At 38.7% G+C, this 83,736-nt stretch carries 76 protein-coding genes, 1 tRNA gene and 1 riboswitch (1 of these 78 cut by a window edge); of the genes, 26 read left to right on the top strand and 51 right to left on the bottom strand.

What is annotated here, in order from left to right:
* The 3 genes in view from H5159_RS08120 to rpoE are tightly spaced (at most 4 nt apart) and all read right to left on the bottom strand, a layout consistent with a single transcriptional unit that may run on beyond the window.
* On the bottom strand, positions 1-121 hold the 5' portion of the coding sequence (locus tag H5159_RS08120; protein ID WP_002958719.1) for a MucB/RseB C-terminal domain-containing protein. It extends 830 nt beyond the left edge of the window; the window shows 121 of its 951 coding nt (coding positions 1-121); its start codon is at positions 119-121; the stop codon falls past the left edge of the window.
* A 4-nt stretch (positions 122-125) separates the two neighbouring features.
* Positions 126-743 (bottom strand): sigma-E factor negative regulatory protein, encoded by a 618-nt coding sequence (locus H5159_RS08125; RefSeq protein ID WP_002958720.1) that lies wholly within the window; start codon positions 741-743, stop codon positions 126-128.
* A gap of 1 nt (position 744) precedes the next feature.
* Positions 745-1,326: an RNA polymerase sigma factor RpoE gene (gene rpoE / locus H5159_RS08130; protein ID WP_002958721.1), complete on the bottom strand. Its 582-nt coding sequence runs from the start codon at positions 1,324-1,326 to the stop codon at positions 745-747.
* 245 nt (positions 1,327-1,571) lie between these two features.
* Between rpoE and nadB the strand changes: the two genes are divergently transcribed.
* Positions 1,572-3,182: an L-aspartate oxidase gene (nadB, locus tag H5159_RS08135; protein ID WP_154903488.1), complete on the top strand. Its 1,611-nt coding sequence runs from the start codon at positions 1,572-1,574 to the stop codon at positions 3,180-3,182.
* On the opposite strand, the gene H5159_RS21050 is transcribed toward nadB, so the two are convergent.
* Both H5159_RS21050 and H5159_RS08140 read right to left on the bottom strand, forming a co-directional pair.
* Positions 3,157-3,513 (bottom strand): hypothetical protein, encoded by a 357-nt coding sequence (locus tag H5159_RS21050; protein ID WP_223231626.1) that lies wholly within the window; start codon positions 3,511-3,513, stop codon positions 3,157-3,159. The two genes, nadB and H5159_RS21050, sit on opposite strands and share 26 nt — an antisense overlap.
* A 55-nt stretch (positions 3,514-3,568) precedes the next feature.
* A complete protein-coding gene (locus H5159_RS08140; RefSeq protein WP_002958724.1) occupies positions 3,569-3,820 on the bottom strand; it encodes a succinate dehydrogenase assembly factor 2 in 252 nt (83 codons plus the stop codon).
* A gap of 164 nt (positions 3,821-3,984) precedes the next feature.
* On the opposite strand from H5159_RS08140, the gene H5159_RS08145 reads away from it, so the two are divergent.
* On the top strand, positions 3,985-4,896 hold the full coding sequence (locus H5159_RS08145) for a folate-binding protein YgfZ (protein WP_002958725.1): 912 nt from the start codon (positions 3,985-3,987) through the stop codon (positions 4,894-4,896).
* A 12-nt stretch (positions 4,897-4,908) separates the two neighbouring features.
* Entirely contained in the window at positions 4,909-5,394 is a 486-nt protein-coding gene (locus H5159_RS08150) for a peptidylprolyl isomerase (protein ID WP_002958726.1), read from the top strand.
* 44 nt (positions 5,395-5,438) lie between these two features.
* On the opposite strand, the gene H5159_RS08155 is transcribed toward H5159_RS08150, so the two are convergent.
* Genes H5159_RS08155 through H5159_RS08165 form a run of 3 tightly spaced genes read right to left on the bottom strand, consistent with a single transcriptional unit; the run spans position 5,439 to position 7,122 of the window.
* On the bottom strand, positions 5,439-5,921 hold the full coding sequence (locus tag H5159_RS08155; protein ID WP_182780119.1) for a hypothetical protein: 483 nt from the start codon (positions 5,919-5,921) through the stop codon (positions 5,439-5,441).
* A gap of 25 nt (positions 5,922-5,946) precedes the next feature.
* Positions 5,947-6,759, bottom strand: a complete 813-nt coding sequence (locus tag H5159_RS08160; protein ID WP_182694406.1) for a DUF481 domain-containing protein — start codon at positions 6,757-6,759, stop codon at positions 5,947-5,949.
* 42 nt (positions 6,760-6,801) lie between these two features.
* Positions 6,802-7,122, bottom strand: a complete 321-nt coding sequence (locus tag H5159_RS08165) for an HI1450 family dsDNA-mimic protein (RefSeq protein ID WP_002958729.1) — start codon at positions 7,120-7,122, stop codon at positions 6,802-6,804.
* 367 nt (positions 7,123-7,489) lie between these two features.
* Here H5159_RS08165 and H5159_RS08170 point away from each other — a divergent pair, with 367 nt between their 5' ends.
* From H5159_RS08170 to H5159_RS08200, 7 genes are all read left to right on the top strand, one after another.
* Complete coding sequence (locus H5159_RS08170) at positions 7,490-8,281, top strand: crotonase/enoyl-CoA hydratase family protein (protein WP_182723986.1); 792 nt, start codon at positions 7,490-7,492, stop codon at positions 8,279-8,281.
* A gap of 71 nt (positions 8,282-8,352) precedes the next feature.
* Complete coding sequence (locus H5159_RS08175; RefSeq protein WP_182723985.1) at positions 8,353-8,706, top strand: CidA/LrgA family protein; 354 nt, start codon at positions 8,353-8,355, stop codon at positions 8,704-8,706.
* Entirely contained in the window at positions 8,699-9,442 is a 744-nt protein-coding gene (locus H5159_RS08180) for an LrgB family protein (protein ID WP_182780120.1), read from the top strand. Before H5159_RS08175 ends, H5159_RS08180 begins: the two co-directional genes overlap by 8 nt.
* Before the next feature lie 38 nt (positions 9,443-9,480).
* The gene (locus tag H5159_RS08185; RefSeq protein WP_002958733.1) at positions 9,481-10,317 is read left to right on the top strand and encodes a mechanosensitive ion channel family protein; all 837 of its coding nucleotides are present in this window, start codon (positions 9,481-9,483) and stop codon (positions 10,315-10,317) included.
* 167 nt (positions 10,318-10,484) lie between these two features.
* Complete coding sequence (locus H5159_RS08190; RefSeq protein WP_182780133.1) at positions 10,485-13,739, top strand: winged helix-turn-helix domain-containing protein; 3,255 nt, start codon at positions 10,485-10,487, stop codon at positions 13,737-13,739.
* Positions 13,740-13,759: 20 nt separating this feature from the next.
* The gene (locus H5159_RS08195; protein WP_182673361.1) at positions 13,760-14,140 is read left to right on the top strand and encodes a DP-EP family protein; all 381 of its coding nucleotides are present in this window, start codon (positions 13,760-13,762) and stop codon (positions 14,138-14,140) included.
* Positions 14,141-14,324: 184 nt separating this feature from the next.
* Positions 14,325-15,314: a sensor domain-containing diguanylate cyclase gene (locus H5159_RS08200; protein WP_182780121.1), complete on the top strand. Its 990-nt coding sequence runs from the start codon at positions 14,325-14,327 to the stop codon at positions 15,312-15,314.
* An 80-nt stretch (positions 15,315-15,394) separates the two neighbouring features.
* On the opposite strand, the gene H5159_RS08205 is transcribed toward H5159_RS08200, so the two are convergent.
* Positions 15,395-15,877, bottom strand: a complete 483-nt coding sequence (locus H5159_RS08205; RefSeq protein ID WP_024596882.1) for a winged helix-turn-helix transcriptional regulator — start codon at positions 15,875-15,877, stop codon at positions 15,395-15,397.
* Positions 15,878-16,045: 168 nt separating this feature from the next.
* Here H5159_RS08205 and putA point away from each other — a divergent pair, with 168 nt between their 5' ends.
* Both putA and H5159_RS08215 read left to right on the top strand, forming a co-directional pair.
* Positions 16,046-19,849 (top strand): bifunctional proline dehydrogenase/L-glutamate gamma-semialdehyde dehydrogenase PutA, encoded by a 3,804-nt coding sequence (gene putA, locus H5159_RS08210; RefSeq protein ID WP_024596881.1) that lies wholly within the window; start codon positions 16,046-16,048, stop codon positions 19,847-19,849.
* A gap of 118 nt (positions 19,850-19,967) precedes the next feature.
* A complete protein-coding gene (locus tag H5159_RS08215; protein WP_024604443.1) occupies positions 19,968-21,161 on the top strand; it encodes an HD-GYP domain-containing protein in 1,194 nt (397 codons plus the stop codon).
* Positions 21,162-21,213: 52 nt separating this feature from the next.
* Here H5159_RS08215 and H5159_RS08220 read toward each other — a convergent pair whose 3' ends face one another.
* From H5159_RS08220 to H5159_RS08245, 6 genes are all read right to left on the bottom strand, one after another.
* Positions 21,214-22,257 carry a general secretion pathway protein GspB gene (locus tag H5159_RS08220; protein ID WP_182716091.1) on the bottom strand — a complete coding sequence of 348 codons (1,044 nt, stop codon included), beginning with the start codon at positions 22,255-22,257 and terminating at the stop codon, positions 21,214-21,216.
* Between the two features lie 11 nt (positions 22,258-22,268).
* On the bottom strand, positions 22,269-23,186 hold the full coding sequence (locus H5159_RS08225) for an ExeA family protein (protein ID WP_024596878.1): 918 nt from the start codon (positions 23,184-23,186) through the stop codon (positions 22,269-22,271).
* A gap of 166 nt (positions 23,187-23,352) precedes the next feature.
* Positions 23,353-23,871 (bottom strand): DUF1566 domain-containing protein, encoded by a 519-nt coding sequence (locus H5159_RS08230; protein ID WP_182780122.1) that lies wholly within the window; start codon positions 23,869-23,871, stop codon positions 23,353-23,355.
* A 9-nt stretch (positions 23,872-23,880) separates the two neighbouring features.
* The gene (locus H5159_RS08235; protein WP_182780123.1) at positions 23,881-25,530 is read right to left on the bottom strand and encodes a DUF1566 domain-containing protein; all 1,650 of its coding nucleotides are present in this window, start codon (positions 25,528-25,530) and stop codon (positions 23,881-23,883) included.
* Between the two features lie 69 nt (positions 25,531-25,599).
* Positions 25,600-25,932 carry a hypothetical protein gene (locus H5159_RS08240; protein WP_182780124.1) on the bottom strand — a complete coding sequence of 111 codons (333 nt, stop codon included), beginning with the start codon at positions 25,930-25,932 and terminating at the stop codon, positions 25,600-25,602.
* 22 nt (positions 25,933-25,954) lie between these two features.
* Positions 25,955-26,659 carry a DUF2982 domain-containing protein gene (locus tag H5159_RS08245; RefSeq protein ID WP_024596874.1) on the bottom strand — a complete coding sequence of 235 codons (705 nt, stop codon included), beginning with the start codon at positions 26,657-26,659 and terminating at the stop codon, positions 25,955-25,957.
* A gap of 246 nt (positions 26,660-26,905) precedes the next feature.
* Between H5159_RS08245 and H5159_RS08250 the strand changes: the two genes are divergently transcribed.
* The 3 genes from H5159_RS08250 to msrA all read left to right on the top strand — a co-directional run bounded on the left by H5159_RS08250 (position 26,906) and on the right by msrA (position 31,682).
* The gene (locus tag H5159_RS08250) at positions 26,906-27,958 is read left to right on the top strand and encodes an efflux RND transporter periplasmic adaptor subunit (protein ID WP_002958748.1); all 1,053 of its coding nucleotides are present in this window, start codon (positions 26,906-26,908) and stop codon (positions 27,956-27,958) included.
* 3 nt (positions 27,959-27,961) lie between these two features.
* Positions 27,962-31,060, top strand: coding sequence for an efflux RND transporter permease subunit (locus H5159_RS08255; RefSeq protein WP_024603401.1), 3,099 nt, complete (start codon positions 27,962-27,964; stop codon positions 31,058-31,060).
* A gap of 85 nt (positions 31,061-31,145) precedes the next feature.
* Complete coding sequence (gene msrA / locus H5159_RS08260) at positions 31,146-31,682, top strand: peptide-methionine (S)-S-oxide reductase MsrA (protein WP_024595951.1); 537 nt, start codon at positions 31,146-31,148, stop codon at positions 31,680-31,682.
* Between the two features lie 77 nt (positions 31,683-31,759).
* Here msrA and H5159_RS08265 read toward each other — a convergent pair whose 3' ends face one another.
* The 3 genes from H5159_RS08265 to H5159_RS08275 form a co-directional block, all read right to left on the bottom strand.
* The gene (locus tag H5159_RS08265; RefSeq protein ID WP_182732743.1) at positions 31,760-33,586 is read right to left on the bottom strand and encodes a TonB-dependent receptor domain-containing protein; all 1,827 of its coding nucleotides are present in this window, start codon (positions 33,584-33,586) and stop codon (positions 31,760-31,762) included.
* A gap of 36 nt (positions 33,587-33,622) precedes the next feature.
* A riboswitch (cobalamin riboswitch) is annotated at positions 33,623-33,807 on the bottom strand.
* A gap of 54 nt (positions 33,808-33,861) precedes the next feature.
* The gene (locus H5159_RS08270) at positions 33,862-34,656 is read right to left on the bottom strand and encodes a transporter substrate-binding domain-containing protein (protein ID WP_182780125.1); all 795 of its coding nucleotides are present in this window, start codon (positions 34,654-34,656) and stop codon (positions 33,862-33,864) included.
* Positions 34,657-34,844: 188 nt separating this feature from the next.
* Positions 34,845-35,327: a YajQ family cyclic di-GMP-binding protein gene (locus H5159_RS08275; RefSeq protein ID WP_002958753.1), complete on the bottom strand. Its 483-nt coding sequence runs from the start codon at positions 35,325-35,327 to the stop codon at positions 34,845-34,847.
* A gap of 152 nt (positions 35,328-35,479) precedes the next feature.
* Here H5159_RS08275 and H5159_RS08280 point away from each other — a divergent pair, with 152 nt between their 5' ends.
* Together H5159_RS08280 and H5159_RS08285 are read left to right on the top strand one after the other, a co-directional pair.
* Positions 35,480-35,833 carry a VanZ family protein gene (locus H5159_RS08280; RefSeq protein ID WP_002958754.1) on the top strand — a complete coding sequence of 118 codons (354 nt, stop codon included), beginning with the start codon at positions 35,480-35,482 and terminating at the stop codon, positions 35,831-35,833.
* Positions 35,826-36,728: a ketopantoate reductase family protein gene (locus H5159_RS08285; protein WP_182720275.1), complete on the top strand. Its 903-nt coding sequence runs from the start codon at positions 35,826-35,828 to the stop codon at positions 36,726-36,728. The genes H5159_RS08280 and H5159_RS08285 overlap by 8 nt, the downstream gene beginning before the upstream one ends.
* Before the next feature lie 25 nt (positions 36,729-36,753).
* On the opposite strand, the gene thiI is transcribed toward H5159_RS08285, so the two are convergent.
* Entirely contained in the window at positions 36,754-38,211 is a 1,458-nt protein-coding gene (thiI, locus tag H5159_RS08290) for a tRNA uracil 4-sulfurtransferase ThiI (RefSeq protein ID WP_149602230.1), read from the bottom strand.
* A 97-nt stretch (positions 38,212-38,308) separates the two neighbouring features.
* Positions 38,309-38,962 (bottom strand): TetR/AcrR family transcriptional regulator, encoded by a 654-nt coding sequence (locus tag H5159_RS08295; protein ID WP_182723978.1) that lies wholly within the window; start codon positions 38,960-38,962, stop codon positions 38,309-38,311.
* Between the two features lie 198 nt (positions 38,963-39,160).
* Here H5159_RS08295 and coaD point away from each other — a divergent pair, with 198 nt between their 5' ends.
* Complete coding sequence (coaD, locus tag H5159_RS08300; protein ID WP_039484868.1) at positions 39,161-39,652, top strand: pantetheine-phosphate adenylyltransferase; 492 nt, start codon at positions 39,161-39,163, stop codon at positions 39,650-39,652.
* 32 nt (positions 39,653-39,684) lie between these two features.
* Here the strand turns inward: coaD and H5159_RS08305 are convergent, their stop codons facing one another.
* The 10 genes from H5159_RS08305 to argC all read right to left on the bottom strand — a co-directional run bounded on the left by H5159_RS08305 (position 39,685) and on the right by argC (position 49,553).
* Entirely contained in the window at positions 39,685-40,203 is a 519-nt protein-coding gene (locus H5159_RS08305) for a hypothetical protein (protein WP_182693093.1), read from the bottom strand.
* Between the two features lies 1 nt (position 40,204).
* Positions 40,205-40,732, bottom strand: a complete 528-nt coding sequence (locus H5159_RS08310) for a hypothetical protein (RefSeq protein ID WP_182695709.1) — start codon at positions 40,730-40,732, stop codon at positions 40,205-40,207.
* A gap of 503 nt (positions 40,733-41,235) precedes the next feature.
* The gene (locus H5159_RS08315; RefSeq protein WP_182695710.1) at positions 41,236-41,760 is read right to left on the bottom strand and encodes a hypothetical protein; all 525 of its coding nucleotides are present in this window, start codon (positions 41,758-41,760) and stop codon (positions 41,236-41,238) included.
* Between the two features lie 952 nt (positions 41,761-42,712).
* The gene (locus tag H5159_RS08320) at positions 42,713-43,246 is read right to left on the bottom strand and encodes a hypothetical protein (RefSeq protein WP_182780126.1); all 534 of its coding nucleotides are present in this window, start codon (positions 43,244-43,246) and stop codon (positions 42,713-42,715) included.
* 16 nt (positions 43,247-43,262) lie between these two features.
* Entirely contained in the window at positions 43,263-43,460 is a 198-nt protein-coding gene (locus H5159_RS08325; RefSeq protein ID WP_182732748.1) for a hypothetical protein, read from the bottom strand.
* Between the two features lie 258 nt (positions 43,461-43,718).
* Complete coding sequence (gene argH, locus H5159_RS08330; RefSeq protein WP_002958762.1) at positions 43,719-45,584, bottom strand: argininosuccinate lyase; 1,866 nt, start codon at positions 45,582-45,584, stop codon at positions 43,719-43,721.
* 51 nt (positions 45,585-45,635) lie between these two features.
* Positions 45,636-46,838, bottom strand: a complete 1,203-nt coding sequence (locus H5159_RS08335; RefSeq protein ID WP_007377844.1) for an argininosuccinate synthase — start codon at positions 46,836-46,838, stop codon at positions 45,636-45,638.
* Complete coding sequence (locus H5159_RS08340) at positions 46,835-47,767, bottom strand: ornithine carbamoyltransferase (RefSeq protein WP_002958764.1); 933 nt, start codon at positions 47,765-47,767, stop codon at positions 46,835-46,837. The genes H5159_RS08335 and H5159_RS08340 overlap by 4 nt, the downstream gene beginning before the upstream one ends.
* Positions 47,768-47,774: 7 nt before the next feature.
* Positions 47,775-48,542: an acetylglutamate kinase gene (gene argB / locus H5159_RS08345; protein ID WP_002958765.1), complete on the bottom strand. Its 768-nt coding sequence runs from the start codon at positions 48,540-48,542 to the stop codon at positions 47,775-47,777.
* Positions 48,543-49,553, bottom strand: a complete 1,011-nt coding sequence (argC, locus tag H5159_RS08350; protein ID WP_024596072.1) for an N-acetyl-gamma-glutamyl-phosphate reductase — start codon at positions 49,551-49,553, stop codon at positions 48,543-48,545. It lies immediately after the preceding gene.
* Positions 49,554-49,777: 224 nt separating this feature from the next.
* On the opposite strand from argC, the gene argE reads away from it, so the two are divergent.
* Positions 49,778-50,926 carry an acetylornithine deacetylase gene (gene argE, locus H5159_RS08355; RefSeq protein ID WP_149602219.1) on the top strand — a complete coding sequence of 383 codons (1,149 nt, stop codon included), beginning with the start codon at positions 49,778-49,780 and terminating at the stop codon, positions 50,924-50,926.
* A 53-nt stretch (positions 50,927-50,979) separates the two neighbouring features.
* Here argE and H5159_RS08360 read toward each other — a convergent pair whose 3' ends face one another.
* Positions 50,980-51,912 (bottom strand): hypothetical protein, encoded by a 933-nt coding sequence (locus H5159_RS08360; protein WP_002958768.1) that lies wholly within the window; start codon positions 51,910-51,912, stop codon positions 50,980-50,982.
* 75 nt (positions 51,913-51,987) lie between these two features.
* Positions 51,988-53,373 carry a DNA repair protein RadA gene (gene radA, locus H5159_RS08365; protein ID WP_076923598.1) on the bottom strand — a complete coding sequence of 462 codons (1,386 nt, stop codon included), beginning with the start codon at positions 53,371-53,373 and terminating at the stop codon, positions 51,988-51,990.
* 364 nt (positions 53,374-53,737) lie between these two features.
* Here radA and H5159_RS08370 point away from each other — a divergent pair, with 364 nt between their 5' ends.
* Entirely contained in the window at positions 53,738-56,215 is a 2,478-nt protein-coding gene (locus H5159_RS08370) for a PilZ domain-containing protein (RefSeq protein ID WP_024596075.1), read from the top strand.
* Positions 56,216-56,235: 20 nt separating this feature from the next.
* On the opposite strand, the gene serB is transcribed toward H5159_RS08370, so the two are convergent.
* Positions 56,236-57,264, bottom strand: coding sequence for a phosphoserine phosphatase SerB (serB, locus tag H5159_RS08375; protein ID WP_182780127.1), 1,029 nt, complete (start codon positions 57,262-57,264; stop codon positions 56,236-56,238).
* Positions 57,265-57,416: 152 nt separating this feature from the next.
* On the opposite strand from serB, the gene H5159_RS08380 reads away from it, so the two are divergent.
* Positions 57,417-58,037, top strand: a complete 621-nt coding sequence (locus H5159_RS08380; RefSeq protein ID WP_002958772.1) for an AhpA/YtjB family protein — start codon at positions 57,417-57,419, stop codon at positions 58,035-58,037.
* On the opposite strand, the gene H5159_RS08385 is transcribed toward H5159_RS08380, so the two are convergent.
* The 5 genes from H5159_RS08385 to H5159_RS08405 all read right to left on the bottom strand — a co-directional run bounded on the left by H5159_RS08385 (position 58,004) and on the right by H5159_RS08405 (position 63,619).
* Positions 58,004-58,771: a TatD family hydrolase gene (locus H5159_RS08385; RefSeq protein WP_182723972.1), complete on the bottom strand. Its 768-nt coding sequence runs from the start codon at positions 58,769-58,771 to the stop codon at positions 58,004-58,006. The genes H5159_RS08380 and H5159_RS08385 overlap by 34 nt on opposite strands.
* A gap of 21 nt (positions 58,772-58,792) precedes the next feature.
* A complete protein-coding gene (gene pdxH / locus H5159_RS08390) occupies positions 58,793-59,431 on the bottom strand; it encodes a pyridoxamine 5'-phosphate oxidase (RefSeq protein WP_024596079.1) in 639 nt (212 codons plus the stop codon).
* Between the two features lie 299 nt (positions 59,432-59,730).
* Positions 59,731-61,473, bottom strand: a complete 1,743-nt coding sequence (gene argS / locus H5159_RS08395; protein ID WP_002958775.1) for an arginine--tRNA ligase — start codon at positions 61,471-61,473, stop codon at positions 59,731-59,733.
* 60 nt (positions 61,474-61,533) lie between these two features.
* A complete protein-coding gene (gene prfC / locus H5159_RS08400; RefSeq protein WP_002958776.1) occupies positions 61,534-63,123 on the bottom strand; it encodes a peptide chain release factor 3 in 1,590 nt (529 codons plus the stop codon).
* Positions 63,124-63,415: 292 nt separating this feature from the next.
* The gene (locus H5159_RS08405; protein ID WP_033020690.1) at positions 63,416-63,619 is read right to left on the bottom strand and encodes a hypothetical protein; all 204 of its coding nucleotides are present in this window, start codon (positions 63,617-63,619) and stop codon (positions 63,416-63,418) included.
* A gap of 245 nt (positions 63,620-63,864) precedes the next feature.
* On the opposite strand from H5159_RS08405, the gene H5159_RS08410 reads away from it, so the two are divergent.
* Positions 63,865-66,531 carry an ATP-binding protein gene (locus H5159_RS08410; protein WP_024596082.1) on the top strand — a complete coding sequence of 889 codons (2,667 nt, stop codon included), beginning with the start codon at positions 63,865-63,867 and terminating at the stop codon, positions 66,529-66,531.
* A 73-nt stretch (positions 66,532-66,604) separates the two neighbouring features.
* Here H5159_RS08410 and rimI read toward each other — a convergent pair whose 3' ends face one another.
* From rimI to guaB, 5 genes are all read right to left on the bottom strand, one after another.
* Positions 66,605-67,072 (bottom strand): ribosomal protein S18-alanine N-acetyltransferase, encoded by a 468-nt coding sequence (rimI, locus tag H5159_RS08415; protein ID WP_002958780.1) that lies wholly within the window; start codon positions 67,070-67,072, stop codon positions 66,605-66,607.
* Positions 67,059-67,364: a hypothetical protein gene (locus H5159_RS08420; protein WP_182780128.1), complete on the bottom strand. Its 306-nt coding sequence runs from the start codon at positions 67,362-67,364 to the stop codon at positions 67,059-67,061. Before H5159_RS08420 ends, rimI begins: the two co-directional genes overlap by 14 nt.
* Before the next feature lie 64 nt (positions 67,365-67,428).
* Positions 67,429-67,505 (bottom strand) — tRNA-Trp (locus H5159_RS08425).
* 155 nt (positions 67,506-67,660) lie between these two features.
* The gene (guaA, locus tag H5159_RS08430; RefSeq protein WP_002958782.1) at positions 67,661-69,238 is read right to left on the bottom strand and encodes a glutamine-hydrolyzing GMP synthase; all 1,578 of its coding nucleotides are present in this window, start codon (positions 69,236-69,238) and stop codon (positions 67,661-67,663) included.
* Between the two features lie 102 nt (positions 69,239-69,340).
* The gene (gene guaB, locus H5159_RS08435) at positions 69,341-70,810 is read right to left on the bottom strand and encodes an IMP dehydrogenase (protein ID WP_002958783.1); all 1,470 of its coding nucleotides are present in this window, start codon (positions 70,808-70,810) and stop codon (positions 69,341-69,343) included.
* 399 nt (positions 70,811-71,209) lie between these two features.
* Between guaB and xseA the strand changes: the two genes are divergently transcribed.
* Positions 71,210-72,541 (top strand): exodeoxyribonuclease VII large subunit, encoded by a 1,332-nt coding sequence (gene xseA, locus H5159_RS08440; protein ID WP_182780129.1) that lies wholly within the window; start codon positions 71,210-71,212, stop codon positions 72,539-72,541.
* Here xseA and H5159_RS08445 read toward each other — a convergent pair.
* The 3 genes from H5159_RS08445 to H5159_RS08455 all read right to left on the bottom strand — a co-directional run bounded on the left by H5159_RS08445 (position 72,538) and on the right by H5159_RS08455 (position 77,152).
* The gene (locus tag H5159_RS08445) at positions 72,538-73,218 is read right to left on the bottom strand and encodes a hypothetical protein (RefSeq protein WP_182695720.1); all 681 of its coding nucleotides are present in this window, start codon (positions 73,216-73,218) and stop codon (positions 72,538-72,540) included. The two genes, xseA and H5159_RS08445, sit on opposite strands and share 4 nt — an antisense overlap.
* Positions 73,219-73,253: 35 nt before the next feature.
* Positions 73,254-74,072: a serine O-acetyltransferase gene (gene cysE / locus H5159_RS08450; protein ID WP_002958786.1), complete on the bottom strand. Its 819-nt coding sequence runs from the start codon at positions 74,070-74,072 to the stop codon at positions 73,254-73,256.
* 197 nt (positions 74,073-74,269) lie between these two features.
* Complete coding sequence (locus tag H5159_RS08455; protein WP_182780130.1) at positions 74,270-77,152, bottom strand: pitrilysin family protein; 2,883 nt, start codon at positions 77,150-77,152, stop codon at positions 74,270-74,272.
* Positions 77,153-77,402: 250 nt separating this feature from the next.
* Here H5159_RS08455 and H5159_RS08460 point away from each other — a divergent pair, with 250 nt between their 5' ends.
* Positions 77,403-78,359, top strand: coding sequence for a methylenetetrahydrofolate reductase (locus H5159_RS08460; RefSeq protein WP_021032136.1), 957 nt, complete (start codon positions 77,403-77,405; stop codon positions 78,357-78,359).
* A 126-nt stretch (positions 78,360-78,485) separates the two neighbouring features.
* Here the strand turns inward: H5159_RS08460 and H5159_RS08465 are convergent, their stop codons facing one another.
* The 4 genes from H5159_RS08465 to H5159_RS08480 all read right to left on the bottom strand — a co-directional run bounded on the left by H5159_RS08465 (position 78,486) and on the right by H5159_RS08480 (position 81,857).
* A complete protein-coding gene (locus H5159_RS08465; RefSeq protein WP_039484956.1) occupies positions 78,486-78,674 on the bottom strand; it encodes a hypothetical protein in 189 nt (62 codons plus the stop codon).
* A gap of 16 nt (positions 78,675-78,690) precedes the next feature.
* Positions 78,691-79,671: a sensor domain-containing diguanylate cyclase gene (locus H5159_RS08470; protein ID WP_182780131.1), complete on the bottom strand. Its 981-nt coding sequence runs from the start codon at positions 79,669-79,671 to the stop codon at positions 78,691-78,693.
* A 59-nt stretch (positions 79,672-79,730) separates the two neighbouring features.
* Positions 79,731-80,978: a DEAD/DEAH box helicase gene (locus H5159_RS08475; protein WP_039484965.1), complete on the bottom strand. Its 1,248-nt coding sequence runs from the start codon at positions 80,976-80,978 to the stop codon at positions 79,731-79,733.
* 177 nt (positions 80,979-81,155) lie between these two features.
* A complete protein-coding gene (locus H5159_RS08480) occupies positions 81,156-81,857 on the bottom strand; it encodes a DUF3581 domain-containing protein (RefSeq protein ID WP_024597321.1) in 702 nt (233 codons plus the stop codon).
* A gap of 202 nt (positions 81,858-82,059) precedes the next feature.
* On the opposite strand from H5159_RS08480, the gene H5159_RS08485 reads away from it, so the two are divergent.
* Positions 82,060-82,839 carry a CPBP family intramembrane glutamic endopeptidase gene (locus H5159_RS08485; RefSeq protein WP_259399105.1) on the top strand — a complete coding sequence of 260 codons (780 nt, stop codon included), beginning with the start codon at positions 82,060-82,062 and terminating at the stop codon, positions 82,837-82,839.
* 104 nt (positions 82,840-82,943) lie between these two features.
* On the top strand, positions 82,944-83,336 hold the full coding sequence (locus H5159_RS08490) for a hypothetical protein (RefSeq protein ID WP_154903480.1): 393 nt from the start codon (positions 82,944-82,946) through the stop codon (positions 83,334-83,336).
* Positions 83,337-83,352: 16 nt separating this feature from the next.
* On the opposite strand, the gene H5159_RS08495 is transcribed toward H5159_RS08490, so the two are convergent.
* Positions 83,353-83,652, bottom strand: coding sequence for a hypothetical protein (locus H5159_RS08495; protein ID WP_021032137.1), 300 nt, complete (start codon positions 83,650-83,652; stop codon positions 83,353-83,355).
* Positions 83,653-83,736: the final 84 nt, after the last annotated feature.

The raw sequence follows: 83,736 nt of genomic DNA on the forward strand, positions 1-83,736 counted from the left end.
CAAAATTACGGGTGTGAACGGCATTAGCCATTTTGAGTAATAAATCTTTGGCAGGATTTGTGTCGTTGGCAAATGCATTAAAGCTTACTACCAACGACAGAACAAAAGTGATTACTTTCATTTAATTAGTTTTTTTCCTCAGACGCTTTGGTATTAGTTTGCGCTGTTTCTAAAGAATTCGCAACTCGTGCTTGGCGTTGATGCTCAAGAACTAACGCACCAATACGCTGTTGCTGTAGTTCACGTAAACCTTGCTCAGCATTTTCAAGCGCAGGCTCAGACGAATAACTTACTGGCGAGGCCATACCTGCTAGCGGTGTGGTTTGCAGTAATGGAATTTCACTTTGCTGCTCATTGTTACTTTGAGGAAGCGTATTAACGCCCACAATAGCAAACATCGCTACACTTGCTGCAATAGCTAATTGGGCAACTGGTTTGCGCCAATTAAAAGCGACTACTTTATTATCTTGTACTGTTTCAGTGATTGCTTGAGGCTGTGTTTTTGACTGACTAAAGTCAGCATAAACAGGCTCGCTTTCTAGTGCTAATGCAACGCGATCGCTAATATCAATATGTATGTCGTTATTATTTTTTTGAGCACGCATCGCATCACCAATTAACGCATAACGGCCAAACGTAGTTACATCTTGCTCTGCAATTTTTGCATCAGTTAGATGTTGCTCGCCATCAAGTAATGCCGATAACGCTTCGTTATCTAACTTGTTAAGGTGTGCTTTTGTCATACTAAGACTCGCCTATTAATGGGTTTAATTTGTTATCTATTGCTTCACGGGCACGAAATATACGCGAACGCACAGTCCCGACTGGGCAATCCATTACCACTGCTATTTCTTCATAGCTCATCCCTTCTATTTCTCTAAGGGTGATTGCGGTTTTAAGATCTTCAGGCAAACTATCAATCGTATTAAAAATAACAGCGCGTACTTCTTCGCTTAAAAGTAGGTTTTCAGGAGATGCATTCGATCGCATTGAATCTGCACAATCATAAAACTCGGCATCTTCAGCGTCTATATCATTTGCTGGCGGCTTACGCCCCTGGGCTACTAAGTAATTTTTAGCACAATTAACGGCAATACGGTATAACCACGTGTAAAAGGCGCTGTCACCTCTAAAGTTAGGAAGTGCACGGTAAGCTTTAATAAAAGCTTCTTGTGCTACATCAGCAATATCGCCTTGGTTAGATACATAACGTGAGATCAAACCTGCTATTTTGTTTTGATACTTCTTTACTAATAGGTTGAAGGCGTTTTTATCTCCTTGCTGGACCCTTTTTACTAGCACTAAATCTAATTCCTGCTCGCTCATTCGAGCCGGTACTCCTATGTCTGATTTTTGCTTGTTATTCATATTGTCGTCATTGTTCACAAATACTCTGACCTCTTTATGAATAAAAAGTTCTGCTTAATATTATTTTTTTATAAAATAGATGATAATAACGGCGCTAAGCCTTTAAAATCACTACGTAGTAGTATGACAAATATGATACAACTACAGATATTAAAAACAAATATTGCTCTATATGAGCATTGTAACCGCAAAGTACCTCTGACATGAACCAAAATAAACATCACATTGCAGATGTCGCTATTATAGGTAGCGGCGCAGCAGGCTTATCACTTGCATTATCTCTAGCTAATTATTGTAACGTTACCGTGATCAGTAAAGGAGCGCTTACCGAAGGTTCTACTTTGTATGCCCAAGGCGGTATAGCTGCTGTATTTGATAAACAAAACGACAGCATAGAATCTCATGTTGAAGATACTCTCGATGCAGGCGGCGGTTTATGCGATAGAGACGCTGTTCATTATACCGCCAGCAATGCTCACGATTGCCTACAGTGGTTAATCGACCAAGGCGTACCCTTTGATATGGAGTTTGATAGCAAAGGAAAAGAGCGTTTTCATTTAACACGTGAAGGTGGTCACAGCCATCGCCGTATATTGCATGCAGCCGATGCAACAGGTAAAGCGGTGCAAACAACACTTATCAGCCAAGTTAAAATTCATAAAAATATAACGCTTTTAGAGCAATACAACGCCATTGATTTAATCACAGATAAAAGCGCCGGAAAAACAGGCTCACACATTGAAGGCATGTATGTGTGGAACAAAAAAGCTAAAAAGGTAGAAACCATTTCAGCTAAATTTGTTGCTCTTGCAACCGGTGGTGCAAGTAAAGTGTATTTATATACATCTAATCCAGACGTATCAAGTGGTGATGGTATTGCAATGGCTTGGCGTGCAGGTTGTAAAGTTGCCAACATGGAATTTAATCAATTTCATCCAACAAGTCTTTATCATCCAGAGCTACAAAACTTTTTAATTACCGAAGCCATGCGCGGTGAAGGGGCTTATTTAAAGCGCCCTGATGGAACTCGGTTTATGAAAGACTTTGATAGCCGTGAAGAGCTTGCTCCACGCGATATAGTGGCACGCGCAATCGATTTTGAAATGAAGCGCTTAGGCGCCAATTGTGTTTATTTAGATATTAGCCACAAAGATAAAGACTTTATTATTGAGCACTTTCCTACTATTTACGCAAAATGCTTAAGTGTAGGCCTCGATATAACGAAAGAAGCAATCCCAGTTGTGCCTGCTGCGCATTACACCTGTGGTGGTGTAATGACTGACTTTAACGGCAAAACAGATCTCGATAACTTATATGCTGTAGGTGAAGTTGCTTACACAGGCTTACATGGTGCAAACCGTATGGCAAGTAATTCACTATTAGAGTGCATTGTATTTGCCCACGCTGCAGCTAAAGATATTTTAAGTAAAATTGAACATGCACCAGAGCCGATAGCGCTTCCTCATTGGGATGAGAGCCGTGTTAGTAACTCAGATGAAGAAATTGTTATTACCCATAACTGGCATGAACTACGTTTATTTATGTGGGATTATGTAGGTATTGTACGCTCTACTAAACGCTTAGAACGAGCACTGCATAGAGTTGAGTTGCTACAACAAGAAATACACGATTACTATGCAAACTTTAGAGTAAGTAATAACTTACTTGAGCTTCGTAATTTAGTGCAAGTATCAGAGCTAATTATTAGAAGTGCTATGGAGCGAAAAGAAAGCAGAGGCTTGCATTACACTATTGATTACCCTGAACAAAGTGAAAATCCAACGCCGACTATTTTGACTCCAAAACGCAATTAATTGCGCCGACAGTGGCACGTTTTAGACGCGCATAACTTTGCTCATTAACGCCATTGGCTGAAATTATAAGCCAATGGTTGTTACTAAAACCTTTAATATGAAGCCATATATTATTACCATAAAATCGGCTTTTGTTACTTATTTCACCCTGAATTTTTAAGCTCTCGCCCTCAAATCTAAATAACTTTGGTTCTAATATTATAATGCCCTCATGTGGGTGAATTGCTAATACTTTGCGCCACATTATCAAGCCAGCTAGTGCATTTATTATTAAACAAAAAAGCATGGCTAATAGTGAATCTAAAAATAAACATAATATAAAACTAAGTATACAAAAAAAGACCACAATTGGTTTGTGGTCAGCTTTATTATTTGTAACCGTAAACCTATACACGAACTCGGTCTAAGATCAGCGAAACCATACCGTTTAACTGCTCGTCTTTACATTCTTCATGACCCATAAACCATGCAAATAAGTCAGGGTCTTCTTCTGTTAGCAAACGCTGAAAGATAGCCTGTTGCTCTGCGCTCAAAGAGTCGTATGCTTCTTCTACAAACGGCATAAACAAAACATCTAGCTCTAACATGCCACGACGACAAGCCCAACGAATACGTGCTTTACTATGAATTTCAACCATTTTAAACCTCATACTTAATTGACTCGAGTTTAACAAACACAAGCCTATTTAGCAGCTATTAATCTCTCATTAAATAATAAACCCACACCAATAAGCGCTTGTCTGTACCATACGTAACAACTGCGTTATTATGTCACTTCATTTATATTGCAAAGAAGGTTTTTATGTCGAGCGTTTATGCATGTCCGTTATCTCATCAACTTATTAGCCTCTGCGGTGCTGATAAATTATCTTATTTGCACGGACAAATCACTCAAGATCTAAATAAATTAACCAGCAGTAATTATTTGTGGGCTGGCCATTGCAGCGCCAAAGGTAAACTTTGGGGTGTATTTAAATTATTTTCTTACCAAGATAGCTACTACCTTGCGGGTAGCCAAGCTGAAGTTGAAAAATCATTAGCTGAACTTAAAAAATACGCTGTATTTGCAAAAGTTGATATTACTGAATGCTCAAAGCGTTTAATTGGTTTAATTGGTGATGATTTATCGGATGTACTGGCACAACTTGATATTAGCTTTGAAGGCGATGCAAGCGCGTGTGATTTTACGAATGGTAAAGCGCTAAAATTAGCTGATAACCGTGTTTTAATAATGGTTGATAACCAATTTAGCATGCCTGATAACGTATCCACACTTGATAACGAAGCCCCTTGGCAACAAGCAGCGATGCTTGCCGGTGAGCCTCAGCTAAGTGCAGATGCAATTGGCGAGTACGTTCCTCAAATGGTAAACCTACATGCTATTGGCGGTATAAGTTTCAAAAAAGGGTGTTATACCGGTCAAGAAACAGTAGCCCGTATGAAGTACCTTGGTAAAAATAAACGTGCAATGTATATCGTTTCAGGGCAAAGCGAAGGGATTCTTTCAGAGCCTGATTTAGAAACCCAATTAGGCGAAAATTGGCGCCGTGCAGGTAAACTTATTGCACAAAGCTTTGATGAGCAAACAAATAAATTAACAGGCCTCGTTGTGTTGCCAAACGATACTGATGTAACTCAGGTACTTCGTGCAAAACACACACCTCAGGTGGAGCTAAGCATTCTGCCTCTACCCTACTCTCTTGAAGATGAATAAATAGGAATGACTATGATCGTTGCGGCAAACAAAGTGGTAAAAATGCATTATTCAGTAATGGATAATGATGGCAATAGCATTGATAACTCGTTCGGTGGTGAGCCACTACACTTTATCATTGGCACAGGCTATTTAATTTCAGGCCTAGAAAATGCTTTGCTGGGCAAGCAACCAGGCGACACGCTTAGCGTAAAGGTTGAACCTGAAGAAGGTTACGGCGAGCGCCACGAAAACCTAATGCAAGCAGTACCTAAATCAATGTTTGAAGGTATGGAAATTGAAGTTGGCATGCAATTTCGTGCATCAACAGATGATGGTGACCAATCAGTAATGATCATCGATATCCAAGATGAAGAAGTGATTGTAGATGGTAATAACCCACTTGCAGGTATAACACTTAACTTTGATGTAGAAATACTAGAAGTACGTGATGCTACAGAAGATGAATTAACTCACGGCCACGTACATGGCGAAGGTGGGTGTGGCCACGACCACTAATGCACTGCTAAACAAATAGAAAAAGCGCCTAAGGCGCTTTTTTTTTATATCATATTGTTACGCTTAACCGTTTCAGCTTTTGGCTTACTAGGCAGCGCGATTGATACGTTTTTTTCTTTTAAAGCAGCTAGTAAACCTTTTTGATCGTTTGTACCAACTCTATACAAGGTGCCATCTTTGAGCGTTAACTGTATTGCACTAAAGCCAGATACTGTATATACCCAACCATCATGAGTAATTCGCATACCAATACCGTGTCTGTAAGAGTTTTGAACTGCTTTTGCTTCTGCTACTTCGCTAAGCTCAATACTTTGACCAGCAACGCCTGGACCAAACGTCCAGCTAATATTTTTATCATCTACTTTTACTGTTAGGCCATGGAACAAAAAGCCCACCAGCACTAAAATCCCAGTAAATATTATTAAAGGTCCATCAGCGCCTAACAAGTTCCACGCAAGCGCCACAAAACCGCCAATCCACGCTAATACAAAAAAGATAAACACCGCATACTGTTTATGCTGATACATAATATTCTCTAAATTAAATAAATACTTAAAAGCTGTATACCAATGTAGCACTCAGCTCTGAGTCAAACTTGAGTTTATCATCTTCGGGTTTTGAATTATAACGATACATGTAGGTAAATTTGAGTGATACCGCGCCAATCACTTGGCTTATCAGTGCGGTTTCCGATTTTAAGCGAGAATTAAGACCTGAAAGCGACTGCTCTATACTCACATCTTGATTAAAACGAGTACGCTTAGAGACCAAACGTTCCCACTGCATTGCAACACGTACTAAATAACCGGTTTTATCAATTTCATCTTCGCTCACATCCGAATCTTCATCGGCGACTGAACGGTATAAACCAGGTCCTATATCAATATCTACTTTGTTTTTAGAGCCTTGATATACACGCGCACCATAGCCTGTCGCCACCGTGCTTTTAAAATCAAGTCCACTAAACTCATCTTCTTCGTAATCACCGTAAATAAAAAATGAGGAGTTTTTAACACCTACTTTATAGTTACCTTGCGCTGATACAAAAATACGATTAGCAGTAACATCAGTGCCACCGCTTTCATCGTTTTCATCACGCTTATAAAGAGAGTCTATTTTAAATTGGTTACGCCACTTTTCAAAATCTTGGTATAAATTACCTTTGAGCTTAAAACTGGTCGAATTGGTGTTACCTTTACTTAGAATAAAACCAAATTCAGTATCACCGTAAAGCATATCACCTTTGTGTAACTCATGAATTTCTTCATCAGAGAGCTTGCCATATTCATGAAAATCTTCAAATGGATCAACAGCCCAACTCGGGCAGCTAATTATTAAAAAAAATAAAAATAAATACTTACGCACAACACTCTCTCTGCACACAATTATAAAAATAAGCGGTATTGCTTATTCACTCTCTTTCCATAAAATATGACAAAACGGAGCATCTTTATCACGACTAATCAAAATTTTAGCAAACAAAACATCATCATTTTCAAATTCTAAACCAACTAGCACCTGAATAAAGTGCTCTGGCTCTATCTCAAGGGCAACAAAATCTTGCCACTGATCGTCTGGCTCGTCTTCTTCAATAAAGCCTAGGTCTTCTCTAAACTCATTAAAGTCTTCAACATCTTTATCACTCAAGTTATTTGGCGCTAGCTCTAAAAAAATATCATAAGCTTGGTGAGTAGCTTCTTCTACCGTATATAAACGTGGACCCGACATATGTGCTTAACCTTAAGCTTTTAAGTTGCGCTATATTATCAAATCTCATCATCATTTTGATAAAAAAAAGCGTAAAACACTGACTTTTTTGTAACTGAGTCATGCTTTATTCAGCATACAACTCAAACAGTAAATAACAATTTAACTAACCCATTGAATATCAAGATTACTTTTTTAATTTAAGCTTAAAATAACAACGTAAAAAATTTTATTATCTCAAGTTCTAATTGTTTAGCTTTTTCTCATCTAAATCTAACCCTTTAAGACTACAGCTTTAGCAATAAATTCCATTTATTTAAAAAATACCGTCACTTTACTTAATTCTTATAACAACATAAGCTCAACTAACAGGTCAGAGGAGTGTGTAATGATAAAACTAGAAAAACAAAATGGCATTGCAACCGTCACGCTTAGCAGAGCAAAAAAACAAAACGCATTAAGCTTTGAAATGTTTGTAGAGCTAAACAAAGCCATTAAAAACATAAAAAGAGACCGCAGTATTCGTGCTGTAGTAATAAAAGGCGATGGCGAGCATTTTTGTGCAGGGCTTGATATATCAGCCGTAATGGCGGCACCATTGAATATTATAAAATTATTGCTTAAATGGTTACCTGGCAATCAAAATTTAGCGCAAAAAGTAGTATTAGGCTGGCAGTCACTGAGCGTGCCTGTTATTGCACAAATTGATGGCAACTGTTTAGGGGGAGGATTACAAATAGCGCTGGGTGCTGATTACAGGATTGTTCATATTGATGCCAAGCTTGCCATTATGGAAGCGCGTTGGGGCTTGTGCCCCGATATGGGCGCAAATGTAATGATGAGCGGTTTAGTTAAGCGTGACCAAGCACTTTGGCTTGCAAGCCACGCAAACCCAATCACAGCACAACAAGCAAATGAGCTAGGTTTAGTTACTCAGCTTACCGATGATACTCAACAAGCCACGCAAAACATGCTCAATACATTACTTGAGCGCTCACCCGATACGCTTGCTGCTATTAAACGTGTTACACAACTTAGCTATAAACCAAACCAACGAAAAATACTCGCTAAAGAAACCTTCAGCCAAATTCGCTTATTGCTAAACCCAAACACTAAAAAAGCAATTGCTAAAGCAAAAGGAAAAGCGGATATAACCTACGTAAATACAAAGCATTGGTAGACTATTGCACAATGCATAAAAGAGTTTGATTTGTTAAAGTTAAGCTCTTATCTTTTCTGTGAGCCACTTTGATGAAATATCTGCTCAGTAGCGCTATTATTTTACTATGTTTAGCCAGCGCTAAACTCATTATGCACTTTATTGGTGGAAGCTTTCCTGCACCGTTACTCGCTATGGTTATTTTATTAGTTTTACTCTTATCGGGTATTGTAAAAGAGCAACATGTAAAACCATGCGCCTCCCCTATTTTAAATATTATGCCTATCTTTTTCATTCCAGCGGGTGTGGGATTTATTGAGCATCTCGGTCTTATAAAATCGCACTGGGCATTTTTAGCCTCAGTTGTGGTGCTTGTTCCTATAACTACCTTATTGCTTGTTAGCAGTGTAATTGCGTACTTTAAGGGAAAAGAAAATAATGACTAATCTTACTTTTTCCGCTATTTCAGAGCTACAACCTAATTTATGGTGGCTAAGTATTCCTTTTATTATTGTATTATTTTTAGCACTAAGGGCCGTAAACCAAAGTATAAAAAACAGCGTATTTAAATCGCTCACCAACCCCGTATTTTTAAGTATTAGTATTATTGCTTTATTACTCGTTAATCTAAATTTGCCTTATACGCAATTTGCCACGCACAGCAAATTACTAAGCTGGTTATTAGAGCCCGCAATTGTGGCTCTAGCGCTTCCTTTATATCAGCAGTTTACACACGTACGAAAAAATCTATTACTTATAGTCGCAACATGTAGCTTAGGCATTGTTAACGCAACCGTTGTGGCATTTTTGCTAAGCATATTATTTAATTCGCCAGCGCAGCTAAGTGCATCTGTTGCCGCACTCAGTGTGACGACCCCAATATCTTTAATTGTTACCGACTCGTTAGGAGGGATTAGCTCACTTGCCGCGGCTTTAGTTATTTTTATTGGTTTACTAGGCGCTTTATTTGGTTTTATGCTTTTTAAACTCATTAATATTTTTAATCACGAATCTCAAGGCGTTGCCATGGGCACAGCCTGCCATGCAATTGGGACCGCTGCTGCTATTGCTGAGCATCCAAAAGTAGGCGCTTACTCATCAGTTGCAATGGCACTAAGTGCTTTATTAACAGCGATTATAGTGCCGCTGTTATATCCATTTTTAGTCAACATTTTGCTATAGTTGGAAAAATACAACATAGCCCTAACTTAGAGCGCTTTATGATCAGTTCTGAAATCGAACAGTTTGAAAAATATTACACCATGCTTACTGAGTATATGGTTACCTACAGTATGCAAATTGTTGGCGCTATTTTTATCGTCCTCATTGGTTTGTGGATAGCACAAAAGCTTGCCAAATTTGTAGCCGCGTTAATGACCCGCCATAATGTTGATATTACGCTCACAAACTTTGTCAGTAGCGTGGTAAAAGTACTGCTCATTGTAATGGTTATAATTATTGCACTTGGCAAAATAGGTATTAGCGTTACGCCATTTGTAGCAGCCATTGGTGCTGCATCTTTAGGTGCTGGTTTAGCGCTGCAAGGAATGCTTTCTAATTATGGTGCAGGCCTTGCCATTATAGCCACGCGACCTTTTGTTGTTGGTGATACTATTGAAGTTAAAAATGTAAGCGGCCAAGTTAAAACAATTGAGCTTGGCTACACTATTTTAATCAATGAAGAAAAAGTAGAAATCACCATTCCAAATAAGCACATAGTGGGTGAAATACTTCATAACTCATTTAGTTACTCATTGGTCAAAGGTGAAATAGATATAGCTTATAGTGCATGCTCTGATAACGCGATTAGCCTCATTGAAGACGTACTTAAAGCACATGAATTAGTCGCACAAAATCCGTTATCACAAGTGGGTATTGAACGCTTCGCCGATAGCGGTGTTACAATAAGCTACCGATATTGGGTGCCTACTACTAAAATTATCGAAACCAAACTGGCTATTAACGGTGGTGTTTATAAAGCAATTAATAACGCTGATATTGAAATTCCATTCCCTCAACGCGTCATTACAATTAACAAAGCCGACCTAGAAAGCTAATTTATTTTTATAGTGAGCTTGCATATCTGCAAGCTCATCCTTTCCTACCCCCTCTGCTCAGAATAAACTCAAATAGTTGTGTTATAGATTTATTTGCCATATAAATAGTGTTAATAAATATCAATACGCACTTAATTTTAATAATAAAAAAACAATAATGAGTAATGATGATGCGCAACCCCTTCTACCTAGGCGATTGGCAAGTAACACCTTCAACTAACTCAATTCAACTCACTGGTAAAGCCAAACAGTTAGAGCCCAAAGCGATGGAAGTTTTATTGCATTTGTGTCAACAAAATGGCGACATTGTAAGCAGCGATGAATTGCTCAGTAAATGCTGGAAAAATACTGATATTGGCGATAATCCACTACATAAAACTATCACTCAGCTAAGAAAAGCGCTCGGTGATAAAGCCAATGAACCACATTATATTGAAACTATCCGTAAACGTGGCTACCGCATTATTGCAAAATTATCTTTTCCGTTAGCAGATCCTATCCCAAGCACTAAAAGTACATGGCAGGGAGGATCCCCTTTCTTAGGCCTGCGTGCATATAACCCAAATGATACCCACGTTTTTTTTGGCCGTACCCAATCTATAGCTACCCTGCTGGAAAGGATATCTAGCCAGGTAAATTACGGTCGTGCTTTTTGCTTAATACTTGGCCCTAGTGGTACAGGTAAATCCTCGCTTGTTAATGCTGGAATTTTACCAAAACTACTAGATGAGCGAGGCTATAATGGCATCGGGGTTATTTCCTACACCCAGATGGACTTTGCAGATGTGCATAAAAATAGACTTTTTCTAGACTTAGCTTCTGCATTACTTGATTGGGATATAAACGCCCAGCCTGTGTTTGAAGGATTAAGCGCGCAAACACTTGCAGAGCAACTAGAATTGGCAATAGATGGCGTAATTAATGCCATACAAGCTGCACTTAGTAAAGCCTCTACACAACTTAAAACACCCCAGTTATTTTTATTTATTGACCGCTTAGAAGTACTGCTTTCTTCTCCTATATTTAGTAGCGAAACACGCAACCATTTCTTGTCGGTTATTGAGCGCTTAGCAATCTCTAAAGCTGTGATTGTATTTAGTGCGTGTCGTAACGACTTTTACCCTTTAGTTGTTGAACAACCAAGTTTAATGGCAGGCAAAGCTCATGGCGCGCACTACGATTTAACACCGCCAAACCGCCAAGAACTCCAACAAATTATTCGCCTGCCAGCGTTAACCGCTAATTTAACGTTCTCCAATGACCCACAAACCCAAACACCACTGGATGAAATATTGTGCGCCGACACAGCCAATAACCCCGATGCATTGCCCATGCTGCAATACACATTGCAAGAGCTGTACTTACAGCGCAGTGATAATAACGAGCTACTGCACAGTGTTTACACAAAACTCGGGGGTATTGAGGGCGCCATAGGCAAAAAAGCAGAAGATATATTTATTGATCTTAGTAATGAGCAACAGCAGCAACTAAAAAGCGTATTATCACAACTGATCACTTTAAACCCAGATGGTAAAACCATTACGAGCCGCGCTGCCCGCTGGCAAACATTAACCAACACAAGTCAAAAAGAGCTTGTGCAAGCCATGGTCGATAGCCGTTTATTTGTATCGCATTTACAAAACCAAGAAGCCTGTTTTAGTCTTGCTCACGAGGCATTATTGCGTCAATGGCCGCGCGCAAAACAATGGATTAATGACCATAAAGATGCCTTAGCAATAAAAAGTCGTTTACAACATCAAGCACAAAATTGGGTAGATGAAGGCAAAAGTAGTGCTTACCTCCTAGCGCCAGGTAAACCGCTACAAGAAGCGCAGCTATTACTTAACGACAAACTGTTTAAATTAGATGATAACGAGCATGCTCTTATCAAAAGCTCTGTAAAAAAAACAAAAACAAAAATAAGAGCAAAACGAGTGACCGTTACTTTATTGTGCTTACTTACATTTACCGCGTTATTAATGAGCTTCACTAGTTTTAAAGCCCAACAACATGCGCAAAAAAAACAGCTTGAGGCCGAAAGCTTACTGGGGTTTATGGTCGGCGACTTTGCCGATAAATTACGTAGCGTTGAACGTATGGACTTACTTGATGGTATTAGTAATAAAGCACTTGAGTATTTTACTGATCAAACTGACGATTCAAGTTCACTTTTTAGCTTTAGCGATAATAAAGCACAATTTAACAACCGTTTTCAGTACGCACAAACCCTCGAAGCAATGGGTGAAGTAGCTTATTCCCGAGGTAAAACCGATGAAGCCTTTACCGCCTTTGAAAACGCCCGCACCCGCCTTGAGGCATTATTAAAAATACAGCCTAACAACTTAGAGCTACTAACGCTTGCAGGCGCCAATGCCTTTTGGCTAGGTCAATTAGCTTATGATCAAAATGATCATCAAGCTACTGAGCAAATGTTTAAAAAATACCACGCTTACAGTAAAAAAATGTATGCGCTGGCAGCCAATGATTTTAACTCCATTATGGAATTATCGTATTCATCTAATTCTTTAGGTTCTTTATACATAGAAAAATCCAACTACAGCGCTGCAAAAAAGAACTTTGCAGAGTCACTTTTACTTAAAAATAAAGCGCTTAAACTGAAACCCAATAACAAAGATTTACTTCGAGATAAATCCGATACGATTAGTTGGCTTGCAAAAACAGAAGAGAAGCTAAGTAACTTTAATGAAGCAGTTAATATATTGGAAGGTGCAGTTGGCGTAATCACAAAATTGATTGCTGACTACCCTAGTGATGCAAGCCTTTTTTACACGTCAGCAAACCTATATATGCAACAAAGTTATTTACTGAGCTATTTGAGTGATAAACGGATGGCCCATAAAAAAGCCAGCTTGGCTAATCAAGTTATCAATGAAGCTTTAGTACAAGATCCAAAAAACAATAAATTTCAGCTTATGTATTATCGCTCTTTAGCACATTCACTAATGCTATCTACTGATGAAGCTACTGACTCAACAATTGAAAAAATAATTAATTTTTTAAAATCTCAAAATTTTAAAAATACCAGCACTATTAATACACAAATTACACTGATTCAATATTTTATAAATAGACAATCACCACTCAAAGCGCAGGAGTTATTAACTGAGCTTGAGAATAATGAAAACTACAAACATCAATTAGCCAGCCTAACTAAAACTGGTGATTACTTAGTATATACAAGAATAAACTTAATCAAAGCAAACTTAGCTACAACTAATAAACAGCGAGAGCAATTTTGCTTAAGTGCTATCAAAGCAATTTCTGAAGCTGCAAAAATAAGTCAGAGCGTAAAAATAACATACCCACTAGTACAAGCTTATTCCTGTTTAAACAGGGAAGACGAGATATCAGAAATAAAAACAAGCCTAGTTAAATTAGGCATTACGAACTTCCAACTATAATTACTCATAAAGGAAATGATATGAATAACACCCTAGAAAATGTCGACTTTCAAGTAAATATTAAACTTAACAACGGTGAAGCTATTTTTAGCTATACAAAAAATGGCGAATCCGCTACTGGCGGTGGTGTTGTAAGAACTGAAACCGCTGGCAACTACAATTTAGACGACGCCACAATTCAAAATGGTTTCGTATTTACTGGCGCTACTATCACCGATATCGACACACAAAAACCATGCGCCCAAGACTTCAGCTATAAAGTAAGTGACAACGGCCACACAATTATCATTACCGACACAGATGAAAATAATGGCTCTGTATGCTTAATCTTTAACGTTGAGTGTAATGGCAATAAATATGAAAGCGCTGATCCTCAAGTTAAGAATGAAAAAGAACTCTAATTAGTAATGCTTATTTTTAAATTGCACAGGCATATTAATTGCGGTGTAATTTATTTAAAAACGCCCCTTAAATAAACTTAAATAACAACAACTTAAATCAGAAGGTTACCGAAAGGTTTAAAAACGATAAATTGAATAAACTGCTAGACATAAAGTTTCATTAACAATAAAAATGAGCAACACCATGTCTAACAATAATGAAAATAGCAAAGCAAACAACACCGACAGCGCTGTATCTGCATTAATCAGCAGTATTTCTAATACCGTTAACAATGAAAAAATAAGCGCGATTATTAATGTCACTAATGTCATGGCCGATGCTATTTTTATTGTTAATGCAGATGGGGTGTTTGAATCAGTAAATCCCGTAGCAGCACGTTTTTTCAATGTAACGTCTGATTCATTAATAGGTAAAAAATGGCAAGATTGTTTACAAGAACAGTATCGCGATGACTATAAATACATGTTTGAAAGTTGGAAAAAGAACTATCAAACACCACTCAATCATGGTCCGAAAGAAGTTAAAATAAGAAAAAACAATGGTAACTGTTTAGATGTTGAGTTATCTATATCATGTTTACCCGAATCTGTAGTCGCAAGTACCCCACTTTTTATTTGTATAATGCATGATATTTCAAAGCACGTTAAAAAATACAAAGTACTGGAAAACGTAGCCAGACTTGATCATCTCACTGGTATTGCTAATCGCTGTACTTTAGAAAAAACCATCATTAAAAATTGGCAAGAGTGCATAGTTAACAAGCAGCCTCTTAGCTTTATACTTATTGATATTGATTACTTTAAATTATTTAACGATAACTTTGGCCATGTAAAAGGTGATAAGTGCCTTCAAAAAGTCGCTCGTACAATTGAAGAGTGCTTACCATCTAAAGACAGTTTAGTAGCACGCTATGGTGGTGAGGAGTTTGCTGTTGTGCTGCCTCGTTCGCACATTTCAAATGCACAAATGATTGCTAAGCGTATTCAAGAAAAAATACTCAACATTAATTTTAGAGATCTCGGTTTACCAGCGAATGTAAAAATAAGTGTAAGTCAGGGTTTAGCGTGTGAATACAATAATCAATACAGAACATCTGAGGCATTAATATGCGCGGCGGATACGGCCTTATACAGAGCGAAGTCGGAAGGTCGTAATAAATTATGTATAAGGTGATGTACTAACTATTTGGTATAGCATTTATCTACTAAAATAAAAAAACCGCAATTGCGGTTTTTTTATTACTTGAGAAAAGCTTAAATATCGATTAGCAATCCTTCGTCCTTTTTAATCTTTTCGATCACCATATAAGTATGATGAGTACCCACGCCGGGAATATCTACTAAGTCGCCAAGAACTTGTCTATATTCTTCCATATTAGAAACGCGAATTTTTAATAAGTAATCATAACCACCAGCAACCATGTCACATTCGACTACTTGTTCTATCCTTAATATGTGCTCTCTAAATACTTTAAATACAGCTGTATTTGAAGCAACAAGCGATACTTGAACATGCGCTACTAAGCTCTGATTAAGTTTAGCTTCGCTAAGCTTGGCATAATAGCCTTCAATATACCCTTCTTGCTCTAATCGTTTAACACGATCTAGGCACGGGCTGGCACTCAAATTAACCTGTTTTGCGAGGTTAACATTAGAAATTCTGCCGTTCTTTTGAAGAACGTCTAGTATGGCTAAATCAATACGATCTAGCATGCGTAATCTATTTGGAATTGTCATAACAGAATTTTATGCGGATAAGTTAAATTTATACCCTGTAAATTATCGTAAATCGCGAAATTTAACCAGCATATTCTGCTGAATTTTAATTAGAATGCACTCACAATATCACTGGTAATTTATTGGTAATTAATTTTACTTTAATTCTTAACATCCTGAGGGTTGCTTATGTTATTCAACGGCGATTTAACTACTACTTGTCCTATCAGACAAAGAATCCGTGACTTTTACCGCATAGATGAAAATGCAGTTATTGATCATATTTTACCGCTTGCAGAAGTAGGCGTAAAAGCACGAAGTCGTGCCTGGGAAAGAGCCCGCCAGATTGTTTTGAACATTCGTAAAGAGCAAGATGGGCAAGGCGGTGTTGATGCGCTTTTAAATGAATTTTCACTCTCTAGTGAAGAAGGCGTTGTATTAATGTGTTTGGCCGAAGCACTGCTTCGCGTACCAGATAAAGCAACTCAAGATGTACTTATTCGTGACAAGTTAGCCAAAGGTGATTGGAGCTCTCATCTAGGAAGCAGCGATTCTTTATTTGTAAACGCATCTTCTTGGGGATTATTAGTTACCGGTAAAATGGTTAACTACACAGACAAAACTAAAGAACAACAGTTCGGCATGCTTAAAAAGACCATTGGTCGTTTAGGTGAGCCAGTTATTCGTAAGTCTGTAAACTTTGCTATGAAAATTATGGGCAAGCAATTCGTAATGGGTCGTACCATTGACGAAGCAATTGAACGTGCAGCCGAAACAGAGCAAAAAGGTTATGTGTATTCTTACGATATGCTAGGCGAAGGCGCGCGCACAATGAAAGATGCGAAGCGTTACTTTGACAGCTACATGAATGCTATACACTCAATTGGTAAAGCGGCTAATGGTCGTGGTCCAATTAAGAGCCCTGGTATTTCAGTTAAGCTTTCTGCTATTCATCCGCGCTATGAGTTCACTCATAAAGACCGTGTGATGGAAGAAATAGTCCCTAAGTTAAAAGAACTTGCTCTTGCCGCTAAAAAATACGATATCGGCTTTACCGTTGATGCAGAAGAAGCAGACCGTTTAGATATTTCATTAGATGTAATTGAAGCGGTATTCAGTGATGAAGATCTTGGTGATTGGCAAGGATTTGGCTTAGCGGTTCAAGCCTATCAAAAACGCGCTATTTTTGTAATTGAATGGCTAACTGACCTTGCAACCCGCGTTGGTCGCAAGATGATGGTACGTCTAGTAAAAGGCGCATACTGGGATACTGAAATCAAAACTACACAGCAAGATGGTTTAGATCACTACCCTGTATTTACCCGTAAAGCAACAACAGACGTTTCTTACAAAGCGTGTGCTATTAAAATGCTTGAAGCGCGCGATGTGCTTTATCCGCAATTTGCTACACATAACGCTTATACTGCCGCGACTATCTTAGAAGTAGCCAAAGGCGACAACACTGGTTTCGAATTTCAACGTTTGCACGGTATGGGTGAGTCATTATTCGACCAAATCGTTAACGAAGAAAAAATTCAATGCCGCGTATATGCCCCAGTTGGTCAACACGAAGACCTCCTTGCGTACCTTGTTCGTCGTTTATTAGAAAATGGTGCTAACTCATCATTTGTAAACGCAATTGTTGATACAACAAAACCTGTTGAATCATTACTTCCAGACCCTGTAGAAACATTGCAAGGCTTGCGTAACAAGTACAATACGCAAATCAAAATGCCAATTGATTTATACGGTGAAGAACGTGCTAACTCTAAAGGCATGGATTTAACCGACATTAACGTTATTACCCCTTTCAAAGAGAATCTTGAAACATGGTTTAACGAGCACTTAATTGAGCAAAGCCAAGTACCTGAAGGCTCATTAGCTGTTAAAAACCCAGCAAATCACAAAGAAATCATTGGCCACGTTAAATTGCAAACTGGCGAAGAGATGAAAGTATTACTGGCTAACGCTGAAGCTGCACTTGAGTCATGGTCACAAACACCAGTAAGAGAGCGAGCTAACTTACTGCGTCGAGTTGCTGATATCTTAGAGCGTCATCACGACGAACTTGTTGCTATCTGTATTAAAGAAGCAGGTAAAGTAGCGCAAGATGGTATTGATGAAGTACGTGAAGCGGTTGATTTTTGCCGTTACTACGCGGCGCGCGCTGAGGAGCTATCGCAAGATGAGCGTTTTGAAGCCCGTGGCGTTATTTTATGTATTAGCCCGTGGAACTTCCCGCTTGCAATATTCTTAGGCCAAGTTGCCGCTGCGATTGTTACAGGTAACACTGTAATTGCAAAGCCTGCTGAGCAAACAAGTTTAATCGCCCTTCGTGCTATTGAACTAATGTTGTCTGTTGGTTTACCTGAGCATGTTGTTCAACCGGTTATTGCTCGTGGTTCTGAAGTAGGCAAAACAATTGTTCCTGATGAACGCATTCAAGCGGTTATGTTTACAGGCTCTACTGAAACAGGCACATTAATTTCTCAAACACTTGCTGCACGTAACGATATTCAAGTACCGTTAATTGCAGAAACAGGTGGCCAAAACTGTATGATTGTTGACTCAACGGCGCTTCCTGAGCAAGTAGTTGACGATGTGATCAGTTCTGGTTTTCAAAGTGCTGGGCAACGTTGTTCTGCTCTTCGTGTTTTATTCATTCAAGATGACGTAGCAGATGGCATTATCGAAATGCTTAAAGGTGCGCTAGCTGAGTTACACATTGGCGATCCATCGTTACTATCAACTGATGTTGGTCCTGTAATTGATGAAAAAGCACTTAAAAACTTAAATGAGCACGTTGAGTACTTAAAAGGTAACTCTATACTTCATTACGAGTGTAAAATTCCGGATAACACGCAAAATGGCGCATACTTTTTTGCTCCTCGTTTATACGAAATCAAAGACTTATCAGTACTTAAGCGTGAAGTATTTGGCCCATGTGTTCATATTGTTCGCTTTAAATCGAGCGAACTTGATGATGTGATGGATCAAATTAACAACACAGGTTATGGCTTAACAATGGGTGTACATTCACGTATTGAAGAGCGCTGTGAGTACCTTGCTAAAATGTCACGTGCGGGTAATGTTTACATTAACCGAAACATGATTGGTGCTATTGTTGGTGTGCAACCATTTGGTGGCCGTGGTTTATCAGGTACTGGCCCTAAAGCCGGTGGCCCTAACTACCTTCAACGTTTAGTAAAAGAAAAGGCATCACCAGATAACGTGCAAATGACAAACCTGACGCCAGATGAGCTTGATTTACACCACTACAGCGGTGCAAATGAGCAAGTTAAAAAGCTAATGGCTAACTCAATGCGCGATGAAAAAATCTGGCGTGCAACACCACTAAACGACCGTGTTTCGGCTGTGCGTCAGTTGCTTGCTAAAATCGCGACGGTAGAAATTATCGACGATTTAGCAGACGATTTAGCATTAACATTATCAGAAGCTCGTGCACAGCTTAACCGCCTTGAAAAGCACATGCGTAAATTTACTACCCTGCCAGGGCCAACGGGTGAGTCTAATACACTTCATCTAGAAGCGCGTGGTTGTGTAGTGTGTTATGCAGATAAGAGCACATCATTTAACTTCTGGGCATTGTCTATCATTACCGCTATTGCCGCAGGTAATACGGTAATTACTGTAGCGTCTGAGCTGTTTTACGATGAAGCTGTTGCCTTTAAAGATAAATTTATCTCTACAGGTGTTGCTGAAGGTGTTTTCCAAGTAGCTAAACCTAATCAGTTACAAGCTATCTTAGCTCACCCTCATTTAGCTGGTGCGGTAGTTGCCGCTCGCTCGTCTCGTTTAGGCTACTTCAGCCAACAGCTTGCACAGCGTAAAGGCGCAATTTTACCGGTAATTAGCTCTGAGTATTACGATACATTAATCAAGCGCTTAATTACTGAAAAAACAATTAGTATTGATACAACAGCATCAGGCGGTAATACCTCGCTAATGACGCTTGTTGAAGATGATGAATAATTAAGCTAATAGTTTTTCACTAAAAAATAAAAAAAGGCACTGTAAAGTGCCTTTTTTATTTGGTCGTTACGTATAAGTTTGTTAGTTTAAAAGTAGATTAACAACTGAAGCCGTGAAATTGAAAACCATTCCTATTACTAAGTTAGTCCCAGGTATGTTTGTGCAAAGCGTTACCAAACAAACTGGCAGCATTAAAATTAAAAACCAAGGCTGGGTTAAAACTCAAGCTGGTATTAATAACCTGATAAAAGCAGGTATTTTAGAAGTAGAAATCGACCCAGATAAAACCCTCATTGATTCAGTCCCTGAAAAAGATCCTATCGCTACACCTACAACAAAAATAAAGCGTAATCCTTGGCAAAAAATAAACAGCGCTGAGCAAGAAATGGGAAAAGCAAAAAAGCTTTATGACGAAGCAAAAACACTGCAAATAAAAGCATTTAAAGATATAAAAGCTGGCCGTGATATAGATATAGGGCCGTTTAGAGAACTGGCAAGTGGCTTTATGGATTCTGTTTTTAGAAATCAAGATGCCCTAGCCTGCCTTACCCAAATGCGCCAAAAAGATGCCTACCTACTTGAGCACTCAATTAATGTATCAATATTAATGGGTATTTTTGCAAAACACTTAAATATAGAGAAAGACACTATTGTTGAGCTGACTACCGGCGCACTATTACACGACATTGGTAAAATAAAAATCCCTGATGAAGTGCTAAACAAACCTGGCCGCTTTACAGACGACGAATTTAAAATAATGAAAATGCATTCGCTTTTCAGTAAAGAGATATTAGAAGACTCTGGCTTAACAGGAATCGCGGTAGATATTGCAGGTATGCACCACGAAAGACTCGATGGTAAAGGCTACCCGTTTGGTAAAAAAGGTGACGAGATAAGTCAGTATGTGCGTATGGCGTCAATTGTAGATGTTTATGATGCACTTACCGCAGAACGTGTTTATAAAGCAGGCATGGAGCCAATAAAGGCGTTTAAAATATTAAAAGACGGGTGCCCTGATAGCTTTGATCCTGTGCTGCTTAATAAATTTATTCAATGTATTGGCATCCATCCGGTAGGAACGCTTGTAAGGTTATCGAGCCAAAGAGTCGGTTTGGTCACCGAGAGTAATCCGGGGGCACCACTAAAACCTGTCGTTAAAACATTTTACAGCGCTAAGCATAGCCGCTACACCGAAGTAAAAGATATTGATTTATCTAATAAAAAAACTGTAGACACTCTTGAGTCAGCGATTAAACCTAAAGAATATAACATTGATTTAGAACGCTTTTATAAAAATTCAATATTATCCTAAGCACTATTGAGAGCTCAATATTCTACCGAGCTCTCAACAGATAACTAAGCGCTTACTGCGGCCAGTCTTGCAAAGCTTTTAAGCTAAACTCATAACCATCAAAATCTAGCACACTTTGCTCAGGTGTAATTTCTGTGACTGTTAGAGCTCCTATGCTTTCTCCTTCGTGTAATTCTCGGCCATTTAGCTTGATCCAACGTTTATCAGCACTCGATGAATATATATGCGCTTGATATTTAATACTAGGTAACATTGATTGCAAACCATCAGGTAATAACTCAACAGGCTCAACACGTGATGACGTTTTTGACGCTTGAGTAACTTCATAATCTTGGTTTTTTTCGACATCTTGTATAGCTTGCGCAAATGCATTTTTAAGAGTTGTAGGCACAGCATCAAGCTCAGGGTCACTCGTCTGTTGAGATTGGGTGCTGCCATTAATTGGCTTACCCAATACTTTATATTTACTCATATCAAGTTGAGCCGATGCGGTATTTTGATTTTGCCCAAATACCGCAGTGTTTTGTGCATTATTTGGATTGTAATTACTTTGTGGGTTAAACGCTGGCTGATTATAATTTTGAACAGGCATTACTTGTTGCATGTTTTGCTGATTATAACCTGCTGCGCTCGTGACCTGGCTCGACGGCATAGGAATATACTGACCATTTGGGGTTAATAACATTTGCTGTACACCATTGGGGGTTTGCACATGCACAAGTTGCCCTTCAATCGTTGCAGTATTTGTTGGAGCTACTTTAGCAGGCTCCAACTTAGCTACTTGCTGTTTTTCAGCTTCAGCTTCAGCATCTTCCTCTTTAACGTCTTTGTTAGGCGATGATTTTTCGCTTTCAACCACCTTAATTACAGCGGGTTCCGCTGCGTTTAATAAAGTCGTACTTTGAAACCACTTTCCGGCGGTAAAGCCACCCGCTACCGCAATAAAAGCAGCTAAGCTTGTACCAAATACTAATGCTAATCGTCTATAACGCTTAAGTGCTTGCTGTTGCTTTAACTGCTCAGATTGTAAGTCGTACTGTTCAGCACTCATATCTGATTGCTGCGACTGCTTTAGCGCATCTAATAAATAAGACATAACTTACCTAACTATAAAATAAATGAAAGCCCAATGCCTACGGCAAATAAAGCAGCGAATGCAAGGCTATAGGGTACAAATGACGTTGCTTTGTTAGCTTCGTTAACCGGTGCGACAAAATCCATGGGTAATGACTCATGGGCTGATTTTTTTATTATATCGCTATCAACTATCAACTGCTGCTTTGCAAAAGTCCCAACTAAAGCACGCTCACAGACCAAGTTCATTAATCGTGGCACACCGCCAGTTAATTGATGAACAGCTTGCATGGCATCCATCGAAAAGATTCCTTTATCACACCCTGCAATATGTAACCGATGCTTTATGTAAGCGACTGTTTGGCCTTGCGTAAGTGGTAATAAATGGTAACGAGCCGTTATCCTCTGGGCAAGTTGCCTTAATTCGTTGCGCTTCAAAAGTTCTTGCAGCTCTGGTTGACCAACCAATACTATTTGTAATAATTTTTTATGATCGGTTTCTATATTTGTCAGCAAACGTAATTGCTCAAGCACGTTAGGGGCAAGTAATTGTGCTTCGTCAATAATAAGTATAGTGTGCCCGCCCGATTTATTATTAGTCTCTAAATGCTTTTTTATAATATCGGTAAGACTTTTAAGCGTCGCATTATGAACATCGTAACTAATGTTGAGCTCATCACAAATACTGGCTAATAACTCCAGCTCTGAAAGCGCTGGATTATGGATCATCGCTACTTGAGTGTTTTCAGGAAGCTGCTCTAACATACTGCGGGTAATTGTTGTTTTACCTGTACCTACTTCACCTGTTAATAATACAAAACCACCGTCTTCACCTAATCCATAGGTAAGGTGTGCTAAGGCTTCTTTATGTCGTTCACTTAAAAATAAGTAATGAGGGTTGGGCGAGATCGAAAAAGGTTTTTCGTTCAGGCCAAAATAGCTTAAATACACCGTGATGTTCCTTCGTAATTAAATCACGGCCTATAATGGCAAAAAAATGCGCTGAGTGACAACGTTGTAAGCGCTTTATTATTGAAATAACGTAAATTTATGTAAAACAAAAAAAGTGCAGCTGTTTTAAGGCTGCACTTTTGTCTGTCTAATCTTAGTATGCATTTTACTCTTCGTAGCGCACTAACCGTAAATACACATTACTGGTTTTAGCATGTAAGCTATTCAACCCACTATCAAATTGATAAACCCACGCTGAGCTCATTGTGCTTACACCCGATGTATTTGACCAATAGTTTTGAAGCTTAGTGCCCAAAAATACGTCTTCATTAATACTCGGCTCTGTGCAACTGTGCTCTAAAATACTCGCCAATTCTTTAATGTTAGGCATTTGCCAATCATCGTAATCTGCGGTTGTATCATTTTTAGCACCACGAAGTGCTTCTTGCCAAGTAAGAGAAGGTGTTGAGCCCTCACAAAGTTGTGTCTCTGTATTGTAAGTTTGCCCATAACTACAGCGTTGCCACATAAGGCCTGTTTCACTATCAGACACTGTGCCATCTGTATTTATAGTAAATCTATTTGTCGGTGTTGTGGTATCTGCACCGTCGTAGCACGTTTGCGCCGCTGCAATATTAAAGCTCAAGCTTATAGTTGCTAGTGCATAGAGTAATTTTAATTTCATTATTTTCTCCTAACGACTTCTAACTAAACGTACATAAGCAGTATTTTCTTTTGGATAAGCAAGGTCGTTACCATCACTCATATCAATGATATATGCTTGAGATAAACTGGTACCATCAGCTGCTGTTTGTGAGGTCCAGTAACGTAAATGGCTTAATGCACTTTCACTTGGCATATTAGGAAAAAATGCCTCATCAATTAATATACTTTGCCCTTGTTTACCGTAATCAATTAAGCCCAAAAGCTCTGTATAAGTAGGTAATCGCCAGTTTGTACCACCACAAAAATCTAAATCATTAACTTCGTTTATATAACTTTGTACTCCACAACTTGTATTGTCCGGACACGTTGAATTGGCTGTACTGGTATCGGTAAAAGTCGTATTCCCTACATCCCAAAAGTAATGATTTTGACCATCACGTAACGAAGTATTTGGTACCGTGCCAGATGCCACACTTTTCACCTCCCATACAAGCCCAGTAACATTATCGCGTATACAGGTAAATTCACTACTATCATCACCAACTTCATCAGCAAACTCATTAAGTTTAGTGTAATCAAACGCTAAATTACCTTTGCCAACTTTATCTAAGCGGTTTGCATAGCTATCACGTCCAAGCTCTGCATCTTGCGCTGGAAAGTCATAACTCTCACAATTAATACGTTGAGTATTGTTATAACACTCACCAACACCACTATCGTTGATGAGTCCAAGTGCTTTGGGTGATACATCAACAAATAAAGAGTCTGTATCGGTGCGTCCTTTTGAGTCGGTTACCGTGACTTCAAAGCTCAATGTAGACTCAGTATCAACATCTGAGGCAAAAAATGTCGTTGTACATTGGTCGCTATTGCTTAATGTTTCGCTATTACCGGTAAGTTGTTGCCATTTACACTTATAGGTATCGGTAACGGTTTCGCTATTTGTTGCATCAAGCGTTACTTGTTCAAACTCTTCAACATTTTGATCTGCGCCTGCATTTGCATCTACTAACTCATTTGTTTTGTTGAGTGTCATTGAATATTGAGTGCTCGCCTCGCCACCCTCATCATCAGTGACAGTTAGCTGCCAAGATAAATTCACGTTACTTTCAAGTAATGGATGAGAAAAGCTAAGAGTTGATTCATTAAAACTCTCAATATCTAAATCAGGACCCGATAGCAATTGCCACAAATAACTATCAATTTGGCCATTATCATCAGGATCGCTCGACTCTAGGGCGCTCAAAGTAACTGTATCTTTGTATACAGAGGGAAGTGTTTCAGGAGATGTTTGTGTAACAACAGCAAGAGGTAGTTGGTTATTAGAGCTCACTGAAATAGAAATGTCGTCACTAACAGCGCTACTACCTGTACTTTGATAGCTCACTCTTAATATTATTTCACTATCAGTTTTTACGTCAGGTGCAGTAAGTGTTTGCTCAGCGCCTTCAAGGGGGAAACCTTCTATGCTTGGGCCACTAACTTGTTGCCATGAAAACGTACCATCAGCGGGGGAACCTTGTGCTGTGATGGTAAATTCAGATTTTTCGATAATTTGTAAATCGGCTCCAGCATTAACAGACGTTTCAACAACTGTATTATCGCTATCACCGCCACCGCCTCCACACGCACTCAGTAAACTACAAGAAATGAGGGGGATTAAAGCAAACGCTTTCATACGCAGCACCTTATTATGTCAAATAATTACTATAGTGTAATCACTAGCAATAAAGATGCCATTAAAGTACTACATATATGCGTCTTGATGAATACGTACAAACAACTTCGTACCGATTTTACTGTAATCTATTTTGTATTCACGCCCGTCTAGAGCTTGAATAAACAGCAACTGCTTTTCTTCGCCAAATACATCAGCGCTACTTACATAAACCATTTCTAAATAACGCTCTTTTGCATCACGGCGGTTTTTAGGTAATTCTTCTTTAAATGGCTCCAGACCATGTTGCGTTACTTTAATTCGAGGATGAATTTCAGAGTTTACAATCACTAAATCATGCTTTTTATCTTTATGTATTATGGTGTTTCGACCACTTTTTAAAAAGGCTCTCTCTTGACTCATTTTTCTTTCCTACAGTCGTAGCTTAATTACTAAGCTGCGACGCTATAAACTGACTAGGCTCGCGCTTCCACTTATTTAAGTTAGCACTAAATGCCCAAATATCTCTATCTAACACGCTGGCAGGCAATAATAAATCGTAACCTGTTAGCTGCTGAAGGTGCTTAGTTCTATTAGCAAACATGGCTATAAGCCCAGTATAGCTTATCCCTTTATGGGATGTGTAATGTGTATCTTCTATTAACCATTCTGATGGGCAATTGCCATTTTTGCAATGTTTTTGAACAACTTGCATAAATAAATTACGCTGCTCTATTAATAATTTCCCTGCAATTCTAGGCGCTATGCTTGATAAAAAGTCGTCTATATCATTTACCTTAACGCCAACCGCATTTAATTCTAAATAGTCAAAGCCATCTTCTACTTTGGGTATTCCACTGTGATGAAAGTTACTATGAGGCATACACCAAGCTCCGTACTTGTGGCAATAAACGAGCTCAGATTCGCTTAATATAAGGCTATGGTATGGTTCTTGAGATTTTAAAAATCCAATAAAAATAGCCACAAGGCACAAGCTCACTAAAAATATTTCAAGTATGCTAATCTCACCCGGCCTCAGTAAATTAAATAACATAATAAAGACTAAGCCTATAGCACCTACAACAATCGCCTCAATTGCGTTTCGCGCGCCCTGTGCCCGAAACTTAATGACATTGTCAGATTTATCCATATTGGTAAAACACCATATAAAAAACAAACATAATAATGCCCAAAATTATGACCTTTCTTGTTGTTATACATAAGTTACAGCTAGTTTTAAATTTCATACATTACCGCTTTTTCCTCAACAAAATAGGAACAATGAATAAATCTTATTTACTTTTACGCTTAACGCACAAATTTATGAGATACATAACCGTCTTTTCACGGTCTTATTTCGTACAATACTTACAATTCATTTTCAGGTATGAAATCAATGTACTCAAGACAATCAGGTAAAGCACTTTTTCCATTTATTATTACGTTACTTCTAATATTTAGCGTTTATTTATATTTACCCGCTAGCCACGGCGAACAAGCCGATTCATCACAAATGTCTACCCAAGTAACGGCTCATACTGTTACCTCTGAGGAAAACGCAGTGATGATAGAGGCCATCGGTAGTGCACGTGCAAACCAAGCTATTTATATAAAAAGTGCGCAAAACGATTATGTCACAGATATATATTTTAAAGATGGCGACTTAGTCAGTAAAGGACAAAAATTAGTACAGTTACAAAGCCAACAAGAGCAACTTGCAGTTAAAGAACTCGGTATTAACTTACGTGAGGAAAAACGCCAGTTAGATCGCCTTACCGAACTTTCACGCTCGCAATCAACGGCAAAGTCATTACTTGAAGAACAATTATCTCGTGTTGATGCCACTGAAGCTCAACTAGAAAGCGCTAAAACAAAGTTAAATGAAATGACTATTACCGCGCCATTTTCAGGCCTGTTAGGTAAGCGTGAAATATCAGTTGGCGCCTACGTAAGCAACACAACAATAATCACCACACTTGATGATATTAGTATTATTAAAGTTGACTTCAAAGTACCTGAAAAATATTTAGCACAATTAAACATAGGTATGAAAGTACTTACCCAAAACGATGCCTACCCAGGGCAGACATTTAACGGCAAGGTAACGCATATTAGCTCGCGTATTGATTCGGTAACACGCAGTGTTGAAGTAACTGCAAGTTTTGCTAATAAATCAGGATTACTTCGCCCTGGTATGTTACTAAATACAGCACTTGAGCTAAGCAGTAACCAAGCTTTAATGGTGCCAGAAAAAGCGGTTATCCCTTTACAAGACAAACACTTTGTTTTTCAAATTCAAGACGGAGTAGCCAATAAGGTTGAAGTGCATGTTGCTGGCAGAAATAATGGCTGGGTTGCTATCGATGAAGGTTTAAATGATGGCGAGCAAATTGTTACTGAAGGGCTAATAAAAATTCGCTCTGGTAGTAAAGTAAGCGTAAAGGGGTAATACGTGAAAATTACTGATACTAGCGTTAAACGCCCCGTTTTTGCCATAGTAATTAATTTACTGCTTCTTACTTTTGGTCTGGTTGCATTTACTATGCTGCCACTTCGTGAGTACCCTGATATTGAAACACCAATAGTAAATATCAGCACTGAATACACAGGTGCTTCTGCCGAAATTATAGAAACAAAAATAACGCAAATAATAGAAAATCGAATTTCCGGTATTGAAGGCATTAAAAGTATAAACTCATCTAGTCGTAATGGGCGTTCAAACATTACCATTGAGTTTGATATTAACCGCGATATAGATGCCGCATCTAACGATGTACGCGAACGTGTAGCACGTGCACTTGATAGTTTACCCGATCAGGTACGCCCACCAGAAGTGTCTAAGTCAAATAGTGATGAAAGCCCAATCGCATGGTTTGTATTAAACAGCGAAACAATGGACTCGTTACAGCTCTCTGATTACGCACAGCGCTTTATCGTTGACCGTTTAGCCGTTGTAGATGGTGTATCTAACGTGCGTATTGGTGGTGAGCGCCAATACGCCATGAAAATTTGGCTAAACCGCCAAGCAATGGCTGCACGCGGTATTACCTCAAGCGATATTGAAAATACACTGCGTACAGAAAACGTTGAATTACCTGCCGGCGAAATAGAATCAATAGATCGCGACTTTACCGTGCGTACCGCACGTAGTTATAAAGATCAGCGCGATTTTAAAAACCTTGTTATTAAACGTGGTGAAGAAGGTTATTTAGTGCGTTTAGGTGAAGTTGCCGACGTAAAATTAGAAGCTGCCGATGACGAAAGCTTATTTCGTGGTAACGGGCGCAACATGATTGGCCTAGGAATTGTAAAACAAGCTAAAGCAAACACGCTTACCGTAGTAGATAACGCACGCAGTGAACTTGAAAAAATCAAACGTAACCTACCTGAAGGCACCACAATTCAAGACAGCTACGATTCGTCTGTATTTATTAAAGAATCAATTAGTGAAGTTTACAGCACACTTGCCATCTCTATGGGTTTAGTCGTACTCGTTATATTTTTGTTTTTAGGCAATATACGAGCAACGCTTATTCCTGCGGTTACCGTACCGGTCGCACTTGTTGGTAGCTTTATGTTTTTATTAGCAATGGGCTACTCAATCAACTTACTAACTTTACTTGCATTAGTACTGGCTATTGGTTTAGTAGTAGATGATGCCATTGTAATGCTTGAAAACATTCACCGTCGTATTGAACTGGGTGAGCCGCCATTACTAGCTGCATATAGAGGTGCGCGTGAAGTTGGTTTTGCCATTGTCGCAACCACGCTTGTACTAATATCGGTGTTTGTGCCATTGGTGTTTATGGATGGCCGTATAGGGGCATTATTTACTGAGTTTGCAATGGCGGTAAGTGCTGCCGTATTTTTCTCAAGTGTTACAGCGCTGACTCTCGCACCAGCCTTGTGTTCTAAAGTACTTAAAGTATCAGACAAACCAAATAAATTTAGCCAATGGATGGACCGCCAGTTTACTAAAATTGAAGTAAGTTACCGTAATTCACTCTCCACCAACATAACCCGTAAATGGGGTTTAATGGTGAGCCTATTATTAGCGGGCTTTGTTAGTTACTCGTTGTTTTTACAAGTCCCCTCTGAGCTAACGCCAAAAGAAGACCGTGGCACGTTCTTTATTATGATGAGCGGCCCTGAGGGCGCAAGTTATGAAAATAATGCCGCTAATATGGCTAAAATTGAAGAACGCTTAATGCCTTACTCGCAAGCAGGTGAGCTAAGTCGCGTACTTGTTCGAGTACCTGGCTGGGGTGGCAGCGGCGGTGTTGCTATTGTTGGTATGGCCGATTGGGATAAACGCAAACGCTCAACATGGGAAGTAATGGACGAAATAAGCGGTAAAATGCAAGAAGTTACCGATGTTCGTGCATTTGCCATTATGCGCCGTGGTATTGGCGGTGGTGGTTCATCTCGCCCTATTGAGTTTGTATTGCAAGGTAATGATTATGCACAACTTGCCGATTGGCGTGACCGTATAATTAAGCGTGCTGAACAAAACCCAGGTTTAGTAAGAATCGATCATGATTATAAAGAAACCTTCCCGCAGTTTTTAGTCAGCATAGATAAAAACAAGGCCGCTGATTTAGGCGTTTCTGTATCTGATGTAGGCCGTACACTTGAAACAATGCTTGGCCAGCGCCGTGTTACAACCTTTATTGACCGTGGTGAAGAATACGATGTAATTTTAAAAGGGACTAAAGAAGACTTTACTAACCCTACTGACATTTCAAATATATATCTTAAATCACGAAGCGGTGAACTAGTCCCACTTGATAGCCTTATCAGCTTAAAAGAAGAAGCAACCGCATCGCGCTTAAACCGATACAACCGTATGCGCGCAATTACATTAAGCGCCAACTTAGCCGACGGTTATACGCTTGAGCAAGCGCTTAACTTTTTAAACGAAGTAGCCGCGCAAGAAAACGATATAGATGGCGCCGTAGATTACAAAGGCGAGTCGCAGCTTTATTACGAAGGCGCATCAGCGATGACCTACGTATTTATACTTGCACTCACTGTTACCTTTTTAGTACTGGCAGCACAGTTTGAAAGCTTTATGCATCCGTTCGTCATCATGCTTACCGTACCACTTGGTTTAATGGGCGCTATGTTCGGACTTTGGGCTACAGGACTTACCTTAAATATTTACAGCCAAATAGGTATTGTCATGCTCATAGGGCTAAGTGCTAAAAACGGTATTTTGATTGTAGAATTTACTAACCAACTACGCGATAAAGGCGTTGAATTTAGTGAAGCTATTTTGCAAGCAGCAACTCAGCGTTTGCGCCCTATTATTATGACCTCGCTGACTACGGTTATGAGTTCGGTACCTTTAGTACTTGCTTCAGGTCCGGGCGCTGAAAGCCGTATGGTGATAGGTGTAGTCGTGTTTACTGGGGTTATTGTATCGACCCTACTAACTCTTTTTGTTGTACCTGCTGCATATTATGCACTTGCACGTAACACTCAATCACCTGAATTTTTACAGCAAAAATTAGACAAACAAGCCGCTGAAAAACCTTTCGAAGAGATCTAGCCTCTTAATTGCGCCGTAACCTTGTTGTTGCGGCGCATACAATTTATGCTCGCCTTTAAACCCCATATACATTTTAGGAATACTTATGAGCTCAACAACGCAAGTAGCAACATTTGGTGGCGGCTGTTTTTGGTGTATAGATGCTGCATTTAGACGTGTAAATGGCGTACTAACCGTAAGCTCTGGCTACACCGGCGGTGAAACAAATAACCCAACATATGATTCTGTATGCTCAGGCACAACCGGTCACGCTGAGGTTGTTAAAATTGAATTTGACGCGACTGTAGTTAGCTTTGAAACACTCTTAGCAATGTTTTTCACACTGCATGATGCAACACAATTGAATCGCCAAGGTAACGATATAGGCACACAATATAGAAGTGTGGTTTACTATCACGATGAAGCTCAACTTAAGCAAACCAACGAAATGATAGCTCAACTGCAAAGCCATGTCGCTGAGCCAATTGTGACAGAAGTCAGCCCTGCCACTACGTATTATCCAGCAGAGCATTATCATCAAGATTACTATAACGAAAACCCACAGCAGGGTTACTGTAGTATTTTAATAGCACCTAAGTTACACAAGTTTGAAACCGTATTTAAAGAGTTCTTAGCTGACTAGCTAATTTTAGTAGTTAAACTTAGCTACACATTAAAAAGCCCGACATAAGTCGGGCTTTTTAATATTAATAAATACCGTTAAAACTGGTAGCTTGCGCCTGCAAAAAAGCGACGCTCTGGCGTGTTGTAGTAATACACTTCACCCGTTGTAAAATCAGTGTTTGAATCAACAGCGTTATATTCTTTATCAAATAAGTTTTCTACACGAAGTGAAACTTCAATATGTTCATTTACTTGATAATTACCCGCTAGGTTCCAGAGTGTATAAGAGCCTAAGCGCGTCACAGCACCTTGTCGGTCGCTACGGTATTGCATGTCTAAGCTTGCATCAAAAGCACCAAACTGTTTTGCAAGTTCCCAGTTAAAAGTACGTTTAGCAACATTACGCAACTCTGCGCCCGTTTCTTCGTCTTCAGCGCTTAAGTAAGCAAAGTTAAGGTTGCTATCAAAACCAAAAAACTGCTGAGATAAGCTAAATTCAACCCCTTCGTAACGTGCTTCATCGATATTAGCCAATGCAAAGTTTGCATCGTAATCAATCTTATCTTCTATATCGTTTCTAAATATTGCAATATCAACTTGCGCGATATCAAAATCTACACTCAAACCTAACTCACGGTTTACTGATTTTTCAGGTTGTAAATCAGGGTTACCATAAAGTGGATAATATAAATCGTTAAATGTAGGAGCTTTAAAGCCAGTACTTTGGCTTATACGAAATGTTGCATCTTCAGATAAATGATAACCTGCAGCGGCTGTATACGTTGTTTCGTCGCCAAATTGCTCATCATCATCTTGGCGAACAGTTAAATTAGCCAGTACTTTATCTGCATCATAGTAAGCACCTACAAACACAGCAAGTACATCGCGGCTGTCTTCAACAAATGGTTGCGAACTATGCGACACATCATCGTTGTACCAATTAATACCACCACTAATGTTAAGTTCATTAGATAACAGGTACTGGCCGTTATAATCAATTTGTGTGCGTTTAGTTATAAAGGTACTTGTTGTTGGCCCAACTGAAAAATCGACATATGTATTGTCTGAATCATCTGTTGAAAGCGCTAAATCAATACTATGCGTTTGGTTAGTGTAGTTTTTGCTCCAACCTGCAGAAAGTTGATAGTTTTTAAAGTCATCTCGTTCAATCGTACTATCTACTGGGCTAAAGCTACTGTCGTAATCTGCATAACCTTCACTGTATTGGCCTAATAACTTAAAGTCGCCGTAATGTGCATCGGTGTAGTTTACTTTAAACCCAAGGTTTTTATTTTCATAGCCATCTTCATCAGGTGCTACGCCTTGCAGTACATCAAAGTTATCTGTTTTTTCAAAGCCTGCGTTAAATGCTGTTGTTATATCATCTGATTTTACAGAACCTGCAACTTGATAATTTTGATAAGAGTCAGAACCAAATGTAGCGCTTAGGGATAAGTTATCTGACTCACGCGTAATAATATTAATAACACCAGCGAGTGCATCAGAGCCATAAACAGCCGCGCGAGAGCCTTTAATAATTTCTATGCGTTCAATACTATTTAAAGGGACATTATTTAGTGCTTTTTGACCAAGTGTTGCTGAGCCTGTACGTACACCGTCAATTAAAATCAACGTATCGCCAGAGCCTGTACCACGAAGTGACACACCTGTATTTTGACCAAAACCACCGTTTGGATTAACTTGAAAACCCACTCGCGTGCTTAAAAGTGTAGGTAAATCGCGAACGTTACTAGCTTCTATTTCAGCACGTTCAATAACATTTACACTCACTAAAACGTCGTTAATTGATTGCTCAAACTTATTAGCTGTAACGGTTATTTTTTCAATTGATTGCTCTGCACCAGACACAGAAAATGAAAGCGCAGCAGAAATTGCAACGCCTAGAGTTGTTTTGTTTAACATGAGATCCCCTACCTTTGCCCACCGCAAAGATTTAAGTAAGTAAGATTGCATCAAGGCCGGTCTCCGGACTCAGTAAGCACATAAAAACATGCAATACTCTACCGTTGCGGGGGCAGTGTTGGGCTTGTAGTCATCATGAAAACGCACCAACTTCCCGATTATCCTGCTAAAAAAATCATTACATGAAGTGGCTAGCAAGCACCTTGAAAATATGCCGTCATTGTGAGCATTTTGTTTACAAATGTCAATGGACGTCTATATAGCTAAAAGCTATTTCAGTTCAGTGCTGTATTATTATAGCTTGAAGGAATACCGTACTTATCAAGTAGCTTCTGAAGTTGCATTTGTGTAGTAGGTAAATTTAATATTTCATCCATTTTGCGACTAGATATTTTATTTGATTGTGAGTTAATCAAAAAATGTGTTTCATACACTGCATCTGGTACGTCACTCTTAAATAGTAAATCCATATTTAAGATATTCTGCTTTTTAAAATACTGATAAGCAATACTGTTTAAAACCCCGACTTCAGCGCGCCTTAATAGCAGCATTTTAACTACATTGAATTCATCGATTGTAAGGCTTACCTGGTGCTCTTCTCTCAAGTATTCGGCATTTGTATTAAATCCTGCAAATTGATACGAGTACCCTAAAACCCCAACTTTGGTTAATTTGTCCAGATTGTCAAAATAAGTTTGCTCTGATGCATTCTCTTTGAGTGTATAAAGCTCGTTTTTGGTGATGGTATAAAATTCAGTTTTTTCAATATTTTTCTGCGTTTTTTTTGGCAACCATTGCATTGCCATTAAAAATAAAACGTCGAAGTTATTTTTTTCAACAGACAAAGTAAGCCTTTTTACAGGTAAAGAAATAAGTATAAAGTTAAATTCCTCCTGTGCGTCGTTTAAAATATTAATAAACTCAGGAGCAAAGCCCTGCTTTTTTTGCGCGTTAATAACAATCGGAAAGTAGCCATCTTCGACCAATACATCAATATCAACTGGCTTTGATAAGCTTGGCTTGGCAAATATAAGCAAAACAAATAACAGAAATAATTGATGGGGTCTCATTTTAATACCTTCTAGAGTGAAGTTTTTATTATATTCAATTAAATATAATAGCTTAAATATCAAAAAGTGGATTAATACATGCAGAACTACGAGAGGATAAGGTGGGAAAGTTGTAAAAAATTAAGTAGCTTTAATCTGTCTGCAAATATAGACAAATTAAAGCACTTTTATTAAAAACAGTTTATAAATTAGTCGCGAAAGTTTTTAAACTGAAAAGGCTGACCTAAATCGGCACTGCGTACTACCTGCATTGCTTCTTGAAGATCGTCACGCTTTTTACCTGTCACACGCACTTCTTCGCCTTGAATAGCGGCTTGTACTTTAACTTTTGAATCTTTAATGGCTTTAACCACTTTTTTGGCCATGTCTTTTTCGATACCTTGCTTTAACCCAACGTTACGAAATACATTTTTTCCTGCACGGCTAATATCTTGAAGTTCTAAACTAGCTACATCCATACCGCGCTTTGAAATTTTTCCCGCTAAAATATCGAACAACTGCATAACTTGAGAGTCAGCTTCTGCTTTAAGCTTAATTGTTTTATCGTTTAGCTCAATAGAAGCATCAACGCCTCTAAAATCAAAGCGAGTCTCTAGTTCACGGTTTGCGTTATCAACCGCATTTTTAGCTTCGTTCATTTCTACTTCAGATACAATATCAAATGAAGGCATTAGTATACTCCTAACTATTTAATCTTAATTTTATGTGGCAATTATAACGCTAAAATTATAAATCTTTACATTTTTCTGCATCTTGTTCAGGTGCGATACTAAATTAGTTTGATATACTTGCGCCTCTTTTTTAAGCGATTTTAGGATTTGTCGTGACAAGGCGTGTTTATCAAGCAGTTTTTTTAATCAGCATAGTGGCTTTCACCTTTTTATTTGCTAAAGAAATAAAAGGTGGCGTTGTAAATTTATTCCCTCATGTTGATAAAGTCGCCCATTTTGGGATTTTTTTTATATTAGCCATAATAATGGATAAGGCTTTTAAGCTTCCTTTATATGCTCAAATACTCTTGTTAGCAGGCTATGGCGCCTCGATAGAAATAATGCAAGACGCACTTCCTTATAGGCAAGCATCACTTGGTGATTTTTTTGCTGATTTTGCAGGTGCTGCAAGCTACTTTTTACTTAGAGTAATTTTTACACCTCGAAAAAAGAACCCACATGGCTAATATTTTAATCGTTGGCGATGGCGCTATTGGCTTATTGCTGAGCCACTTTTTGAGCGCATCGCATAATGTCAGTGTTTTAACTCGTAAAAACCCAACAAACACCCGCTTTTACAGCAGAGCTAAGGGTGCATCAAAAAAAATTGACGCTAAATTTATTTCATTAAATCAGCTAGATAAAGCAACTGAATTTGATGTAATTTTATTTACCGTTAAAGCTTTTCAAGTGCTTGATGCGTTTTCTCAAATAAAGCCATTTTTACCGACACATTGCTCTGTTGTACTTTCGCATAATGGAATGGGCAACGTTGATGAGATAAATAACCAGCTAAACACTCATCAAGCACTCTACTTTTTAACGACAAGCATAGCGGGCTTTAAATCAAACCAATATATTGTGCAACACACAGGTGAAGGACAAAGCGTTATTGGTGGCTGTAATGAGCTTGCACTTCAAAATAGTGCGCCAATAGCTGATATTTTTAAAGTAATACCCAACCTAAAGTTTACTAATAACATTCAGCAGCTTCGTTTTGAAAAGCTACTCGTCAATATTGCCATTAACCCATTAAGCGCTTTAAGTAATGTAAAAAATGGTGAATTACGTGCACCTAAGTACAATACAATAATTTTTAATGCACTCACTGAAGCGTGTAATATTGCAAAGGCTCAAGGGCTTAATATTCCATTAATTAAAGCTCTCAATACCGCTTATAAAATAATGGAATTAACCGCAAATAATTACTCATCAATGCAGCAAGATATAGCTCACAATAGAGAAACCGAAATATCAGCTATATGTGGCTATATTAGCCAACAAGGTAAACTTCACAGTATTCCAACGCCTTTCAACGATGAGTTGCTAGTCAAAATTCAGGCAAAAAAAAGCGTGGTATAAACCACGCTTATATAAGTTTTTAACTTTACGGGCGATAAACTTTTACAGTTTCGAAGCCCTGTTCGTGCAGCATAAGTGCCTGTAGTTGGCTCATTACGCCTCTGTCACAATATAAATAGTAGTCAGTGTCTTTTGGTAAATCACCAAACTTAGTAGCCAAACGGAAGAACGGTAAATGCACCACCTCAACACCATCGATTGCAAGCGGTGCAGCTTCTTCTTCTTCAGGTGAGCGAATATCAATAACTACAGAGCCTGCAGGTAAATCAGCAACCGACTCAGCCTCTTTTAGCTCTTGCTTTGCCTCTACGTCAATATCGCGTACATCCATTATGCGCGCGTTATTTACTACGGTATCTAGCACATCAAAATCGAACTTTTCTTCTTCAGCTTCTATTACTTCAATTTTGGCTTTAACTGTCGGCTTTTTAGAAATAACACCACAATATTCAGGCATCGTTTCAGCCATTTCAGCAGTACCAATTTGGCGAGCAAGATTAATAATTTCTTGTTTATCATTTTGAATTAGCGGGCGTAAAATAAGCGTTTCAGTAACACGGTCAATCACACTTAAGTTCGCTAATGTTTGACTAGATACTTGGCCAATACTTTCACCAGTGACAAGCGCCTGAATGTTCAACTTTTCAGCCACTACACTTCCTGCTCGCATCATCATACGTTTAAGCACAACACCCATTTGGCTGTTTTCAACATTTTCTAGAATTTCAGCAACAACAGGTTCAAAATCAACTGTTATAAATTTCACTTTATGTGTTGAGCTGTATTTTTTCCATAAAAAATAGCTCGCTTGCTTAACACCAATCTCGTGCGCTGCGCCACCTAAATTAAAGAATAAAAAGTGCGTACGTGCGCCTTTACGAATCATTTGGTAACTTGCTACGCCAGAGTCAAAACCACCCGACATAAGCGAAAGCACGTCTTCTTGCGTTGGTAGTGGAAAGCCCGCCATACCAAAATGCGTTTGCGAAACAATGTAAGCTTTATCGTCTTTTACTTCTAAGCGTATTGTTACTTCTGGACGGCTAAGCTTTACGCTTGCGCCTTCAATATGTTGATTTAGCCCACCACCAACATAACGCTCTAAATCAGTCGAGGTAAAGTCGTGCTGGCCTATACGCTTAGCACGCACACAAAAGGTTTTACCCACAATTGTGTGACCCACTAACGCTATTGTTTTTTGATAGATGTCATCAAGAGTTTCAAATTGCGTTTCAGTTACTTCAATAAACTGAACGATACCAGGTATGCGTTTAAGGCTGTCGATAAAATCAAGGCGAACTTGTGCATCTTCAAGCTTTGTAACAACTGAAATATTATCCCAGTTATTTCTTACTTGTACTTTTTCGTCAAGACGTCGCAATACAATTTTAATGTTATTTTCTAACACTTTAGTAAAGCGTTTACGGACCGAACGGCTTTTGATGGCTATTTCAGGATGTAGTTTGACGATAAATTTAAGCATAGTTCACTCTTAGACTGCGGGAATTCGCGCTCCCAGGCATTTGGCGCGCGATTATAGCAAAAAATCCAGCGTCTAGGAAACAACCAAAGGGCAACGGCTAAACAACAGTTGGGGCTTGTTGCGCTAATTCGGTGTATTTTTCGCGTAATAGGTTCATTTTATTAATACTTTTATCGGTACTGTACGCTCTAAATAATGTAAGTACTTTTAAAATACCGTGATATATATCTTGCTCAGCAAGGGTACCGCTTGGCCTACGAGCCTTAATATAAGGCGTCCAAAAGCTAACAGTTAACTTTAGTGTATGGGCTAAATCAATGACATCTTGCTCATCAATAGCAATCATTTCACTATCGCGAAGACCTAGAATAATTTTACGAACTTGCTCTAATAACTCTAACTGAAAATCAATGTAAGCTTGTTTTAGCTCAGTGTCTCTGGCGAGTATATCGCCAAGATTGTCGTAAAAAAAATGGTAACGCCACATCAATTCAAATAACGAATCTAAATAAGCCGTTAAATGATTAAATGCATCATCATCTTTATTAATAGGTTTAAAGTGAGTATTTAAATGATCGCGATACAGCGCAAAAATATGACGGATAATGTCTTCTTTATTTTTAAAATGATAATAAAGATTACCCGGGCTCATCCCTAAGTTTGATGCAATATGATTTGTCGTTATTGCACGCTCACCATTTTCGTTAAACAACAAAATACTGGTGTGTATTATTTTATCCTTGGTATTCATATGCTAATACTCAAATTATCTATAGGCTACATTACACTCAAAAGAGGTAAACAGTATAAACAAATATGAATCATTAAAACACTCAAACCTTGGACTGACCTGTTCAAAGAAAGTAAGTGTTTATATGCGTTATTAGCTAGGCTGCTTTGTGGCATAAACACTGTTAAACTAGCGCTAAAATCATAAATAGTGAACATTATGAAAGTTATTGCAATTTACCCGGGCACCTTTGATCCACTAACTAATGGTCATACAGATCTTATTCAACGTGCAGCTAAAATGTTTGATACCGTATTAGTTGCGGTTGCGAACAACCCAAGTAAAAAACCCTGTTTTAACCTTGAAGAACGTGTTGAACTTGCAAACTCTATTTTAAGTCACTTAGATAATGTTAAGGTCATTGGTTTTTCTGGCTTATTGGCTGACCTTGCGCGCGATCACAATGCTAATGTGCTTATTCGTGGTATTAGGGCTGTATCTGATTTTGACTATGAATTTCAATTAGCTAACATGAACCGCCGCCTGAATCCTGATTTAGAAAGTGTATTTTTAACACCCGCAGAGCGAAATTCATTTATTTCATCAACGCTTGTTAAAGAAGTAGCACGTCACAATGGTGATGTAAGCGAGTTTGTAGACCCTGTAATTGTCAAAGCGCTAAAAACTAAACTGGGCTGTGGTGCCCAATAACACTTCCCGAATTAGCGCATAACTTGTATGCGCTAATTCGGCTTTTGTATAGATGATGATTTTAATTTTTTAATTAACCAAACAAGTTTTAGCAAATCTTTATTGATAATTAGTATTAGCGCCATAGTGATATCAATAATAGGCATAAGTAAACCATACAGCATCCACAGCCACCAAAAGTCCCGATTGCCATAAAGAGTATTATCAATATACATGCTCATAAACAGTGAGGCATTGATACCAAGCCCTACAATAAGATAATAAAATCCGTACGGTATTTTGCGTCCTAAAAAAATACGCCACATAAAAATAACTGCAATTGTTAGTACATCAAATATAAACATCTTTAAATGCGGAGCTGCAGTAGTTATGTCCATAAATAAACTAAGTGTGTACGAAGCCATCATAATAAAGCTAAGGTGAACTCGGCTTTTATCTTGCTTATTAATGGCAATTGATAGAGTGAACAAAAAAGAAAAAACAAACAGCCATGTAATAAGTATTCCAAAATATTCATTAACTGAATTTAATTGCCAAAATAGATCCTCCATTCTATTCAACCTTTTGATGAGTGCTTTTTCTACGATTAAGTAAATACCGTTTTAATGCAACCAAACCTAAAAAATCTTTATTAATTAGGAGAACTAAAAGCATCGTTAAATCAAAAATTATTTGCCCTATTGCATATAAGGCCCAAAACCACCAGTAGTCTAAATTTCCTAAAACAATACTGTCGTAGTGCATTCCAAAAAAAACAAATGCGTTAAAGCTAAGTCCGACTAAAAGATAATAAAAGGCTACGGGGAGATTTTTACTAAAGTATATCCGCCATATAATCAGAAAAAATATAGTTACGATATCAAATATAAAAAGGGTCAAATGGGGTGTCTTGCTCAAGGGATCCATAAAAATACTAGAGGTGTAAGATACCATCATAATGAATGCAAGCTGTGTGCAGCTTTTGTCAGACTTGTTAATGCTTGCAGACAAATTATATAAAAAAGCGAGTACAAAAGACCATGTAGTAAAAATGGTTATATAGTCGTATAAACCAGCCAGCTGCCATAAAAAATCAAGCATTGCGTGACCTTTTAAATTTTTCAGTTAAAAATTTAGTAAGCTTAACTAGACCTAAAAAATCTTTGTTAAAGATAAGCGCTAATGGCATTATCAAATCTGTAAAGTACATACCAAATACATAAACGTTCCAAAACCACCAATAATATAGAGTACCTAAAATCTCTATATCGTAATGCATAGCTAAAAATAAAGATGCGTTAATACTCAAACCAAAAACAAGATAATAAAATGCGTTAGAAATTGGGCCACAACTGCAGTACCGAAACGTAAAAATAATAATTAGAGTTACAATATCGAAGTAAAAATAGTTTAAGTGAGACACTATAACCATATCGAACAGTGTACTTAAGGTATACGAAATCATCATAATACCAGAAAGGTACATTGTATTTTTATAGGGACTGTTTATGCTTGCTGACAAATTATAAAGAAATGCAATTACAAAGAACCATGTAATAAATATACCTACATAATCTCTAATCGCTACCAGATCCCACAGTATGTCAGCCATCATGCCCCTTTATGAATTTATTATTTCGCAACCACCCTTTTAGTTTATACAAACCTAAAATATCCTTATTGATGATTAATACCAATGCCATTGTAAAGTCGACAAAATACATTCCAAAAATATAAACTGTCCAAAACCACCAATAGTAAAGAGTACCTGCAATTTCAATATCGTAATGCATACCTAAAAATAAACATGCATTAATAAAAAGCCCTACAATTAAATAGTCAAAAGCAATTGGTACTAATTTTTTATATATAAATCGCCAAAGTATCAGGGCGCTAATAGTAGCAAGATCATAATAGAAGTAATTTAGGTGAGGATTTTCAATCAGTGGATCCATAAAAAGACTAGATATATATGAAACCATCATTATAAATGAAAGATGCGCTCTACTTTTATCATTTTTATTAATACTCGCTGATAGATTATATAAAAATGCGATTAGGAAGAACCATGTAAATAGTATTGCTACGTTGTATCCTAAATCTACCAGACCCCAAAGTATATCAGCCACTACTTCTATTCCTTTTCATAATACTATTGTGGAACCATATTTTAATTGCAGCTAAAGCTAAAAAATCTTTGTTTATAAAAAATATAGCTAGCATCATAAAGTCGGCTAAATTAACAACAATTGAATAAAAAAACCAAAACCACCAAGGTTCGTAATTATTAAAAACTGACACATCTATATACATACCAAGAAATAATGATGAGTTTATAATCAACCCTAACAACAAGTAGATCGATATAAGATTTTCAATAATGAACAACCTTAAAATAATAATGGCGAAAATAGTTGTTATATCAAACAAAAAGAGCTGAAGATACGATATGTGTTGTATATCTATAAACAGGCTTGAGGAGTAAGAAATTGACATAACAAATGATAACCATACAGCTTCTTTTCTAGGTTTGTTAATACTTATAACTAATGAGTACAAAAAAGCCATTAAAAAGCCCCACTGTACAAATGCACCTATGTAAAAAGAAATGGCTGGATTAACTAGAATATTATCCATTATTTTTGAGATTTTTGTTGAATACTAGTGACAGAATCATTAAAACATCGAACATATTTACACCAACAGAATAAACACTCCAATACCACCAAGGCTCATAGTTATACAAGACGTATAGATCGTAATGTAATATTAAGGTAAGCACAGCATTTATTATTAACGCAAAGATGATGAAGTGAAAAGCCATAGAGCGGTGAAGTACTTTAAAGTACTCTAAAATTAATAAAGCTAAAATAGTAACAAAATCGTAGAGCATCGAGTTTAAATATAAACCTTCTAATAAGTCTATATAACCACTAGAAACATATGAGCAGAGCATAAGCGCAGATAAATAAACAGGAGACTTATTTTCTTTATTTATCGTAGAGGTCAAACAATACAGAAAGGCCATTAAAAAGAAGGCTTGTACATAAACCATTAGGGGTTCAGTAACGTACATTTGAGCTAGATTACTTTGTTGGTATCGTTTGACTTGAAGTAGTTGATAGTTTTATTTTTTAATTTATGAAGACCGAGAAAGTCTCTATCGATAATTAATACAACAATCATAACTAGATCTATAAAGTTCACTGTATATGTATAAACTTCCCAAAAAAGCCATGGTTCTTTATTTTTTAATATATATATATCTAAATACATGCAAAAAAAGAAGGTTGAATTTATCGATAATCCAGTAACTAAATATAAAAAGGATGGTGTTGTTATCCTTATGGCTTTATGGGCAAATATTAGAGCTAAAATGGTGACGATATCATAAATAGCCCAATCTAAGTATATTGAGTTTTTTATGGATAACCATGTAAAGACTAAATCTGATAAAGTATAAGATACCATCATTATAAACGAACTGAGTAATAGAGTTGTTTTTCTTTTGACATCTAATGTGTATACAAACACATTAAAAAGGAATGCCATTAAAAATCCCCACATCAAAAAAGCTGACAAAGAGAACAACCCAAAAAACTCAGTTAACAACATTTAAAACCTTAAATTATCATCTTGGTTTAACTACAATGATGGGTGCGCCATTACGTTGTAAATCAGCACTCGCAGCTTTCATACCATCTTGAGAGAAGCTTACTGTATCAGATTGCAGGGTTTTAGGGCTAGCAGTTTGTTCCATTGCAGGCTTTAATTGTTGTGTTTTGTTGTATGCTTGCATTTGTAATTGGCTATTAGCTGAAACTTGCATGTGATTGATCCTTGTAAAAGTTTTATTTATATTTGGTGCAACTTTTAACCACATTATTATGTAGATAAATGCATTACCTGTTTTAAGCAGTGATAGCTATTTTGCTATCTATCTTATACATAGCAACCAATGTGCCAACTTTTTTTGACGCATTAAAATTCACTCAAAAATATAATCAAACTAAACAACTCCGACCAGTTTACTGCAAATATAAAAAAACGCACAGGGATAACCGTACGTTTTTTGTATCCAGGGAGTTTAAGCTACGTATTTACACGGGATCTCCGCACGTGTACTTAGCTTCAAAATATATTCCATTGCTACTTCGTCACAATTTTCTTTACGAAGGCAAAGTTCACAATCTTTCATTACTTTTTCAGGCAAAGAGTCTTTGCTACAAAAAGTAAAACGTTGTTGTTCAAAAAAATCGGGGACACGGGTCAATACAATAACTCGGTTAAGTGCCAATTTTTTGGCTTTAGTAAGTAGGTGCTCTACAAGCTGTCTACCCTGCCCCGTCACTTTACTTTTTGGGTCTATACCCAATGAGCGTATTTCAGCAAGGCCGGTATCGTAAATGTATAACGATGCACAACCTGACACTTTTCCATTTATTTCAGTAACTGCAAACTCGTTAATAGAGTGCACCATATCGCTTTTTGCACGAGGTAGGTTTTCGCCTACCGTTGCCCAATGCTGTATAAGTGTGGCTATTGCCTCTACATCATCTAAATTTGCATCACGTACCGTTATTTGCTGTTTTTTTTTGGCTTCTTTAACAGCATTAGTTACTTGCTCAATAGACGTCCCACCAAGCGCTTGACGCGCTTTTATACACGCATCAATTTCAAGTACTGGGTAAACATCGTCTTCAAATACAGTGTTTACTGATTTGTACTGCTCAAGTGATAGCTCCTCAAGCGTTTTACCTTCGCTAATCGCAAGCTGTACAAGTACACCCACAATATGATGCCCTTCTCTAAATGGCACACCTTTAGCAACTAAGTAATCAGCAAGTTCGGTGGCATTAGCGTGGCCGCCTTTTGCCGCTGCTAACGTTTTATCGCCATTTACTTTTACGCCTTTAATACATGCTTGCGCCATATGAATACATGCAAGCCATGTTGGCATAGCGTCAAACAGGCCTTCTTTGTCTTCTTGCATATCTTTATTGTATGCAAGTGGCAGTGCCTTTAATGTCATCATCATAGCGCTAAATGCACCAAATACACGTCCAGTTTTACCGCGAATAAGCTCGAGTGCATCAGGATTTTTTTTCTGAGGCATGAGCGATGAGCCTGACGTGACGTTATCAGCAAGCTCTATAAATCCGGCTTCACCCGAATTATAAAAAATCAGATCTTCAGACATACGAGATAAGTGAATCATCGAAATAGACGCACAACTTAAAAGATCTAACACGAAGTCACGATCAGATACGCCATCAAGGCTATTTTTTGTAGCCGCTGTAAAACCTAATCCGTGGGCTAATGCTTGGCGATCAATCGGATAAGCTGTACCTGCTAATGCACCACTGCCTAATGGGCAAAAATTCATGCGCGCTTTAGCATCTTGCAGGCGGCTTTCATCGCGCTCTAGCATTTCTACATACGCCATACACCAGTGGCTAAACAATACTGGTTGTGCGCGCTGTAAATGCGTGTAACCTGGCAATATTGTGCCAAGCTCTCGCTCTGCAAGCGCTACAAATTCGCCTTTTAGCTGTGCAATGGCATCTAGTAAATGATCGGCTGTATCACGGCACCATAGTCTAAAATCGGTGGCAACTTGGTCATTACGGCTTCGGCCTGTATGTAATTTTTTAGCTAAATCACCTACTTTTTCAATTAGAGCAGCTTCAACATGTGAATGAATGTCTTCTGCACCTGAAGTAGCAACTGATTGTGGATCAGCTTTAACTTCTTCAAGTAGCTCATTTAATGCAGCAACTAATTTTGTATGCTCATCACTTGAAAGTACATTTACCTGTTCAAGTGCACCAGCCCATGCCACAGAGCCAATAATATCTTGCTCTGCTAACTGGTAGTCAAAGGGAAGAGAGTCGTTAAATTGCTTAAACGCCTCATCTGGACCCGTAGAAAAACGTCCGCCCCATAATGCCATGAAATCTCTCCAAACCCTGTAGTGCCCCTTTTATAAGGGGCTATAAATAATTTACTTTTTAGCCAATGCTGAAATTCTGCTTGAAAGCGAGAATAAACGAATAAAGCCTTCAGCGTGTGACTGGTCATACACATCATCTTCGCCAAATGTAGCAAATGCTTCGCTGTATAAGCTATTTGGTGATTGCTTTTGAACCGCAGTTACTTGACCTTTATATAGCTTAAGTACCACTTCACCTGTTGCCACTTTAGAAAGTGCTTCTGCACCGGCTAAAATAGAATCTTTAAGTGGTGTAAACCAACGTCCGTCGTACACTAAATGTGAAAATTCACCACCTAGTACTTCTTTCCATTTACGGCTTGCTTTATCAAGCACTAGCTCGTCAATGGCTTGAAGCGCAGCCATAATTACTGTGCCACCTGGTGTTTCATAACAACCGCGTGACTTCATACCTACTAAACGGTTTTCTACAATATCAACACGCCCAACGCCATGAGGTGATGCAATATCGTTTAATTTAACTAAACAGTCATATGGTTTAAGTTCTTCGCCATTTACAGCAACCACTTCGCCTTCAACAACTTTTAAAGTTACTAGTTCTGATTTATCTGGTGCTTGCTCTGGAGAGTTAGTCCAAGTCCATACTTGCTCAGTTGGTTGACACCATGGATCTTCAAGCTCACCACCTTCGTGCGAAATATGCCAAGCGTTAGCATCACGGCTATAAATTTTTGTAGCAGATGCTGAACACGGAATGTCACGCTCTGCTAAGTAATCAAGTAATGATTCACGACTCGATAAGTCCCACTCACGCCATGGCGCAATTACTTTTAAATCTGGAGCAAGGGCTGCAAAACATGATTCAAAACGAACTTGGTCATTACCTTTACCAGTACAACCATGAGAAAGTGCATCAGCACCTACTTTACGTGCAATTTCAACTTGTGCTTTAGCAATAATAGGACGCGCCATAGACGTACCTAGTAAATAAGTACCTTCGTAAATCGAGCCCGTTTTAAGTGTTGGATAAATGTAATCACTTACCATTTCATCTTTTAAATCAACTACGTAACATTCTGAAGCACCTGAAGCGATTGCTTTAGCTTCTACGCCTTCAAGTTCTTCTGCGCCTTGACCTACATCCGCTACAAACGCAACAACTTCACAACCGTAGTTTTCTTTTAACCATGGCACGATAGCCGATGTATCAAGACCACCTGAATAGGCTAAAACGACTTTTTTAATTGAACTCATAGGTGTTCCTTAACAAAATTTGGATTTAGTAATGTAACTAGCAAAGCATTTTGCGCGTGCATGCGATTCTCTGCTTGTTGAATAATTTTCGATGCTGGACCATCCATTACCTCAGAGGTAATTTCAAATTCACGGTGTGCCGGTTGGCAATGTAATACCGTAGTTGCACCTGTTTGATCTAGCAATGCCTGATTTAATTGATAAGGCATATATTTTTCTTTAACTTGCTCAAGCGGTGTTGTATCACCCATTGATACCCAAGTATCTGCATATACAACGTTTGCACCAACAGCCGCTTCAACACGGTCACTTACCATCACTGATGCGCCATTCATTGCCGCTATTTGCTCTGCCTTTTTAAGGATTTGCGAATCAGGCGAGCTGCCTTTTGGCGTTACAGCAACAAAATCAGTGCCAAGCGTTGCCGCTAAAAGCATTAATGAATGAGTTACATTGTTGCCCTCACCTAAGTAAGCCACTTTAAGCTCGCTCACATCGCCGTGAACTTCTTGAAGCGTTAAAAAATCAGCAAGCGCTTGGCATGGGTGGTATAAATCACACAAACTATTTACTACCGGTACTGATGCGTATTCACCTAATGTAGTTAATGTGCTGTGCTGATTTACGCGTGCAACAATACCATCGGCCCAAGTAGAAATATTAAGTGCGAAATCTTTAATTGATTCACGTGCACCCATAGCGCCATTTTGCTGATCTAAATAAACTGCATGGCCACCAAGGCGGTTAATACCTATATCAAACGATAAGCGAGTACGTAAACTTTGTTTTTCAAACAATGTTACGATTGATTTTCCCGCTAATACATTGCTGTATTTTTCTGGTTTTGCTTTTATATCTTGCGCTAACTTTAATAAATTAAGTGCGCCTTCTTGGTCTAACTCTAAACCCGTTAAAAAATTCTCAAACATAATAAACCTATGGTGTAATCTTAGTTCCGACATGCTCGCCTTGTAGCAGAGCAGTTAAATTTTCTGGCTTTTGCCAGCTGGAAATATACACACCGCGTCGTAAATGTTGGGCAGCGTGAAGGCTGGTCTTAACTTTGACCTCCATCCCGCCCACAATTACTCCATTTGTAATTAAAGTATCAATGTGTTTTGTGTCAAGTTGATGTAACGGCTGTTTATTTTCATCAAGCACTGCTTCAACATCCGTCATAAAAATAAGCTCGGCATTTAAGTTACTAGCAATAGCTGCTGCTGCTTCATCTGCATTTACGTTGTACCAAAGCCCTTGCTCATCAAAGCCTATAGAGCTAACAATGGGTAGGCGACCGATTTTAAGTAAATCATTAACAATAGAATCGTCGTTGCTTTTACATTTACCCACCAAGCAAAGCGCTTTTAGCTTTTGAGTGGCAGTAACACCTGCCTCAAAAAGACTTAAGCCGACAGGCTTGTGCCCAGCACTAATAGCTTGAGTCATTAATTGTTTATTAGCGCAACCTGCAAGCGCACCCACTATATAAGGCATTTGCTCTGCTGGGCTAATACGTAATCCTTGGTGTTTAGCACTGGCAAAACCCGCTTGTTTTAACCATGTATCAACTAAAGCGCCACCGCCATGTACAATCACAAACTCATCATTTGTTTGCTCATTTAATACATCAAACAACGCTTTTGCTGCATTTTCTGTATTAAGTACTGCACCACCTAGTTTAATTACCCACGTTTTTTTACTCATTTAAAACGCTCCTTTTAAACCAGTGGTATGATCTAAATTCATAGAAATATTAATACACTGCAAAGCTTGTCCAGCAGCGCCTTTTAATAAGTTATCAATAGCAGACATCACAATTAACTGCGTTCCTTGTTGCTGCCAGCCAATATCAACAAATGGCTGCTTAGCTACACCTTTAATTGAAGGTACTTTATCGCCTAATAAACGAATTAATGGCTCGCTCGAAAGTACTTGATAAGCCGATGCAACGTTTTCCTTGGTAACGCCTGGCTTAAGCTGTACATAAATAGTTTCTAAAATACCGCGCGGAAAATTACCTAGATGCGGTGTAAACAACACTTTGTGGCCAAGGTGTTGTTCAATTTCAGGGCCGTGGCGATGGTTAAACAAACCATAAGGTGCAAGCGACACTTCACAAAAATGCGTTCCTACACTGGCTTTACGCCCTGCGCCTGTAACGCCCGAAACCGCATTAATAATAATACTTTCGCTGCTTAATAAGCCTGCTTGCTTAAGCGGTTTTAGCGCATTAAGCGCTGCTGTTGGGTAACAGCCTGCAACAGCAATTAGCTTTGCATTAGCGATAGCATCATGGTTCCACTCAGCTAGACCGTAAGCCGCTTCATTTAAAAGCTCTGGATGTTGATGCTCAAAACCATAGTAAGTAACGTAGTCGTCATTGCTTGCTAAACGATAGCCACCAGATAAATCAAATACCTTTTTACCCATAGCTAAAAATTGCGGCGCTAGATCAACACTTACTTTGTGATCGGTACATAAGCATACGTAATCAGCATCACTTTGAATGTCATCAAAAGCTGATACGCTAAGAGGAAGTAAAGGGCAGTCTAGTAAGCCAAGGTGCTCTGGGTATAAATCACTTAGCAATTTATTTTTATCTAAGCTACCCTCAGATACATAACAGCCTGTTAAAGTTAAGTTTGGATGCTTAGCAACTAAACTTGCTAACTCTGCGCCGCTGTATCCGCTTGCGCCAATAATCACTACATTCATTTGTTACTCGTTATCTTAAAATTAATTACTACTTATCTATAATGTTCGCTTAAACTAGCTTAGACGCTAATTAAGTCTTTTTTATTAATGAATTTTGATTATCGTCGCATTATTTTCATGGCGTTACTTTTAATATATTTATGCTTAAAAAGTGAATTGATATTCATCATAAATACTTTTATATTGTTATGCAATTAAATTGAATAATAATTTTGGATTTTTTTATGCCTTTGCCTTCGTTTATTTCCATGTACCAACAATTGATTGCAGCCCCTTCTATTAGTGCTATTGAAGACAACCTGTGTATGAGCAATAAAAACGTAATTGAACTCCTAGCCAGTTGGTGCGAAACAATCGGTTTTACGTGTGAAATTATAGAATTAGAAGGAGGTAAAGGGCGCTATAATTTATTAGCAAAACGCGGAGAAGGTGATGGCGGATTAATGCTAGCTGGTCATACCGACACAGTGCCTTTTGATGACAGTCGTTGGAATCATAATCCATTTAAACTTACCGAACTCGATAACAAATTGTATGGGCTAGGAAGTATTGATATGAAAGGTTTTTTTGCTTTTGTATTACAAGCGATTAGTGAACTTGATGAAAAGCAGCAAACTCAGCCTATTTTAATCCTTGCCACCGCCGACGAAGAAACAACGATGGCTGGTGCACAACAAATATGTAAGCACCCGAATTTAAAACCTGCGCGTTGTATAATAGGCGAACCTACTGATATGACGCCAGTATTTATGCACAAAGGCCATATGAGTACAGCAATAAGAGTGGTTGGTCGCTCTGGGCATAGCTCCGATCCCGAACGTGGTCTTAACGCCATTGAAGTAATGCATAAAGTGATTACAAAATTGATGATCTTAAAAGAACAATTAAAGCATAAGTATTCAATAAACCACTTCGAAATCCCTTATCCAACATTAAACTTAGGTAATATTCATGGCGGCGATAACGCGAATAGAATTTGTGGTTGCTGTGAAATGCATATAGATATGCGCCCATTACCAGGTTTAAGTGTACAAGAACTACAAGCATTAGTACTCGATGCAACGAAAGAGATAAATCAGCAATACCCAAATGCGGTGAGCGTTATTGATTTACATGAACCAATACCGGCATTTAGTGGGAGCACCGACAGTGCTTTAGTAAAAATGGCTGAAAAAATAGCGGGGCAAAAAGCGGTCGCAGTAAATTACTGCACTGAAGCGCCGTTTATCCAGCAACTCGGTTGTGAAACGATTGTAATGGGCCCAGGCTCAATTAACCAAGCACACCAGCCTGATGAATTTTTAGCGATGGAAAAAATAAAACCATCACAACAAATAATCACTGATCTTATAAAAGCAAATTGCTTTAGCTAATAAGATTACAATAAAGGCGCCAATTGGCGCCTTTATTAATACAGAACTAAGGCCTAATCACCTTTAACTTCTAAGTTAATAAACTTAACTAGCTCTTCAGGTTGCCCTACTAGCATCATAACTTGTTGGTTAATTTCCATCATAGTTTTACCTTCAGGTAGCTTTGCAGACACACTGAATGAATTTAAACCTTTCGCAAAGCTAGTTAAAGCCTCTGCAATATCTTCAGTTACAGGAGCTTGTTGTAACTGTTGCTCTAGCGTCATTTCCATTTGCTCAAGCGTCATACCTTGCTTTTCAAGCTCGCTTGAGAGTAAATCTTTTAATTTACCCTGGTTATTTAAGGCAAAGCTAACATTACGCGGCTCTAATTTACTCATTGCTTGCATAACAAGTGTTTGCTGCTGTAATTCTTGCTCATACGTCAGCGGTTGATCACCCGCTTCTTGCTGCGCCTTGCTAATAGCCAATGAAGCATCCATTAACGCTTTTGAATTAGCTAAACCCATATCCATATTAAAACTAACAATGTCTTTTGCATCAAGCTTAACTACTACATCACTATTGCCAGACTCTTCATCGTAATCAAGTGATGAATGTAAGTCGTAACTTGCCGACGCTAACATTTCGTTTGTATCAGCTGGTAATTTTGATACGAAGCTTTTATCAAACTGAAAGCTTTTTACATCAAATGATGTATGTGGTGATATTTTATCCGGCTCGTAGCCAGTTATTTCAATGCTTTGAATATTAGCAACATTGTCACCTTCAGGGCTTATTACTTCCATGTTTGTTATTTCTACACTCTTTGAAATAACACTTGCCGATAAACCAGCGTATTTAAATGTAGCGCCAGTTTGCTCGCTTACTAAAGCAAGTTGCTTATCTACTTCTGCACGCACTTCTTGAGTTGCTACGTAGTTTGCGTAACTAACACCACCCACGCCTGCGGCCACAAGAGCTGCAACTATAACTAATTTTTTCATGTCATTTCCTTATTTAATTCTTTCTATAAAGTGTCTCAACTTAAGAGTAACACTGAAGAACATCACCGATAAGTGTTAATTAATCAAACTAAGTAACTCATGTACGGTTTTTACAGGGGTAATTTTAGCGCCTAGCCCTTCCATCGATTTATGGTAATTGCGAAATGGAATATATATTTCTGTAAAACCATGTTGTGCAGCCTCTTTAACACGCGGTACACCACTGTCTATTGGGCGTACATCGCCGTTTAAGCTAAGTTCTCCCATAATACACGTGGTACGAGGTACAACAAATTCGTTTAAACTGCTAAGTAACGCGGTTACTAATGCTAAATCGATGCAGGTTTCTGTCTCATCAATTCTTAAACCACCCACAATATTAAAAAACGTATCGTGAAATATTTTAGTTTTAGTATGCTTACGTAATATACCGGTCAGCATTTTTATACGATTCATATTTAAACCAACACAAACACGCTGCGGAAATTCAGCTTCTGTTTCGGTAGTTAAACATTGAATCTCAAGCAATAAATTACGATTCCCTTTACGAATACAGGTAATAGTAGAGCCAGGTGAGTCGGTGGTTGAACCCGATAAAAATATTTCACTTGGATTATCAACGCTTAACATTCCACGTTCACACATTTTAAAAATGCCAACAGTATCAATATCACCAAAGCGGTTTTTATTTGCCCTAAGGGTTCGTATTTGCCCATCGTTGGTATCTATGTGTAAAAGCGCATCAACAATATGCACAAGTGTTTGAGGGCCTGCTATTTCGTTATTTTTATTTACGTGAGCAATAATGAACATGGTTACATCATTTTGCTTACAGTACTGAGTTAATGCTTGGGCGGCGCTTTTTACTTGCGAAGGCGAACCTGGGCTACCATTTGCCGTATCGGTTACAACAGCTTGAATAGAGTCAATAACAGCAAACTTAATTTTATTTTTCTCGAGCTCTTCGATGATGGTTTCAACGCTCGTTTCTGAAAGTAAATAAAGCTCGTCCGGGTTATAGTTTAACTTTAAACGATTTACCCTGTTTTTAAACTGCGATAAAGATTCTTCTGCCGTACAGTAAAGTGACGGCATCCGCTGTGACATTCTCGCCACTAAGTCAGATAGCAAAGTTGTCTTACCCGCCCCCGGATCGCCCGAAATTATATTAACAGAGCCAGTAGTCACCCCGCCGCTTAGTACGCGATCAAGCTCGCCGATTTCAGTTAGCTGCTTTTCAGCCTCTGATGTAGCAATATCATTGATTTTTTTAGAACCACCACCAACACCACCAGCATAACCACCAACGTTTGATCGTATTGATGCTTTTTTACTATGCCCTGCTGAAGGCTTAAATTCCGCTAATGTGTTCCACGCACCGCAGCGACATTGACCCTGCCAACGTTGATAGTTCATGCCACATTCGGTACAAACAAATTCTACTTTTGCCGCTTTAGCCATTGATAACTTTACCTACTATTCTTTAAATTAAAAAAATTCTTACTATTAGGCGCTTATTTTGCCATTTCAGGCATTTACTTAGCAACAAACTCTTGCCTGCTTAAAAATCTAGCGTCACAATCAATAAATACACATGGTGTTTCTTTTTAGCTATAATTTAGGGCATACTTTTTGCTTTGTAATAGTTTAAAGTAACTTGCCAATAAAATGGCAAATAACACATACATAACAAGAGCTAAACAGTAGTAACTCAAATAATTGTACCTATATTAATAACATAGCGCGATTTAACGTTTATTGAACTTCTAATAAATGGACTTAACAGTATACCTACTTTTTCAATTAGACGGTGATGGTTTTATAAATGGCTGATGACATAATGCTCAAACACGAAGACCTCGTGAATGAGTTAAAAACATATTTAGGCAACGCTAAATTTGATCTAATTTTCAAATCAAAAACCGCAGGGTTAACTAAACCTGAGCAATTTTTAATGAAAATGGAAATGTCGCGTTTATCTCAGCCAGTGGCACGTTTTGTTGATCTTCGCGGATTAGTGACAGGCCAAGTAAAACCATATGAGCATAACGGCAAGCAACACTTTATGGATGACACAGCCATTGAAGTGTTTGAAAAAGCGCTTAAACAACATGGTGAATACACCTTAGCTGTTTACGAAGCCGTAATGAATACAGAAAATAACCACCGCGTATTACAAAAACAAGCAGCCGAAAAATCAGAGTTACAAGAGTTAGAAAATAACTTAAACACTGAAGTAATTAAGTTTGCCTCTTACGAGAGCCGCCGTGAAGAACGGATGAATTACTCAATAAAAGTAACGATTGATTACAAAGATAAAAAGAACATTGCTGCTAGCACCTCAGATATATCTTTAAGCGGTTGTAAAGTTAAGCTTGCAACGCGCTACTCTATAAAAAAAGGCGAACTCATCGCAATGCGCTTAGTAGGCCTTGAGCAAGACTTTGAACTTGGCCTAAAAAACGGTATTCAATACGAAGTTGTTGCAGTAGAAAATATCTCTCGTGAATTTAATCACATCCGCTTAAAGCGCACTTATATAGAAAACAACGATGCCTTTAATGACTTTTTAGAAAGTTTTATTCATGGTAATAAGCGTCGTTATAAAGTAAATCTAGATAATACGCTCGATGCTGTAGTATCAAAGGGGTATGAGCAGTACTACATTCCTCGCGTAACGTCTTTATATGTGTTTTTAAGTAAAAAAGATGAGCAATATTACCCAAGCCTTAGCCTTACCACTGAAAATAATATTTTTATTCAGCGCTACTTTACCGATGAAAGAAAAATACCGTGTTTGTACAATATACTTAATCATCAGCGTATTACACAATTACTAACTCAAATTACCGCAGTAAAAGAAGATTACCTCTATACATTTACACATATATCATCAGGTAAAATTTATTACTACTCAGCGACGCGTACAGAGTTAAATAACAACCCTAAATTACGTGATCTATTTTTAGGTTTTGGTAGCCAAAAAGAGAGCTGGCAGTGCTTTAAAATACAAGTAATGCCAAGTCATCCAGATGATTCTTTTATACCGCTTTCACTACCTAATAGTGCCGGTGAAAATATAGAAAAATTAAATAAGCCGCCTTCACCTCGTGTAAAAGGCCTTATAAAAGATGTTAAGTATATTGTTGTACTTACAAATATTGGCAATAAAGCTGAACAAGCAAATTATAAACAACTTACTTTTGATAAAGCATTAGTAAATCAGCTTAAGCACTTTGGCCACGCAAAACACAAAACACCACCCTACTTAGATATTGTGCCACTTGAATACGTAAATTTACGCTCGCATAAGCGCTATCTTTATAAAACACCAGTTAGTGTCACTATTAATGATGAGGTATTTAACGGCTATACACGTGACTTTTCGGTAATGGGTTTGCAGTTAGAGTGCGAACAACCTGCCACATTTAAAAAAGGCGATATAGTACTTTTAGCATTCCCTGAACTTCAAAAAATAACTAAAAAGCATAAGCTTAGTGAACTAAAGTACGAAGTAATGGCCATCAGTAAGTCATTTACTACTATTAACCTAAAAGCAAATCGTATTGCTGATTTACCCCATGCTGGCGTGACCTTTTTCACTCAGCTAATAGAAGGTAATAAAGACAAACTTAAAGTATCTGAAGAAGCACCTAAAGTAGAAGGCTTATCTACCGCACTTAGAAATATGGTTACAAAAAGCGTTTGCCAATTTCCGCTATATTTACACAAAGAAGCTGCACACTTTAAAACCGGCGCAATTGGATATGGGTTATACGCCAGCCCTATGCACGTGATTTTGCAAAACTTTGGTTTATTAAGTAACAAAACTGACTTTTCGAGCATTCTGACCGAAGAGCAAATTATTAATGTAATAACACCAAATATTAAAGATCGCAGCCGCCAAGATGCACCGCTTGCTTTTACACTTGCTATTAACTTCGATCCTCGAAAAGGCAGTATTGAAGAGGCTATTGTTAGCCAATGCGCTTTAGGTGAAGACTACTCAAGCTTTTATAAACAAATTAGTAAAGGTATTACATCGCAACTTATATTCGTAATGCGTTTGTATATATCGCGCACAGGTCGCCCCGATACTGATTATCTTTCTAATGAGCTAAAATACGTAAGTCAGTACGCAATGCACAAAGCTAAAGATTTAGAAGAAGCCTTATGGGCCGTAGCTGGTGTAGGTGATGTAGTAGATATAACTGAAGAAGCGCTAAGCCATTTAGAACTAAAAAAAGAGCAAGTAGCACAAATGAGCCGCCGTAAGCTAATTTGGTTAAACCGCTTACGTTAAGCGGTTTAACTTAATTTATTTTAAAGTGTTGGTTGTTTTTCTAACGGAATAGCCAACATATACAACAATTGCAATAATGACCCATCACAAATAGCCGCCTGTGCTTGCTCAACCACTTTTGGCTTACCATGTACGGCCACACCTAGGCCTGCTTTTGCCATCATGACTAGATCATTTGTGCCATCTCCAATAGCTACAGTTTGTGCTTTTTTAAGCCCTAGCTTTTGCTGAAGCACCTCTAAAACGACCGCTTTTTGCTGCGCATCGACAATCGTACCCAGTACTTTACCTGTTAGCTTGTCGTCTTTAAATTCGAGCTCATTAGCGTGCACTTCATCTAAATTAATCAGCTCTTGTACACGCTCTGCAAAAGGCACAAAACCACCTGAGGCAATCGCCAAATACCACTTATGTTGCTTTAAAATTTGGCACAGTATTTTAATACCAGGCATCAATGGTAATGTACTTTTCAGCTCTTCAATTAAGCTTTTTTCAATACCTTCAAGCTTAGCTACACGCTGATATAAACTCTCACTAAAATCAAGTTTACCCGCCATTGCAAGTGCAGTTACAGAGGCAACTTCATCGTATACGTTCGCAAGGCGTGCTATTTCGTCTATGCACTCAATAGTTATTGCAGTTGAGTCCATATCCATAACCAATAAACCTGGCTCATATAAATTAGGCGGCGTAGCAACTTGCACTAATTGACAATCAAGCGTGTTTGAAAATTCTTGTAGTACTAACGGGTTTATAGTTTTATCTGCATTTTGCGCGTAAAAACACAGTGCTGGTGCAAGCCCTAAATCAGGTTGGTATTGGCATATAGCGGTGACTTTTTGGTTATGTGTCGCTAAAAAGTCAACAATACTGGCAATGTGTTTTTCCGCAAAATCACCTGCAAATGCGATGCTAAATAACCCTAATGCTTTGTTTGGAATATAATCGAGAAGTGTAGATACACCACCACTATAGCTAAACCATTTATTTAGAGTTAAGTGTTGTAATGGTTGCTCAGCAGCTTGCTGTGCCATGTTGATTTGCGACATGGGATCTCCGTGTTTATTTTTATTTTCCTGATAGTTGGCATCTCAAAACTGCTATTCTCAACACTAAATTCGCCATCAGGTGGGGTTTAAGGTTATAGTTAGTGTAGTTGTAACATCAAATCAAAATGCTGTCAGTAGCATAAACGGTGACTATGAAAAATAACCATATTAAAAACCCTATAAGCGCATCCCAAAGAAAGCGACTCGTTCGCTTAATTCTTGCGGCTGGCTGTTTTGTATTACTAAGCTGGGTGGGTGTTAATAGTAGTTTTCAGAGTCACCAGTTACTTTACGATAGCGCCGACAGCACCGCAAAAAGCCTCACTCAGTTTATGGCTTTAAATGTTAAAACACCTTTAATCGAAAAAAATAAACCCCAGCTCAATGCAATTTGTAACGATATAAGTAAAGATGAGTTTGTGCTTTCTGCCACTATTTACGATCAACAGGGTATTTTATTAGCCAGTAGCGACAATTGGCAGTCGCACCATGTTTATGGTCAACTTTCTGATTCTACCCCTGGAATAAGTAAGTTAAAAACACCTTTTATGGAACCTGTTATAAGCGATGATGACCGCCCTATAGGTTTTGTATCTATTACTTATTTAACTCGCGCTGCAATATCCGACAGCCACAATCATTTTCATGACTTAGGCAGGCAGGTTTTACTAATGCTAGTGATTGCTTGTATTTTTACGTGGCAGTTAGGCCGTGGATTAAAGCGCTGGCAGGTAAATCGTTATATGCAAAAAACATCTGAACAAGAATCATAAAGTTGCTTTGCAAGCGTCTCTTTTTCGCTGTGTGGCTTTAAATCACATAGTGCGTCAAACACATCAGGTATATGCAATGGCGTGTTAACCTCCCCTTGGTAGCCACTTAAAGGCATTGAAGGTGAATCTGTTTCAAGCACTAAGTGCTCGGGCTCAATAGCGGCAATAACAGCACGGGTTTTAGCTGCACGTTCATAGGTAATAACACCGCCTACGCCAAGCTTAAAGCCCTGTTTGATATAGTACTTCGCTTGTTGGATTGAACCTGAAAATGCATGAATCACTCCCCCATTTTTTGGCTTACAACGTTTAAACGCTTGCGCAATTAAATCATGGCTTTGCCTGTGATGTACAATGAGCGGTAAACTTAGCTCATTAGAAAGCCCTATTTGCTGTTCAAATAAATAAGTTTGTTTAGAGAGGTTTTCAATGCTTCGATCAAGCCCACACTCACCAATAGCCACCAGCTGATGCTTATTTGTAGTTGCAAACTCGAATAACGCTTCTATGTGCAATTCTTTATGTTGATCTAAGAAGTAAGGATGCAGCCCTGCCGCTATTTTTATACTTGGATAGGTTGCTTTGAGCCCTATAAGAGTATGCGATTGAGCAAGCGTAATACCCGGTACAACAAACTGATTCACTCCCTTTGCTACACACTCGGTTATGAGCGATTCACGACTTGAATCAAACTCACTAAAATCGAGGTGGCAATGAGAGTCAATAAATTGCACGGTTACTTACTCATCTATTTATTAAGGATTTAAGCGTGTAATTTGCCAGCTATTATCTGCTTGGCGCTGATACATAAAACGATCATGTAAACGATGCGCCCCACCTTGCCAAAACTCAATTTTAGTGGGCACTACACAATAACCGCCCCAAAAATCAGGTAATGGAATTGCACCTTTAGCAAACTTATTTTTCATATTAGCAAAGGTTTCCATTAGTACTTTACGTGATGACACCGGACGGCTTTGCGCTGATGCCCACGCTGCTAATTGGCTTTCTTTAGGACGAGATAAAAAGTACTTTGCCACAGCAGAGGTAGGTAATGGTTTAGCCTCACCGTATACAATAACTTGGCGTTCCATGTGGTGCCACGGAAAGTGCAAGGAAATTTTGTTATTGCCTTTAAGCTCCTGCGCTTTACGCGAACCTGTATTGGTAAAAAATACAAAGCCGTTATCATCCAGGTGCTTTAAAAGCACAATACGCTGTGAAGGCTGACCGGTTTCATCAACAGTTGCTACAACCATCGCTGTTGGATCGGGTAATTGGCTTGCTACAGCATGCTCAAGCCATGTTTCAAACTGCTTGAATGGGTCATCTTGCAAGTTATCTTCGCTTAACGCGTCTTGCAGGTATTCACGGCGGATATCTTCGAGTTTCATAACAAATCCTTTAAATAAAGACTTAGAAAAGAGCTTAGGGTAGCGAGCTTAAAACAATAGATATTGAGTAATAACAAGTATCGAGTCTCAGGTATATACGATAGAAATAGCACCGAGTCTCGGGTGTATCGTTGGGTTTCGTTTCACTCAACCCAACCTACAATGTAAAACATTGCATCTGCAAGTGTAGAAGTGCTGACAAGACGGAGTGCTTTTTTATGCCAAGGAGCATACATTTAGTATGTGACTTAGGCTAAAAAAGCACGACAACGCAGTCAAAGCGAACTACACGCAGCAGATTACATTTGCTCCATGACTTCAATGCCTAACAGATCTAATCCCGTTTCTAATGTTCTTGAAACCAAATTACACAACACTAAACGGCTATCGCGCACGCTTGGCTCTACGCCTTCTTTAAGTACTGGGCAGGCTTCGTAAAATGTCATGTATAAGCTTGCAAGCTCGTATAAGTAACCACATAGTACGTGCGGTGTTGCTTCGCTGATCATTAAATCAAGTACTTCTTCGAGCTGTAGTAGCTTAAGTGCAAGTGCTTTTTCTTGAGGCTCAACAATTGCAACGTCTGAATTTAATGTAGCAGCATCAACGCCTGACTTACGGAAAATACTGCGTACGCGTGTATAAGCATATTGTAAGTAAGGAGCGGTTGCGCCTTCAAAACTTAGCATGCTGTCCCAGTTAAAAATGTAATCACTGGTACGGTGCTTAGAAAGGTCGGCATATTTAACTGCGCCAATACCTACTTTACGGGCAATTTCGCTGCGATCGCTATCACTTAAATCAGACTCACGTTCAGCTAATTTTGCTGCTGCGCGGTTAATTGACTCTTCTAATAAATCAGCAAGTTTTACTGTGCCGCCAGTACGTGTTTTAAATGGTTTATTATCGGCGCCCATCATGGTGCCAAACGGGCAAAACTCGTAGCTTGTTTCGTCTCTTAATAAACCAGCTTTACGCGCTGTTAGCTCTACTTGGTTAAAGTGTAGATTTTGACGTGCATCTACAAAAATTAAGATGCGATCAGCACCTAATTTATTTGAACGGTAGTCACATGCCGCTAAGTCTGTTGTTGCATATAAAAAACCACCGCCAGATTTTTGTACGATAAAGGCTGATGGCTCGCCATCTTTATTAGCTAGCTCATCTAAAAACACCACTTGCGCGCCTTGCGACTCTACGGCAATGTTTTTATCTTTAAGTAGGCTAATAATATCGTTAAGCTCTGCATTGTATGCGCTTTCAGCCATAATATCGGCTTGGGTAAGCGTTACATTTAAACGCTTGTATACTTCTTCAGAGTGTTTAACTGAGGTGGCTATAAATAGTTTCCAAAGTTTTTCACAATGCGCATCGCCGCCTTGTAATTTAACAACGTAGTCACGTGCTTTATCTGCAAAGCCTTCTTCGTCGTCAAAGCGTTTTTTAGCATCGCGGTAAAAAGTTTCTAAATCAGCAAGCGCAACAGTATCTAAGTCAACGCCTTGACTAATTTGATCTTCTAAATGCGCGATTAACATACCAAATTGCGTGCCCCAATCACCCATATGATTTTGACGCACAACCGTATCGCCTCTAAATTCAAGCGCACGTACAATTGAGTCACCAATAATAGTTGAACGTAAATGACCTACGTGCATTTCTTTAGCTAGGTTTGGTGATGAATAATCAACAACTACTTTTTGTGGCTTAGCGTGCTCGTTTACAGCTAGTTTTGCATCATTGTTAGCCGCTTTCACGCTTTGCGCTAAAAACTCAGGCTTTAAATGAATATTAATAAAACCTGGACCCGCAATTTCAGTCTTTTGTGCAATATCGCTTACATCAAGGTTATCAATAATTTTTTGTGCAAGCTCACGCGGGTTGCTTTTCATTTTTTTAGCTGCGCCCATGGCTGCATTAATTTGGTAATCACCAAATTGTGGACGCGTGCTTTGCGTTACTGCCGGGTTTGTATCTTCAGGTAAGCCTGCACCGACCATAGCTGCAATGGCTTTTTCAATTAAAATAGTACGAATATTCATATTTTTTTACCTTTATAAACCCGCCAAAGCAGGTTTTCTTTTAATTCTTGTAAATGAGCTCTAGTTTTCGCGTGTATGGCTAAACGTTACTTCTGGGTAACGCTCGACCGATAAGTTAAGGTTTACACGGCTCGGCGCAATGTAAGTTAAGTTATCACCGCCATCGAGTGCTAAATTGCTTTCGCATTTACGTTTAAATTCTTCAAACTTTTTAACGTCATCACTGCTTACCCAGCGTGCCGTATTCACGTTTACGCCTTCATAAATAGCATCAACGTTATATTCTGCTTTTAAACGTGCTACAACCACATCAAACTGAAGTACGCCTACCGCGCCTACTATTAAGTCGTTATTAATAAGTGGTCTAAATACCTGTACAGCCCCTTCTTCAGAAAGCTGTACTAAACCTTTTAGCAATTGCTTTTGCTTAAGCGGATCGCGAAGGCGAATACGACGAAATAGTTCAGGGGCGAAGTTAGGAATACCACTAAATTTAAGTTTTTCGCCTTGCGTGAACGTATCACCAATTTGAATTGTACCGTGGTTATGCAAGCCAATAATGTCGCCAGCGAAAGCATCTGCGGCACGTTCACGATCGCCCGCCATAAAGGTTACCGCATCAGAAATGCTCACTTGCTTGCCAATTCGCACGTGATTCATTTTCATGCCTTGGCTGTACTTACCCGATACAATACGCATAAATGCAATACGGTCACGGTGTTTAGGGTCCATGTTGGCCTGAATTTTAAATACAAACCCGGTAAAGTTTTCTTCAGTTGCAACAATTAGTCTGTCTTCGGTTTCACGTGGTAATGGCGTTGGCGCCCACTTAGTTAAACCATCTAACACGTGATCAACACCAAAGTTACCAAGTGCGGTACCGTAATAAACTGGCGAAAGCTCACCGGCTAAAAACAGATCTAAATCAAATTCGTTTGATGCACCAATAACAAGCTCAAGCTCATCACGTAACTGCGCAGCTAAGTCTTCACCAATGGCTATATCTAACTCTGGATTATCAAGGCCTTTAATTGTGCGAACATCTTGAATTTTATGACCTTGGCCCGTTTTATATAAAACAGCTTCATCATTATGAATGTGATAAACACCTTTGAACTCTTTACCACAACCAATTGGCCAAGTAATGGGTGCACAGGCAATATTTAGCTCTGTTTCAACTTCGTCCAGCACTTCCATTGGGTCGCGAATATCACGGTCACATTTGTTCATAAATGTAACAATAGGTGTGGTACGCAGGCGTGTAACTTCCATTAGCTTACGGGTACGGTCTTCTACACCTTTAGCCGCATCAATAACCATTAAGCACGAATCTACTGCTGTTAATGTACGGTACGTATCTTCAGAGAAATCTTCGTGTCCTGGCGTATCAAGTAAATTAACAAGTGCGTCGTTATATGGAAATTGCATTACAGAAGTAGTAACTGATATACCACGCTCTTTTTCCATTTCCATCCAGTCAGATTTAGCATGCTGGTTAGAGCCGCGACCTTTTACAGTACCAGCTCTTTGAATAGCTTGTCCGAATAACAATACTTTTTCGGTAATCGTTGTTTTACCAGCATCCGGGTGAGAGATGATAGCAAAGGTCCTTCGCTTGCTGATTTCATTGATAATAGTCTGGTCTGCCATTGATAAATTCTTTTAGTTTATATGCGGGGTTGAATGCATTTTAATAAGCGTCTGCGAGTAAACCCGTTATGTTGATCGTAATTAACTACTATTCTCGCTGATTTTCACGTTGCAAACAGCTGATAATAAAGCGTCAATAGTTGATTTTTTAATAATGGCAATTGTAACAGGAGTCGGTATAAAAGTGTGCTATCTACTTAAAAATATCTTAGCTTTAAAATAAATGTGTACAGCAAGCGATATTTAAACGACCTACAATTTGCTCGTAGATCGTTTAAATAAAAATGAGTAGTTACTTAACAACATCAATAGTAGGTACAACCGACATTCCAACACGTAGTTGACTAAGTAAAGGCTGCTTAGCATCTAAACTAATCTTTACCGGTAGGCGCTGCGCTATTTTAGTAAAGTTGCCTGTCGCATTATGCGCACCAATAGTGGAGTAACTTACACCACTTGCTGGACTTAGACTGTCAACGTGTCCTTTTAATGTCACGCTTGGCAATGCATCAACTTTAATTAGTAACTTTAAAAGATGTAAAACTATGTAAGTTTTTTAAACAGCGAATTAATATTATATCCATGTAACTTGTTAAATTTAAATAACTTAAACATAAAAAAAAGAGCTAAAGATCATGCAACTAATGATTGTAATTTAGCCACCAAGACCGCTATAAGCTTGTGTAATCAGGTCGTAACGCATATTATTGGCAGATTGCATGGAGGATAAGTCGTTTGGTCATGAAAACCAGTAAGTTAAGTATAAGATTATTATGGTATATAACACCTCTTGTTATTCTGCCACTGCTATTTTTAGGTGGCTTTACGCTCACCAATGTCACTAATTCAACACAAAAACAAGCTGATTTAATAATGAGCCGTTTTGTTGAGCAACAACAGCAAAAAATATTCAACTATATCGACTCTTTTCACTCTACTGCAAAACTACTCTCAAATTCGCCAGTACTTAGTGACTTTTTAGCAAACGATATTAGCGCCAACGGTAATTACACCCGAAAACTTGGCGCGCTTATGGATGTATTTGCCAGTTACAGCGAAGCTTATCCAGATATAATTAGCATTAATTTAGTTTCAGCAAGTGGGAAAAGTGATGCCTACTACTCTAATAACCTAACAACAGCGCCTAAAAGCTATCCATTTTTTAATCGAGTATTGCAAAGTAATTTAAGTACACAGCAATTTATGATTCAAAAGGACGATGGCACCACGAGCTTATATTTCATTCAACGAATTGACAGCGTTGATTACTACTTGAAACGTCCACAGCAGCTTGGTTTTATTGTAATACATATAGAGCCTTCAATACTCAACTCCAGTATTTTAGAAGCGCCATATAACAACACACTTAATTTAATGTTGACCAAAGACGGGAAAATTTTATTTAGCTCCGACTACAACATGCGCGGCCAATACATAAGCGAATATGAACTTAACCAAGTACATGATCTTGCCGATATAGGCATGCTTTCTACCATTGAACTCTCAAGCATAGATAAAATAGAGCGAATGATTTTTGCCGTACAAATGCCCGGTGGATATTATTACGTTTCAACCATTCCCAAAGGTGTGCTTTATCAATCTGGTAAAGCCATAAGCCTAATAACAGGCTTAATTGTTATTATTTCGATAATCACCCTGCCAATATTAATTTTTATAGTGGTACGTAATTTACTACTTAATCCAATTGAATTACTAGGTGCTGCAAGCCACCGTGTTGGTGATGGCGATTTGTCGGTGCACTTACCAGCTCATACAAATGACGAAGTGGGTGTTTTGTTTAACGACTTTAACCACATGGTTAATCAAATTAGACACTACCAGCAGCAGCTTGAAGAATATAAACACCACCTTGAAGATAAAGTAGAAAGTCGTACTAAAGCACTTGAAGCCATGAACAGCCAACTAGAGCTTGCAATTGGCCAAGCCGAGCAAGCTAATCAGCTTAAAAGTCGTTTTTTAGCTAATATGAGTCACGAAATACGAACGCCACTTACGGCTATTATGGGCTTTACAGAGCAATTACTCCACAACGACAAAGTAGCCAACGACAAACAACATCTAAGCACTATTTTACGTAATTCAAAACACTTACTAGAATTAATAAATAACATACTCGACTTATCTAAAATTGAAGCTGAAAAGCTAGCTGTCGATTTGTCTGCGTTAAACGTAGTGCAGCTTGTGCATGACATTGAATCGATTATTCAACCACTGGCACAAGAAAAACAATTAACCCTTAATATTGATTACCAACTGCCGCTACCTCGCACCATTTATAGTGATGTGACCCGCTTAAAACAAATACTTATAAATATTGCAAATAACGCTGTTAAATTTACCGAAAATGGCAGTGTGTCTATTTGCGTGCATTATTTACAAGCAAGTCAAAAGCTAGAATTTGTAATTAAAGATACCGGCATTGGGATGTCTGAGCATCAAATAGAGCGTGTGTTTAAACCGTTTGAGCAAGCCGATGCCACAACCACACGTCGTTTTGGTGGTACAGGCCTTGGGTTGTGTATTTCTAAAAATTTAGCACTGTTACTTGGTGGCGATGTAACGCTTGAAAGTGAAGTTGGCGTTGGTAGCCGCTTTACAATTAGGGTGTCGTGTCAGTTATCTGATGATCAACCAATGCTTGAGTTTTTAACGCAAGAAAGCCAGTTAATACCAGAGAAAGACCCTCTCTTATCGTTTGCGACCAATAACTTTGAGGCTAATATTTTAGTCGCTGAGGATAACCCTGATAACCAACTATTAATTAAATTATTACTGCAAACTTGGGGCCTTGAACCCGATATTGCTAGTAATGGCGCACAAGCTGTAGAAATGGCACTCGTTAATGACTATCAGCTTATTATAATGGATATGCAAATGCCTGTAATGGGCGGATTAGAAGCGACTAAAATGCTTCGTCATGCAGCATACGATGGCCCCATTATTGCCCTTACTGCTAATGTAATGAACCACGATATAGGCACTTACCTAGAAGCTGGCTGCAACAAAGCACTCGCTAAACCCATTGATAAAGATGCTTTGGAAAATGTACTCGTAAGCTACCTACATCTTGAAAAGGATAATCAAAATAAGTGGGACAGCTTATTAAAAAGCGAAAAGTTTCAGCAAATTACTGATAACTATTTAGCCAACTTACCTACTTATTTAGAAGAAGTTAAAACTCTGCAACATTGTAATGACTGGGAAGCATTAAGAAGTATAGCGCACAGTATTAAAGGTAGTTCTGGATGCTTTAATTTTGATGAGATTTACCACAGCGCTGCGGCACTTGAAGAAAATTTAAAAAGTAACAATAAAGTGCCAAGAGACGAGCTAGTAAATAAATTAATAGCAGCCATTGAGCAAGCAATTAGTGGCAAAGTAACCTAAAAGAAAACTTACAAAATAGTACAAGTTCGGTGCGTTAGTGCTCTATGCTTAAAACGCTAACCACCGACTTTAATTATGAAAAGTTTAAACCTAATGCCATGCCCATTAAAATAGCGTCTTCAAAGCCATTTTTGGCCGGATTATCACTTGGATAGTAGTTTTTACGCACTGACATCTCTGTAAAGCCAGCGTTCTCGTATAGTGCAATAGCCCGCGTATTAGATTCACGTACTTCTAAAAAGAGGTTTTCAGCATTTTGCTGTTCACCATATTCAATAAACTGGGCTAACAACTGCCTTGCAATACCCTTACCCTGGTGGCTTGGTGTTACACAAATATCCATAAGCGTAAAATCAGGCCCTGCTTTTTCACCAATATAAAAACCAATCATGCTCACCTCATCAAATGCGGCAACATTAAAATAGCGCCCGCCTATACATGAACTCATTGTATTTAAAGTCCACGGATGGCTATGACATGCTGTTTCGATGGCCATTAATTGAGGTATTGCAGTTTCATCTACTGATTTAAAGTTTATCAAGGTGTTCACTCATTAAAGCCCATAAAGCACGCTTCTCAGAGGCGTTGAGCTGTGGGGTTGGCAATGTAAGCTGATTGTCGTTTAATTGCATCTCACTACCCTGTACAACGCTATTTATAATAATAGCCCCTCCACTGAGCTTAATGTCTGCAAATAGTTGCTCATTTAGCGTTAAAGAACGAGCTATCGTGCTTTGCGATAAAGTATCTGCTTGGTCATTTGCTTGAGAACAATAATGCTGATTGAGTTCAAGATTTTCTATATCAAAAATAGCTGCGTAACGTGGATGCATAACAACTCAGTAGATTAGACATTTGAACAATATAAGAAGTAATAAAAACGATGTAAAGAAGAAATGGCAGGGGCGGAGAGATTCGAACTCCCAACCATCGGTTTTGGAGACCGCTGTTCTACCAATTGGAACTACGCCCCTGCAATGACGACGAATTATAGAGAAGTTTCGCCAAAGGTAAAGAGAAAAATCACTCTTTTAGTTCAACTGCTTTTTAAATAAACAAAACGGCGAATTAGCATGCTAATTCGCCGTTTTTTAATCACTTAAAATTAGTTAATTAAAACTAAAATTAATTATTCCCATTCGATAGTTGCAGGTGGTTTACCTGAAATATCGTAAACAACACGAGAAATACCATCAATTTCGTTAATGATACGGTTTGAAACCACACCTAAAAACTCATATGGTAAATGTGACCAGCGTGCTGTCATAAAGTCGATTGTTTCTACACAACGAAGTGATACAACCCAATCGTACTTACGTGCATCGCCCATAACCCCTACCGATTTAACTGGTAAGAATACAGTAAACGCTTGGCTTACTTTATGGTAGAGCTCAGCTTTGTGTAGCTCTTCGATGAAAATCGCATCTGCGCGGCGTAGTAAATCACAGTACTCTTTTTTGATTTCGCCAAGTACACGTACACCTAAGCCTGGTCCAGGGAAAGGATGACGGTAAAGCATGTCGTACGGTAAACCAAGTTCTAGGCCAATTTTACGTACTTCATCTTTGAATAATTCACGCAATGGCTCAACAAGGCCCATTTTCATGTCATCTGGTAATCCGCCCACATTGTGGTGAGATTTAATAACATGCGCTTTACCTGTGGCAGATGCCGCAGATTCAATGACGTCAGGATAAATTGTACCTTGTGCTAACCATTTCGCATTTTTAAGCTTTTTGGCTTGCTCATCAAATACATTAATAAACGTGTGACCAATGGCTTTACGTTTATCTTCTGGGTCTGATTTACCAGCTAAATCATTTAAAAACTGCTCTTCAGCTTCAACTTTAACAATGTTTAAGCCAAATTTATTACCAAACATGTCCATCACTTGCTGACCTTCGTTTAAACGAAGTAAACCATTGTCAACAAATACACATGTTAGCTTTGCGCCAATTGCACGGTGAATAAGCATAGCCACAACTGATGAATCAACACCACCAGATAGACCTAAAATAACTTCGTCATCACCTACAGTTTCTTTAATACGCTCAATAGCATCATCAATGATTTTTGCAGGAGTCCATAATTTTTCACAGCCACAAATATCAATAGCGAAACGCTCAAGCAAACGTAACCCTTGATGAGTATGCGTTACTTCTGGGTGAAATTGTACGCCGTAAAAACGCTTTTCTTCGTTAGACATTGCAGCATGTGGACAAGTAGATGTTTTAGCTGTTGTTGTAAAATCAGCTGGAATGTCCATTACTTTATCGCCATGACTCATCCATACGTCAAGTATGCCGTTGCCGCCATCAGTAATATGGTCTTCAATTGCATCAAATAATGCACAGCTGCCTACTTTTTCAACTTGTGCGTAGCCAAACTCTTTTTTATCAGAGCTGTGTACACTTCCACCAAGTTGAGCTGCCATTGTTTGCATACCGTAGCAAATACCTAGCACAGGCACGCCTGCATTAAATACATACTCAGGAGCGCGCGGGCTGTTTTCAAGTGTTGTTGATTCTGGACCACCAGAAAGAATAATACCTTGTGGGTTGAACTCGCGGATTTGCTCTTCAGTCACATCCCATGCCCAAAGTTCACAGTAAACACCAATTTCACGCACACGACGGGCGATTAATTGAGTGTATTGTGAACCAAAGTCTAAAATGAGAATTCGTGAATCGTGAATATCTTTGCTCATGGAGTATCTCGTAAAGTCTGATGCTAAATGCCGTTTGTTAATGTAAACGACTAAAAAGAGGGCCTGCAAAGCAAGCCCAGTATATTAAATTAATTACGCTGCTTAACCTAAGCGGTAATTTGGTGCTTCTTTAGTGATTTGCACATCATGAACGTGCGACTCACCCATACCTGCTGAAGTAACACGTACAAATTGTGGTTTTGTATTTAGCTCTTCAATTGTTGCACAACCCGTTAAGCCCATAGCGCTTCGTAGGCCGCCCACTTGCTGATGAATAATCGTTGCAATAGGACCTTTGTAAGCTACGCGACCTTCAATACCTTCAGGTACTAACTTGTCTGCTTCGTTTGATTTTTGGAAGTAACGATCTGATGAACCTTCTTTTTGATCCATCGCGCCCAATGAGCCCATACCACGGTAAGATTTGTAATAACGGCCTTGGTATAACTCAACTTCACCTGGTGCTTCTTCTGTACCAGCAAGAAGAGAACCCACCATTACACACGATGCACCAGCAACAAGTGCTTTAACAATATCACCAGAAAAACGAATGCCACCATCAGCAATAACAGGAATGTCGCGACCTTTTAAACCTTCAACAGCATCTGAAATTGCGGTAATTTGTGGAACGCCACAACCGGTAACAATACGTGTAGTACAGATAGAACCAGGGCCGATACCTACTTTAACTGCATCGGCACCGGCATCAGCTAGTGCAATCGCACCTTCAGCTGTTGCAATGTTACCTGCAATAATTTGTAAGTCTGGGTACTCTTTGCGAGTTTTAGTAACACGGTCAATAACGCCTTGAGAGTGACCATGCGATGTATCGATAAGTAAAACATCAATACCCGCTTCTACTAATGCAGCAATACGCTCATCAGTACCTGCGCCAACACTTACAGCAGCACCTACACGTAAACGACCTTGGTCATCTTTACATGCGTCAGGTTTGTCTTGGGCTTTTTGGTAATCTTTTACTGTGATCATGCCTTTGAGTTTAAATTCATCATCAACAACAAGGATTTTTTCAATGCGGTGTTCGTGCATTAAGCCTAAAATTTCTTCGCGTGCTGCGCCCTCTTTAACGGTAACAAGCTTTTCTTTTTTAGTCATAACGGTAGAAACAGGCTGTTCAAGCTTAGTTTCAAAACGCATATCACGACTGGTAACAATGCCTACAAGCACATTGTTGCTGTCGGTAACCGGAAAGCCTGAAAAACCTTTTTCGTGCGAAAGCTCAATTGCATCTGCAATTGTTAAATCGGCAGTAACCGTTACAGGGTATGAAACAATACCTGCTTCGTAGGTTTTAACTTTACGTACGTTTTTCGCTTGTTCTTCAATAGTCATGTTTTTATGAATAAAACCAAGACCACCTTCTTGCGCAAGGGCAATAGCTAAACGAGCTTCTGTAACAGTATCCATAGATGCTGAAATAAGCGGCAAGTTAAGTTTGATACCACGCGTTAAGCGAGTTGAAATATTTGCCGTGTGTGGCAAAACAGTAGAATGACCAGGTACTAAAAGTACGTCATCAAAGGTAAGAGCTTCTTTAGCGATTCTAAGCATTTTGGCAACTTCTCACATGTGGATCTAAGATAAGGAATTGCGGCCAAATTTTAACAGCGTTGTTGGCATGAGTAAATAATATTTCGCAAATATTTATGATAATATAGGGTCTATTAGCCTTTCAAGGTTAAATTTGCAGCAGTTTGTTAGGTATTTAGGCAAGGCAGAGCCTATGCAGTGTGGTTATTCCCCATAAATAGGCGATAACGTAGCATCAATACCAAACAAGCGCTGCCCAAAGGGTTCAGCCTAGGGGCGATTAACTCTTTGTTACTCGGTTTTTACTTAGCCCACTAGGTTACAAACCTCGCGCCGCGATTAAACCGCCCCTAGTTTGAACAAATTTTAATCTACAAAGGTCAATAGACCCTTGCTATAAATAGTTTTAGGTTGTTTTTTATGTTTTCGAAGCCTTCGCAGGCGGTTTACACCGTTTCACGCCTTAATAGAGAAATTCGCACAATTCTTGAGCAAGGTTTTGCATCTTTAGTGCTCACGGGCGAAATTTCTAACTTTATTACCCCTGCATCTGGACATTGGTACTTTTCGTTAAAAGACGATAAAGCACAAATTAAAGCCGCTATGTGGCGTGGGAATAATCGCAACCAAAGCTATCGCCCTGCAAATGGCGCGCAAGTTACAGTAAAAGCGCGTGTATCACTTTATGAACCTCGCGGTGACTACCAGCTTATTGTTGAGCATATGGAACCGGCCGGCGAAGGTCAGCTAAAACAAGAATTCGATGCACTTAAAATGCGTTTGGCCGCCGAAGGATTATTTAGCTCTGCGTATAAAAAACCACTTCCGCAAAACATTAATCGTATTGGTGTTATTACCTCTGCAACCGGCGCTGCTATAAAAGATATTTTAACGGTACTTAAACGCCGTGCGCCGCAGCTAGAGGTAATCATTTACCCTGCTATGGTACAAGGCAAAGAAGCACACCTACATTTAATTAATCAAATTGAATTAGCTAATGCTCGTGATGAAGTAGACGTACTTATTTTAGGACGAGGCGGCGGATCACTTGAAGATTTATGGTGCTTTAATCACGAACAGCTCGCACGGGCTATTTTTGAAAGTGAATTACCTATAGTAAGTGCAGTAGGCCATGAAATAGATACAACCATTAGCGATTACGTTGCTGATGTTCGTGCAGCAACTCCATCAGCCGCAGCTGAGCTTGTAAGCCCAAATACGCAAGAGTTACACAACAAAGTAACGCAATTGGTTAATCGTTTATCTAACGCGTTTAAGCACGACATTGCCGATAAACGCGCTCTAGCAACGCAGTTACAACACCGCCTTAATTTGTGTCATCCGCGTAATCAGCTTAGTCAAAAATCACAACGTTTGGATGAGCTAAGCATTGCGCTGCAACAAGCTATGCGTAATCGTTTATATCAGCAAGAACGCACACTCAATAACTTAACGCCTCGTTTGATGCGCCAATCACCTGATAAAAAACTCGCTTCAGCAAGCCATCAACTCTCGCAATTACAAGCTAGGCTAAACCAAGCTATACAGCATCAGTTACAACAAGCGAATAATAGCTTAGCACTGCAAGCAAGCAGGTTAGACTCGGTAAGTCCGCTTAATGTTTTAGCGCGCGGTTATAGCATCACTAAAACACAGCAAGGAAAAGTAGTTAAATCTGTGGGGCAAATTAAAACAGGCGATGTTTTAGTTACAGAGTTAGTCGATGGCTCTATAGAATCACAAATTATTTAAAGCTCTGTACTTAGCAACATTTTAAGTTCGCTATCGCTCGATGTGGAGGTAGTGCTTTTAAATTGTTGCCAAAACTCTTGTTCCATCAACTTATCGTTTAGCTCTCGCCATTGAGCATTCCCAAATGTGTCGTTATCAATGGGGGCGGCAAGTTCAAATTCACATACTGTTTTTTTACATTTTGCACTAACAACGTCAGGAATAATTGATAAATCAGCTGTTAATAAAAAATCTTGTAATGCCATTTCAGTACGATAAGCCCATTCTTCGTCGCGCGTTTGATTTTCAAATTTATCACGTAAAATCTGCTCAAAATCTGAAGGGCCCCTCATTTTCTTTAAAACACTTTTGAGCGCCGCTTTCTGTTCGGCGAGTTGCTGCTTAAGCTGAGTTACTTGCTCTTCTAAAGGTAGTTCATCAAGCATTTGGGTTTCTGAATTGGTTGTAGGCGTGTCTTCAGCGGGCTCTATACTAGCGACTTGCTCAGGTACTGCAGAGTCTGCATTACTCAATACCTCATTACTTTGTTGTTCAGTATGAAGCTTTTTCTGTTTTTCATAACTTGGCTGCGACTTAACAGATTCCGGATAACTTGAAGCTGCATTAAAGTAGCTCCAAGTTAAACCTACACCCGCAATAAACCCAATCCCTAGAGCCAATAAACTATTCTTGTTCATGTTAATTCCTTTTAAGTTTTATTATTTTTAGTTACTTATAACATTGCACTCGTGTGCGATTCGTTTTCAGGCTCAGGATTTGCTAAAAAGTTTTGGTTCATACTTTGCGCCGGACACTCACAATCCGGTCGACCAATAATTTTAGCGGGTACGCCAACAGCGGTTGTGTGTGGTGGAACATTGCTAAGTACAACTGAGCCCGCACCAATTCGTGCGCCCTCACCTACTTCAATATTACCCAGTACTTTAGCACCCGCGCCAATTAATACGCCTGCTCTAATTTTAGGATGACGATCGCCCTGCTCATTACCTGTACCGCCAAGCGTTACAGATTGCAAAATTGATACGTTATCTTCAATTACCGCTGTTTCACCAATAACAATACCGGTTGCGTGGTCAAACATAATGCCTTTACCCACTTTACATGCTGGGTGAATATCGACCCCAAACACTTCAGAATTACGGCTTTGAATAAAGCGCGCTAGCTCTTTGCGATTTTGTTGCCACAAACAATTAGCCAAACGGTGCGCCTGAATAGCATGAAAACCTTTTAGATTTAATATAACCGTAAGATAGGTTTCTGATGCAGGGTCGCGGTCTTTTACCGCTTTAATATCCTCAGCAACAAAAGATAGCATACGGTCACATTTTACAAATGCTTGGTCAAACAGCTCTCGGATAGTGAATGCAGATACCACCGCATCAGCCAACTTATTAGCAACAATAAAGCTCAATGCCGAACCTAAACAATCATGATTTAAAACACATGAATAAACATGACTTGCTAATAATGGTTCACGTTTTACTACATCGTTAGCTTCGTCGCGAAGCTGTTGCCAAATTGCATGACGCATAATACTGCACTGCCTTAAGTTGATATAAAATAGCCTTTTCCCAAGTCTAACGGATTTAACCACTAAGGTGTTAATCCCTTAGTTATTTGTTCTGGTTATTAGGTATAACTGTTTATTAAGTTTCATTATTAAATAATAAAAATGCCTCGATGCTTATAGCACCGAGGCATTATTTTAACGCTTAAAAAACACTTAAATTATTGAAATACTTTATTGACTTTCATCACTTCAATATTTTTTGCAGGAATTGCTAATTTATAATCAGCAATCACTTTATCTTCAGCCACTAATTCAGCAGGTTTATTAGTGTTATAAATCATTGGTGATGTTTGCTGCGATGCTAAACGTTTTTGCATATCAGCGCCGTCGCCAGTAATAAACACATAGTGAACATTGTCTGTTTGTAAGTTCTCTTTAATAACGCGATTTACATCAGCAAGCGTTAGCGTTTTAAGTTTGTTAGTTACGTAACTTACAAAGCTATCTGTGTTATAAAATTCGCTATCAAGTGCATAACCTAATTGGCGATTTTGACTTGCAACCATTTGCGGCACAAAGTTAATTAAAAAGTTACGCGTTGCTTCAAAATCGCCTTCGCTCATACCATTTTTAATTAGCTTATCTAGCTCAAACAAGGCGGTACGTGTTGCAAAGTGCGCATCGTTATTAGAGCGAAGTGGGCGTAACCACACTTGAAATATTTGCTCTGAGCGCCCTAGGTTTGCATCTGGCTTGGTTTGAAACATACCACGTGGAAAGTATTCAATGTATGCGTAATCGCCATAGTTCATGCCGCGAGTTTCACGAATGCGCTCATATAAAAAGCTGTTAGAACTACGGTGCTCACCAAAGTACGAACGCACAAGCCAAAGGGCTGTCCAGTCTTCACTGCTTCTAATTGTATCAATAGGGAAACCAAACGATACCGCCGTCGATTGTGCCGATTTTTCTACAATAGTTGCATGATGACCTTTAAGCACTGGCGCATCAGGAATACTTAAACGGCTTTGCTCACCTTTTGGTAGCGTTGCAAAATCGCTCATCATTTTAGCTTTAAGGTTTGCAGGCACAGCCCCAATTAAGCCAACCGTGAGTTTAGATTGCGTAAGCTCGCTGTTATAAAACGCTTTAACATCATCTAGCGTCAACGCTTCTAAATCCGAAATATCACCGTAGTTGTAACTTTCGTAAGGGTGATTGTTGTAAAGTGCACTGTATAGCACTTCTTTGCCTAGCTCTTCATCGTTAGATGCTTTTAAGCCTGATTTAATACCATCGATCATTTCTTTTTTAAGGCGTTTAAAGTCATCGTCTCTAAAGCCTGGGTTTAATAATTGATCGCTCACAAGTGAATACCACTGCGCTGCATTGTCTTTATGAATACGCCCTTGGAACGACAGCATTTCTTTATCTATTTGATAACCAAAGCTACCTGCAAGCGGATAAAGTGCTTTTTGAATATCTTTATAGCTTGTCGCCTCTGAGCCACCTTGTGCAAGCATTGCCGCAGTGAGCGCTGCAACACCTTTTTTGCCTTGAGGGTCGGCAGCCGCGCCGGTATTGAATAAAAAGTTAACATCGATTAACGGCGAGCTATTGGTTTTATCAAGTACTTTAAATGCAGGTGCCGCAGGTGCTTGTTCAAGCTTTGCAGTAAGCGCATTTAAATTAACTTCTTGCTCAAAACCTGGGGCTTTATCAAGTGCCGACATTGTTAATGTGGTACGTGCGTTATCAGTAAAGTATTTATTAGCAACGGCTTTAATATCTGCGCTGGTGATGTTATCTGCCGATTTATACAGCTGGTTTATAACCTCAGGATCGCGCTCAAAATGCATGTAGCTGGCAAGGGTTGATGCAATCGCTTGCGACGAATCTAAGCCATTAATAAAGCTGTATTTAAGATTCGATTTTAAATCACTTAGCTTTTGCTCATCAACAAGCTCAGTGCGTGCTTTTGCATAAGTTCGATTAATGGCATCGCGCGCAGTGGCTAAATCGCCTGCGTTTTCTACTTTAACAAATACGTGTAATAAACCCGGATCTTTAGTCTCTGGGTTATAGGTAAACATTTGGCTGGCAATTTGTTTGTCGACCACTAGCTCTTGATATAAATCTGAATTACTAGAAAAATAAAGCTGTGAGATTAAATCAAGCGCCGCTCTGTCTTTTTTAGCAGGCTCCCATGCAGTGCCTTTGTACGATACGAGTAACCAATGACCTGGTAGCGCTTCATCTTGCTGGTGTAAATATTTTGGTGCTTGTTGAACAGGTTCTGCTTTAATGTCAGCAACATAGTTACCCTTTTTCCAGCTGCCCCAATGCTTTTTAACCATTGCCATTGTTGCTTGTGGGTCTACATCGCCCACGATGACAAGTGACACATACTCAGGCTTATAAAACTTAGCAAAAAATTCTTTACCATAGGCCATTTGATCAGGCATGGCTTCTATGTCTTTAAAAAAGCCCATAGTGGTGTGTTTATACGTGTGCTTATCAAACGCTTTTTCGCGTACAGCGCTTAATAATTTACGAATTGGGCTCGCGTTGTTTTTTAAGTACTCACCTTTTACTGTTTGCGCTTCTGTTCTAAATTGCTCTTCGGTGTAGGTTAAGTTTTGAAAAATATCAGCTTCAAGCTCAAGTACTTTATCAAGGTGCTGCTTTGAAAAGTTTAAATGGTAATTTGTGTAATCGTTTGTTGTATATGCGCGGTTATCAACACCTGAATTTTTTAATATGTCTGAGTACACATCTTCAGGGTATTTTTGTGAGCCTTTAAACATCATGTGTTCAAAAAAGTGAGCAAAGCCTGTTTTGCCCTCTTCAACTTCGTTACGCGATCCAACCGATACCGGAATTTGCAGCGACACTACATCAGGGTAATCGGTTTTAACAACCATGACACGTAAGCCGTTTTCTAGCTCTTCAATTAAGTAATCTTGCGAAAAAACACGGTCATCAGCTTTATTTACTTGTTCTTGTTGTGCTGTTGTTTGCGTGCTTTGATTTTGTTGCATGGTGCAACCTGTTAAAGCCAGCGATACCGCTAAGCTGGTTGCTAATAATTTAAATTTCATTGTTGTCCCTTTTTAAATTGAGCAAATTTGTTGTCAGATTTAACTCTTTAATTATGCCCCAAAGCCAATAAATATAAGAGTCCCAAGGGGATTTATTATGTAAACAACTGTGTCAATTATAAATTATGGGAACAAGCACTATGAATAAACATCATGTTAATTGAAAAACTTTCATTAAATAAATCTATCTAGACGTCTAAATGGCTGCTATATTAAATCCATCAAAACAAACTTAGCTGGAATGAGGATTATGGCTTTATCACTAAAAGAGAAGATAGTGGACACCAATCAAGGTGTTTATCTTATTGGTACTACCCCGCCTAAAATTGGCACCGATAAAGCGCAATTAAAAACCATTGCAGAAAAGCTATTAGGTCGCTTACACGAAATTGAATACGACGGCGTGATAATTTACGACATTCAAGACGAAAGCAGCCGAACTAATCAAGACCGTCCATTTGCGTTTAAACAAACCGTTGATCCGCGTGAATACAGCCATTTACTTCGTAATTTATCTGCACAAGATGTGATTACTTATAAAAGTGTGGCGCAGCGTGGCGTAGGCGAATTTAAAGATTGGCTAAGTGAAACTAAAAACGACTACGATTTACAAAATGTTGTTTTAGTAGGTAGCCCATCATCGATAGGCGATATAAAGCTAAGCCTGCCAGATGCGTATAAAGCAATGGCTGAGCAGTCAGATGATTTCTTTTTAGGTGGCGTTACGATTGCCGAGCGCCATTCAAGTAAACGAAATGAGCACGAACGATTAATAGAAAAAACAGCACAAGGTTGTCAGTTTTTTATATCGCAAGCTGTTTACGACGCACAAGCTACTATAGAGTTAATTACTAGCTACGCACGTACATGTAAAGCACAAGGGATTACACCTCAACGTATTATATTAACGTTTACCCCGTGCGGCGGCGAAAAAACCTTAGAGTTTATGCAATGGTTGGGTATCTCAGTGCCAGAGGCAACTAAATGGCGCATGCTTGATGCAGACAATACATTAAGCGAATCGGTCCGTATTTGCCGCGAAAACCTCGACTTAATACTTAAAAGCTGTGCGCACCTAGACGTGCCACTGGGCTTAAATATTGAAAGCTTAACAAACCGTAAAGAAGAAATTGACGCATCAATTAACTTATACCGTTTATTAAAAGCTATTATGGAATTAAACCTTGCTGAAAAGCTAATAGCTTAAAGGCTAGGTGAGAGCTAATTAACACCCTTCTTGGCAAGCCTCATGGCTTGCTTTTTTATGTCCGTACTTTGAAAAACAAATTAATAAGTACAAGTAAAAATTTGCAGCTTAAGCTATTCATTGAAGCTATTTTTGGTTATTACTCTCAAGCCTTTTTAAGGCAAACCCCATAGAGGAGCACATAACACCAAAAATAATTCCCTCATCAGATATAAATCTAATGCTAGGAAGCGCTTCAAATAAGCTTATTATTGCTAATGAAAAAATAAAACCTATCGCAGAAAAAACCAGCCAAGTTTTTGTGGCATGAGTCATGACGAACTTCCTTTTATTATTGTGCTTTTTTAGCGAGCCTATACGCTTGTTTATTTTTATACATTGCGTGGTCTGCATCATTTAATAGCGCTTCAAAGGGCTGCTTTTGTTTATTAGTAAAACTATAACCAATACTGAGCGATAAATCGCAAACACCTTCTTTTAGTAAAACATTTGTATACTCAGTCGAAATTTTATCCATAATGTAGTTAATTTTGCTTTTATCACTTAATTGCATTACTGCAACAAACTCATCACCACCTAAACGCCCTACTATGTCGGCATCCCTTAAATGGTTTTTTAGCGTATCTGCCAATATAATTAAGGCTTTGTCACCCACTTCATGTCCAAAGGTGTCGTTTAATTTTTTAAAGTCGTTTATATCAATAAACAAGCAACATACGTCGAAGCCCAAACGCAGTGCTAAATTAAGCTTTTGCTGAGCTAGTAAGTTAAGTGCTCGGCGATTATAAATATCTGTTAATGAGTCTAACATGGCTATTTCGCGCATTTGTTCATAGCTGTAAACAAGCGCTAGGTCGTCTTCAATTAAATCGCGTAGTTGCTCTATGAGCTCAAAGTATTCATCGGTGTAGCTAGTTATTTTAGTGTCTTTTAAGCATAGCGTGCCAAATACTTCACCTTCTGGCCAATGAATAGGTAAGCCTAAGTAGGATTCAACACCGTCCTCAACTACTTCTGGGAGGGTGTTCCATGCATCGTTATTGCTTGCATCATTAACATATAAAATATTATTAGTTTCAGCGACGTGCCGACAAAAAAGAGGAGTTTGAGGGGGAAGTATCGGGTTGGTTTCAAAGCTTGAGCCACCTTCGTTATTTCTAATAACAACGCGATAGCCTTTGCTTGTTGCCTGAACTATATAACCAGACGGGGCTGAAAAAAGCCCCGTGATAAGGTCCATTGTTTTTTGCCATTTATGCAAAGATATTTGGCCATCAACACCAGAGAATGCCCATTTATCAGTTTCAAACATTAACTTTACCTCGGCTATTTAATAGCTCCAGTATAGGCAAAAAAGTAAACTAAAAGCTATTATTTACGACGTCTACTTGGCTCTCTTTTACCTGTAATGCGTTTTTTATCGCGATCTTTTCGAGATTTATTCGTATTTTTACGATTATCTTTGGGCTTTTTATTTAAGTCAGGCTCGTAACCTTCTAACCACTGCGGCGTTAAACGCGTATCGAGTAATACTTCAATTTCTTCTAGCAGCCATTGCTCATCAAGACTTACCAATGACATAGCAAGCCCTTGTTCACCAGCGCGACCTGTACGGCCAATACGGTGCACATAATCCTCGGCAATGTACGGCAGTTCAAAATTAATTACGTATCTAAGTGTAGAAATATCTAAACCACGCGCAGCGACATCGGTTGCAACAAGTACGCGTGTAATACCTTCTTTAAAGTTTTGCAGTGCACGGTCACGTGCGCCTTGCGATTTATCGCCATGGATTGATTCGGTTTTTAACCCATCTTTACACATTTCTTTAGCGAGCTGATCGGCCATTTGTTTTGTGCGCGTAAAAATAAGCACTTGGCGCCAGTTTTTCATGCCAATCATATGCGATACAAGTTCGCGCTTACGGTCTTCATCTACAGCGTAAATAACTTGCTCTACTTCAACCGCAGCTGAGTTACGTTTATCAACTTCAATTAGCTCAGGGTTTTTAAGTAGTTTTTTACTGAGTTCAAACACGCTGTCATCAAACGTAGCTGAAAAGAGTAAAGTTTGGCGATCGCCCGGGATATGTCGCAATATACGTCTAATTTCATCAATAAAGCCCATATCAAGCATGCGGTCGGCTTCGTCAAACACTAAAGAGTCTACGCTTGAAAGTACCACACTGCCTTTAACTATATGATCAAGCAAACGCCCTGGTGTGGCCACTATAACTTGTGCTGTTTTAAGTGCTTTTATTTGAGGGCCAATACTTGCACCACCATAGGCTAAAGCACCATTGATGTTAGTGCCTTGTGCGTACTTTTCAAAGCTGGCAAATACTTGCTGAGCAAGCTCTCGTGTTGGCGTTAAAATTACAACGCGGGCAAGGCCTTGCTCATCTTTTTTAGGGGTATTTAAAAGCTTATGTAACAGAGGTAAAACAAAGGCGGCGGTTTTACCCGTACCTGTTTGCGCGCTGCCCATTACATCACTTCCGGCTAAAATAGGCGGAATAGTTTTAATCTGAATTGCGGTAGGTTGAGTGTAATTATTTTGCTCAATCGCTGTTAATAATAACGGGTCGAGATTAAGTGATGAGAACGTAGTGGCAGACATAGGCTTAGCTTTAAAATAACAAAGAGCGCTATTGTACGCATATTACTGTACTGCGTAAATTAACCAGTCCAGAAAAGTATTTAATCGTGGTTGCTCACTTTCACTTTAGCGCTAAAAACAATAAAAAAGGCGCTAAATAACAGTTGTATTTAGCGCCTTTTATAATTTTATGTAGCTTTAAGCTGGCTTTAGTGTTGCTTTACGTTCGTTGTAAAACGCAATTAAATCATCAACTGTTGCTTGGCAGTATTCGCGAATACCCGAAACCACCATGTGCTTTTCACCACTGCCCACTTTAACGCCGTTTTCTAACAGGTTAAAACGTAGTGTAATTTTTCCGCGCTTACCAGTGTACTCAAAGCTTGGCTCTGCAAATTCAAGTATTGGCGCTGTTATATCAAGGTTATCAAGATTAATAAGCATTGATTCGTAAATTATCATCGGACGAGCAGGGTTTATCATTACCTCTTGCTTGCCCATTAATGGGATAATTACATGCGGGAAGGTAGTACCAGAAAACTCAACATAATTTTTTATTAGACTATTAGTTAGTGCTGGGCATTGGCTGGTTTTACCGCTGCGCTTTACCTTTAAAATGACTTTTTCGCCATTGGTTACATCAAACTCATCGGCTCCCTCAGGGAAATGAAGTTTGGTGTTTTCATCAACCATACCGGCAAAAGTAAATTCCATTTGTTCACTAATACCGTAGCGGTCTAGTACCAATGAAAAAAGTAAGTCTCCTGGCGCGCAAAACTTTTTGGCATCTTTGTCATGAAGTGGATTGTAATCGTCAGCAACGCATTTAGCGAAGCGACAACCCTGCTCACGAGAGATAGAAACATAATCAGCATGCTGCTGAAAAAAAGGACTTAACATAGTTTGTTCACTGCTTAAACTGCTTATAACCTATCTATATTACCAGAAAAAAAATATTGAGAGGTCGAATCTGTTAGATTAATGGCTAAATAAAACAGAGCAATAAAAAACAATGACCTTTTATTTGTTAGCGCTATCAATTATATGTGTTTTTCCGTACTGCAAAATATCAATAATGCGGCAACCCCTTTGGCACTACTTAATGGCTTTAAGTGTTCTAAGTGCGTATTTTCAAGGTTATGTAAATTTATATGCTCTGCTCAGCATTGGGCTTTACGTTGTTTTATACTACTGCGCGCTAAATGCAAAGCGAGCAATAATACGCGCTATATTAAGTACTGTTTTTATAACTTTCTCACTGGCATTAGCACTTCATTGGGTGCCTGGTTTTAATAACCTCCCTATTGTTATAGATGAGCGTATTACAAGCGATGCGATTGCTTTTACCTTTTATGCTAATTTTGATAAAGCTATGGCGGGGTTATTTCTTTGTGCTTACTTTTATTCGAATAAAAAAGCTTTAAAAGCAGACTCTAATAAAGTAAGTCGATTAAACGTTAAACAGCCCATTTTTATAATTATTGCTACGGTTTTAGCTTCGCTCACTGTGGCTTTAATACTTGAACTTGTAAGTTTTAACCCAAAAGTGCCCGACTTTTGGTTAGCCTTTATTGCTATTAATCTTTTATTTACCTGTGTTGCCGAAGAAGCTTTATTTCGAGGTTTACTTCAAACTAAGCTTAGCAAAATAATTACACCGACCCGTTTAGCAATACTTGCCCCTGTAATTACTGCATGTATTTTTGCTTTAGCACATTTTGCTGGAGGAATTAACTATGTATTGGTTTCATTTATTGCAGGCTTAGGATACGGCTATATTTTTTATAAAACGCAGCGTTTAGAATGGGCTATTATATGCCACTGGTTAGTGAACGTTTTTCACTTCTTTTTGTTTACTTACCCTATGCTCAGTAAAATCTAAATACATTTACAAATGCTAACAATTTACCCGTTAGCAAACATTGCCAGCGTTTGATTTTGTTAGTAATTTACTACTTTAAATAATAAATTAAAGGACTAATAAATATGCTACGTTTTATAGCGGCAATAACAGTGCTGGCCACAATAACCGGTTGTTCAGGAATGACCTATCATACAGACATAGACAACGGTGTTTTATCTCAAGAAATTGGCACCTACGTTAATAAAAGAGATTTACAGCAATTTTATAGCGACCAAGAAGCACACGAAAGTGGCGCAACACTTTTAGGCCGAATAGAAGGTGAAAGCTGTGATGGCGACGGTATGGGCAACAATAATGTAAGCTACAATCGCTCTAAATCAAACGCGATTGATTTACTTAAAGCTGATGCTATGCGCAGGGGCGGGAATGCTTTTACTATTAATTCCTGTAGTGAAACCTCTGTATCGTACTGCGACCTATCTGTTTTATGCACCGGACAGGCCTACGACTATTAATAAGTAAAAGTGCAAATTATATATTAAGCGCAAAGCTCAGTAGTACACGCTTTCCAGACTCGATTTTAGATACGCTGTGTTCGTACTTATCGGGTCTGAACAAATACACGCGATTAAATAAATTTATAATGCATTTTGAGCATTTAAAGACCCCACCCGCTTTAGGTTTCTCTAATACAAAATTGAGCTTGTAATAGCGCCCTTGCTGCACAGGGTCAATATGGTTCATTACGCTATGATTGGTTGGGTAAGTAACAAGGTTTATCGAAAATGTGTTACTGCTAAAAATGGCTTTGTTTTTAACGGTTGCAATCATACTGCCTCCTATGAGTTTATATGTCCTATTGTATCATTGGGCTAAGTACTAATACTTTAGTTAAACAATATCAAAATACGATGT

It is taken from the genome of Pseudoalteromonas sp. SG43-1 (assembly GCF_014164415.1).
In the GTDB taxonomy this organism is placed as follows: domain Bacteria; phylum Pseudomonadota; class Gammaproteobacteria; order Enterobacterales; family Alteromonadaceae; genus Pseudoalteromonas; species Pseudoalteromonas distincta.

What these genes read in the sequence shown, in the direction of transcription:
- H5159_RS08125 (WP_002958720.1), bottom strand. Translation starts at nt 743, where the DNA reads ATGACAAAAGCACACCTTAACAAGTTAGATAACGAAGCGTTATCGGCA.
- rpoE (WP_002958721.1), bottom strand. Translation starts at nt 1,326, where the DNA reads ATGAGCGAGCAGGAATTAGATTTAGTGCTAGTAAAAAGGGTCCAGCAA.
- nadB (WP_154903488.1), top strand. Translation starts at nt 1,572, where the DNA reads ATGAACCAAAATAAACATCACATTGCAGATGTCGCTATTATAGGTAGC.
- H5159_RS08140 (WP_002958724.1), bottom strand. Translation starts at nt 3,820, where the DNA reads ATGGTTGAAATTCATAGTAAAGCACGTATTCGTTGGGCTTGTCGTCGT.
- H5159_RS08145 (WP_002958725.1), top strand. Translation starts at nt 3,985, where the DNA reads ATGTCGAGCGTTTATGCATGTCCGTTATCTCATCAACTTATTAGCCTC.
- H5159_RS08150 (WP_002958726.1), top strand. Translation starts at nt 4,909, where the DNA reads ATGATCGTTGCGGCAAACAAAGTGGTAAAAATGCATTATTCAGTAATG.
- H5159_RS08155 (WP_182780119.1), bottom strand. Translation starts at nt 5,921, where the DNA reads ATGTATCAGCATAAACAGTATGCGGTGTTTATCTTTTTTGTATTAGCG.
- H5159_RS08165 (WP_002958729.1), bottom strand. Translation starts at nt 7,122, where the DNA reads ATGTCGGGTCCACGTTTATATACGGTAGAAGAAGCTACTCACCAAGCT.
- H5159_RS08170 (WP_182723986.1), top strand. Translation starts at nt 7,490, where the DNA reads ATGATAAAACTAGAAAAACAAAATGGCATTGCAACCGTCACGCTTAGC.
- H5159_RS08175 (WP_182723985.1), top strand. Translation starts at nt 8,353, where the DNA reads ATGAAATATCTGCTCAGTAGCGCTATTATTTTACTATGTTTAGCCAGC.
- H5159_RS08180 (WP_182780120.1), top strand. Translation starts at nt 8,699, where the DNA reads ATGACTAATCTTACTTTTTCCGCTATTTCAGAGCTACAACCTAATTTA.
- H5159_RS08185 (WP_002958733.1), top strand. Translation starts at nt 9,481, where the DNA reads ATGATCAGTTCTGAAATCGAACAGTTTGAAAAATATTACACCATGCTT.
- H5159_RS08190 (WP_182780133.1), top strand. Translation starts at nt 10,485, where the DNA reads ATGATGCGCAACCCCTTCTACCTAGGCGATTGGCAAGTAACACCTTCA.
- H5159_RS08195 (WP_182673361.1), top strand. Translation starts at nt 13,760, where the DNA reads ATGAATAACACCCTAGAAAATGTCGACTTTCAAGTAAATATTAAACTT.
- H5159_RS08200 (WP_182780121.1), top strand. Translation starts at nt 14,325, where the DNA reads ATGTCTAACAATAATGAAAATAGCAAAGCAAACAACACCGACAGCGCT.
- H5159_RS08205 (WP_024596882.1), bottom strand. Translation starts at nt 15,877, where the DNA reads ATGACAATTCCAAATAGATTACGCATGCTAGATCGTATTGATTTAGCC.
- putA (WP_024596881.1), top strand. Translation starts at nt 16,046, where the DNA reads ATGTTATTCAACGGCGATTTAACTACTACTTGTCCTATCAGACAAAGA.
- H5159_RS08220 (WP_182716091.1), bottom strand. Translation starts at nt 22,257, where the DNA reads ATGTCTTATTTATTAGATGCGCTAAAGCAGTCGCAGCAATCAGATATG.
- H5159_RS08230 (WP_182780122.1), bottom strand. Translation starts at nt 23,871, where the DNA reads ATGAAATTAAAATTACTCTATGCACTAGCAACTATAAGCTTGAGCTTT.
- H5159_RS08235 (WP_182780123.1), bottom strand. Translation starts at nt 25,530, where the DNA reads ATGAAAGCGTTTGCTTTAATCCCCCTCATTTCTTGTAGTTTACTGAGT.
- H5159_RS08240 (WP_182780124.1), bottom strand. Translation starts at nt 25,932, where the DNA reads ATGAGTCAAGAGAGAGCCTTTTTAAAAAGTGGTCGAAACACCATAATA.
- H5159_RS08245 (WP_024596874.1), bottom strand. Translation starts at nt 26,659, where the DNA reads ATGGATAAATCTGACAATGTCATTAAGTTTCGGGCACAGGGCGCGCGA.
- H5159_RS08250 (WP_002958748.1), top strand. Translation starts at nt 26,906, where the DNA reads ATGTACTCAAGACAATCAGGTAAAGCACTTTTTCCATTTATTATTACG.
- msrA (WP_024595951.1), top strand. Translation starts at nt 31,146, where the DNA reads ATGAGCTCAACAACGCAAGTAGCAACATTTGGTGGCGGCTGTTTTTGG.
- H5159_RS08265 (WP_182732743.1), bottom strand. Translation starts at nt 33,586, where the DNA reads ATGTTAAACAAAACAACTCTAGGCGTTGCAATTTCTGCTGCGCTTTCA.
- H5159_RS08270 (WP_182780125.1), bottom strand. Translation starts at nt 34,656, where the DNA reads ATGAGACCCCATCAATTATTTCTGTTATTTGTTTTGCTTATATTTGCC.
- H5159_RS08275 (WP_002958753.1), bottom strand. Translation starts at nt 35,327, where the DNA reads ATGCCTTCATTTGATATTGTATCTGAAGTAGAAATGAACGAAGCTAAA.
- H5159_RS08285 (WP_182720275.1), top strand. Translation starts at nt 35,826, where the DNA reads ATGGCTAATATTTTAATCGTTGGCGATGGCGCTATTGGCTTATTGCTG.
- thiI (WP_149602230.1), bottom strand. Translation starts at nt 38,211, where the DNA reads ATGCTTAAATTTATCGTCAAACTACATCCTGAAATAGCCATCAAAAGC.
- H5159_RS08295 (WP_182723978.1), bottom strand. Translation starts at nt 38,962, where the DNA reads ATGAATACCAAGGATAAAATAATACACACCAGTATTTTGTTGTTTAAC.
- coaD (WP_039484868.1), top strand. Translation starts at nt 39,161, where the DNA reads ATGAAAGTTATTGCAATTTACCCGGGCACCTTTGATCCACTAACTAAT.
- H5159_RS08305 (WP_182693093.1), bottom strand. Translation starts at nt 40,203, where the DNA reads ATGGAGGATCTATTTTGGCAATTAAATTCAGTTAATGAATATTTTGGA.
- H5159_RS08310 (WP_182695709.1), bottom strand. Translation starts at nt 40,732, where the DNA reads ATGCTTGATTTTTTATGGCAGCTGGCTGGTTTATACGACTATATAACC.
- H5159_RS08320 (WP_182780126.1), bottom strand. Translation starts at nt 43,246, where the DNA reads ATGTTGTTAACTGAGTTTTTTGGGTTGTTCTCTTTGTCAGCTTTTTTG.
- H5159_RS08325 (WP_182732748.1), bottom strand. Translation starts at nt 43,460, where the DNA reads ATGCAAGTTTCAGCTAATAGCCAATTACAAATGCAAGCATACAACAAA.
- argH (WP_002958762.1), bottom strand. Translation starts at nt 45,584, where the DNA reads ATGGCATTATGGGGCGGACGTTTTTCTACGGGTCCAGATGAGGCGTTT.
- H5159_RS08335 (WP_007377844.1), bottom strand. Translation starts at nt 46,838, where the DNA reads ATGAGTTCAATTAAAAAAGTCGTTTTAGCCTATTCAGGTGGTCTTGAT.
- H5159_RS08340 (WP_002958764.1), bottom strand. Translation starts at nt 47,767, where the DNA reads ATGTTTGAGAATTTTTTAACGGGTTTAGAGTTAGACCAAGAAGGCGCA.
- argB (WP_002958765.1), bottom strand. Translation starts at nt 48,542, where the DNA reads ATGAGTAAAAAAACGTGGGTAATTAAACTAGGTGGTGCAGTACTTAAT.
- argC (WP_024596072.1), bottom strand. Translation starts at nt 49,553, where the DNA reads ATGAATGTAGTGATTATTGGCGCAAGCGGATACAGCGGCGCAGAGTTA.
- argE (WP_149602219.1), top strand. Translation starts at nt 49,778, where the DNA reads ATGCCTTTGCCTTCGTTTATTTCCATGTACCAACAATTGATTGCAGCC.
- H5159_RS08360 (WP_002958768.1), bottom strand. Translation starts at nt 51,912, where the DNA reads ATGAAAAAATTAGTTATAGTTGCAGCTCTTGTGGCCGCAGGCGTGGGT.
- radA (WP_076923598.1), bottom strand. Translation starts at nt 53,373, where the DNA reads ATGGCTAAAGCGGCAAAAGTAGAATTTGTTTGTACCGAATGTGGCATG.
- H5159_RS08370 (WP_024596075.1), top strand. Translation starts at nt 53,738, where the DNA reads ATGGCTGATGACATAATGCTCAAACACGAAGACCTCGTGAATGAGTTA.
- serB (WP_182780127.1), bottom strand. Translation starts at nt 57,264, where the DNA reads ATGTCGCAAATCAACATGGCACAGCAAGCTGCTGAGCAACCATTACAA.
- H5159_RS08380 (WP_002958772.1), top strand. Translation starts at nt 57,417, where the DNA reads ATGAAAAATAACCATATTAAAAACCCTATAAGCGCATCCCAAAGAAAG.
- pdxH (WP_024596079.1), bottom strand. Translation starts at nt 59,431, where the DNA reads ATGAAACTCGAAGATATCCGCCGTGAATACCTGCAAGACGCGTTAAGC.
- argS (WP_002958775.1), bottom strand. Translation starts at nt 61,473, where the DNA reads ATGAATATTCGTACTATTTTAATTGAAAAAGCCATTGCAGCTATGGTC.
- prfC (WP_002958776.1), bottom strand. Translation starts at nt 63,123, where the DNA reads ATGGCAGACCAGACTATTATCAATGAAATCAGCAAGCGAAGGACCTTT.
- H5159_RS08410 (WP_024596082.1), top strand. Translation starts at nt 63,865, where the DNA reads ATGAAAACCAGTAAGTTAAGTATAAGATTATTATGGTATATAACACCT.
- H5159_RS08420 (WP_182780128.1), bottom strand. Translation starts at nt 67,364, where the DNA reads ATGCATCCACGTTACGCAGCTATTTTTGATATAGAAAATCTTGAACTC.
- guaA (WP_002958782.1), bottom strand. Translation starts at nt 69,238, where the DNA reads ATGAGCAAAGATATTCACGATTCACGAATTCTCATTTTAGACTTTGGT.
- guaB (WP_002958783.1), bottom strand. Translation starts at nt 70,810, where the DNA reads ATGCTTAGAATCGCTAAAGAAGCTCTTACCTTTGATGACGTACTTTTA.
- xseA (WP_182780129.1), top strand. Translation starts at nt 71,210, where the DNA reads ATGTTTTCGAAGCCTTCGCAGGCGGTTTACACCGTTTCACGCCTTAAT.
- H5159_RS08445 (WP_182695720.1), bottom strand. Translation starts at nt 73,218, where the DNA reads ATGAACAAGAATAGTTTATTGGCTCTAGGGATTGGGTTTATTGCGGGT.
- cysE (WP_002958786.1), bottom strand. Translation starts at nt 74,072, where the DNA reads ATGCGTCATGCAATTTGGCAACAGCTTCGCGACGAAGCTAACGATGTA.
- H5159_RS08455 (WP_182780130.1), bottom strand. Translation starts at nt 77,152, where the DNA reads ATGAAATTTAAATTATTAGCAACCAGCTTAGCGGTATCGCTGGCTTTA.
- H5159_RS08460 (WP_021032136.1), top strand. Translation starts at nt 77,403, where the DNA reads ATGGCTTTATCACTAAAAGAGAAGATAGTGGACACCAATCAAGGTGTT.
- H5159_RS08465 (WP_039484956.1), bottom strand. Translation starts at nt 78,674, where the DNA reads ATGACTCATGCCACAAAAACTTGGCTGGTTTTTTCTGCGATAGGTTTT.
- H5159_RS08470 (WP_182780131.1), bottom strand. Translation starts at nt 79,671, where the DNA reads ATGTTTGAAACTGATAAATGGGCATTCTCTGGTGTTGATGGCCAAATA.
- H5159_RS08475 (WP_039484965.1), bottom strand. Translation starts at nt 80,978, where the DNA reads ATGTCTGCCACTACGTTCTCATCACTTAATCTCGACCCGTTATTATTA.
- H5159_RS08480 (WP_024597321.1), bottom strand. Translation starts at nt 81,857, where the DNA reads ATGTTAAGTCCTTTTTTTCAGCAGCATGCTGATTATGTTTCTATCTCT.
- H5159_RS08485 (WP_259399105.1), top strand. Translation starts at nt 82,060, where the DNA reads ATGGCTTTAAGTGTTCTAAGTGCGTATTTTCAAGGTTATGTAAATTTA.
- H5159_RS08490 (WP_154903480.1), top strand. Translation starts at nt 82,944, where the DNA reads ATGCTACGTTTTATAGCGGCAATAACAGTGCTGGCCACAATAACCGGT.
- H5159_RS08495 (WP_021032137.1), bottom strand. Translation starts at nt 83,652, where the DNA reads ATGATTGCAACCGTTAAAAACAAAGCCATTTTTAGCAGTAACACATTT.